Here is a 115343-nt window from a genome sequence, read left to right on the forward strand (position 1 = left end):
TGGTTGTTATTTATATTTCAAAGATCTCTTCTCTTTTCGCTTGTATCAGGATTCTCTTTCTGTCGTTAACCCCGATTTGCGAGTGCAAAAGTATAAACTATTTTTGAACTGACCAAATGTTTTTGAAAATAAATTAAAAATAATTTTCTAACCACTCCAAATACACCCTAATCCTCGATCGCCTCTCCTGCGCTTCCCTTAAAACATTCTCTCGTTTTGGGATTGCAAAGATACGATTAATTTCTAGATCTGCAAATTAATTTTATATAATTTGATTTGTTCTTTATATTTTAATCAGCTTCTGCTCCACTATAAAGTGACTGCAAAGATAGAACAAGTTGGTATTAAAAAACAAACGTTTTATTAGAAAATAAATGAAATGTTGATAAAGTAGCTCTTTAAGAATTGATTCTAAATATATTAAGAAGATAAGATAGTTTTCCACAATGACCTTTTTGCAATACATAATCGCCTTAAACGGGATGAAAATTAATTTTTAAAGGAGATTATAAAGACCTAAATCAGGGAAAAATGAATTTAAATGAAGTAAAATTTATTTTTTCGTTGCTGAATTATTTTCAATCAGGCGTGATATCTAAGCTAACGGTTCCATAATATAATATGACACCTAAAAATTAATTCTCAAAAGATCTTCGGGGAGTTGTTATCATTATTGTATGGCTACTTTCTTTTATTTATTTGTCTGTAAATGAAAATTCCTGTCAGGATTCCGGCGGTATCAGCGACAATATCCAAAAGCTCAAAGGTTCTTCCGTTCTTCATTATTCCCTGGAAAACTTCGGTAAGCAGCGCATACACCAGCAGAATCAGTAAAGAGACGGAAAAGCGCAGTCGCGGCAAGGCAGCCATAAAACAAAAGCTTAGGACAGTAAAGATTCCAAAATGTACAACTTTGTCAACACCCTGAAAAAGGAAAATAGGATCTACTTTTACACTTGGACGCAGAAGCATAAAAGTGAGAAATGCCCAATAAATGGGCAAAACTCTTATAAATATTTTGGAATAATTATCCAAGTGTAGCTTGATATTCTTCAGCTGACAGCAATTCTGATTGTTGGGACTCATCAGCAATCTGAAGTTTTATAATCCATCCTTTTCCATAAGGATCTGTATTAAGAAGTTCCGGCTGATCTTCCAATTCTTCATTAAACTCAACTACGGTACCGGATAAAGGAAGGTAAAGATCGGAAACTGTTTTCACTGCTTCTACGCTTCCGAATACATCCCCGGAATTCAGTTCATCATCTACGGTGTCTACATCCACAAAAACAATATCGCCTAATTCTCCTTGTGCAAAATCTGTGATTCCGATAACGGCGATATTTCCTTCAATTCTGATCCATTCATGATCTTTGGTGTACTTTAGTTCTGTAGGTGTATTCATCTTTTTAAATATTTTTCCAAAATTAACTAAAGAATTTGATATCGGCAAAAAAATAAAACCGTTAAAAACATTAATAAAGAAGCCGCCTTAAAAGATAAGACGGCTATATTTTCTAGAAACCTCCTGTGCTATCAAAAGTAAAGGTTGCTGTAATTCCAGCCCGTACTGTGGACAGCGGAAAAGCGGTAGATATTTTATATTTGGTCATCATCTGCTGATAGAAAAGTTTCAGGTTCAGATTTTGTGACACGTTATAATCTGCGGAAAGATCGATACTCAAAAGCCTTTGTCCGCCTGTAATTTGAGAATCGTTCAGCAAGATATTGGAAATTCTGGTGATATTATCGCGAAGTCTGATATCTCCGCGGATATTTAAATCTGTTGAAACACGGCTAGTTCCTGCTCTTCTCCGGATATTGCGCGTTCCGAGACGGAAGTCTTTTATAATATATCCCAGCCCAACTACATAATCAGTCCCTTCATCTTCAGTCAATGTCTGATTAACAAGCCCTAACATCAACATTCGGTCTCTGTTGTAATTGGCCCGCACCTGAATATTATTCCGCAAGGTTACATCAATTCCAATCAAAGGAGCAAAAGCTTCTATATATCCAACCTGCGAGAAAGTATAAGGATTTACAAAATTTCCGTTAATGTCTCGCGATACGTTATTATAAAAATCAATACTGGATTGGATTCCGGAAACCGTTTTGGTGGCATTATATCCGTGCAAAATATCAATTTTGGAAAAATAAGCATTAATTATAGGAATATTTTTCAAACCAGAATAAACGATTCTCCAGTTGGGAAGCGGGAAACCTGATTTTTTGGCATCGCCCAAAACACCGTCCGGCGATTTACCTTCCACGGCAGCTTCGAAAGCAGGTATCAGAACATACGAATTTCCTAGACCATACCCGTCTGTAAAACCATCAGGATTTGTATTACCCGGGATACTTTGGGAAATGGCCCTGGCATTACTGATCATATTTCTGTAAAGTTCATCAGCACCGCCGAAAGAGGTATTGAACAACCAAGTGGTGTTGGAATAGCTCACCATATCAGTTCCGAAAGCGAAATCATGATTGGGCCTTGAAAGGTTTTGTAAATCATTGAATCCAGCTTGTGAATAATTGCGGGTGTAATTGTGCAGTGCATTGAAATCTATCCTAAGATCGTTCATCGGCATCACCTGAAGGTTCGCAGTAAAGTTTCTGTTTTCCAATTGAACATAGGGGTCTGTCATGAGACTTGAGGTACTTACCCAACCATTTTCCAATGCAATACGCCTGATATCTGACTGCGACCCCAATAAGAAACCGGCAGTTGGCCCGCCTAAAGTCTGTCCGTATCCATACCAGTTGGGTGCCGACAATAATCCCGGAAGTACAGTACCGTTATTTTCGGTGTAATTCAGATCGAGTTGCTTTATCGAGGTAAGTGCATAAGCAATACTTTGTCCGATACTGAGTTTATTTTTAAACTTATAATCTTTGTAGCGGAATCTTTTCTTTTCCCAGGCAGCAGTGTACACGGTATTCAAGGAATCAATTTCCCGTTTCCGTTTCTGCATTTTCGTATTGATATTCTGGAAATATTTCATTTTTCCAAACAGTTTCGGGAAATCCACGGTACCTGTGGCGACGATACTGTTGGTGTTTTGCCCTACAGATCCTAAACTTCCTTCCGGACTGGTGAGCATCGCAGTAGAACGGGCATTCCAATTATAGGTCATTCCATAACCAACTTCAGCATTAATAAAATCCAGATATGGAAGATGTTCAAAAGGCAATCTGTAATTCGCCTGAATTCGGTGGTTGTATAAGACAGGCCTTCCTGCGCGGAAGGTATTATCAAAAATAGAACGGGTATTCATGCTGTTGACATCCAAATGATCATTCAGGGTGCGCATAGCAGAATTCACTTCCAGCTTCAGTGATCGGGTAAAATTAAATCCAATTCCATACTGCCAACCGAAGAAGAAATTCCGGTTTCGGATCACATCAAAATCGTTCCCTAAATTACCGTTCAGGATAGCATCAATATTACGGAACTGCAGTTCATTATAATTTCTGTCAATTTCTGTTCTGAAAGAAAGTCGTGTAGGAACAGGATTCAGGTTAAATTCCTTGATCCATTTCAGGTATTTTGCAGATTTTGCAGTATCGCTGATCATTTTTTGGAACGGCCGAATTACCCACGGTTTGAAACTGAAATTATAATCGATATTTCCTCTCAGATACTGTCTGTAATTGCGTTTGGTATAAATATCCCTGAAATAATCATCGTTGTAAACCATAGTAACCGAAAGGTTCTCCACATCATAAAAGCGTGGTTTGCTATCTGGTTTCACTCTTTCTTTATGCATATTCACCACGCCAATGCTTCGTTGTTGGGTGTACGTTCTGGCGACTTCCTTCAGCATCTCTTTATTTGGAGCTTCATCAAATTCCACATCGGTATCCAGGGGATTGTACTTCGGATCTTCAGTAGTTTGAGAATAGGAAAGATTCACCGGAATTTTGATGCCGGTTTTTTCGGGAAGAAATTTATCTGCGTTCACAGAGGCATTAATATTAAATGCCGATTGTGTCGTTTGTGCTCGTTCAGCAGGCCTAGAATCTATATTTCCAAAACCGACCGTAGAATAAGCGGCATTGGTATTAATCAAAGCCAGATCCGCCAAATTGAAACTGAGACTTGCATTTCCGGCATACCCTCCTTCATTTTCAATATCTGCTAAACGGATTTCATTTACCCAAAGGGTAATATCTTTCGCACTTCCGCCCGGTCCACCGGAATTTCTGACCCCAAGCATAATGGTGGTAACATCGCCCAGCGATGGCCTTCCTTTCACATAAATTTTCTTAAATTCATTTCCGAAAGCCGTGTATGGATAACGATCCATAATTTGCGCGCCCGATTTGTCTCTCTGAATTTTCGCATCCACAAAATGTTGCACTTCCAGATCTACTTCATTTTCAAAAGGCCAAATGTCCATTGGTGAAACAGCGGTTTTGGGAGTATATTTCAGTGCAGCTTCATATTCATAATAATTGTCTGTGGCATCACTTCCCAAACGGATAAAGAATTTTGTTTCAGGATCTATTTTACCTTCATCTCTAATATTTTCTGACTGTGCATGTACGAAAAGTTTCAACTTACGGAATCTTCTCATATCGAGTGCAGTATTTTTAAAAACTCCGCGAGCTTCATCTTTCAGTCCTTTGGCTCTCAATAATAAGGAAGCTTCATTTTGTCTTTGCGCACCTGCATTTCCGCTGAGCACCTGTCTGTCGATTCCCGGAGGCAATACATAAGGCGGCTGATTCAATCCGTTTTCCTCAAGATTTACACTTCCTACTTCAAAATTCCTGTTCTGATCTGAAGGTTCGCCGATCCCTTCACCGGAAGGTGGCACTGTATTACTTGAAATATTTTTTCCGTATTTTCTCCAATCGGAACGGATCAGATCGAAAGTTCCGAATCTCAGAGTAGCTGCTTCATCAAAACCGGTTAACAATAATCTGGCGAAACGCACATTATTCAACACAGAAGCATCGTTCGCACCGGCTGTATTCACATACGCTGACACAGGAATTCTGACGAGATACCAAGTCACCTCACTGTTGTTTCCGTTTTCAAATGTCACTGGAACACGCTTTACATCCGCAATGTGATTATCGGTTCCTAATGCCAGACTCGCCGCATCGAGGCGGATTTCATATTGATTGTAATATTCGCTTTGATCTAGGTTGAAATCCCGGTTTACATCTTCCGCATCTGGTGTTTGCGAAGCAACTTCCATGGAATTACTTTGGGAATTTCCCTCCGGATTTCTGAAATATTTATAGCGTTGCATGACCGAAGAGGCCAAACTTCCCGTAAATTTATCCGACAGATAGAACACAAAGTCATCCGATGCAGGATCCGGAATATTGGTCACCGGATTGACAAAATTAGTTCCGAAGCGCACCGCTTCTCCCGCTCCATCCAGTCCGTCGTAACCAAGATCCTGAGCGACTCTATCGTTTCCTTCTGTAGAAAATGAATAAAGAATGGGCGGTTGTTTTGGCTGAATCCCTAAGTTAGAATTAGAAGTTGTAGCCGGTGTGGAAGGTGTGGGCAAGCCGTTTTCATACTGCATCAGCCCGTCTTTCAGAACATCTTCGGAAACGTTCCCCAACTGGAGTAACATACGCGGATTTGCTCCTAACGTATTGCCATCCGCATACGGATCCATCATCCAGAATTCTACATATTCAATATTGGAATTTACAAAATTAGAAATATTAATAGGACGCATCAATCCACCCCAACGTTGCTGCGTAGTTTCCGGATTCGGATTGACATTATATGGCCCTCTTTCCTGCGGGAAATAAGCAATATCAAAAGTACTGGTGAAAATTTGTTCTCCAGCCACAAGATCGCGGCTGTTATAAAGTTCCTGAACCTCAACTCTTCGTGAAGTATGATTGGAAACGGCATCTGCATTGATACCATTTGGTGCATTTCCTCCGACTCCCCAAAATCTTGGATCAATATTATACCAGGAAATGAGCGCTCTTCCGTTTCCGTTGGTGACATCATCATTTTTTCCTGCACCGGCAAATACCGGATCACTCTGATTCAGCTCAGGTTTTGAAGCTAATGCCCAGGCAGCAGGTTCTTTTAATGAAATTCTTGAAGTCGTCTGCTCAAAATCATCTACATACGATTGATTATTAATCGCACTATTAAGTCCCGGAAGCAAATACGCTGCTTCCATTTTAAAATTAAGATTGGAAGGTGCCTCGGTATTCACCAAAGGAATTTTATCCGTAAAGCGGGTTAAAAACGGCAACTGGTTGTTGTACATCATATTGACCCCGAACATCGTATTGTTGACGGCTTCCTGTCCGAAATTCACTTTCTGGGTCAGCGGCGATTCGGAATAATTCACCACCGTTCCTCCGAACAGAAAATTTTCACTCACCCTTCGCTCAAGATTTAATCCCAAAAATCTTTTCTGTTGCGTATTGAAAGTAAGTTGATTTTCGAGAGAAATATTAATGGCCTGCCCGGATTGTTTTACCTGTTCATTGATAATGGTTACCTGTCCCAGCATATAATCGACGGTATAATCGATACCTTCAGTAAGCTGTACTCCGTTGGCTGTGACTTTCACAGAACCTTGCGGAACATTGATAGCACCGAGAGAAATTCCCTGTCCCTGCGATCCCTGATAGCGGCCTTCCATGGTGTACCGGAGCGCAAGATTACTTTGCGATGCGACCTGTTTCTGTTGGGTATAAAGGTCTGTAAAAACGTATTGCGGATCATTACTTCCCAAAACTCCAGCCATGTAACTTCCAAAAGGCTGCACCTTGGTGAATAAAAGTTTCCCTTCTTCCGGGCGAATGGTGATCTGGGGAACGAAATCGAAAATTCCGTCACCTAGAACGCCATTGTTAGACTGGACATCATTATGAAGATTCAAACGATCCCAGTTCAGAAGTTTCAGAAGATTCGTATCCTGAACGGGAGTATTGGGCAAATAATTAAGTTTACCACCTGTTTGTGTATCCCGATAATAGACATTTAACATGAAATTCTCCGGACTGATTTGCATCGATTCTAAAGAATAAATATTCTTCATCATCAGATTCCACATCGGAGAAGTTGTTTTAACATTGGTATTCGGCTTCAGAACTTTGGTAATAACCACAGGGCTCTCTTCGGAAAATTCACCTACTTTGTACACCTGATTGGAACCACTTACCGTATAAGAATAAGATACTGAGAGCAGTTGATTATCATTCAGCCGCTGATTTAAAGAAATATAGCCAAGTTGCGGATGAAATTTAAATTCGTTTTCAGAAAGTTTTCTTGCTTTTCTGTTGAAAATAAAATGTTCTCCATCCTGAAAAGTTTCCGGAGTTCCGGAAGCGTTGGGCAAACTTTGCCCGTTGATGGTGTTATAGGCGGTATTAATATCTCTAAGACCCGGCCCCAGACCATTGACTAGCTGATAAAGATTATTCTGCGAATTGTCCGGATATCCTGAAACCCCATCTCCCAAATCTCTGATTCCGACAATACTTTTCTGAAATGAAAGATTGCTATTGCCCTGATCCAAAACCCAAACTTCAATCCTGTTGATGCTGACTCTGGAATTGATCTGAGGATAATTCAGAAGTGCATTATCATACTGATTAAGGAAATAATGGTTCAGAAAATAATGCTGATTGTCATCGTATTCAATGGCATTAATTTTAAAGGTATTCATAACACCTCCGCCTTGTACCACGATATTACGGGCTTCTCCCTGCTGTTGGGAAAACACAAGTGTTCCGTAGGTTTTTCCGGCCTGAAATTCAGTTTTGATTCCGAAAAGAGATTCCGAGCCGCGAATGAGGCTGGTGGAAAGTGGCATATTTACATTTCCGAGTTCTACTCTTTTGATGAATTTATCTTCGCCACCGGTAGTAGGGTCATGCAAACCTTTGGTTTGAAGATCTTTCCAGGTTCCTTTGGCTTGCCACACAAGATTCATTCTGTTTTCAAAAGCAAATCCGCTTTGGGTATCGTAATTGGCTTTCAACTGGAGATTTTCTCCTACTTTACCTAAAAGTCCCAACTGGATCCGCTGATCGATATCAAAGGCGAAACTTGTTCTGTTTTGAGGAAGAATGAGGGGATTATCAATTTTCTGATACAATCCGCCGACATCAAATGAAGCAAAACCCGACGGAATAATTTCAATTTTATTTCCTCCGAAAATACTTTCGAATATTTTGTTGCGAATGCTCATAGCCGGAATCAGGCCTCTTCTCCGGGCTTCATCTTTATCTTTCCGGAAGAGCAAACTGTACTGGTCAGACTTGTCTTTGTAATAATCTCTCGCTGCCTGAGCCATCATGAAATCCTGATATTCCCGGGGTGTCATCACATACGGAGGCCCGGTAACAATTTCGCCGATTTTGGGATACACATAATACATTCCGGTTTGAATATCATAAAATCCTTCATATACTGTAGGATCCGGCAATTGATATTCTTGCCTTACGGAAGCTTCGGTTTCAGGATTTTGCTGCGCATTTGCACGGGAGATTCCCAGACACAAAAGTATTGCTGCAAACAGAGGATATAGAGAGATTTTATTTTTCACGGAAAGTGTTACATGTTTTTTAAAATTTGTTTTACCAAATCTTCAACGGAATAATCCGGATACTGTTTCAGAATTTTGTCGGCAATTCTCTCGCTCATTTTTCTTGGAATGCCCAATACTTCTAATGCTGATAACGCTTCATCTTTTACTTTAGTATCCGCAAATGTAGAAATATTTTCTTCAGAAACATTGAATTTTAATACTTTATCCCGAAGATCGACAATGATGCGTTCGGCGGTTTTGACACCGATCCCCTTTACTTTTTGCAGCAAAGTGCTGTTGCCGTTTCCGATAGCTCCGGCAATTTCCTGCAGGCTGAGCGATGACAGCACCAACAATGCAGACACAGCACCCACTCCACTAACGGAAATTAACAAATTAAACATTTCTTTTTCTTCCTTGCTGAAAAAACCAAACAGCTGATGGCTGTCCTCACGAATAATTTGCTGTGTAAAAAGAAAAACCGGTTGTTGATGTACCAATTTCTGTGATGTCTGTAAACTAATGCCGACATAATAACCGATGCCATCTACGTCGATCACGACATGTGTCGGACCTAATTCCTGCACAATACCTTTCAGAGAATAGATCATAATTCAATTTGAAGATTTCAAATATAAACATTTATCAGAAAACAAGCGGAGTTTGGGTTGAACCTATTTGGAAAGACAAGCTTCCCGGTAGATTAATAAGTTAATTGTTTAATCGCTAAATGGATAACCTGTAAACGTCAAATATTATCGTCTAGTTCTTTTTGGATTTTTGGCTTCTTCCTCTGCACGTTTTTTTGCAGCTTCAGTTTCAGCTGCCTGAAAAAGTGGGTTATCAGAAATGTATTTAATTTCTTCGTAATCGGGAGAATCGAGGAAAATGTCCTGCCATTTCAGAAGCCGGTCTTTCGTATTCCAGTTGAAACCGGGCAGAAACCGCTGCTCATCAGAGATTTTGCTCATCGGATGAATGTCGGTTATGGCACCAATATTACAGGAAATAATTTGAATTTTCCGTTCTTCAAATAGTGCTTCAATTATTCCGCAGGTGGAAAGCGCTACACCTATTCTCACCGGTTCTTTCGTTTCCTCGTTTTGATCGTCTGCATACGTAACTGCTTGTGCATTCCCGATAACATGAGCGAGATGGATTTCATTTTCTTTGTAATAAATGGTCATCAGTTTGCCCTTCACCTGATGAAATTCATCTTTCAGGTTCAGAGAATCCACTTTGCTGATGGCAAACGCATTTCCGTTAACTTTCAGGGAATCAATATATTCATTTTCGACATTAAAATAGGCTTTAATTTCATCGCCTGAAACCTGTTTCGCACCGCTCCACGCAATAGGATTGACGGTAAGATGCAGGATGCCGTCGGTTTCGTTAAAACTAAGAGAATCGCCTCTTGCCTGAATATTGGTTTTAAAGAATCTTGCTTTTTTATAAGCCCGAAGATAGCTTTTCTTTTGGCCTACAGAATCCATTTTCTGATACGCCAGAATTTTCTCGGCTGAAAAGTACGCAGAATCTTTCTCCAGAATTTTCACGGCATAAGGTTTTTCTGTCACCATCGCCGAATCTATTTTCTGAAAAATTTCGCCATATTCTCCTTTGATGTAGCGTTTTTCCAAAGGATCATTCAAAGTGACATTCCCCCTTGCTGTTCCAAATCCGGTAATTCTGTTGAAATACATCGCATCGCCCACAAGGGTTTTATCATTATAGTAAATAATTGAATTTTTATTGAGCCAAACTTCCTCGGTATTCTGATTATAGGTTCCTTTTTCGGTGTATACTCTGTTCTTCGGATTATCTCGGTTGATCATCGTTGTAGGCCCATTGAATGTGGTGATGTTGGTATTTTGGTTCTGAATAAAATTGGTTCCATCTACGATATACTGGCGGTTTTCAATTTTAACATTTCCTGTAAAATCGATCATTTTCGTGGCTACATTGTATGAGGCAGATTTGGAATACATTACACTTTGCCCGTCTGTAATGGTTCCTCCGGTATTGAAATATGCCCTATTGGAAAGCCGGTCATAGTACAGCGTTTCCGTACGGATGGTTTGTTTGGGATCTGTAAGAACCACATTTTTTTTTGCAATTCCCCGTTGTGAATCGCCATCATATTCCATTTCACCAGAAGTAATGACAGAACCGTCAGTATTTACCAACTTTACGTTTCCTATCGCTTTTATAAAATTATCTTTTTCATACCAGATCACCAGATCTGCGGTAAGCACAGATCCCTGATGTTCAAAATGGACATTGTTTTCGAAGAAGGTATTTCCGTCGTATCGTTTCGGATCTTTTTTAACAAAATCCGCATGTACGAGTTTCACTTTTTCACCCTGCGCTGCTCCGGGTTGCTGCGTAAAGAAAGGATCTTTTACCAGAGGTGTAGCAGGTGTAATTTGTGCGGACAGATGGACGGCCAGACAAAGAAATACGGCAAATAATTTTTTCATTCTTCCTTTTTGGTACCGTAAAAGTACAGCGAGTGCGAATCAATATTTACGCCAAAAGCCTCTTCAATAGAGCGTTTGATGCCCTGAATTCTCGGATCACAAAACTCAATGATTTCGGCAATTTCTTTTCCCGAATCTTTTTTGTAAATCACCAGATGGTCGTGCTGCTTGTCGAAGTAAGATTTTTCATACGAAGAGGAAGAAAGCGTTTTCTCCCCAAACTGATGTCTCCGGATTAACCCGGCATCCAAAAAAATTTCTATGGTATTGTAGATGGTTGCTTTGGATACATGATATTTCTTTTGCATCATCACCAGATAGAGATCATCCACATTAAAATGGTGATCCATCCCGTAAATTTCTTCGAGAATAGTATAGCGTTCCGGTGTATTTCTCAGGTTATTTTCCTGGAGATATTGCCTCAAAACACTTTTAATCTGCGTAATATTATTTTCTTTATGTATCAAATCCATTGCCTCAGTTTGGTGCAAATTTATTGAATTTTTATCAGACTTGCTTTTTTAGCTATTGTTGAGAAAGTATTAAACAAGCATGATTTTCTATTACTCTGGAAAACTTTAAAACCCTGATGAGATATAAAATACAAACTCTTGAATATGAAATATTAAGAACGGTCAAGTTTTTCTTTTATTATCTGCCGGTTGTATATGATCATTTTTCTGCCCGCTTAATTTTTTTCGTGGCAATATCCTGATCCAGTAGCGGTGCCGATTCTACCACCACATTGTGTGGAGATACGCCCCAGGTTTTGAAATCGTCGCTGCCTATGTATTTGACGAAATTGTAAATATTGAGGATGATTTTTTCTTTCACCGTGAGTAGCGTATCGTTAATATAAGTATTATCGATGATCACATACTTCAAATCCGGCGGAATATTGTGTTTCCACAACGAAGGATGGTTGCTCCGCGACGGAATAACGCCTTGCTCAATCAGGTCTTTCAGCACATCATCAAAATAATCGTTAATTCGCCGGTCAATCTTAAATCCGAGCATGAAGTTGATTTTATAAATGGTTCCGGCCACCACTTCTTCTACCGTATAAGAAAAGGTGTAAGGTGCTTCCTGATTGACAATATTCAGAATAAAATAATGATCGGCTCTTTTGGGCTGTTTGCGGATGATGGAGTAAATAATCTTGGATTCTATTTCGCCTTCTTTTTTTGCTCTGCTCAAATAAGCCAGATTCGTGGCATATTTCGGAATCGATTCATCCAGTTTCATATCGGTAATGATGGGCGTGTACTTTTTGAAATCTACAAATTTGATAAATTTGGTTTTGATTCGCCTCCCGTTGTACCAGGCATACATACAGGTCCCGATAAATCCGCCCAAAACAATAGTGAGCCAGCCGCCATCAAAAAATTTAATAATATTCGCACTGAAAAAACCGAGTTCAATAAAAAGATACACCACTAAAAACATCACTACCAACAAAGAGTGCATTCTTTTGCGACGCAGCCAGAAGATGAGCAAGACAGTGGTCATGAGCATCGTAATGGTGATGGTAAGCCCGTACGCAGCTTCCATTTTTCCTGATTCCTGAAAATAAAGAACTACAATAATACACAGCAGCAGTAAACCCCAATTGATTCTCGGAATATACATCTGCCCTTTTACACCGCTTGGATAATCTATTTTCTGATTAGGCCAGAAATTAATAGACATTGCTTCAGAAAACATCGTGAATGAACCCGTGATCACCGATTGGCTGGCGATGATGGCCGCAGCTGTGGCGAGCAAAACCCCGGGAAGCAACACATACTGCGGCATAATGCCAAAAAAGGGATTCATGCCCGTTTTTTGCACCATATCTGCATGATCCAGCAACCAGGCTCCCTGACCGAGATAATTCAGAATCAGCATTACTTTCACAAAAATCCAGCTTACCCGAATATTGTTTTTTCCGCAATGCCCCAGGTCAGAATACAGCGCCTCAGCTCCGGTTGTACAAAGAAATACTGCTCCCATAATCACCATTGCACTCGGCGAATGGGTGATGAGTTTATACGCATAATACGGATTAAAAGAATTGAAGATTTCAACGTGATCAAAAATATGGATGGATCCAAAAAAGCCCAGCGATAAGAACCAAAGAATCATCACCGGTCCGAAAAACTTCCCGATAAATCCGGTACCAAATTGCTGAATAAAAAAAACAATCACCAGAATAGCACAGGTAATGAGCACGACGGGAGTATTGGGATTGTACATCTTCAGCCCTTCTACGGCAGAAATGACCGTGAGCGACGGCGTAATGACACTATCTGCCACCAATGTTGCGGCCCCAATGAGCGCAATGATATAGAGCCACGTTTTTTTGGATCTTTTAATCAGAGAATACAGTGCGAGGATTCCACCTTCCCCTTTATTATCCGCGCGAAGTGCGATAATCACATATTTCAGGGTGGTTTGCAAAGTGAGAGTCCAGATGATGCATGAGAGCGCACCTTCAATGTATTCGTTCAAAGGAAGCGAATTCTCTTTGGCCGCCACAATAGCCTTCATCACATACAACGGCGAGGTTCCGATATCCCCGAAGACGATTCCCAGCGATACAACTACTCCCAAAAAGGAAAGTTTCTTCAAATTGAACGGAGTTGCCGATTCCTCTCTTGTCATATGATCGAAAATATCGGCAAATTTAGATGAATAAAACCTTATATTTTGTTACTTTTTTTAAATGGAAAAACCTCGTTTTGAAAGTTTCTATCTATAATTGAAAAGAAAATCAGACACAAAAAAACTCCCATTTAAGGGAGCTTTATTTATGCTTTAATGTACATTGCTTTTTTAATTTCTTCTTTCACTTTTTCAAGTTTCGGAAACCATTCTGCAAATAATGCCGATGAATAAGGTGCCGGAGCATCGGGCGTCGTAATTCTCTTGATGGGCGCATCCAGATAATCGAAGGCTTTCTGCTGCACCATGTAAGTAATTTCTGAAGCTACGGAACCAAAAGGCCAGGCTTCTTCCAGTACCACAAGGCGGTTGGTTTTTTTCACAGAATTCAAAACGGTATCATAATCCAGTGGACGCACGGTTCTTAAATCAATCACCTCAACCGAAATGCCTTCGTTTTCCATATCTTCAGCCGCCTGCATTGCGAGTTTCATGATTTTTCCAAAAGAAACCAGAGTCACATCTTTTCCTTCTTTTTTAATATCTGCTTTTCCGATAGGCAGATAATATTCTTCTTCGGGAATTTCCATTTTATCGCCATACATCTGCTCAGATTCCATGAAAATCACCGGATCGTTATCCTGAATGGCAGTTTTCAAAAGTCCCTTTGCATCATAAGGATTGGACGGCACCACGACTTTCAGTCCGGGACAGTTGGCGTACCAGCTTTCAAAAGCCTGAGAGTGGGTAGCTCCTAACTGACCTGCAGAAGCCGTAGGTCCGCGAAATACGATGGGACAGTTCCATTGTCCACCACTCATCTGACGGATTTTCGCAGCATTGTTGATGATTTGATCAATTCCTACCAGCGAGAAATTAAAAGTCATAAATTCCACGATGGGCCGGTTTCCGTTCATCGCTGCCCCTACAGAAATTCCGGTGAAGCCCAATTCGGCAATCGGCGTATCGATTACTCTTTTGGGTCCAAATTCATCCAGCATTCCTTTGGACGCTTTATAAGCACCATTGTATTCTGCCACCTCTTCACCCATGAGAAAAATGGATTCATCTTTGCGCATTTCCTCACTCATTGCCTGAGCAATCACTTCACGGAAAGTATATTCTGCCATGATCTTTCTAATTTTAAAGTTCACAAAAATAATGAAAATTTTGTTACCTCGGGCAACCAACCTCGGTTTCTCTATATTGGCGGAAGTGTTGTGAAATAGATTAATCGGGTAATTGATAAAATGTTTAAGCAGTAAAAAAAAATCAGCAATAACAAAATACTGCTGATTCATCTTTCAAGTGGCGGATTTTATCCTTCAACTTTATGCCAGGTCTGTGTTCTTCCGATTAACGAAAAACCTACATACCCTCGTACATTCAGCTTGTCACCGTCTTTTTTGATGGTGCATTTGTATTCTTTTCCTCCTTTTGGATTGACAATCGTACCGCCGGTAAATTCATCTCCTTTTTTCTCCAGACCACGGATGATTTCGAGGCCTATGAGTGGTTTTCCGTTCCGGTCGCCTTTGCAGTCTATACAGGTATTGTGACTGGGTTTTGCGAGCAGCTGAACGATTTTACCGTAATATTTACCGTCGGATTTCTTGGTGATTTCAACGATAGATTTGGCTTTTCCTGTTTCATCATCGATGGTTTTCCATTTTCCCTCGATCTGTGCAAAGGAAAACACGCCTGCGGTAAGTGCTATAAAAGTAAGTGCGATTTTTTTCATATCAGTAAGGTATTTGTTAAGATGTTTTTGTTTTGATAAAAATAATTAAAATTTGTTAAGCGACAAATTTATTATTATTCACATCCTCGCTTTTTTATTAAAACCCTTTTTTAATTGAGTTTCCGGTTAATTACCCGATCCATATAATCCTGATACCACGCCCTGCAAAGCTTTATTCCTTTTTCAATTTCTGCATTATTTACTTTTCCGAGAAGATTTTTTTCCATATTCAGATCAGACTGGTCATATACTCCTACTACCTCGTTTCCGTTGAATCGGTAAATATAATTCCCGATGATCATTTGCTCATTAATGGAATCCGAATTTACAATGAGGTGAGGATATTGTTTTTCAGAAACTAAACTTCTGCCCCAGCTCCGGATTTTTTTATTGTATCCCATAAGATCTGCCAATGTGGGATAAATATCCATTTGCTGTGCCAGTTCATAATTTACGCCTTTCAATTGGTATTCAGGATTCGGCGAATAAAACAAAATAGGAACGGCGTATCGATTCATCGTTTTTTCATATTCTGGATAATACACCTGATTGGTATGATCGCCTGTAATCACGAAAATCGTATTGTGAAACCACGGTTTGTTTTTGACACTTTCAAAGAATTGACGAATGGCCCAATCCGTATACTGCATTGGCTGATGCATTTCGATGTTTCCTTTTTTGAATTTTCCCTGGTATTTTTCAGGAACTCTGAACGGATGATGAGATGATGCCGTAAACATGGTGCTCATAAAAGGTTGCTTTTTGCCGATATTCTCTCCGAAATACTGCAGAAAAGGCTCATCCCAGATGGCCCACATTCCGTCGAAATCTTCATCGTTATTATACTCCGTTTTTCCGAAATAATGTTGAAAGCCAAGAATATTTCCAAACCCCTGAAAGCCCATAGAACCATTAGGAGCGCCATGATAAAAAGACGTGTCATACCCCAACTCATTGGAAATAGAAACCACAGACTGGATTTTCTGATTGGCATAAGGCGAACTGGTGAAAGCATCTGTGAGCGTTGGAATTCCGGCCAGGATACTGCTCATTCCGTGAATGGACTGTCTGCCGTTCGCAAAAGCATTGGGAAAAATAAGGCTTTCCTTCGCCAGACTGTCCACGAAAGGAGTGTACGAAACAAAATTCTCAATATTTCTGTTCTGGTTAAAAGCTCCAGAATATTCTCTACCAAAAGATTCCACGATGAAAATAACAATATTCGGGCGTTCTTTTATGGTTCTTTGATAAGTTTTGTAAGGATGAATATTCTCTTCAATAAACTGTTGCTCCACAAAATTCACCAAACGGAAATTATTACTGTTGATGGTACGGATGAATGAAAAAGTACTGTTGAGCACCACATTTCCCTGAGCTGGATTCTTCACATGTTTATTGGCATCCACCATATTGATCGGGCGCGTGCTGTGCCGGAAATCGCCGCGTATTCCACCTACTGCCAGGGTGGCCACAGCGCAAAGGGTAACAATGGAAAAAAAGAAATACGGAATGAGTTTCTTTGGTTTTTTAAATTGGACCTTTACTTTTTTGTACAACCAAACCCATAAAGCCATGAGAACAAAAAACCAAATCAACACAAAAGGATGCTGCATCACAGAAACGCCGAAAACCTTTAACAGATTCGATTCGTGCTGTGCTACATGCATTGCTGCAATCGTAAGACGAGCCTGACTGAATTTGAAGTAAATGAAATCCCCAAAATTTAAAGAGTATGCGATTCCGTTGGTGATAAAATAAATCCAAAACAGTATTTTTTGGTAATATTTTTTGGTATTCACCATCACCGGAATCAGGCTGAGGAGAATAAATAGGCTGTTCACATAAAGAATAGCAGTGGTATCGAAGGCGATGCCATGCCATGCCAGATTCAGATAATCTGAAATTCCATCCACCTTTATCAGGTCTTTATTATAAAACCAAAACAAAAATCTGGCGAATTGGTAGAAAAAATAAGCCAGAAAGAGGCGGTATAATAAAGCTACGACCTCACCCGTCCGGTATTCTTTAAAAAAATTCATAAGCGCAAATTTACATTTATTTCCTATACCGTTCACATTCAGAACACTGAACCTTCGGGGTTATGAACCAATAAAAAAAGCTATTTTTGCAGTATGAGTTTTTTCCGCAACCAGCTGGCCAATATGTTCACTCTTGGAAATCTGTTTTCCGGAACCATCGGCGTTATTCATCTGATTCAAAATGACCTTCACACAGCATTTTTCTGCATGGTAATTTCACTGGTTCTGGATTTTTTTGACGGTTTTGTTGCGCGTGCTTTAAAGTCCAATTCCAGCTTGGGTGCCCAACTGGATTCCTTAGCTGATATGGTGAGTTTCGGGGTTCTTCCCGGCATTGCCATGCTAAAAATGCTGGAACCTTTTGGTTCAGAAATTTTCGGCATTTCTCTTCCTTTTGAAATTCAATATCTCGGGTTGTTCATCACCCTCTTTTCTTGTTTGCGGCTTGCCATTTTCAATATCGATGACGAACAGAAATATTTTTTCAAAGGCCTCAATACGCCCACCAACACGGTGCTGATTCTGGGATTGCTTTATGCTTCGCACGAAAGTGCTTTTGTCACTTCTTTAGTGGAAAGTCCGCTTTTTCTGCTTGCGCTTACGGCACTCAGTTCGTGGCTGCTCATCAGCCCGATCCGGATGATTGCGATGAAATTCAAATCGAAAAGAATTCAGGATAACCTTCCGAAAATTATTTTGGCAGCAGGCTCGGTACTTCTTTTACTCTTCTTCAGAACTCTTGCATTGCCGATGGTGGTGCTTTATTATATTTTGGTTTCGGTAATTTTTCAAAAGCATCTGAGATAATCATTCGACATCAACCGCAATTCTTTAAATTATTTTTATGAACTTAAAACTACATAAACCACTTTGTGTATTCGATCTGGAAACGACCGGAACCAACGTCGGGAAAGACCGGATTGTAGAAATCTGCATTCTGAAAGTATATCCTGATGCATCGCGCGAAAGCAGAACCTGGCTGGTAAATCCTGAAATGTATATTCCGAAAGAGGCGGCAGCCATTCACGGTATTACGGATGAGGACGTGAAAGATGCGCCGAAATTCCGTGATATTGCACCGAAAATTATGGAAATGATTTCCGGAACCGATCTTGGAGGATTTAATTCAAACCGTTTTGATGTGCCTTTACTGGCAGAGGAACTTCTGAGAGCAGGACATGATTTTGACCTCAGCAAATTCAAACTGGTGGATGCCCAGACAATTTTTCATAAAAAAGAACCCCGGAATCTTTCCGCTGCCTACCGTTTTTACTGTCAGAAAGAACTGGAAAATGCCCATTCTGCGGAAGCCGACGTTTTGGCTACGTTTGAAGTTCTGGACGCTCAGGTAGCCCATTACGACGATTTACCGAATGATATTGCAGGACTGAGTGAATTTTCTTTCCACAGCCGTTTTGCAGACTTGGCAGGATTTATTGCTTTTGATGATGACCAAAAAGAAATCTTCACTTTCGGGAAATACAAAGGACAGAGGGTGAAAGATGTTTTTCAGAAAGACTTAGGTTATTACGGCTGGATTCAGAATGCCGATTTTCCACTATACACCAAAAAGGTACTGACAGGAATACAGCTCCGTTCGAGGTTTTAATAACATTGATCATTTCGTCCTATCTCTTCCGTGTTTATTGTCGCATTAAATAATACAATAATGTTTACGCATATATTCTTACTTTTTGTGTCAACAATATTTTTAGTAATTGCTTACTTCATTAAGTATAAAAAAAGATATCATCTGATTGCCGGGTACACTGATCATCATAAAAATGATAAGGAAAAAGTGAAGTTTAAAGCTAATTTAATAGCAGATTCTGCATTTTTCTTTGCCCTCCTGTTGATCGTTTTTTCAATACTCAATTTTTATGTTGATTGGTTTAAATCCACCATTGAAGGACTTGACGGAATGTTTATCATACTTGTTTCTTTGTTGTTCACTGTAGTATTCTACGTTATGTTATATTTTTTAAAAATATCTCGTCTTAAAAAGAAATAAATACCCGATTTCTTTTTAAATATGGCAAATATTGAGGCGAAGTTAACATTAAATATTGCACACAATCTATCTCAAACTTTTTTGAGTCCCAATTTGCAGCTATATGGTTTCTTTAAGTTTATCGTACATCATTGGGCAAACTTTGTTCATTGAAGTAAAAATTGCCGCATCAAAATCAGGCGATTTTGTAATGCTTGATAGGGTTATAACAGCATAGAAAAGCCGTTACGGAAATTTCCGTAACGGCTTTTCATTATATAAATTCTATCATTTATTTCTTATCATCAGTTTCGTGCTTCCGTAGTTGACGGCTGATCCTGTGATATTCATGATCAGAACTCCTGTCGGAAGGCTGGGGTTTTCAAACAGTAACTCATTCCGGCCTTCATTCAGAAAAACTTTGGTACTGTACTGAATCTTCCCGGTCATGTCATAAATGGTGACGTTCGCAAAAGTGTTGATTTCGCTGTACAGCAAAGCATTGAATGTTCCGTTGGAAGGATTCGGATACACCACATATTCATTCTTCATCAGCGTCAGCAGGCTTTCATAACCTTCGGGTGCCGTTTTGGTGAATTTAACGTCTTTAATGACCAAATCCAACATATTGGTTTCTGCTTTTGCGGGCAAAAAGGTAAAAGTAAGTGTGGTGAGGTCTTCTACCGTCATCTTCGCACTGTTGCCTTCAGATTTAAAATAATCGAAAGGAATATAATAGGTCTGTTCGTAATTTTTAATATTCAGCGGCGCTTTATACTGGTTTTTCCACTCTTTCACCGAAGATTTTACCAGGCCGATATCCAGCAGTCCACTGCCTTTTGCCGTGAAGGCGATAAATTTATATTCGCTGTAATCATCAGGAAGATTTCCCGGATATAAAGATTTGTACAAGGTGATGTAATCATCCGTTTTGGTGGTCAGATTTACCGTTCTGTGCACGGCTTTTTCGTCATTTTTGTACACCCTGTCGAAATTATTGTACACTCTGTAATTCTCAATTTTGGTGTACTGCTTATCATAATCCAGTCCCCAGTTTCCGTCTGCATGGTAGAATGCATCTTGGATCTGTCCGTTGACTTTAATTAGCCCGTCGAATTCATAAGAATCCTTAATTTCGATGGAGATAGTCTGTTCCCCGTCGGAGTTCAGTGGTTCGTAGCGCATTCCGTATCCGTTGGTTTCGGTATGGTTCTCTTCCATTTCAATCTCGATAGATTGCCCTCTTTCCACACTTCTCAGTTTCATCACCAGATTGATTCCTTCTCTGGAAATTTTCGCAACATAGGTTTTGGGAAGTTTTTGAACTTCTGTCTGAATGACCGGAAGCGAACCGTTGAGATTCGTTAGAATATCTTCTACCAGTTTCACCGTATATGCAGGAGTTGTAGCCCAAACCTGGAAGTTATACACATCCTTCGACTGGATATATTCCTTCACGAACCAGTTGGTCTGAAGCGAATAGTGAGAGTCTGTATCATTCAGCCCGACCGCAAAAGAGATGGCATACTCTACCGACCCATTTCGTTGTTTAATGGCCTGTTCCAGGAAGTTATACCCTTTTATTTTTACGGTTTTCACGTACAGTATTTCCGCACCTCTCAGCCTGTCGCAGGATGCCTTGGTATGGTTGTAGACTTTATTGGCCGTTCTCACTCCCAATACGACGGCCTTTGTTTTCGCGCTCAGTGAGAAATCCACACTTAGCACTTCCTCAGCTATGGTATAATCCAGAATATCGGTAGGAGATGTAACATGAGCTACACTCCCGGGCACCAACTGTGATGGAAACATATTCAGCATCGTAAGTCCTGCGAGGGAGTTCTGAGAAGCATAATATCCGTTATTGGCAGCCAGTACATTTTTATTAAAGATCAAGGCATCTGTTTTCTCGAGCTTCGTTGGAAGACTTTTCTTTTTTCTTTGCAAATATCTTTTGGTTACGGCATCTCCCAAGCTTTCACTTTCGAGTCCACCGTCGTTTCCGGGGCTAACGTCGTCGGCTTCAATGATGATGGGAATTTCAAGCAATCCAGCGCAACCGTTCGCATCCAAAGTATTTACCGTCACGATGTACAGGCCTGCTTCTGTGAAGTTGAAATTCACTACACTCTGATTCGGGAATAGTCCCGTTCCTCCTCCCTGCAGATTCCAGGAAAAACTGCTGAAGAGATTTACATTGGCTAAAGTCAGTTGCTTGGTTACCGAACCATTTCCGGGCACTGAACCCGTGATATCCACCACTGGAGTTACCGACTGATACACCGTCACCGTACTGGTTTTGGTATTATATCCAGCTGCGTTGGTAGCAGTCATCGAGACTGTATACGTTCCTGGAGTTGTGTATGATTTTACAGGATTCATCACCGTGCTAATGGTACCGTCGCCGAAATCCCAATGATACGTTACGGGATCCGTTCCCGTAGTAGTATTGGTAAAAACAAATGAATGATCTGACAGACATTGTGCTGCAGCATTCACGGAAAAATCTGCTACAGGAGCAATTACAGGAGCCACAACGCATGATGGCAGTGAAGCAGAAAAGTTGGCGTAATGCATTTCCCCGGCATTCTGTTTAAAAGATTTTGCAATCAGCTGTCCTTCAATATTACTGCTATGTCCATTCTTATCCACATCAGCAAAAGGCGCAAAAATGGTTCCTTCTACAGTATCACCGTTGACCATTTTGATCTCGGTAGCGTTATAAAAATTATAAATCACATACGGGCAATTGGCTTTTCCGCCAAATCCGGGCTGGTTCCACACTTTCCAGTTGAAACTTCCTGCAGCATTCACATTAATCACCAGAATTCTGTTGGCATTTGGCTGATTAACGAACGTAATTTCCGAAACACTGTTCAGATCTGTTCCTTTAATATTCAGATAATTAATTCCGTTCTGCAGCGTTATTTTAATCTGATTCGGAAGATTGGCAATATCCACAGGATTCCCGTTCGGGTTGGTAAGCTTGGCATTATGGGTACATTGAGAAAGATCCAGTGAAGCCGCTCTCATCTGCGTAAAAGCACTGGCAAAATCAATCAGATTACCTTGATTCACCGGGTTATTTTGTGGGCTTACATTTCCGAAAAACGGGGCGTTGTTTTGTAAAGAAATCCGAGGAGTGCTGTCGTAGCCACCGTTGGTCTTCGTGATTCTGATATTGGCATTAGCACCATTTTGGTCTTTATACCAAACTTTTGCATTGGTAAGATCTCCTATTTTCACATAGCCTTTATTCAACTTCAGGTCGCCGTTGCCCTGGAAAAGCAGTTTACCGCCCACAACGAGACCAATCGCCTGACCGCCGACCAGAAAGCTTCCGGCATTGTGAATGGCCACCTGATAATTTCCAGCAATCGTCAGATTACCTCCGGCGGCAACCGGGCCTTCCGATTCGTTTGATTTCAGTTCGAGATTGTTTTCTACAAAAACGTTAAAGCCCAAAGCAGGACTGACAGGGTTCTGAGATCGCAGGAAGGATCCACACAGAAGCAACACCCAAACTAAGAATAGTTGTGATTTCATTTGTGTTTTTTATCATTTGTGCTGCAAAGATAATTCATTTTTAAAGTTCTTTTACAGAACTTGCTATTTTTTACATATTATCTGTAAAATATCATGTAAATAAAAGTTGTTTTGATTCTGCGACACTTTCTTATCTACGTAAAAATGCAAAGATGAAATCGCTAGATTCATGCAAAGGCGCAAAACGTTAAATTGCACCTGATACGGATTGCAAATCCACGACATCGGACGTTGCTTTTCTTTGGTTTTAAGCATGCACAACAGGTATAATAAGTAAGTACAGCCAACAACAAGCCTAAAATAATTTGTCTGATTACAACGGCAGGTTGTGAAACTTGCCTTCAACATAACCTCACTGTACATCACATTCAAAAACGTTGTTTCCAGCCACGGTATCGCCAAATACCGGAACAAAACAAATGATTACCATTTAGAGGAATCTCCAAACTGCGTAAACTCTACTGACATAGATGAAACCTTGTGGATGCAAGTTGGTTTTTGCAGAATTCCACAAAAAGAGTATCTTTAAAACCTACATTCTAAAAACTAACTATGTCTTTAACATTTTTACTTCTTGTCCTGATCGCCATTGTGGTGATCGTCGGAATCATTACCAAAAAACTCGATATTCTCACCTACACTCCACCCGATAAATACGGCAAACAGGTTGCCAACGGCGTGAAATGGAAACCCGTAACCTTTATCCTGCTTGCAGCACTTGCCGCCTTGGCACAGCCTATGAATTATGATGTCATCAGCGTGGGACACAAAGGCCTGCTCATCAATTTGCTGGGCGACCGAAGAGGTGTTTCCGATACCGAAGAAGTTTCAGGAGTAGTGTTCTACAACAAATACACCCAGGAAATTCAGGAAATCCCGCTCGATCAGCGGCATATCGAATATCCGGAATCCATCATCGTAGCGAAAGGCGGTTTCCCCTGCCCGATTAAACCTTCATTCAACTATTCTGTGAAGGAATCTACCGCGTCAGATATGTTTACGAACCTGAGGTCTACCTACAAGAAAGGCGGACTGGAAGCTATTCAGGACGGATGGCTGAACAACGCCATCATTGGTGCCATCAATGATGTGGCAAACCGGCATTCGATTGATTACCTCTTCAACAACCGGGAAACCTACGAAGCGGAAATTCTGTCGGAAGTAAATAAAAGAATCGGGAAATGGTTTATGGTTTCTCAGTTGAAAACCAATATCCAGCCGCCGAAAGCCATCCGCCAGTCCATTGAAGACAAGGCGACAGCCGATGCAGACGCAATTAAAGCGGAAGCGCAGGCACGTGTTGCTCAGGCCGATGCGCAGAGAAAAATCCAGTTGGCAAAAGGTGATTCTGCCTCTATTGTTATTCGTGCGCAGGCAGATGCAAAAGCGATCAGCCTGAAGCAACAGGAAATTACGCCTACCTATGTGGAATACCAGCGCGTGCTGAAATGGGACGGTGTCATGCCGACAACCACATTAGGAAGCGGCAGCGGAACGCTGTTGAATCTGAGTAAGTAACCCGAATCGGAACATAGAGAATAGACGAAAATTGACAAAACGGCATATAGAGACGTTGAACGCAACGTCTTCAATTACACGCAACGTCTTCATTTGCATGCAACATACCATACCACGCCTTAAAACAGAATGATAATGTCCAAATTTCAAAATAAATACATCCAGTCTGCCCGTTTGCAAAATTGGGATTACCGATGGGCAGGTGCCTATTTCATCGGGATAATATAGTACTCACGCTTTTTTGTAAACTCATATTATCTTTCGCATAGCCTTAGCATTGTGTCCATCTCACCACAGACAATAGTAAGTTTTCACTAAATTTGCACCATGAAAATCATCTGCATCGGAAGAAACTACCGCGAACACGCCGAAGAACTCGGAAATGAAATACCGGAAAAACCGGTGATCTTTATGAAACCCGACACTGCACTGCTGAAAGGCCGCGATTTCTATCTCCCCGAATTCTCACAGGACATCCATTACGAACTGGAAGTAGTCCTGAAAATCTCCAGAAACGGGAAATATATTCTTAAAGAAAATGCTTCTCAGTATTATCATGAAATAGGTTTGGGTATCGATTTTACGGCACGCGATCTCCAGTCGGAACTGAAATCCAAAGGACTGCCTTGGGAACTGGCGAAAGGCTTTGACGGATCAGCAGCGGTAAGTTCCTTTTACTCAAAATCAGAATTTAATCTGGAGAACCTTAGCTTTTCACTTCAGAAAAATAAGACTGTGGTACAGAGCGGAAACACCCGCGACATGATGTTTTCCTTCGACGAAATCATCTCTTTTGTTTCCCAGTTTTTCACCCTTCGCACCGGCGACCTCATCTTCACCGGCACACCGAAAGGCGTAGGAAAAATAGCAGAAAACGACCTTCTGGAAGCCTGGCTGGAAAATAAAAAAATAATGGACATTACCATCTGTTAGAACGGTAAACGGTGGTATCCCTTAATTTCTGAGCACAGTCGGAAGCGCAAATCAATCCGACAGCCAGCATAATAACATCTTTCAGCACCAGGCGCCCCGCTCCGGACAGGTAAGGAAATCCGTGTTGAGGAGTAGGAAAATCACCGCCCAAATTGGGAACGTACACTTCCGGCGTGGTGATCAGAAAGGAAAGAGTCACCAGAGACATTCCGAAGGTGAGCATCCCACCCCAAAATCCTATCCGGGGAAACCATATTCCGAGAAAAGTGAGTATCCCGATAACGATAATCACTGCACCCAGCCCATAAGAGAACACATAGGTTCGGTTTTCCGTGTGCCAGTCGATATTCTTCTGAACCGTTTTGCCTTCCGGATTTTTATATTCCTGATATTCGGGAGCCTCTTTGGAATAGAAAAACGACATCAGCGGACTGTTAGCTACAAACGGCACAATACCGTCGGCTTCGTACTGGTATATTTTCAGTCCGCCAATCCACACCATCACAATCAGAATTGCTGCTCGGGCAACATTAATAAAATGCCTCTGACTGACAGCTATGAAATTAATAAAGGTTTTCATGATCTCCATACTTTTAAATGACTGCAAATTTATGAAAAATAAGAAGGACAGGAATTTCAGGTCTCCAAACTGACTTGCACAAATCAACCCGATAAAATACCTTTACATTTTAATAATCATCTCATGACAACAATACTTTCAAACGAATTTTCCCTCGTGAATTCGTGGATCAATGCGCTTCGGAATGTGAACACCCAACAAGACCGCATGAAGTTCCGCCGGAATCTGGAACGCATTGGTGAAATTGCCGCTTATGAAATCAGCAAAGGTTTGAAACAGACTGAACTTGAAATTCAGACTCCTCTGGATACAGTTCAAGTCAAAGATATCGCCGTGCAACCCGTTGTTACTACCATTCTGAGAGCCGGTGTTCCCCTTTTTCAGGGAATTTTAAATTACTTCGACGAAGCCGATTGTGGTTTTGTTGCCGCTTACAGAAAGCACGATGCCAACGATTATTTCTCCATCAAACAGGATTATCTTACCTGCCCGAATATCGACGGACGGCCGCTTATTGTAGCCGATCCCATGCTTGCGACAGGAGCAAGTCTGATAGAAGCACTGAAAGATCTTCTGAATCATGGAAAGCCTTCGCAACTGCATATTGTAGCCGCCATTGCCAGCAGAGAAGGCGTGGAAACACTAGAAAAAGCCTACCCTGAAGCCCACATTTGGGTGGGTGCTATGGATGACCATCTTACTTCCAAAGGGTACATCAGTCCGGGATTGGGCGATGCCGGAGACTTAAGTTACGGAGAAAAACTGCAACGTTAAAAAAGGATTCAGTTTTCAGATTTAATATCTTTTCAATTAATCCAAAGCCATTACCAGAACACTTACGGTGTTATTCCCGGACTTGAGGATTTCCCAGGCGACAGCACTCATGGTGTTCCCTGTCGTGAATACGTCGTCAATAATTAGAATATGACGGTGCTGAACGGGTTTAGTCAGTGAAAAAAGATTTTCTGTCTGTTTCCGGTGGGACTTATCCTGCAAAGCCTGCGCTTTTCTGTTATAATTTCGGTGGATCAGTTCATGATCAAACGGAATTTGCCATTGTTCGGATAGTTTCTCCGTGAAAAGGTGCAGTTGATTATACCCTCTTTTCCTCAGTTTTTTTGGATGAAGCGGCACCGTCACCAGAAGATCCGGTTTTTTTGTCCCGAAATCCACATGATCTGCTGTCCAATCGGCAATCACCAAACCTGCTTTTTCTCTTCCGCTGTATTTCAGGGCATGAATGATTTTGCGCGAAAGGCCTTCCTCTTCAAAATGCACCAGTGCAAAGGCATGTTGTACCGGAAAGAGAAGCGTACACTTGTGTTTCAGTTCATTGTCATCTAAGAAATTCCAGTGTGTAAAGTGAATCTGAACAAAGCATAACTCACAGACCAGCTGATCACCCTGTATAATCCTATTGCAGTGCAGACAACGGTTCGGAAAAAGCAGATCCAGTAACATGGGAATAAAGATAATTATTTCTGCGGAATCCACACTTCCATCCTCAATCCAAAAAAACTGTACCTTTGCATCCATGATACGCATCACCAAAATTTTCACTTTCGAAACCGCCCATGTTCTATACAATTATGACGGTAAATGCAAAAATATGCACGGTCATTCCTACAAACTTTTTGTAACCGTGAAAGGAACTCCTATTAACGATCTGAATCATCCGAAAAACGGGATGGTGATTGACTTTGGTGATATTAAAAAAATTGTAAAAGAAGAAATTACCGAAATCTGGGATCATGCTGTTCTGGTACACGGCGGATCGCCGCACATTGAACTCGGACAGGATCTGGAACAGAAAGGACACAAAGTCATTTACTGTGATTTCCAGCCGACCTGTGAAAATATGCTCTACGCTATTGCTTCCAGAATAAAATCCCGTCTGCCGGATGGAATTTCTTTGGCCTATCTGAAACTCCACGAAACCGAAAATTCCTATGGCGAATGGATCGCCGAGGAAAATTAGTCTCATGAATATCAATTTAGCGCCTCATAAAAAGATCTATTTCGCTTCCGATCAGCATTTCGGAGCACCCAATCCTGCAGAGAGTAAGCAGCGCGAAGATAAATTTATCCGCTGGCTGAACGAAATAAAAGCTGATGCTCAGGTTCTTTTTCTCATGGGCGATCTTTTTGATTTCTGGCACGAATGGAAATATGTCATTCCCAAAGGTTTCGTAAGAGTATTGGGGAAACTGGCCGAACTGAAAGATTCAGGTATTGAAATCCATTTCTTTATCGGCAACCATGATCTTTGGATGAAAGACTATTTCGAGAAGGAAATAGGAGCTTCTGTATATTTTGAGAAACAATATGCGGAGATTTCCGGAACAAAGTTTCTTCTGGCTCATGGCGACGGACTGGGCCCGGGCGACAAAGGCTACAAAAGGATGAAAAAACTCTTTACCAATCCTTTGGCACAATGGGCTTTCAAATGGCTGCATCCCGATATTGCGATGAAAATTGCCTTTTATTTTTCACAGAAAAACAAGATGATTTCCGGAGAGGAAGACAAGGAATTTCTGGGCGAAGACAAAGAATTTCTCATCATCTATTCCAAAGAGAAACTGAAAACACAGAAAATAGATTATTTCATTTATGGACACCGTCACCTGCCAATGGTTCTGGATCTGAACCAAGGACAGGCAAAATATGTGAATCTGGGCGATTGGATTTCGTACTTCACCTATGGCGTTTTCGACGGACAACAGTTTGAACTGAAAAGCTTTGAGAGGGAATCTTCTTCTTTATAAAATATGTTATAAAAGTGAATATCCTTGGCTGAATGAATGACATTTTCCATATCAAAACCGAAGAAGATTTCAGGCTACACTGTCTGGAAACCTTTCGTTACCAGTATGAACAGGTGGATATTTACAGAACGTTTACAGATTATCTGAAGATTCGTCCTGATGAAATCCATACCATTGAGCAGATTCCGTTTCTACCAATAGAGATCTTCAAAAATCATATCCTTCTTGACCGTTCTTTTACAGCCGGGCATTATTTTCAAAGTTCAGGAACTACGCAAACCCTCCGTTCTAGGCATTATATTGCGGATTTTGAACTTTACGAAGAGAGTATTTACCGTAGCTTTTCTCAGTTCATCGGTGCTCCGGAAGATTTTATTTTTCTTGGTCTGCTGCCCAATTACTCGGAAAATCAACATTCTTCTCTCATTTACATGGTTGATTTTCTGATGAAAACCTCTGGCAAACCCGAAAACGGTTATTTCCTTTACAATCATACCGAACTTCTTGCCGTACTGGAAACCCTGAAAAAGCAACAGAAAAAAGTTATTCTATTCGGAGTGTCTTTCGCCCTACTCGATTTTTTGGAGGTTGTTTCCGGCTTTAGCTTTCCGGAACTGACCGTGATTGAAACAGGAGGCATGAAAGGCCGGAAAGAGGAAATAACAAAAGACGAACTGCTTTCTCTTCTGAAAAACGGATTCGGTACAGAAAGAATATTTTCTGAATATTCCATGACGGAACTGCTTTCTCAGGCCTATTCTTTAGAACACAACGAATACAAAACTCCTGCGTGGATGAAAATCCTGATTCGCGATCCTGAAGATCCCTTGCGTTTTCTTCCTGAGGGAAGAACGGGTGCTGTCAATATTATTGATCTGGCCAACCGGCATTCCTGTTCTTTTATAGCAACACAGGATCTGGGAAAATCAACCGGCGACACTTTTCAAATCCTTGGAAGAATGGATCATTCCGATATTCGCGGCTGCAGCCTTTTGGTTACGTGACATTTTTTTACTCAATGTAATCAACTGAATAAAAGAATTTTACAAAAACTATAGACAATTATGTAATGAACAAATTTAATTTTGTAATGCTTTTCGAATAGAAGAATGCACCTTTGTACTAAAGTTTTTGTTTCACCAAAAAACCATGACATGAAAAAGATTATTTACATCCTGTTGGTTCTCTTTACCAGTTCTTTGTACGGTCAGAGTTTTATGAATATTTCATTCGCCGGATTGACGAACGGTACCGAAGAAACAATTACTGAAGAAGAATTTGAACTCGGAAATTTCAAGGATCTGGATCTAAAATCCGCACTCGATTTTTATATTTCCTACAAACTGGATTACAGCATTATCAAAGGAAAAGATCAGTCGAGCACATTACTGACATTGAATTTCGCTGATAACGGAACACTGAAAAGCGTGTCTACTATCGGAGCCAATCCCACACTGAATACCGCAGTTGAGAAAATATTCAGTGAGCAGACGGGCAATAAAATCTTATTAATTCAGGAAACAGGATTCACAGGCCAGCTGCACATTCCGGTAACGATACAACATTAAAACATTAAACCTCAAAATAAACTGTTATTTATAAAACCGCTGATTCGCAGCGGTTTTTTCATGGAAACAAGTCCCGCATTTTCACTACTTTTGCAGCCTGAAATTCATCTTTATCTTCACACTATGCTATCAGTTCAGGGATTAGGTCTGCATCATGCGGGAAATTATCTTTTTCGCAACGTCAACTTTACTATAAAAAAAGCCGATAAAATCGGTCTGGTCGGAAAAAACGGAGCGGGGAAATCTACTCTGCTGAAAATCCTTTCAGGGGAAATCAATTTCTTTGAAGGACAGGTGGTTCCGGAAGGCAATATTACCATCGGATTTCTGAAGCAGGATCTGGAATTTGTAAAAGGCCGCACCGTTTGGGAAGAAACCCAACAAGCTTTTGAACAGATTAACAGTTGGAAAGAGGAACTGGAAGAAGTAAACCATCAGCTGGCTACCCGCACGGATTATGAAAGTGAAGCCTACCATCAAGTGATTCTCAGAATGACCGATCTGAACGATCTTCTCCACCATCACGATGCCTATAATCTAGAAGGTGATATGGAAAAAGTACTGTTGGGATTGGGTTTCAAAGCAGATGATTTCGATAAAATAACCGATACTTTTTCCGGAGGATGGAGAATGAGAATTGAGCTCGCCAAACTCTTGCTTCAGAATAACGACCTACTTCTTCTCGACGAACCTACGAACCACCTCGATATGGAATCCATCATCTGGCTGGAGAATTTCCTGAAAGAATACAGCGGAGCCATCGTACTGGTGAGTCACGACAAACAGTTTATGACGGCCGTGTGCAACCGCACTTTCGATGTCAACAACCGGAAAGTGGATGATTACAAAGCCAACTATACAAAATATCTGGAACTGCGCGCCGAAAGAAGAGAAAAACTGGAACAGGCCAAAAAAAATCAGGATACAGAGATCAAACAGATGGAGGACAATATCAACCGTTTCCGCGCCTCTGCTACCAAAGCCTCTTTTGCCCAGTCGCTGATCAAAAAGCTGGATAAAATAGAAAGAATAGAACTGGACAATGAAGATGTCTCTAAATTCAACATCCGTTTTGTGCAGTCCGTCGTTCCGGGCAAAGTTATTTTTGAAGCTGAAAATCTGGGGAAATCCTACGGAAATAAAAAAGTGTTTGACGGTGTCAATTTCTTTGTAGAACGGGGCGAACGTATCGCACTCCTGGGCCAGAACGGACAGGGAAAAACCACTTTGGCAAAAATTCTGACTGGAGACATTCAGGATTACACCGGTTCATGGACTTTGGGACACAATGTGAACATCGGCTATTTTGCGCAGAACCAGGAAGAAGTACTCACACCCGGGAAAACCGTTCTTCAGGAGGCAGAAGATGCTGCGACGGAGGAAACAAGGCCTCGTGTCCGGGATTTATTGGGAAGTTTCCTTTTTTCTGGCGAAGATGTGGAGAAAAAAACGCAGGTGCTTTCCGGAGGGGAAAGAAACCGTCTGGCGCTGTGTAAACTTTTGCTGCGCCCGTTCAATACACTTATCATGGACGAGCCTACCAATCACCTCGATATTCAGTCCAAGGAAATTATCAAGATGGCTTTGCAGAAGTTTGAAGGAACACTGATTGTTATTTCTCACGACAGAGAATTCCTGCAGGGATTGGCAGATAAGATTTTTGAATTCCGAGACGGCAATATGAAAGAATTCCTCGGCTCTGTAGATGAATATCTTGAATACCGTGAAAAGGAAAGCTTGCGCGAAATTTCTATGGAAAAAGCCAAACTGGATTCCAAAATCACGGCCGAAGAAATAAAAACAGAAATCCCGAAAGAAGTTCACGTTGTTCGTGATTCCAACGCCGCACCGTTTTACACAAAAGAACAGAAACAGCTGCAGAACAAACTGAAAAAGACAGAAGAGAAAATTGCAGACTATGAAAGAGAAATTCTGCAATTGGAAGACATCTTCGGCAAAACCAATCCCCATGCAGAAGAACTCTCCCGGTACGAGCAACTGAAAAAAGAACTTCAGGAAACGATGGCATTGTGGGAAGAGATTGCTCTTCAGCTTGAGGAATAAAATTTGTATCTTTGAAAACAATGAAAGCCGTTAAAAAAAACAGTAAATTGCTGAACATCTTTTTCTTAGGGATGTATCTGTTTGCTGCTTTTTTCGCAGCAGGTTTTCATCATCACGGAAATACGGAAGAATCATCATCAACAAAAAGCAGTGATATTTACGGATATTCAGAAGCCGGAAACCATACCGAAACTGCCGGTTGCTATTCCTGCCATCTATTACACCACAATATCACCACGGTTCCGCAGGAATTCCGTTTTCATGTGGCGCAACCCCTCTTTTTTACAGAAGAACATTACGCTTTCGAGCGATACTTTTCCAATCCCGAAAGACATACTCCACCACTTCGGGGACCTCCTTCATCTTTTATTTAATTCTTACAGAAGCAAGCTCTTCTGTACTCCCTTTTCATTTCAAGAAATTCTCTGGCTATCAGCAGATTGGCAGTGAATTTCAAACCGAATTATTTAAACGATACCTCATGAAGTTTTATCTCATCTTCTGGTTTTCCCTTTTAGGAATAACCGGAATTCATGCACAATCCACCTTCCGAGTAGAAGGTAAAACAATAGATTTCCACAACAGTTCCCCTTTAGCTAATGCTGAAGTGCGCATCGGAAACCATAAAACCGTCAGCGATGCTGAAGGAATTTTTGTTTTTAAGTCGATTCCGGAAGGGCTGCAGATCCTGACCGCTAAGCATCCTGACTGCGATATCTTCACAGAAGAACTCACGGTTGACCGGCCGTTGCGGCTCACCATAAAACTGGAGCATCACGCTACGGAAATAGAGGAAGTTCAGATTTCCTCCGCAACCCGATCGAAGAGTTTGCTTTCTGTTTCCACCCTCAGCAAAGAAGATATTTCTCAGAATTCTTCAGAAAATCTGGGAAACTTGCTTCGTTCCATTTCAGGCGTTAGCACCCTGAAAACCGGAAATAATATTGTAAAACCTGTGATCCATGGTTTGTACGGAAGCCGGATACTGATTTTCAATAACGGCGTCCGGATGGCAGAACAGGAATGGGGTTCAGAACATGCGCCCAGCATTGAAACAACAGCTTTCAACAGAATCAATGTCGTGAAAGGTGCCGGAATGTTGAAATATGGTGGTGATGCTGCTGGCGGAACCGTACTTTTGGAACCGCGGATTTTTCCCGCAAAAGATACCCTGACCGGAAATGCAACCCTTTCATTTATCTCCAATGGTAGAGGTGTCAAAACCGGTGTACAGCTGGCCAGAACCTGGGAAAACCGCTGGTTTGTAACCGCAGGCGGAACCTATAAAAAACTCGGTGATCTCTACATCCCTCGTCATACGCTTCAGAACACCGGTGCAGAAGAACATTCCCTCAATTTTTCTTTTGGTAAACGAAGTTTCATGCAAGGAATAGAACTGAGTTATAGCCACATCAATCAGGAGTTTGGGATTTTCCGCGGCGCTCATTTGGGAGGTTCCGAAGATTTTTACCGCGCACTAAGCAATGAAAAATCGGTTTATCTGGACGATTTTCAATATCAGATTCAGCATCCTAAACAGGAAGTAGGCCATCATATCGCGAAGATGGAAATGTATAAGAGATTCTACAATGCAGGGAAATTTTCATTACAGTATGCCTTCCAGCTGAACCACAGAAAAGAGTATGATATCCGCCGCGGCGAATACAGCACGCTCCCTGCCATGGATCTGAAACTGATGACGCACAACCTAAAATTCGGACATCTTCTGGAAAGGGAAAAATGGCAGATCGAAAGCGGAATAGAAGGAAACTTTCAGGATAATTTTCCCGATCCTTCTACGCAGGCTAGACGTTTAATTCCTGATTATTTACGTTATGATGCCGGAATATTCTCTGTCTTTCAGTATCAGTTCAGCGATCAACTGAAAGCTGAGGCGGGCCTGCGCTACGATTTCACTCAATATGATGCCTACAAATACTATGACCGCAGCGAATGGGATCAACGTTTCGCAGACCGTTTCCCTCAATTTGTGATGTCTGAAAGCGGCAGCCGCATTTTGGTTCGGCCGCAGCTGCAGTTTCACAATATCGCCGTCAATGCCGGAATCCGTTTTGCTCCTTCAGAATTTTTTAGTGGCACCTTCAATCTCTCCCGAACCAGCAGAACTCCGAATGCAGCAGAACTATTTGCGGACGGACTGCACCATTCCGCAGCCATTATCGAAAAAGGAGACCTGAGTTTACAGCAGGAAGAATCGTATCACATCAATTTTTCTGCTGCCACAAAACTGAACATTCTGAACGGGCTTCAGCTTGAAGTTTCGCCTTATCTTTTGTTTTCGGATAATTTCATTAATCAGCTACCCACAGGAATTCAGAATTCCAACAGGGGTGTTTTCATGATCTGGGATTATCAGCAAACGAGAGCGCGAATTTTCGGAGTGGATGCCGATCTGGAACTGGGAATCAATGATCTGCTGACGTGGATTTCCCGTTTCAGCGCACTGCGAGGAGATGATCTGAAAAATGAGGAACCGCTGATTCTGATGATGCCTGCCCATTTCAGAAATACAATAGAATGGAAATCCAAAAATGATTCCCGTCTTTTCTTTAAACTTGAAAATGAAACTGTGATGAAACAGCACCGGTTTCCTATCCGAAACCAGACTCTGGATGTGATAGAAAACGGAGCAATTGTCTCCAAAACTTTGGATACCAGCAGCACACCTTCTGCTTACAGCCTTTTCCACTTTTCTGCCGGGATGGGTATTTTGAAAAACTTCAATATCAATGTGACCGTCAATAATCTTTTAAACACCGAATACCGTGATGCTTTGAACCGGCTTCGGTATTTCGCACCGGAATTAGGCAGAAGCCTGATTCTTAATTTACATTATCAATTTTAAAATCAAATTAAATCCAACTTAAAATTCATTTACAATGAAAAATATTCTCAATATCGCCGTTCTTTTTTCTTTAGCTTTTCTTATGTTTTCCTGCCGGGGAAATGATGTTCCCGAAGACATTCATGAACATGAAGAAATCGAAAAAGTAACGCTTACCGTCACTGAAAGCGGAAATACTGGAAATGTGCAAATCATCAGTTATATCGGCGGAAATGCAGACAGTCCGCTGATGCTGGAAAACGGGAAAACCTACTCCGTAAGTGTAGATTTCTTTCATAAACATGATGGTGAGTACGAAAGTATGCTGGACGAAATCATTGAAGAAAAAGACCAGCATTTCATCACCTACGAATTTGGCGGAATTACCGCAAACCTGATGAGAACCGACGGTGATGTAGTAAGAAATGACGGAAAAAAACTGGGACTGAAAACAGAATGGAGCATTACCAGCGCCCCGGTATCAGCAAAAGTCTTTATTAAACTCTACCATCAGTCGGTAGCTGTGGATGACCATTTTCCTTCTGCAAGTAATCAGCAAGGGAAAGTAACCGGTGGCGAAGCTGATGCCGACATTAAAATTGACATTCAATAATTACTTTCCACAAAGGAAATTCGGCGCAATAATGGGATTTTTATTTGAGAATACTTTCCTGATAATGAAGAATATTTTAATAAAAATTTCCTATTTTTGCAAACCGAATTTTTAATAAAAAAAATCAATTAATATAATGAAGGTTACAGCAAAAAACCACGATGAAGTCAGCGCATTACTCACCGTAACGGTAGACAGAGCAGATTATAAAGAGAAAGTAGAAAAACAGCTTCATAACTATGCTAAGAATGCGCAGGTTCCGGGCTTCAGGAAAGGCAAGGTACCGATGAGTCTGGTGAAAAGGCAATATGAAGCGCCTATTGCTTTTGAAGAAATTAACAAACTGGTAAGCGATACCCTGAACAATTATATCAATGAAAATAATTTAAAACTCGTAGGCCAGCCTGTTCCGGAGCCGATGAATGATTTTGACCATAAAGCAGATCAACTTTCCGTGGCTTTTGAAGTAGGTTATGAACCTAATTTCAGTATCGACCTGAGCAAATATGAAGCTCCGTATTTCAAAGTGGAGGCTTCAGACAAAGAAATCAACCAGTCTGTGGAAAATATGCAAAAGCGTTTCGCAGAGCAGGTTCCACAGGATAAAATAGGAAAAGACAGCTATATTTCCTTGGAGGTAGCGCAGGTTGTGGAAGAAAATGCGGAAGGCGAACACAACCATCCGCCAAAGAAAGTAACTATTAGCGCTGAGAATAAAGATGCTTTCAAACTGGTGAAATCTTTGAAAATGGATGAATCTGTAAAAGTGTCCAAAGAAGAGATTCAGAAAAATGAAACGCTGGCAAAAGAACTGGGATTCAATAAAGCCGATGCAGAACATCTTCACCATGACGAGATTGAAGTTACGGTAAAAGATTTCTACGGACTGAACCCTCACGAACTGAATCAGGAACTTTTTGATAAAGTATATGGCGAAGGTACCATCAATTCTGAAGAAGAACTGAAAAATAAAGTGAAAACTGAACTGGACGAATATTTCCAGCAAAATGCCGATGTGTTTTTTGTAAACAATATTCTGGAACAGATCACAGAAAAAGAAGAAGTACAGCTTCCGGAAAATTTTCTTATCAAATGGCTCATGTTCAGCAACGAAAATATCAGAACTGAAGAGCAGGCTAAAGAAGTACTTGAAGCTGAAAAAGCAAGCATCAAGCATCAGATAATTGAAGGAAAACTGATGAATGATAACAACATTAAACTGGATTACGCCGATGTATTGGCACAAGCTGAACAGATGGTGAGAAACCAATTGGCGATGTACGGAATTCACCACTTGCAAGATGAGGAAGTACAGAAATATGCTGTGGAAATGCTGAAAGAAGAAGAGCAGGTGCGTCAGATTTCATCAGAAGTGGCGATGGCTAAACTGAAAGATGTAATTCTCGAGAAAGCATCAAAGAAAGAAACCAATATTTCACACGACGAATTTCTAGAGGAAGTAAATAAGAAGTAATTCTCACTGAAAACCAACAATTCCGTTTCACAATGAAGCGGAATTTTTTTTGGCTAAAACTTAAAGCTGCTCAACTTCTTTTCACTCAGCAGGTAATCCTCCAGTAATCTAATCTTCTTTCCATGAATTTGAAGTTCTACGGTTACTTCTACTTTTCCGTCATATTTTTCGATGTAAATTTCGCTGTGATGAATGGCAAAACTTCCAATTTTTTCAATAATCTCGTTTCTGGCAGGAGCTTCTTCTTCCGGTAAACTTATTTTAAGTACCCGGCTATTGTGCTGCGGCATGAGCCAATACACGAAATATTTTGAAATGTAAATGACCAATAATGAGGAAATCAAAAAAATACCGCCCAGAGCCACATAACCGAAACCAATAGCCATCCCTATTGCTGCAGACATCCAGATGATGCCGGCTGTAGTGAGTCCGTACACATTAAATCCGGATTTAAAAATAACACCTGCACCCAGAAATCCAATCCCGGTAATAATGTTGGCTGCAATTCTCCCCGGATCATTTGTTCCGACCCCTATTTTCATAGAAATAATGGTAAAAAGTGCTGAGCCCAAACAAATAATGGTAATGGTTTTCAACCCTGCTGATTTGTCCTTCATCTCTCTTTCGTAACCCAGAATGAGCCCTGCGATGAGCGCAAACAGAGCTTTGTAAACATCGGTCATTTCGATATGATCTAGATACTCTATCATGTCCTCTATTTAGGAACCGAAAATAATAAACCTTCGTCTCATTGACCTTATACAGTGCATTTTTTAATTTATAAAATTCCGTCTCCGAATTCCTTTTTCCATTCTATTGCAGCTTCAGACAAAGTCGCATAGAACTCTTCGCCATATTTGCGGATCAACGGGGTTTTCAAAAACTGATACACCGGAACCTGAAGTTCTTTCCCCAACGTACATGCATCGCTGCAAATAGGCCATTCATGATAGTTCATTGCCGTGAAAGTAGAATATTCCTGTACCCGAATCGGATACAAATGGCAGGAAATGGGTTTCTGCCAATCGATCGCACCATCTTCATACGCTTTCTCAATGCCGCATTTGGTGATCCCTCTTTCGTCAAAAATAACATATGCACATTCTTCGCCGTTCACCATAGGAGTAACGAAATCACCATCCATAGGATCTACCGTCCACGTTCCCTGTTCTTCCAAGGCCTTCACGCCTTCCGGACGAAGGTAGGGTTTTACTTTATCGAGAATTTCCTCCAGAATTTTGGTTTCTTCCTTATCCAGAGGCGCGCCTACATCGCCTTCTACACAACAGGCACCTTTACATTTGGTAAGATTACAGACAAACTCTTGAGCGAATATATCCTCAGAGATTAATTTATCATCAATTTGTATCATTTTTAAGTTTAAAGATTAAAAAAAGTAAGTTTAAAAGCCAGCAAAGAAGCAATAATGAGAAATAATCCGAGTTCCTTTTGCCACATTTTCTTTCCAAACCTTAGCAGCCGGCTCAGAATAATGCTCGCAGGCAAAGCCATCAGAAGCAGAAATTCATAATGATTTCCCATATAAAGCACCACCGTAGTGAGTTGGGCTGCCGAAAATATCAGGACAAAGGTATACTTAAATTTGCTGACAGGGCTTTTCTTATTGAAATTTGCGAAATGATCTGCGACAGCAAGGATAAGAAACAAAGCAACGGGAATCAGGTACAGCAGCTGATGGAACTCCGTATTGACTCTAAAATCTTTAAACGGAAAGTAGGCCTCATCCCAACTGTGAAACCCAAAAAAATACATGATGGTGAAATAACTTATCACAATCAGTAAAGCGCCGAACAAAAGACGGAACAAGTGAAGTAGAATTCTGCCGGACGTAATGATAATGTGCAACAAAACGAACACTGCCATAGGCCAGGTAGCGGGAAGTACAAGATAATTGAGGGCTAAAATAGCTCCGACCAGAACAATAGATTTTCTCCTAAGTTCCTCGTCATTATGAGTTAAAGTAAGAATAATGAAAGAATTGGTGAGCAAGGCGACGGCAATCCCAATATCCAAATCTCCGGGATAAAAAGCAAAAATAAAAAAGGTGTACAGAAACAGCGGAAGATGGGTTTGATAATTCAACCCAATTGTGTTAAAACAAAAATAGCCCAAAGCGATTCCTGCGAAAGTAACCACTGTAGAAACGACATCTAAGGTACTAAATTTGAATATATTGAACGCAATCACCATCAACAGTAAAAACACAATATACACCGGTATCGAAAAAATATTGCTTTCTTTTGAAAGTAATTTGAACATTTTTCTTAAATTTGTACAAAGTTAATTTAAAAAAGGAAAATAATGACGTCTTTCTGGCTCTTCTTAAGTGATGTTTTCAAGTGGTCTTATGGGTTTTTCGACCTTACTGCGAACGTAATGAACTGGATTTTATTTCTTGTATCCTCTGCAATATTCATCTATTGGTGCTATGAATTGGTGGTGAAACTAGGAAATAACAAAGACAGAGAGTATGTATCTCCTTCCAAAGAGATCCGTCCTTATTATGATCCTAAAATCCACAAGAAAGGTTAAATAATTGGTTATACACAAAAGCCCGTTTTTCATTGGAAAACGGGCTTTTTTATATTGAGTTGATGTTATTTATGACAGGGAATCACCAGAACAGGAATCGGTGAATTTTTTGTCAGATCTTTCGTTAAGCTGCCGACAAAAACGTCGTACATTCCGCTGCGGCCGTGCGAACCCATGACGATAAAAGCTGCTTCTTTTTCCTCCGCATATTCCAGAATGAGTTCTTTTGCGGAACCCTGTCGCAGAAGATGTTCGCAGGGAACGCCCTGAGAAATTATTAGCTGCTCCAGTTGATGCAATTGTGCCAATTCACCTTTTATTTCGTTCTGCTCCACTTCCGGAAAGTACTGAAAACCCATGTCGCCAATGGCAAATCCAATATCCAACGGGGCAACGTGAATCAGGCAAATTCTGGCATTTACTTCTTTGGCGAACTGTATCGCTCCATCTATAAGTTTGTCATTAGACTCTGCGAAATCTACCGGTAATACAATGTTTTTCATGTTTTCGACGATTTGTTCCCTAAAGATAAGGATTATTTTTGAATATATTCCATTTTGAAATCAATAAAAAATGAAAATTTATGTTTAAGCAAAAAGAAATCGGTCAGGAGAAAATGATTAGCTTTGTGTAGAAAGCCGCCAATACGGCATCATAATTTCAACATCAAAAAACACATCATGGAAAAATATACTATTCCGGCCAAGACTCATATCGGGCATATTCACCTGAAAGTCGCAGATCTGCAACGCGCACTGGATTTCTACTGTGGTTTGCTCGGTTTTGAACTAACCACGATGTATGGCAATCAGGCTGCATTTGTTTCAGCAGGCGGATACCATCACCACATCGGTCTTAATACTTGGCACAGCAAAGGAGCACCTCCCGCATTACGCGAAGGTGTCGGGTTGTATCATACCGCCATTGTGTACCCTACGAGGAAGGATTTGGCAGTGATATTTGAACGAATCAGAAAAGTGGGCTATCCTCTGACGGGAGCCAGCGATCATGGCGTTTCCGAGGCATTATATTTGGATGATCCGGACGGCAATGGCGTTGAACTTTATTGGGACAGGCCTAAAAATCTCTGGCCGCAAAAAAGTGACGGATCACTTGAAATGTACACCAATCCGTTGGATTTGGCAGGATTACTCGCAGAATTGGACAAAGATTAATCGTCTTTTTAGCAGTAGAAATTCTCTTTGTAATTTCTTTATTTAAGAATTCAAATTAATAAAAACCCACGGTTATGAAAAACAAGAAACCACAGTTCCAAAAAGGCATTTCCATTCTTGGAAAAACATACCAATACAGTTCGCTCAACGATTTACCAAATACCGGTCAACTTCCGTTCAGCATCCGAATTTTATTGGAAAATGTACTGAGAAATTTCGACGGATTCAGCATTACGGATGATCATATTCAACTTTTGGCCAACTGGACACCCACTCCTGCGGACAAAGATATTCCCTTCATGCCTGCCCGGATTCTGATGCAGGATTTCACAGGCGTCCCTGCAGTGGTAGATATGGCTTCGCTGCGTGCTGAATTTGTGAGACACGGCAAAAACGGACAGCTGATCAATCCCGAAATACCAGTCGATTTGGTGATTGACCATTCTGTTCAGGTAGATTATTTCGGAACAGATTATTCTTATGACAAAAATGTGGAAATAGAATATGAGAGAAACAAGGAACGCTATGAATTATTAAAATGGGCTCAGGACGGACTTCGCAACTTTACCGTCGTGCCTCCGGGATTAGGAATTTGCCATCAGGTTAATCTGGAATATTTAGCCAAAGGGATCATCAGCAGAGACGGATGGTTGTTTCCAGATACTTTAGTCGGAACCGATTCACACACTCCAATGGTCAACGGGATCGGTGTCATCGGATGGGGAGTTGGCGGAATTGAAGCCGAAGCTGCGATGCTGGGACAACCTATTTTCTTTACCTGCCCGGAAGTGATTGGACTCAAACTTACCGGCAGAATTCCCGAACAATGCACTGCCACAGATATGGTTCTCTCTATTACGAAAGTATTGAGAGATAAAGGTGTAGTGGGAAAATTTGTTGAAGTTTTCGGAGAAGGGCTGGATCATCTTACGGTAACCGACCGTGCGACCATTGCCAATATGTCGCCTGAATTTGGGTGCACTGTCACGTATTTTCCTATTGATGATCAAACCCTGCAGTACATGCGGGAAACCAACCGTACTGACGAGGAAATACAAATTGTGGAAACGTATTGCAAAGAAAACAGCCTGTGGCGTACCGGAACAGAAAATATCGTTTATTCTTCTGTAGTGGAATTTGACTTGTCCACACTGGAACCGACGGTTTCCGGGCCCAAAAGGCCTCAGGACAAAATTTTGGTTAAAGATCTGTCGCACGAATTTGAACGCCTGCTGGAAAAAGAATATTCCAGATTTTATCATTCCGTGCACGACCGACGAGAGTCTGCATGGCTTGCTGACGGCGGATCCGGAACGGAATTTACCTTTGGGAAAGTGCCGGTAAACCAAACCAATAATTATGAGGTGGAAAAAGAATCTATCCAATCCGTCAGAATCAAGCACCAAAACAAGGAATTCATCGTGAGCGATGGCAGTATTGTTATCGCTGCCATTACCAGCTGTACCAATACTTCTAATCCTGCGGTAATGATCGGAGCAGGACTTTTAGCAAGAAATGCTGTGATGAAAGGACTTCGAACCAAATCCTGGGTTAAAACTTCTTTAGCACCCGGTTCTAAAGTCGTTACGCAGTATTTGGAACGCTCTGGTTTAAGTACTGATCTGGAAGCTTTGCGCTTTCACACTGTAGGTTACGGCTGTACTTCCTGTATCGGGAATTCCGGGCCACTTCCTCCACATATTGCTGAAGCAGTGGATAAAGGAGAGCTGGTGGTTGCGTCCGTGCTTTCAGGAAACAGAAACTTCGAAGCCCGCGTACATCCGCAAGTAAAAATGAATTTTCTGATGTCTCCTATGCTAGTCGTCGCTTATGCACTCGTAGGAAGGGTTGACATCAATCTACTAGAGGAACCTTTAGATTATGACCCTAATGGAAATCCTGTTTATTTGAGAGACATCTGGCCCAGCCGCGAAGAAATTACCAAAACAATACACGACAGCATGAAAACCGAGGACTTTAAAGCTGTGTATGATGTTATTTTCGATGGATCGGAAGATTGGCAAAATCTGGATGTAAAACCCAGTGAAAATTATCAATGGAATCCAAACTCCACTTATATTAAAGAATCTCCTTTCTTTGAAGGATTAAAAGCAGATCTGAAACCTTTGCAGGATATAGATAACGCCCGCGTTTTGCTCTATCTGGGAGACTCCGTAACTACAGATCACATTTCGCCTGCCGGCTCATTCAAAGACAATACAGCAGCGGGTACTTATTTGATGCAAAACGGAGTAGCACAGGCGGATTTCAATTCATACGGCTCTAGGCGGGGAAATCATGAGGTGATGATGCGAGGAACTTTTGCCAATGTCCGCATTAAAAATAAAATTACAGACAGAGAAGGGGGTTTCAGTACCTATTTCCCTACGGGTGAAGTGAAATCTGTGTATGAAACCGCAATGGCCTATAAAGCGGATCAAACACCACTCATTGTGCTTGCAGGGAAAGAATACGGCTCCGGATCTTCCCGTGATTGGGCGGCAAAAGGAACATTTCTATTGGGTGTAAAAGCGGTAATCGCTGAAAGTTTCGAACGAATACATAGAAGCAATCTGGTTGGGATGGGTGTTGCACCCTTGGTTTACATCAACGGGCAAAACGCTGCTTCACTGAAATTGGACGGAACCGAAATATTTTCAATCACCGGTCTTGCGAATGAACTGAATCCTCACAAAATTCTGAATGTAAAAGCAAGCCATCCTTCAGGCAAAATTACAGAATTTCAGGTGAAAGCCCGTTTCGACTCTGCTGTTGAAATTGAATATTACAAAAACGAAGGAATTCTACAATATGTATTGCGGGATTATTTGAAGAGAGGTTAATTCAGAAAAATAGTTTACGATATAAAGTAAAGCCTGTCGATATTACATTGGACAGGCTTTTTTATGCAATTCTGCCGAACTGTCTCGTCAAGATTGCTTTAGTCTTTTTTCTTCCCATAAAGCTTCGGTTTTATTTGAAATTCTTGAGTGTAGACTATTTTCCGGTCTTTGTTTGGAGATAATTTTACCCTGCGAACAAGTGGTATTCAAACCTTTTGATCACATCGGTCGAAAACCCTTTGTAATAAACGTCCAGTTCCTCCGGAGTAAAGGATGTAAACAAAATAGCCCATAACGCAAAAAATCTCCCAAATGAGAGATTTTGTGCGATCCGGACGGGATTCGAACCCGCGACCTCCGCCGTGACAGGGCGGCATTCTAACCAGCTGAACTACCGGATCAATTTTTAAAGTATTGACAACTTTTTCTTCGGCTTTTCGAACCCGCCTCGTTACTTATGACGAGATGACAGGGCTCTTTTACCTAACCATCAATCATTTTTTTTTTAAGATAAAAATGTAAATCTTCAGCGATCCGGACGGGATTCGAACCCGCGACCTCCGCCGTGACAGGGCGGCATTCTAACCAGCTGAACTACCGGATCAAAAATAAAAGAGCGTCTATCTTTTTAGTGAGTGCAAAAATACACTTTTTATGAGATTTTGCAAACCTATTTGAATAAAAAATGTTTCCCAAGATGGAAAACATTCATTTTCAATTGTATTATTATTTATAAATGTGCAGATAGTTTCTGTGAAATCACTTCTTTGGAAGCAACACCTACGATTTTATCTACTACTTCGCCATTTTTAAAAATCAAAACGGTTGGGATATTCCGAATTCCATAGTCTACGGAAACCTGTTGATTATTGTCCACATCCACTTTTCCTACGATTGCTTTTCCCTCAAAATCTGTGGCTACTTCTTCTATGATCGGGCCTAACATTCTGCAGGGTCCACACCATACTGCCCAAAAGTCCACTAAAACGGGTTTATCTGATCGTAAAACTACTTCCTGAAATGAGCTGTCTGTAATTTCTAATGCCATTTTTTTTATTTTAATAAATTATAAGTACAAATTTACAATAATCTTATTAGAAAATGAAGCGGGTGGTCTATACTAAACATTTATTTTTTCTATAGCCTGATTTTCAGCAATTTCCTTAAGTGCGGCAGTAAGGCTGTCTATTTCCTGAATCGTCGTAAGATGGCTGAAAGAAATGCGAAGTGGTGTCGTCTTTTTCATTTCCTCATCATCCAGAATCATCATCATCACCATCGAAGGCTTGGAAGCACCTGATGAACATGCACTGCCCTGAGAAACTGCAATGCCTTTCATATCCAGTTTTAATCCGATTAACGGATCATTAAACGGCAGCAAAAGACTCAGTACCGTGTAAAGGCTTTCTTTTTCGGCACTTCTTCCGTTGAATTTTATACCGGGAACGGCGGCTGAAATTTTGTTGACAGCGTATTCTTTTACTTGCTGAATATGAGAAGAATATCGCTCCATATTATGTATACAGATGTCCATTGCTTTTCCTAATCCTACGATTCCGGCCACATTTTCAGTTCCGGCACGCAAGCTTCTTTCCTGCGGGCCACCGGTAATGAGTGATTTTAATCCGGAAGATTTGCGGATAAATGCAAAACCACTTCCTTTCGGCCCGTGGAATTTATGTGCACTGCAGGAAGCAAAATCTACAGGAATTTCGGAAAAATCCAAAGGATAATGAGCCATACTCTGAACGGTATCCGAATGGTAAAGCGCACCATTTTCTTTACAGATTAAAGCTGCTTTCTTAATGTCGAGGATATTCCCTATTTCATTATTGGCGTGCATCAGTGAGACCAATGTTTTTTTACCTGAAGCTTTCAGTGCGGTTTCCAATTCATTCAGATTAAGATCACCATTTTTATCCGGACGCAGAAAAATGACTTCCACCCCATTCCGGGATTTCATTTCCATAATGGTTTCTGCAACGCATTTATGTTCCAATGGCGAAGTAATAATCCGTTCGACACCCAAATGATAAACACAGGATTTGATAATCATATTATTGCTTTCCGTACCACAGGAAGTGAAAACAATTTCTGAAGGACTTACGTTCAGATAACCCGCAATGTTTCTTCGCACATTTTCGATCAGGATTTTGGCATCTTGCCCAAAACTGTGTGTGGAAGAAGGATTTCCGAAACTTCTCATGGCAGCGATCATTTCACTGATTACAGCTTCATCCAAAGGTGTTGTGGCCGCATTATCCAGATAAATCTTGTCCATTGTGTGCATTTTTAAGGATTCAAAATTAATGAAAAAACCGGAAATGGCTTTCATCTGCCCAATTCAGCATAGCTTGATCTGCCTTAGTATCTCCAAAGGCAATAGTTTTATCAAATTGTTTGTCTTTAATTTCTTCCAAAATGCGGTTCACTTTTTCATCTCCGTTACAGTTAATACCAACAAAATTTCCGGTGAAAATATCGTCTTTAAATTCCGCATTAGTAGCCAAAAGCTTCATGCCGAAATGATCTGCAAAAGGCTGAACCCAAAGATCCAGCGATGCAGTAACGATAAGGCTTTCTACTTTTTCCCTATCCATTCCCGAAATGAAATCCAATGCATTCCGGCGGATCAATTCCGGATAATATTTTTGAAAAAAAAGATGTGCCTGCTGCTGAATTCGGTTTTTGGTCTCACCTTTCAAAACGGACGAAATAAAACTTCGCTTGACTTTTTCTGCCTCCAAAAGATTAATTTTCAAAAGTATAAAAAGTGGAACATGTTTCACAAAACTGAAATAGAATTTCCGACGGTTGTAAAATTTAAGAAAAAGAAACATGGTATCTTTATACGTGAGTGTGCCGTCAAAATCAAAACAATACAGTTTTTTCATAGATAGAAGTTACAGTTTTAATTTCTTAAAAACAAATTCAGGTATATTTCTGATGATCAACATGATGAATCGCCAAATCGGCAGTACATACACTACATTTTTTTTCTTGATATAAGCATTGTAAATATAATTTGCCACCTGCGGAGGATTGGCTGTTAACAAAGGATTCAAGGGCATTCCTTCGGTCATTTTGGTCGCCATAAAACCGGGTTTTACAGTAATAACATGAACTTTTTTATCATAAAGATAATTGCGGAGGCCACTCAAATATGCTGTAAAAGCTGCTTTGGCAGATCCATAAATAAAATTGCTTTGCCGTCCCCGTTCACCTGCAACAGAAGACAAACCGATGATTGTACCGAAACGTTTCCGTTCCATTTTATTCGCAAAATAAGTAATTACAGGAACCAATCGGGCGTAATTGACAGCAATAATGCGATCGGTATTCCGATCGTCATAAAGGCCTTCTTCGGTATCCTCTCCCAAATATCCGACGGCGCAGAAAACGAGGCTGCTTTCTATTCCGGAAAGTTTTTTAAAATCCGGTTCTTTCATGAGATCCCACTCAATAATTTCAGCGTCCTGAAAAAACTTCACATTAATATGCCTGGCAAACTTTTCTGTCGTTTCCGGATGGGAAGTGAGGAAATATATTTTTTCAAACCGTTCCCCTTCCTTCAGAATCTTTTCTACAAACGCCTGTGCAATGTCGGAATTACTCCCCAGAACTATCATCTTTTATCATTCTTAATTGAGACAAAGCTTTCGTCTTTACCTGCGTTAATAATTCTTTTATGCTGATGTGATACAAATTTAGGATTGTTCACATTCCGGAGATAATTGGTAAGAGACGGCTTGCTCATCACATCTTTTGAAAGATAAATTCTTCCGCCGTACTGCTCCACAATTTCATCCAGTTTCTGAACTAGATTCTTTAGTTTTGAAGTCATTCTGAAATCCAAAGCGAGGGTATATCCTTCCATGGGGAATGAATTATACGCCTTAGGATTATTTTTGCCAAAAAGTTTCAGCACGGCAAGAAACGATCCGCTTCCATCTTCTGCAATGGTTTCAAGAATCTTTCGCATGCCTTCTTTCCCGTTTTCTTTTGGGATCACCATTTGATACTGTATAAATCCTTTCTTACCATAAATTTTATTCCAGTTCTCTACCACATCCAAAGGGTAAAAAAAGGCTTCGTAATCTACTAGTTCATTGATTTTTTTTGTGGTTTGTTTTACATAATAAAACCAATTAAAAAATTTCACCGTCATTGAATTTAAGAAAAACTCAGGAAAAAAGAAAGGTATAGAGGGAGGATTTTTCTTTTTAATATGCAATGGATCTATCGATTTCTTGTGTGTCAACTCATGCCGGAATGCGTGTTCGCCGCGTATTAATATAGATTTACCAATATTTTTTCCTTTCTGCAAACAATCGATCCAGGCTACGTTATAGGTCCAGTTTTCACTTTCATCAAACAACCGGAAGATTTCATCCAGATTTTCAGCCTTTATTCTTTCCTGACGAATATACGCCGTTTCAATGTTTTTCAGTTTTATTTTGGCTGAAAGAATAATGCCGGTCAATCCCATTCCACCGATGGTAGCCCAGAATTTATCTTCATGAGAATTCCGGGAACAATGTAGAATCTCTCCATTTTCGGTAAGCAAGCTAAACGCTAAAACATGTTCAGAAAAACAACCTTCAGAATGATGATTTTTCCCGTGAACATCGGAAGCGACAGCACCACCCACTGTGATGAATTTCGTACCGGGTGTCACAGATAAAAAATACCCCTGCGGAACGATAACCTCCAGAATATCGGACAGCAGCACCCCGGATTCACACTCCAGAATTCCGTTCAATCTGTCAAAACTGATAAACTTGTTGAGCCTTTTGGTTGAAAACATTTTCTCGCCCAATGCAGCATCGCCATAACATCTTCCGTTTCCTCTGGCAATAATTTCGTGAGCGTTTTGCACATAGGCTTGTATTTCCCGGATATTTTCCTCAGCCTTTATTTCCTTTTCTACCACGGGAAAGTTTCCCCAATTGGTAATTTTCTGCACAAAATCCCGCTTCATCCTTAAAATGTTTTATAATAAATCAATAAAAAGTAGCTCACTACCCAAAGAATTAGCGTTGCCTGAATATACCGGTCTTTATAAATTATTTTGGTAGGAGACTCTGTTCGATTATGAACCAAAGTTTGCTGAAGATAGCGTAAGAAGGCAAAAACAACAAATATAAAAGTGTAAAAAATCTTGTTTCCAAAACGGTTTTGCACTTCAGGCTGAACGGTAAACATCAGGTACGAAATAATAGCCAATGTTACTGAAATCGAAAGAGCAATATCGGCAAACTGTACGTTATAACCATCCAGAGAACGTCTGGTTTTTCCTGAAATTTGCGCGTTGATGAGTTCGCCCCGCCTTTTTCCAAGCGCCAGAACCAAAGCCAATACAAAAGTGAGAAGAATCGCCCATTGAGAAATCGGAATTTCTGTACTGTAACCTCCTGCCATCACTCGCAGTACAAAACCAATCGAGATAAGACACACATCGATAATGGCAACATGTTTCAGGCGGAAGGTGTACGCCAGATTCATCCCTAAATAAGCGAGTATAACGATGGCAAATTTTCCGATATTCTGTTGTAATCCGGCAGTCAGAAATAGTAAGACACTGATAATTAAACCAATAAGCAATGTTGCAATTCCCAATGCGGTTTTCTTTGAGATGGCTCCACTGGCAATGGGACGGTTTTTTTTGTCCGGATGCTGCCTGTCTGATTCAGCATCGGCATAATCATTAATAATATAAATCGTACTCGAAGCAAACGAAAAGACTACAAACGCAACGCAACTTTTTAAGAAAAGTTCTGTATTGAGAAAGTTTCCTGAGAAAAATAGAGGCAGAAAAACAAATAAATTTTTCACCCACTGTTCAACACGGAGAAGCGTAAGGAATTTCGTCATGTATTGCTGAAAATCATACAAAAGTAATGAATTTTAGGAAACTGATGCGAATAAAAAAAGAACCGCTTTGCAGCGATTCCCCTTTTTGAAAATATCTATAAGTTTATTATTGACCTTGTGCCTCCTGAATCATTTCTTCATTAGCAGTAATGGCAAATTCCACTCTTCTGTTTTGAGCTCTGCCAGCTTCAGTTGCGTTGGAAGATCTGGGATCTGATTCTCCCATTCCCATGGTAAACATTCTGCCGGAAGAAACTCCTTTGCTTACAAGATAACTTTTAACCGCTGCGGCTCTTCTTTCGGAAAGGCCTTGGTTATAAGATTCGGATCCCTTACTATCCGTATGTCCGTAAATATTGATATTGGTATCCGGGTTGTTTTTCAGCACAGTGGCCAGTTTATCCAAATTGGTTTTTGCTGTAGCGGTAAGATTGGATGAATCAAAACCAAAGTTCACCATACTTTCCGGCAAAGTAATTTTGATTCCCTCATTCACTCTTTCTACCTCAGCTCCGGGAAGTGTTTCCTTTATTTCTTTGGCCTGCTTGTCCATGTTTCTGCCAATGACATTTCCGGCAACTCCACCCACGATACCACCAAGTACCGCTCCTGCAGGCGCATTGCCTCCTTTTCCGATATTATTTCCGAGTACTCCTCCGATAACAGCTCCTGCTGCAGTACCGATCACAGTACCTCTTTGCTGATTGTTTGAATTACGAACGGCTTCACAACTGGTTAATACTAAAGCTGCTGAAAGAAAAGATGCCGCGATATATGTTTTATTTAGTTTCATTATATAAATTTTTGGATGTTTTTATTTGGTAGCTGTTCTCTGAAAATGATACACAACACGTACAGTTTCGCCTTCAAAGGGAATTTGCTGTTGCAGGGAAAACTGATCTGTATCCCGGCTAAGCAAAGTTAAAGTATACCCAACGGTATTTTGTTTCGCTTTGGTTCCGTCTACAATTTTCTTAAACTGAAAGGTATTTCCATCCACTACTTCAAATTTAATAGGACGGGTGAGTGTAGGACATGTTCCCCCACTGTTTAGGGTATAAGCTCCGGTCCAGTTATTTGGAATGAGCCTCCAATGGCTTCCGATAAAACAGTTAACATCCGCTCCTTCATCAAAAGGTTTGATACGAAACCTCTGGTCATAATCCACCGAAGTGATTTCCCAGTCGCCTTTCATTTTTAAAAACTCGGCTCTGTTAGCTTGCGCATTTTTGGCAGTAGTACAGGAAACAGCAAGTGATGCTCCGATAATTCCTGTCAGTAAGAGATTTTTCATTGTTTATTTCTTAAATAGTTAAGTTTCACATCAAAAAATTATGCCAAATAGATCCCACTTAAATGAAAAATGGGAATTACAGAATGATTTTGCAACCATCTATAATTCCCTTAGGTTTACTTTATTGCTTTCCTTCCTTGCTTTTTGGTTTTGGATGTAGCCGTTTTTGAAGAAGTATAGAAGTTGGTATAAGCATATTCTGCGGCTTTTCGAACATCAATCACACCACCCGCTCTGGAAATCGTATCAAAAGTTGCTTTCAGATCTCCTGGCAAGGCTGCATCTACTGTGGATTTATTCGATGTTTTTACCAACGCTTCGATGATCTGCTCAGGTTTTAATTCAGGCATATACGCGAGAAGAACTGCTGCTGCGCCTGCTACTACCGGCGATGCCATGGAAGTTCCCTGCTCATATTTGTATTTTGCGTCCGGAACGGTAGAATAAATTTGCTGCCCCGGCGCAAAAACGTCCACCATTTTCGAATTGAAATTGGAGAAACCTGCGCGCAATGTTTCTGCATCTTTGGTGCTTGCTCCAACAACGATCATATTTTTAAGGAATGGCTTATCATCTGCAGGATCCTTGAAATTGGTAGGATAATGCACACTGTTCTGAATATCTTCGTTGTCATTTCCTGCAGCTTTCACCAAAAGGACTCCTTTTTTCTCAGCATAACGGAAAGCATCCCAAACTACTTTTTTCCCGGGAGAAACCGGTTTCCCGAAACTCATGTTCAAAATTTTAGCGCCATTGTCCACAGCGTACCGAATGGAATTGGCAACATCCTTATCTCTTTCGTCCCCGTTGGGTACAGTGCGCACCGCCATAATTTTAGCCACCTTATGAGCGACACCATACTGAACTTCTTCACCCTGAGGCAGTCCTGCAATAATCCCTGCGACGTGGGTTCCATGTCCGGCATCAGGGCCTTCATAATTGTTATTTCCGTAATGTTTTTCGGTATAGTCGTCATAATTATCCCCCACTAATTCTGCTCTCGGATCAAAATCGAGATTGTATTGCTGGGTTGCCTGCTGTCCGTAATAATCCAGATAGGTTTTCATTTCTTCTTCCATATATTTCTGAAAATCTTCGGGAGATTTCCCAACAGCCTCAGGATCATTTACCATATTTCCCATCACATTCAAGGCAATGGCTTCCTGCTGTGTTGCAGGTTTTATGGCCTCTAAAGTTTCCTGAGTAAATGGCTTGCCGTTCAGTAATTTTACCATTACCGGAATAAACTGATTCACCATCTGAATCGACTGATACTGCTGTCTTGCCTCCATACTTTTTTTGTTGAAGATTTCTTTCGACTGCATATACATAGCAAATTCTTCCGGCATTTTCGCCTGATTGGCTTTGTTTTCAGCAGAATTTTCCCCTTCAAAAACTGATTTATACTTTTTCACAACGCGGGTGACTTCCATATTATCTACATCAATATCACCCTTTGCGCTGCCCATGAAATTCCATCCGTGAACATCGTCGATATACCCGTTTCCGTCATCATCTTTTCCATTATTAGGAACTTCATTGGGATTTTTCCACATGTTGTTTTTCAAACCGGGATGATCCACTTCCACTCCACTGTCCAATACCGCTACAACAACGGATTTTGGTTTCAGGCCTTTAGATTCAAGATATTTATAAGCATTATCCGTGTTCACACCATATACTTTTGACGATGCAAAATCTTTATGGTACCAGGTCATTAAATCTTTATCTTTTAAAGGATCCTGAACAGAAGCTTCCTGAGCAAAAACACCAATGCCCAAAAGAAAATACGTGGCTATAAATAATTTTTTCATATTCTTTTATTTAAATTTTTAAACTCTTGATATAAGTAACAGATTCCGGGCCTTTGTTACATATCAAATCGACTACGGACAAATTTTCCAAAAAACCAAGCCGATCTGAAAACACCTGATAATAAGCATTCAAGCCTAAGACGGTCTGATCTTTCGCCAAAAATGAATTCCGGAAATCCAACATTTCAGGCTTATCAATATATCCGTCAGTTAGTGTGTAAGGGTGATTGGTTTTTAAAATCTCCTGAATTATTTCTAATGCTTTCAGGTTCAAATCCAGTAAAAATGCTGGTTTATTTTCAAAAATACGGGAGAGTTGCTCTTCATAGAATTCAAAAAAAGGAGAACTTTGGTACGCCGTTTTTATGGATTTCCAGTGAGGTTTTTGCCAATCTTCTGCATAAGAAATTTTCAGGTCTTTCAATGTGCGCTTTCCCTCGTGGCGTATTGGAATAATGAGTGAAAGTTTTCCGTTCGCGCCGTATATATTCGCCCGGTTCCGATAGGTTTGTTTAGGAAAATTCTCATACTGTTCCAAAAGTACCCGATTATTTTCTTCTAAAAAAACAGAAAACCATGCAACGGGCGGCAAATAAAATAAGGGCAAAAGGACATCCTGCATAATAGTACAATGATAGACAGTCGAATAGTGATAAAAACCGCTATTCCATTTCTGACATTCTGTTAAACATCATTACTCTTCGTTCTTCTTTCTGAATAATCCTGTGAAGAAATCCCAGCCGAAGAAAAGCACCAGAACAAGGACAGCCAGCCACCAATAGGAAGGTTTATCTGGATCTCCTGTGTTGGTTGCCTTGAACATCCGGTCCCAACGGAATTTCAAACCGTCAGCCTGATAAGTTGAATCACTGTTGGCGAACAGTCCTTCTACACTCATCCAAGTAAACATCGGTTTTCCTACGATGTGCGTTTCCGGCACGTAGCCAAAAAAGCGGCCATCCAAAGAGGCATCCCGATTGTCGCCCACCATCATATAATAATCATATTTCACGGTGTATTCCGAGGTTGCCTGTCCGTTGATCGAAATTTTACCATCTTTATTTTCGAGGGTATTTCCTTCATACTGAACAATCAATTTCCTGTATTCAGGGAGATTTTCCTGAGTAAGCTGCAACACATCTCCTTTTTTAGGAATTCTCAGCGGTCCATACCAGTCAGTATTCCAGGGTTTGTTCATCGGAAAAATAGATGACGATGTATTAATTTTAGTGCTGTTCACCCTTTGTTGGGCGGCAATAGATCTTGGAATATCCGGATAGTAGCTGATATCTTTCTCGCCTTTCTTGCCTATTACTTCAATGAGGCTCACCGTTTGTGGCAATTCACCCAAATCTTTTGCAGTTTCATCCGTAAGGCCCTGAAAAATATAGGTAAATCCTGCATTTGTTTGATATTCTGATACCGGAAGAAAGCCGTAAATATTGTACAAAGCGGGAATATCGAGCTGCGAACTGGTCACCAATTCATAAGCATGCTGCACTTGGGCATCGCCCATTCTCTGTTCCGGTTTTCCGTTAATAAACAGTTTTCCGGCTCTGAATTCCATCACATCTCCCGGCTGTGCCACCAGACGTTTTACGTAAGGATCTTTTCTGTCAATGGCGACATGTACGGAATCATCCGGATAATTGAAAACAACGATATCATTCCGAACCGGTTTCTCCCAACCCGGCAATCTCAGATAAGGAAGTTTTACAGCTTCTACATAGGATTTCGGGTCATCTTTCGGGTTTCCTTTTTCACCTGTATCCATGATGGTTCCCTGAAGAAAAGGAATCGCCACAGGACGCATCGGCATTCTGAAACCATAATTTAATTTATTAACAAAAAGAAAATCACCTACCAGCAGCGTCCGTTCCATGGATCCGGTAGGAATTCCGAAAGGTTGTGTTATAAATACATGAATAATCGTGGCAAAAACAACTGCGAACGTGATGGAACCCAGGAAAGATTCTTTCTTCTTTGAATCCACTTCACCTGTCAACTGAAAGTTATTCTCTTCAAGCTCGGTATCTTTAGAATAATTGACGAACGCCATATATAAGAAAGGCAGGATAACAGTAAGCAACTTTTGGACAAAACTGTCTTTCCCGAATTTCTTCATCAGAAACAAATGAAAAACAGACATCATTATCGGTCCTACAATCGGGAGATAGGCCATCGCAACCCACCATTTCGGATGATGGGTTTCCTTCTGGATAATATAATAATTGTAAAAAGGAATGAAAGCAAAAAGCGGATGATATCCCATTTTTTTGAACAGTTTCCAGGTGGAAATTCCCATTAACACAGAAAGGATGAGGACATAGCCAGTATAAATGATAAAGTAATTCATAGTTTGCTTTTTAGGAGCTTATTATTAGTTTGTGCAAGTTCGTTTTTGTTACAGATGCAACACATCTTTCATGCTGAAATTGCCCTGTTTTCCCTGTATCCATTCAGCGGCCATCACGGCCCCCAATGCAAATCCATCTCTACTGAACGCTGCATGCCGGATCTCAATTTCATCCACCTCACTTCTGTAAAAAACGCTGTGTGTTCCCGGAACCTCGTCTTGTCGGATAGCAAATATCCCCAGATCATGGTTTTGCGTTTCTTCCAGTTTCCAGGCGTCATATTGAGCATGGTTCTGGATTATTCCTTCCGCCAAAGAAATGGCCGTTCCGCTGGGTGCGTCTTTTTTGTGAACATGATGAATTTCTTCCAACTGAACCGTATATTCCTTAAAATTATTCATAATTGCGGCTAACTTTTCATTCAGCGCAAAGAAAAGATTTACGCCCAAACTAAAATTAGAACCGTAAAGAAAAGCAGTATTATTCTGAAGCGCAATTTCCTCAATTTCATTCTTTTGCGCTAGCCAACCTGTAGTTCCCGACACGACAGGAATCCGGTTTTGAAGACAGTTTTTAATATTGTTAAATGCCGCCTCAGGATGACTGAATTCGATGACAACATCCGGCCGGTTCAGGGTTTCTGCAGTGGGTGTTTCGTTTAGCCGGGCAATAATCTCATGCCCTCTTTTTGTGGCCATTTCATCAATTATTTTACCCATTTTTCCATATCCTACCAGTGCTATTCTCATATCAAAAATTTAAAATCTGTAATGCAGGCTCAGCCCGGGAACGGCAGCCTGACTTCCGTATTCATCAAAAATGATTGCCGGTTTGAAAGCCAGATCCGGATCGTTTCTTCCTTCATACAAATGCGCATCCACTACGGCATCCACGATGTTCAGAATGTAAAGCAAGCCTGTGATGGCAATGGCATAGTCGCGGTTTCTCTTCCATCGGTCCTGTTCGCGGCCCAATGCCTGTTTCAGGTTCTGAATATTATAATGTGAAAACTCGTGGGGAATCCCATTGAGTTCGGCCACAAAAGCGTTTCTGTATTTTCGGTACACCTTATCGTTATAAATGATAAAACCGACGCCTGTACCGATAGCGCCCCAGACAATAGGGATTTTCCAATATTTTTTATTGTAATACTGACCGAGGCCAGGAAGTACAGCAGAATATAAACCGGCCTTTGTTGGACTGTATTTCATGGGCGTCATACTGGCGTTCGCCATTTCAATTCCGCTTACGATTTCCATCTGGGATTTTGGTGTTACAGCAGAAAGAGTGTCTGTTGAATGCTGTTCTGTCCGGATGGTATCATTTCTGTTTGCCTGCGAAAAAACACTCAGGGAACAGCAAAGAAACAGAATGAAACAAAGATTCCTCATATTTTAAAATGGGACAAAATATTTTCAAGTTCCTCCTCGCTACCAAATTCCAGAACTATTTTTCCTTTATTTCCTTTCACCGTCGATTTTATTTCCACCCCGACTTCCAGAATATCAGAAAGGGATTTCTGGGCTTTTTTCAAATGATTAGGAAGAGCAGCTTTGTTTTTTGCTGCCTTTTGCACAGGATTTTTCAGTTGTTGTGCCGCCTGTTCTGCCTGCCGGACATTCAATCCTTCTTTGACAACTCTCTGAAATAGTTTTTCCTGCAATTCTTCATTCTCCAGACTGATGATCGCACGGCCATGTCCGGCAGAAATTTCTCCGCTTCTGATGGCGTTCTGTACATCGGGATTCAATCTTAAAAGCCTGATCGAATTGGTAATGGTACTTCTTTCCTTTCCTACCCTTTGGCTCAGGTTTTCCTGCGTCATTCCAATCTCTTCCAAGAGTCTCTGATAGGTGAGCGCCACTTCAATGGCATCCAGATCTTCACGCTGGATATTTTCTACCAAAGCCATTTCCAGCAATTCCTGATCGTTGACCAAACGAATATACGCCGGCACGGTTTTTAAACCTGCAATTTTGGAGGCTCTGTACCGTCTTTCGCCGGAAATAATCTCAAATTTGGCGCCGTCCTTGCGAAGGGTTATCGGCTGAATAATGCCTAAATTTTTTATAGACTGTGCGAGATCGTTCAGTGCTTTTTCGTCAAAATGTGTTCTGGGCTGTGAAACGTTGGGATAAATATCGTCCAGTGCCACTTCCACTATATTTCCCAGGAATTTATCTGCACCTTCATCGGTCGCTGTATTGATACTGGCCTTGGATTCTGCACTTAATATCGCTCCGAGGCCGCGGCCCATCGCTCTTTTTTTGTCTTTCATTTTTATATCAACAGAAGAGGTGATTTAATATTGTAAACTGATCAGTTTTTCACGAGGCTTTCGTTTTTCAGCAATACTTCTTCGGCCAACTGCAGATACTGCACTGCGCCTTTGCTTTCAGCATCGTAATTCAGAATACTCTCCCCAAAACTCGGCGCTTCGCTCAGGCGGACATTCCGGCTGATGATAGTTTCGAAAACCATTTCAGGAAAATGGCTGTTCACTTCTTCCACCACCTGATTGGAAAGCCTCAGCCTGCTGTCGTACATGGTGAGAAGCAATCCTTCAATATCGAGATCTTTGTTATGAATATTCTGAACATTTTTCACGGTGTTCAGCAGTTTTCCCAAACCTTCCAGCGCAAAATACTCGCATTGGATTGGAATAATGACCGAATCTGCCGCCGTCAGAGCATTGATCGTTATGAGCCCTAAACTCGGAGCACAGTCGATAATGATAAAATCATAATCGTTACGGACGGATTTTAAGGCTTCCTTCAGCATGTATTCCCTGTTTTGCCGGTCTACCAGTTCTATTTCTGCGGCCACCAAATCAATATGAGACGGAATAATATCCAAATTCGGCGAAGCGGTTTTCTGGATACAGTTCCTTGCATCCACACTATGTTCCAACAGATTATAAGTAGAATGTTTTACTTCTTCAACTCCTAATCCTGAGGTAGCATTCGCTTGTGGATCTGCATCAATAATCAATACCTTCTTCTCCAAAACTCCCAATGCTGCAGCGAGATTCACTGCCGTGGTGGTCTTTCCCACCCCGCCTTTCTGATTGGCAATTCCTATAACTTTGGCCATTATTTCGGTTTTAATGCTCAAAAATACAATTTTATTTGAGCTTTCTTACACCACCGTTTCAAGCAAGGCGTTAAAATCCTGTTAATTAAGGAATTGATCTTCAAAATAATTATCCACAATGTATGGAATTTGTGGATAAAATGGAGGAATAATCCCTTTATTCCCGAATCACTACACAATTTAACAGCTGAATATTGAAATGCAAACTTTAAATGTCTTGTCTGGCTTTTGCTCTTAATAATAATTCTATTGAGAATACTTTGTATTTTTGAATAAAATCAAAACCATAGTAACCATGGTGACTAATAATCTTTCATGTAACACAGCTTAGTTACTTGTATATTTGCATTATTTTTTAAACAATTCCCGATTTAGTCCCTGATTTTAGAAGTAGGGACTAAAATTGATACTTCAAATTTCTTCGTCATACGTATTTTTTCCTCTCCTTTATTACATATCCGGCTGCGTACGAGCAAATAAAGTGCAACCGGTCTTTATTTTAAGTGTTGCAAAAAAAGCGACCTCGAAGAGTCGCTTAATTATGATTTAATCATTTAACATTACGTTGTACGTTGGGTCTTCAATTACATTGACATCAATAATGCTTTCTGCATTTTTAATTAATTTTCTACAATCGGGACTTAAATGTTTTAAATGTATTTTTTTGTTTTGTTTGTGGTATCGTTCGGTGAGTTTATTCAAAGCTTCAATTGCCGACATATCTACTACTCGACTTTCTTTAAAATCAATAATGACTTCTTCAGGGTCGTTCAGTACATCAAATTTTTCTGTAAATGCAGTGGTTGAACCAAAGAAAAGTGGTCCATAAATTTCATAATGTTTCACGCCATTATCATCTACAAATTTTCTTGCTCTAATACGTTTTGCATTGTCCCACGCAAAAACCAACGCTGCAATGATGACTCCAATTAAAACTGCCAAAGCCAAATTGTGCAAGAAAACCGTAACCAATGTTACTAAAACCATTACCAATATATCCGACTTTGGAAACTTCGTAAATGTTCTAAGACTTGCCCATTCAAACGTACCAATCGCTACCATAATCATAAGTCCTGTAAGTGCAGCCATCGGAACTTTTTCTATCAAACCGCTTCCAAACATTACAAAAACGAGCAACATTACAGATGCTACAATTCCCGAAAGTCTTGCTCTTGCTCCGTTGGAAACGTTGATTAAACTTTGTCCAAGCATTGCACAACCGCCCATTCCTGAAAAGAAACCCGATAAAATATTAGCCGTTCCTTGTGCCACTGCTTCTCTATTGCTATGTCCTCTTGTTTCAGTAATTTCATCAATAATATTCAAAGTCAATAAACTTTCAATCAAACCAACCCCTGCAACAATAGCCGCATACGGAAAAATAATTTGAAGTGTTTCTAAATTAAAAGGAATTTGAGGAATATGAAATGGCGGAAAACCACCTTTGATAGAAGCAATATCGCCAACAGTTTTGGTATCCAATTTTAAAAAATAAACCAAACCAAAAACCACTAAAATAGCAGTAAGCGAAGCGGGAACAGCTTTTGTAATTTTAGGTAATCCCCAAATGATAAGCATTGTTAAACCCACCAAAGCCAAAAGAATATACATATTTGAACCTGTGAGCCAATTGCCCGAAGCATCTTTGAATTGGTCTAACTGCGACATAAAAATAATGATGGCTAAACCATTGACAAAACCAAAAATTACTGGATGCGGAACCAACCGTATGAGTTTTCCTAACTTTAAAAATCCTGCTAACATTTGAATAATTCCTGCTAAAATAACGGTGGCAAAAACGTATTCCACACCGTGCGTTTTTGCTAAAACAACTATGACTACTGCTATTGCACCCGTTGCTCCCGAAATCATTCCGGGACGACCACCTAAAATGGACGTAACCAAGCCCATCATAAAAGCGGCATAAAGGCCCACAAGCGGAGAAAGTCCTGCAATTAAGGCAAACGCAACTGCTTCCGGAACTAAAGCCAAAGCAACGGTAATACCTGATAAAATTTCGGTTTTGTAATCTACTTTTTGTTTGAAATCAAACAAATTGATAATTTTCTGCATAAGATATTTGTATTGTAAAAATTTATAAAATGTAATTTGCACCGAACATCTAAATTTCGGGTACACTAAAGAAACCAATAAAAGGAATTGGGGGAAAACAACAATTAATCAACCATTAAGGCGGAGTAACTTGAGAAGATATTTGAGTTGCTTTCTTCATAGAAGTTGCAAAAGTACTATTTTTCTACAACTTGTAAGAACGAAACTTGGAGAAACACAGCAAAAAATAACAACTAAGCTTTTGTCTTGTCCGCAAGACAGAGATGAAAGCCCGTTGAACGATTATTGGCAAACACAATTAGCATCATATCAAAGTAGTAACAGAGGAAACCGACCGAGTTTTGACAGTGAAATATACATTCCAGGATAAGGAACAGATAGAATATAATATTCCATTGATAACAAGGTCGTCAAATTTGGGAATCGGCCTGATATGGTTTTTCGTTTGCCCGTTCACCGGTAAGGTTTGCAGGAAAGTACACCTTATAAACGGCCGTTTCAGACACCGATCCGCCTTACCGAGGTTAATGTATCAAAATCAAATAGAAGCCAAAAAATGGAGGGAGTGGAATAGGATTTTCGCAAATGATTTTACTATTTATACCGAATTATACAGTAAATATTTCAAACGTTATTACAAAGGTAAGATGACAAAACGTTTTGCCCGGCTAAGTAAGAAAATAGAGGAAACGGAAAACAATTTTAATGCTGATGAGTATCTGAAATTATTTAAAAGTTATAAAAATTAACTGGGAGCCGTTCCCGGTTTTTTTTTATTTTGTCCCTGTCTGTTCACACACGTAAAGAGTCCCCAAAATGTTAAAAATAAAAGACGTTTCCTAAATGTTTCCTAACCAAAACAAAAACGCCCTGAAAATCAGAGCGTTATCCTAAAATATGTAGACCCACAGGGATTCGAACCCCAGATGACTGAACCAAAATCAGTAGTGTTACCGCTACACCATGGGTCTGTCCATTTAAGTGGTGCAAATTTAATATATTTTTCTATAATTACAAGTGATTTGACTGAAAAAATTTACTTTTAGCGTTTCAAAAATCCTTTCTGAAATGACGATTGACTTTAAAAATCTCAATACTAATAAATTACAACCCAAAACTGACTTTGAAGAAAAGGTTTTGTTCTTTTTGAAAGAGTGGTTTTCTGAAGCTTCAACGGTTTCGGTGCAGACTTCCGGCTCTACAGGAATACCCAAAATTTTTGATATCGAAAAAGAGAAAATGCAGAATTCAGCGAAAATGACCTGTGATTTCTTAGGATTAAATGAAGGTGATACCGCACTGCTTTGTTTGCCCGTAGAATATATTTCCGGAAAAATGATGCTCGTTCGTTCGTTGGAAAGAAAACTGAAACTGATCGTGAAAACGCCTGACACTCACCCTTTGAAAGATCTGGAGGAGAAAGTAGATTTCTGTGCCTTGACACCACTACAGGTAGAAAATTCGCTGAGCAAAATTCATTTGATAAAAAACCTGATTATTGGCGGTGCCGCTGTTTCCGAAACCTTGAAGAAAAAACTTTCAGGAATAGGAAATGAAAAAAACGACAACAGAAGGATTTTTGAAACCTATGGCATGAGCGAAACGCTTTCTCACATTGCGCTGAAAGAAATTTACCCAAATGAAGAGGAATATTTTACCACGTTTGAAGGCATTGAAATATCGAAAGATGAACGCGATTGCCTGAAAATTCATGCTCCGATGCTGAATCCTGATGTTTTAACAACCAATGATCTGGTGGAACTAAAAAATGAAAAACAGTTTAAGTTTTTGGGCAGGGCAGACAATATCATCAATTCCGGAGGTGCAAAAATTTTCCCTGAAGAACTGGAAACTGTGGTGAAAAAACATGTTGATAATGAAGTTGTTTTTCTTGGTATCCCCGATGAATCTTTTGGCCAGAAACTCGTGCTGGCCATTGAAGGTGAAAGAAATGAGGACCTGAAAAATGAAATTCTCAATATTCAGTATCGAAAAGCGTTTTATAAACCGAAAGAAGTTTTTTTCCTGGACGAAATTCCAAGAACGCCCAACGGAAAAGTGGACCGGAGAACGCTTCTTCAACTTCTCACCAAATCCTGATTCTGATAAAATTGCTATCTTTCAACTTGCGATGTACACGATGAAAAATTTCACCACAGAACTCACTTATAAAACTTCCCGTTCCTCAGGCGCGGGCGGGCAAAATGTGAACAAAGTGGAAACTTCCGTCACCGTGCTGTGGAAAGTGGAGGAAAGTCAGTTTTTTAATGAAGAAGAAAAAAAGCTGATCCAAAGCAAACTGAAAAACAGAATCAACCAGGAAGGCACGCTGCAACTGACCGTTTCTGAAAGCAGAACTCAACTGAAAAATAAAAAAGCCGCGACCGAGAAAATATTGGAAATCGTCAATAAATCATTGATAAAACCCAAACCGAGAAAAGCGACAAAACCTTCAAAATCTCAGATTGAAAAAAGAATAAAGCAGAAGAAGCAACATTCCGAAAAGAAAGAAAACAGAAAATTCCGGTACTGAAATAGAATGTGTTTCGTTCAAAGAATTTATAGTTATTGCGACTCCAATTAAACACAAGGATAGAGAAAGATGATTTCTACCAATAAAACACAAATACCTACTCAATTGACAGTTTTGCGAGACCTTTCATATAGAAATTAAGTTTAAATTTGCGAAAAAATTACATGAAAAAATTAATCTTAAGTTTGATGATCGGTGTGCCGATGATTCTGAGTGCGCAAAAAAAATTTTCTATAATTCCTTCCGGCGGTTATGCGTGGAGAGTAGCTGAAAAACCTTCCGGATTATCGCAAGCCGAGAAAGACTATCTCAATAAACTCAGTCAGGGTTTTAATTTTGATGTCGCAGCGTATTACAACCTTAATACTTCTATAGGGTTGGGATTGAAATTTAACTTATTTTCCTCTTCAGCCCAAATGAATTATACCGTTAATATGCCGGATGGTACTTATGCCGTAGTTATGATGGATACGAAGGATCAGATTACTTTTATTGGTCCATCATTTATTTATTCCAATTTTAATAGTGAAACAAAGCACAAATTATATTACGATTTGGCTTTAGGAATGATTAGTTATAAAAGCACCACGGGTAATGTTGTGATAGAAGGCAGCAATTTAGGGTTGGCTGCTTCTATTGCATATCAATATGCGATACATCCGAATATTTTTGTAGGGCCACAGTTCGGATATACAGCCGGAACCTTGAAGGAAATGAAACTGAATGGTAACACGATGGAACTTCCGGAAGGACAATATGAAGGGCTGGGTCGGGTTTCTCTGTCGCTGGCAGGAACTTTCCGATTTTAGTATCTTTGCTCAAAATATTAAAAAATGAACAAACCGATAACAGAATTTCTGGAAAAATACTATCTGCATTTTAATGCCGCGGCTTTAGTAGATGCTTCTAAAGGCTATGTGGCGCACCTGAAAGATGGCGGAAAAATGATGATTACGCTGGCCGGGGCCATGTCTACCGCCGAGTTGGGAAAAATTCTGGCAGAGATGATTCGCCAAGACAAAGTTCAGATTATTTCCTGCACAGGAGCCAATCTTGAGGAAGATGTGATGAATCTCGTAGCGCATTCTCATTATAAAAGGGTTCCCAATTACCGGGATCTGACTCCGGAGCAGGAAAGAGAATTGCTGGATCAGCATTTCAACAGAGTTACGGATACGTGTATTCCTGAAGAAGAAGCGTTTCGCCGTTTACAGAAACACCTGGAAGATGTTTGGCATGCAGCGGAAGAAAAAGGCGAAAGATATTTCCCGCACGAGTTTTTATATCAGGTGGTTAATTCCGGTGTTCTGGAACAGTATTATGAAATAGACCCTAAGGATTCCTGGATTGTTGCGGCGGCGGAAAAGAACCTGCCGATCGTTTGTCCGGGTTGGGAAGATTCTACTACCGGAAATATTTTCACTTCGAATGTCATTAAAGGAAAACTGAATGTTCATACCGTAAAATCGGGCATAGAATATATGATTTATCTGACCGAATGGTACCGCGCGAATTCCGGTGGAAAAGGCGTTGGTTTCTTCCAGATTGGTGGTGGAATTGCCGGCGATTTCCCGATCTGTGTAGTTCCGATGATGTATCAGGATCTGGAGTGGGAAGATGTTCCTTTCTGGTCTTATTTCTGTCAGATTTCCGATTCCACCACGTCTTACGGTTCCTATTCAGGAGCAGTTCCGAACGAGAAAATCACCTGGGGAAAACTGGATATTGACACTCCGAAATACATTGTAGAAAGCGATGCCACCATCTGTGCACCGTTGATGTTCACGTATATTCTGGAAAATTCCTAAGAAATTAAAACAAAAGCTCTGTTTAAGCCCTGCACCAACTGCAGGGTTTTGTTTTGATATAATGGCCCTAAGCACCTTCGTATTTTTCCTGCCTTTCACGCCTCCTTTTATTACACGGATTTCACTGCAATTGCGGTCTTCCGAGCCAATTCCGCATGCTTTCATATTCTTCATTTTCCGGATTGCTCAACACTTCGCACATCCACTCGTAGCCTCCTGCACCGCCACAGTCCTCCGGCGGACAGGCACCTTTGCCATCCAGCAGCTCAGCTTTCTTCGCTGTACCTTCCTTTATATCCTCTAAGGTAATGTTATGCTGCCAGTAATCTCCAAAATCATAAATGTAAGTGAATTTCTAGCCTTTCTCAGTAAAGATCGCGGAGAGTTTAATTTTTTTGCTGTTGATGATTTCCTCATCGTCCCACCCAGAGTCATCGGGAATACCGATTTGAGGTGAGGAATTAAATCCTTTCGGAGAAAACTGATACAGATGAGCATCGTACCAGCCGAAAGCCTCCTGAATCACGCTGTGAAATTTATCGAATGAAAAATTAGCGGGCACCGAAACTTTTCGCCACACCGGCGGTTTAGAAATATTGTGAAGCTGGACCTTAAATTGTAAAAGCAAGACTTCCTCGGGCACCAGCCAGAGAGGTCAATCCGTTATATGTGCTTATATTTGTTAATTTTGCTGCGTAGGTTTGTAATGCTGAACAATCAATTTTTTATGCGATGGCAGAGATTAAAAAGAAATCCTAACTAGATTCAGCAGCAACACAGACAACGCATAGCAACCCAATGGCGATGCAAGGACAATATCAGAAACAGTGGATTGCCGATTCCGTTCAAAAATGAAGGTGAGAAGATCAGTTACAGGCTGTAAATTTCTGCCCTACGGTCAACCATAAGGTAACTACGGGGTATATACGGGGTAACTACGGGGTATGTACGGGTGAAGTATGGAGGTAAAGAATTTTATTCCTGTTGAAGGAGTTTCACAGCAGAAAAAAAAAACAAAAAGAGCAAATTTGCAAATTCTCATCAGCTAAACCATTAACCGATGAAACGATTAACCTATTAAACGGGATGCGGCCGGTGGTGGGAATTCAAGAGGCAGGATGCCTCCCATGTTTTTGGCTCATCTCTCCTGATGAGAAAGAAGAGCCAAAGAGAAATATTGGAAATCGGTGTTATTTTACCACCTGTATATTGACTGCAGAAAAACCTTTCGGTGATTTTTCTTTTTCGAAAGAAACTTTGTTTCCTTTTTTTACGGGATGCGCACAATTGTTTTCATGGAAGAAAATATTGTCTTTGCTGCTGTTCTCAGTAATGAAACCGTAGCCTTTGTCACTCAGGAAAGTAACAATTCCTGTTTTTACCAACTCTTCCGCTTCAATGGGAGCTGCTCCGAGCTGAATATCCTCAGGGTTAATCTCCGGCTTTTCCTGATCATCAGGCCGAACTTCGGTGATCTGCCCGTTAGCGTCCACATACACCAGCATGTCTTCCAGGCTTTTTCCTTTGTTGTTGTTTTGTTTGCGCTCTTCTCTTTTCAGCGCTTTTTCTTTTTGTTTCTGAAGTTTTTTCTTGAAATTTTCTTTTTTTGAGAAAGAATCTGCCATATTTTAAAGTAGATTAAATTTTTGGATGAATAAAAGTGGAGAGGGTGCTCTCCTCGTGAAATGACTGCCAAAACTACTAAGGTGAAAGAAAAAAAAGGAAATTCTAAACTTGCAGATTGTTCGGTTTCAGCCCGCCATTCTGGTGCAAAGGTACAACAATTAAAATGAACACATTGAAAAACAAGTTTTATGTGCGCTAAATCCCCTCTGCTTCACGCTGTTCCAATTCTTCAATAATACTTCTTTTCACCGCAGTTTGCACCTCATCTTTCGCTTCTGCGTATGAGATTTCATATTTCCTAATCATATTTCTGAAACGTTGCGGAAAAGCAGAAAGCAGTTGATCATAATACACATCAAGACTTTTCTGATCGGGCATGGTATATTCCAACCTCAGCTGGAAACGGCGAAGCAAAGCGGAATCTATAAAATCCAGATGATTGGTGGCTGCAACCATGATCACCTCTTCCGGAAGATAATCAATGAGCTGAATGAGCGTATTCACCAGCCTTCGCATTTCTCCAACATCTTTTTCATCAAAATCCCGGGCCACTCCAATATGGTCAAATTCATCCAGAAACAGCACCGCTTTGTCCCATTTTGCCTTATCAAAAATGGCATTCAGGTTTTTAGCGGTTTCTCCGATTCTTGAATTCACCAAAGTGCTGAGGCTAACAATGATCAGCTTTTTCTTCAACGCTGTGGCGATGGCTTTTGCCGTATAGGTTTTTCCACAACCGGAACTTCCGTGCAGCAAAATTTTATTGCTGACCTGGAGATTGTATTTTCTGAGCTCAGACAGATGACGGTTCTCGCGAATCAACTGCAGCAATTGTTTTCTGTTAGAATCTGAAATCAAAACATCATCCAGAGATACCGGTTCGCGGGAAGTGATGGTGAGGCCTGCTGTGCTCATACTTGCATTATTTTGTACAAAATTACGGTTTATAAAACAAGGGAATGAAAATTATATAACATTATGGTTTATAAATTACAAATTTAAAGTTGTGTTTTCAGCTAACTTTGAATACATAAAAAAAAGAAAGAAAATGTCTGAAAATATCCTGTCCCTCGAAGATTTAAAATTTCTGGAAAACCTGCACCAAAAGTATGGTATTGATTTTCTGAGATTTGACGAAAACGGCATCAAAATTAATAATGAACATATTGTTTTTGATGATATTTCCAATGTCGATTATTATAATATGCTGACGGAAATTTCAAAAAAACTGAAATACAGGTTAAATTCTAATTTCCAGATGAATTTCTCCAGCGGTTTTAAGTTTGATGTGGAACGGTTGAGTTCTTTTCCTACTTTTAATGATTAAAGTACTCCCAAACTATTTTGCCTTTTCGTGTTCCCAGAATTTCTGCCAGCGTTTCGAAAGGTGCTTCTTTTATTCTCTTTACAGATTTCAATCTTTTGAAAAGCAATTCTATTGATTTTTCCCCTACTCCCGGAATTTCTTCCAGTTCCGTCTGGATGGTCGCATTTTTTCTGCGTGTCCGGTGATGCCGTACTCCGAAACGGTGTGCCTCGTCGCGCACCCGCTGAAGGATTTTAAGCGTTTCCGATTTTTTATCCAGATACAGCGGGATGGGATCTTCAGGAAAATAAATTTCTTCCAGTCTTTTTGCAATTCCGATCACCGTTACTTTTCCATAAATTCCAAGTAATTTCAAACTTTTCACTGCCGACGAAAGCTGGCCTTTTCCGCCATCAATCAAAATGAGTTGTGGCAAAGCTTCCCCTTCATCCAGCATTCTGCGGTATCTTCTGTAAATCACTTCTTCCATCGTGGCAAAATCATTGGCTCCTTCTACGGTTTTGGGATGAAAAATGCGGTAATCGCTTTTGCTGGGTTTTCCGTCTCTGAACACTACACAGGCAGACACCGGATTGGTTCCCTGAATATTGGAATTGTCAAAACCTTCAATGTGGCGTGGTTCTTCAGGCATGCGCAACAGCTTTTGCATTTCCGCCATAATGCGGTTGGTGTGGCGTTCCGGATCCACAATCTGCACCTGTTTCAGCTTTTCAATGCGGTATTCTTTGGCATTTCTTTCGGAAAGTTCTACGATGCGTTTTTTATCGCCCACTTTGGGCACCAGGAGCTTCACTGCGGGAATTTCGACTGAAATAGGAAAAGGAATCAGAATTTCTTTGGAATGAGAACTGAATTTCTGACGAATTTCGATGATGGCTTCTTCCAGGATGTCTTCATCGGTTTCTTCCAACACTTTCTTTATTTCCGTCGTATAACTCTGGATGATATTTCCGTTTCTGATTTTAAAGAAGTTAACATACGCAGCAGTTTCATCGCTGGTCATTCCAAAAACATCTACATCGTCAATATTCGGATTTACCACGGTATGTTTGGCCTGATATTCTTCTAAAAGATCAATCCGTTCTTTCACCATCTGAGCATTTTCAAACTCCAAAAGCGAAGCATATCTGGTCATTTCTTCGGTGAGGTAATTTCTTGCCAGCCGGAAATCTCCTTTGATGATTCCGCGGATGGCTTCAATTTTCTTATCATATTCCTCTTTGCTTTCCAGCTGTTCGCAAGGCCCTGCACAGTTTTTAATATGATACTCGAGACACACTCTGTATTTTCCTTCGGCAATCTTCTGTGGCGCAAGATTCAGGTTACAGGTTCGCAATTTATAAAGATGCTTTATGGTGTCCAGCAGCACTTTTGCAGGCCTTACTTTCGCATACGGCCCGTAATATTCAGATCCGTCTTTAATGAGCGTCCGAGTAAGAAAAATTCTGGGAAAATCTTCATTTTTAATACAAATCCAAGGATAGGTTTTGTCATCCTTCATCATCACATTGTAAAACGGCTGATGTTCTTTGATGAGATTATTTTCCAGAAGCAGCGCATCGTATTCACTGGGGACGATGGTGGTTTCCAGCCGGTGAATTTTCCCCACCATTATTCGGGTGCGGTATCCTGAAAGATTTTTATTGAAATAAGAAAGTACTCTTTTCTTTATATTTTTCGCCTTGCCCACATACAGCAACTGTCCGTTTTTATCGTAATAACGGTACACTCCGGGATCTGAAGGAAGGGTTTTCAACTGTAATTCTAAATCGCTGTTCACAAAGCAAAAATACGGAAAATAGAATTCTGAGAAATTGTGTAATTTTAGAGCAAATTTTTATATGATGATATACGGTGTCAACACCTTTACTTTCCACGATGTTCTGAAGATTGCCAAAAACCCTGAGATCGCAAAAATTGATTCACAGGCACGCGAACAAATCCTGAGATCGCAGGAAAATGTCCGGAAGATTGTTGCCTCGGACCGAACGGTGTATGGTATTAATACGGGATTCGGGCCGCTTTGTGATGTGAAAATATCTGAAGAAGAAACGGCGCAACTTCAGCACAATCTCATTATTTCTCATGCAGTAGGCGTAGGAAAACCGATAAACAAAGAACTGTCGAAGATCATGATGATCGCAAAAATCCATGCGCTGTCCAAAGGGTATTCCGGCGTTTCTCTGGAAGTTATTGAAAGAATGCAACTGATGCTACAGAAAGACGTTATTCCCGTGATTCCTGAACAGGGTTCGGTAGGCGCTTCCGGCGATCTTGCTCCTCTTGCACATATGGTACTTCCGTTGGTCGGCCTTGGGAAAGTCTGGAAAAACGATCAGCCTCATGATACCGCTTCGGTTCTGCAGGAACATGGTTTGCTTCCTTTACAATTGGGCCCGAAAGAAGGGCTCGGACTCATCAACGGAACTCAGTTCATTTTAGCACATGCAATACAGGGACTTGAAAAAATGGAATACCTGCTGGATCTTGCCGATCTGGCTGCGGCGATGTCACTGGAAGCCTATCGTGGTTCGTCAAGCCCGTTCAGGAAAGAACTTCATGAGATACGGCCTTTCGAAGGCAGCCGCAAATCTGCTTCACGAATGCTGAAGTTTCTGAAAAACTCCGAGAATTTAAAATCTCACGAATTCTGCGACCGCGTTCAGGATCCTTATTCCTTCCGCTGCGTTCCGCAGGTGCACGGAGCCAGCAGAAATGCTTTCACCCATTTAAGAGCCCTGGCGGAAACCGAACTCAATTCCGTCACTGATAATCCGATTATTTTGAGTGAAGAGGAAAGTATTTCCGGAGGAAACTTCCACGGACAACTGATGGCGCTGCCATTAGATTATGCCACGCTGGCCGCCGCAGAATTAGGAAACATTTCAGACAGAAGAAGCTACCTGTTGTTGGAAGGAAAATTTGGATTGCCCAGACTTTTAACAGAAAGCTCCGGGCTGAATTCCGGATTTATGATTCCCCAATATACTTCCGCAGCCTTGGTAACAGAAAATAAAACCCTCTGTTTCCCTGCATCTGCAGACAGTATTCCGACCAGTTTGGGACAGGAAGACCACGTGTCTATGGGCAGTATTTCCGGAAGAAAATTCAATCAGGTTCTGGATAATCTGGTGAATATCTTCAGCGTGGAACTGATGTTTGCTGCGCAGGGCTTGGAATTCAGAAGGCCAGCCAAATGCTCAAAAATTGTAGAAGAGAACTATGCCATCATTCGCAGTAAAGTGGATAAACTGGAAGATGACCGACTGATTGGGGACGACATGCTCGCTATTGCACAGTTGATCCTGGATCGGAAAATAGTTGTACATTAACCTCATAAAAAATGATAAAAAAAATCAATACAATTCTGTAACTTTTTAATCAATTTAACTACCAATATTTAAATAATTTAATTTTCATGAAAAAAAGACTCCTATCTGCTGCTGCAGTTGCTTTTGTAAGCATCTTTCTGAATGCACAGCAAATCAAATTTGAAGAGTACAAATTACCGAACGGGCTTCATGTCATTCTTCATCAGGACAATACCGCTCCTGTAGTGACTACCGGGGTAATGTATCACGTAGGCTCGAAAGACGAAGAACCGGGAAGATCCGGATTTGCCCATTTTTTTGAACACCTTCTTTTTGAAGGCACCAAAAACATCAAGCGCGGCGAATGGTTCAAAATTGTATCTTCCAACGGTGGCACCAATAATGCCAATACCAGCAACGACAGAACGTATTATTACGAAACTTTCCCTTCCAATAACGAGCAATTAGGATTGTGGATGGAAGCTGAAAGACTGCGCAGTGGTGTGGTAAATCAGATTGGGGTAGATACCCAGAGAGAAGTAGTGAAAGAAGAAAAAAGAATGAGAATGGATAACCAGCCTTATGGGAATCTTTTCAATTCTATTTTGTCGAATATGTTTGTGAAGCATCCTTATCACTGGTCGGTTATCGGCTCTATTGATGACCTGAATGCTGCCAAGCTGGAGGAGTTTCAGGCATTTTACAAGAAATATTATGTTCCGAACAACGCTGTTCTGGTAGTTGCCGGCGACATTCAGCCTGAGCAAACCAAGAAATGGATTTCAGAATATTACGGTTCTATTCCGAAAGGAACGGTAACTCCGAAGAATTTCCCGATGGATCCGCCTATTACGCAGGAAAAAGAAGTGACGGTAACCGATCCTAACATTCAGATTCCGGCTTATATTTATTCGTACAGAACACCGTCTAACAAACACAGAGATTCCAAAGTTCTGGATATGGTTTCAGCCTATCTGAGCGGTGGTAAATCTTCCGTATTGTATAAAAAACTGGTGGATGAGCAGAAAAAAGCCCTTCAGGTTTCTGCCAACAGTATCGGTTTTGAAGATGCCGGAATCTTCGCATTTTTTGCTTTACCGATGGGAACCACCCCGAAAGCAGAACTTCAAAAAGTAATTGATGAAGAAATCAAAAAGCTTCAGACTACACTTATTTCCGAGGAAGATTACCAAAAACTTCAAAATCAGTTTGAAAATCAGTTTGTAAATTCCAACTCCAGCATTCAGGGTATCGCAAGTTCATTGGCTACCAATTATATGTTGATGGGAGACACGAACCTGATTAACAAAGAAATTGATATCTACCGTTCTGTAACAAGACAGGATATTATGGATGCGGCTAAAAAGTATCTGAACAGCAACCAAAGAGTCATTATTAACTATGTACCTGAAAAAAAGTAATTATCACATGAAAAATAATTTTAAATATATAGCAGCCGTATTTCTGATCTCAGGTGCATTGAACGCCCAGAAGATCGACATCAATAAAATGCCGGTTGCGGGACCCACTCCTACCATTAATATCACAACACCGAAAACCTTCACGCTGAAGAACGGCCTTACCGTAATGGTGGTGGAGAACAATAAATTACCGCGTGTCAATGTTACCCTGAGTATGGACCGCCCGCCTTACTATGAAGGAAAAATAGTTGGAGTAAGCCAGGTGATGGCAGACCAACTGGGTAACGGAACCACCAAGATGAGCAAAGATGATTTCAATAAAAGAGTAGATTATCTGGGAGCTAACCTCAGCTTCTCTTCCGGTGGTGCATTCTCCAACTCCCTGTCCAAATATTTCCCGGAAATTCTGGGAATGATGGCTGAGGCAATTACCTATCCAAAATTTTCCGCAGAAGAGGTTGAAAAAACCAAAGACCGGATGATCGAAGGACTGAAAGCCGATGAAAAAAGTGCAGACGCTATCGCATCGCGGGTTTCCAATGCACTTATTTATGGGAAAAATACCTCCAGAGGTGAATTTGAAACGGAAGAAAGCATCAAAGCCATTACGCTTGCTGATGTTCAGAATACCTATCAAAAACATTACATTCCCAACAATGCACATCTTGTTATTGTAGGCGATGTAAAGTTTGATGAAGTAAAAAAGCTGGTTGAAAAGAACTTCAACAACTGGAAAAAATCCAACACCACTTATCCTGCACTGGAGCCTGCAGCTAACGTTGCTACCACCGAAATTAATATTGTAGACGTTCCGAATGCTGTACAGTCTGTTATCAGTGTAGGAAATATTCATGATTTGAAGATGAATGACCCGAAATACTTTGCTGCTACCATGGCCAACTACATCCTTGGAGGTGGTGGAGAAGCAAGGCTTTTCATGAATCTGAGAGAAAAAAACGCCTTCACTTACGGAGCATATTCATCCCTTTCCACTTATAAATACGGCCCTACTTTTTCTGCACAATCAAGTGTAAGAAATGAGGTAACCGATAAAGCAGTGAAAGAATTCATGACGGAACTGAACGGAATCACCACTGTGAAACCAGAAGAACTGTCGAATGCCAAAGCAAAACTCAAAGGAGATTTTATCCGTTCATTGGAAAGGCCGGAAACTATTGCCCGTTTCGCTGTAAATCAAAAAACGCAGAATCTGCCTTCAGATTTTTACACCAATTATCTGAAATCTATTGACAAGGTAACTGCTGCTGATATTTCTAACGCTGTAAAAGCGACGATTTATCCGAATCAGAGCCGCATTTTCATTGCAGGAAAAGCATCCGAAATCGCAGAACCTCTTGAAAAATTAGGGTATCCTGTGAAGTATTTTGATGATAAAGCCAATCCAACCACCAAACCTGTAGCACAGAAAGTAGACGCCGGTATTACCACCACTTCTATTGCTGACAAATACATCACTGCTATCGGAGGACTTGCCAATGTTCAGAAAATCAATTCACTCAGCACAACTGCTTCGGCGAAAGTTCAGGGAATGGATCTGGATCTGCACCTGATTCAGGGCAAAGGCGGAAAAATGATGATGGATATTAAAATGATGGGAAATACAATGCAGAAAATTGTTTTTGACGGCAAAGACGGTTATATGGAAGCACAGGGACAAAAAATGCCTCTTCCTGCTGAACAGAAAACAGAAATGGCAAAAGACAGCGAACTGTTCCCCGAACTTGGTTTTTCAAAATCTGCCGACTATAAAGTTGCCGGAATTGAGCAATATAACGGTGAAGATTCCTATGTAGTAAAAGGAAAAGATGTTACTTATTATTACAGCGTAAAAACCGGACTGAAAACAGGAGAAGTAAAATCTGCTGGCGGACAAACCATCCCTACTACTTATGCAGATTACAGAGATGTAGCCGGTGTAAAAGTTCCATACAAATTCACCCAGAATATGGGCGGAATGGATGTTGAATTTATTGTAAAAGACATCAAAGCCAATCAGGCGAAAGATACAGATTTTAAATAATTTCATCAACAATATCCCTTATGAACAGCAGCATTACGCTGCTGTTTTTATTTAGAGAGATGTTTTTAAGATAACCGTTTGGCAATTTGACAAAAAAAAGTTAAATTTGCCCACTATTATTCTACAATAACAATGGGTACAATATTTACTTTATTCATGGTTCTGATCATGATTGCTAGTGTTCTTCTGATCATCATTATCATGGCACAGAATCCTAAAGGCGGCGGTCTTTCCTCTACTTTCGGAGGTGCATCATCAGCACAGTTCGGCGTTCAGAGAACCAATGACTTTATGGAAAAAGCAACCTGGACGATCGGAATCACGATTGTTGTGCTTTCCATTTTAAGCGTGGTGCTTACTGCAAAACCAAAAATGAAGATGGCTCCTCAGGCTCCGGCTGCTACCGAAGCTCCTGTACAGAGTGCTCCGGCCACACAACCTGCTCCTGCTCCACAACAGGTTCCTGCAGGACAATAAGAAATCAAGAATTTAAAAAAATAAAGTACGGTTCAGGAATTCTGATCCGTATTTTTTTGTGAAAACCAATAGTTCCTCTGATCCTCAAAAAAAACACCGTTCAACCAGGAATCAAGCGACATCATTTGCAGGGTTTCCTCCGAAATACTGACCGTTTTTGAGGCTAAAAAGCTTTGCGGAATCTCGGGTTGCTCCCGGTTTGTAATAAGAATATTTTGCGGATGATAGAACGGATAATTTTTAATATCCTCATTGAAAGTAATCAGTTTCTTGCCTGATGCCAACACTTCAAAAGTCCTCATGGTAAGCCCGTTCTGAAAAGATTTATTAATGTCGAGAACCGCTTTTGTCTGCTGGTAATATCGGGAAATTTCGGAATGGGAAAGCTTATTAAAACTGGCTTTCCGAAGATCAAAATCCTTAAAGTTTCTATCGAAGATTCTTTTCAGAATTAGCGCTGTTTTCCCAGGAGCATAATAGTAAAAAAAAGAAGTAAGCCCGGCTTTATCACACGCTTTTCTTACTTTTTCGCCAATAAAGTACCGGTCTGTGTGCGCACTTCCAATAAAAGTAACATCAACTTCCGGCTGAGAATGAGAATGCGATTTCCTGTATTGATCAAGGAAAAAAAGCGGCCTGAAACCCATGTTATTACTCAAAGCATCTGTTCTGTCGAACGTTATACTTTTATCAAAATACGGAATAAAATCTGCAAACCTGGGATGTTCATGAAGAGAATCATAGGTATAAGCGATCATTTTCATGCCGGGATTTTCCCTTTTTATTTTTTTAATGAAGGACAACGGAATCGCTTCGCCTTTAATCAATAAAAAATAATCATACTTTTTATGTTTCATTTTTTTGAGAACAGAACGATAGTATTTTTGAATCTGAAAAACCAAAAAGCTACGAAACACCCGGATGATTCCCTTTTGCAAAACAGAGTTGGAAGGACGGTCATCGAAAAAATCGACGGTAGCACCGCGTTCCTGCAACCGTTCGACAATGGCTTTTTCATACCCGAAAAAACGGACGGAGATCAGCAGTATTTTTTTTCCTTTAAAATCCATTCTGATCAGAAAAGCATTTTTCTGGTTGTCATTTCTGCCAGAGAACGTTCGAACTGATTATCCTTAATCTCCTGATTCTGCACCCAGGTACAAAATCTTTTCAGCCCTTCTTCAAAAGATATTTTAGCTTTAAATCCCAGTTGCAGTTCTGCTTTGGTGGTGTCAGCAAAATTGTGGCGGATGTCTCCGATTCTGAACTGGCCTGTCACCTGAACCGGAACCGCAGAACGGTAATTTTTAATTAATTGTTGCGCCACTTCAAGCACCGTTACCGGAATTCCCGTACCGATATTCACCGCTTCATTTTTCAAAATATTATTTTCCATGGCCAAAATAAAAGACCGAACCGCATCATCAATATGAATAAAATCGCGGGATTCTTTTCCGTCTTCAAATACGCGCACCGGTTTTCCGGAGAGAATCTGATTAGAAAAAACCGACAAAATACCTGTATAGGGATTAATGAGTGACTGCCCCTCGCCGTACACATTCTGAAAGCGCAAAGCAACGGCCGGAATTCCCAGAACTTTGGTCACAGAAAGCAGCATTTCTTCCTGATATTGCTTGGTCATTCCGTACACGGAAACCGGATGAATGCGGGAAGATTCATCTGTCGGCAATACTTTCAGCGGCTCAAAATCTTCCAGAACGACCTCAAAATTTCCTTTCTTCATTTCTTCAGGATTCCGCTGCGATGGATAAACATTGCCCAAAACCGGATGAAGATATTTTCCTTCACCATAAATCGCACGGGATGAAGCTACAATTACTTTTTTAACGCTGTGATCATCATTCACGAGCGCATCGAGAAGATGTGCTGTACCGGAAACATTCACTTCAGCATACCTGTGAATCCTGTACATCGATTGTCCTGTTCCCGTTTCCGCAGCAAGATGAACGACTACTTCCTGATCACGCAGCGCTTTATTCCAGCTGTTTCGTTGGGTAACATCTCCTTTTATAAATGTAACATGAGGAATAATGCTTTGGTACAGAAAGGAATCCTGTTCGGGATTTTCGCCGTGAATTTGCGGCGAGAGATGATCCAGCACAGTAACCGTGCAACCCTGCTTCACCAAAGCCAGCGCGAGATGACTTCCGATGAAACCGGCACCGCCTGTAATGAGAATATTTTTAAAATTCATTCTTTCCATTTTTCCCATTTTTGGGTGTCCGGATTATACTTTTTAACAATTCTTGCCGGCGCACCTACGATGACGCAGAAATCCGGAAATGTTCCACGCACTACTGCGTTGGCCCCTACAACACATTGTTTGCCCAGAACAGTACCAGCCATGATGGCTGCTCCCATTCCGATGTAACAGTTTTCACCGATGGCCGTATCTTTTACATGGTATTTTTGTTTCACCACATGCTGGCCAATGGTTTGATAATCGTGGTCTATATTGGTAATAAATACGTTGGCAAGAATCAGTGAGCTTTTTCCGATGCTCAGATTTCCGGCGGAAGTGATGTGCACATTCTGAGAAATGATGACATCATCTTCAATATGAATGGATCCTTCCTGATGTGTTTCCATTCTGAGGTGTGGGAAAATCCTGACTTTTTTTCCGATGAAAACCCGCTTTATACCCATTAAAAAAAGAGGTTTTCCCAGATAGGAAGGCATTCCCATTTTTCCGAAAAAAGGGCTGTACAATAATGCTCTGATGGTCCAAAAGAATTTCGTAAACATTTATCTGAAAGGTCTTATTGCATATTTTAACTTCGAAACCGTATAATAAAAAAGGTATTCTACGAATGAAATCCGGCCTGAGTGGTACATTTCCCTGATATTTTTCTGAATTCCTTTTTCCATTTCTTTCAGGTTCGCGGACAAACCGGAAACACCAAAGGATTTTTTCCCTCCTCCTGCCAATACCAAACGTTCGGGCACCAGCATCATGTTATAATGTTCCGTAACCCGCATCCAGAAATTCGCATCTTCGGAATATTTCTGTTTTTCATCAAAAAAACCGGTTTTTTGGAGAACTTCTTTTCTAAAAATGGCCGTTGAGGTCTGTCCGGTAATTTTCAGCAACAGTTGTTTTAAACTTATCTTCACGAGGCCTGTTTTTCTTTCTATAAAATAAGGAAAAGTCAGCCGTTCATTATTCCATAAAGACACCAGAAAATCAATTTTTAATTCGGGATCAGATAAATATTTCATTTGCCGTTCCGTTTTTTCTGGAAGCCATTCATCGTCTGCATCCAAAAGCGCAATAAAATTCCCGTGCGCTTCCTTCATTGCGACATTTCTCGCTGTGGAAACCCCTGAATTCCTTTGCTGTATCAGCCTGATATCTAAATTTCCGTTCTCCAGAATGTACGTTTTTACAAGTTCCGCACTTTGATCCGTGGATCCGTCATCCACAATAATGATTTCAAAATTCCCGGTGTACTTCTGGTTCTTCACCGAATCCAGGGTTCTGATGATGGTTTTCCCGGCATTGTACATCGGAATGATTACTGAAACAAGTTCCATATTCTCACGGATTGCAGTTTTCATCCCTCACTGTAAGGTGTTCTGTGCATGATTGACCTTCCCAACGAGATTTCATCAGCGTATTCCAGTTCATCTCCGATGGCGATTCCGCGAGCAATGGACGAAAAATTCACGTTGAACCCTTTGAACTTTTTATAAATATAATAAGCTGTTGTGTCTCCTTCCATAGTGGCACTTAAAGCAAAAATAAGTTCCTTCACCGTTCCCGACTGCAATTTTTTCTCAATAGAAGCAATATTCAAATGGGCAGGCCCTACTCCTTCCATGGGAGAAATTTTACCACCCAGCACCAGATATTTTCCAATAAATTTACCGGTATTTTCGATGGCCATCACGTCCCGAACATCTTCCACAATACACAACAATGCCGAATCTCTTCTGTGGCTTGAACAAATTTCGCACACTTCTACATCCGAAAAATTATGGCATTCTATACAATATTTGATTTTAGTAACCAGCTGATGCAGAGCGTCGGCCAAGGCGATTCCCTGACTTTCCGGTTGTTTCAGCAGGTGCAAAGCCAGCCGCAGTGCTGATTTCCTTCCGATTCCAGGAAGCCCGGAAATTTCTTCCACCGCCTTTCCCAAAACTTTACTTGGATACTCCATAGCACAAATATATTGCTTTTATCAAAAGTAACATTATTTTAAACAGAAAGCCTGCATTCATCGGGTGATTTTTATATCTTTGAGGTGTTTTAATCCTATCTTATCTCATGAAATTATTTAAAACCCTTGGTTTCGTTATCGTCTTCTTTGCCATCACCGGCTGCACAAAAAAAGAGAACGTCACTGAAACTGATTTTACGGACAGCCTTTCCATTGAAAACCCTGTTGTTGAAGACAGTATTATCGTTCCGGAATTATCATTGCAAACCTTCGGATTTCCTCAGGAAGTAGAAGGTTGCTCCTGCTATTTTGCAGAAAATAAAACAGATTTTGAAAAAGAAAACTTCCTTTATGTAGATGATTATGGCAACAGTGCCTATATAAAAGTGGATGGAAAACTCATTAAAATACCAATGGAAGAAGGCGATTTTGACCCTTCCAATTTTAATAAAAATATTGAAAATGAAGACTACAGCATCAGCATGTCCGGAAGAAAAACAGACGAAGGAGATGAAACGATGCAGTTCGAAGGCGTGATGACGGTGAAAGAAAAGAAGACCGGCCGGGAATTTACCTCATCAGTTTTCGGCGAATGTGGCTGTTAAGCCAAACACGCTTTAAAAATTATCGCTTCCGGAATTTCGGAAGCGTTTTTTTATTCTTAAATTTGAAAAAAAATAGAATGAATATTACCCAGCTCGAACCCCAAGTTATCTGGAAAAACTTCGCAGCGCTGAATGCTGTTCCCAGGCCTTCCAAAAAAGAAGAAAAAGTGATTGCTTTCATGAAAGATTTCGGAAACCAACTGTCTTTGGAAACGATCGTAGATGAAGTAGGAAACGTGATCATCAGAAAGCCGGCTACTCCCGGAATGGAAAACAGAAAACCCGTTGTTCTGCAATCGCATCTGGATATGGTGCATCAAAAGAATAATGATGTTGATTTCGATTTTGAAACACAGGGAATTGAAATGGAAATTCAGGATGACTGGGTGAAAGCAAAAGGAACCACTTTAGGAGCCGACAACGGACTTGGAGTAGCGGCAATCATGGCTTTACTGGAAAGCTCAGACATTCCTCATCCTGCGCTGGAAGCTCTTTTTACCATTGATGAAGAAACAGGAATGACCGGTGCTATCGGACTGAAACCGGGCCAGCTTCAGGGCGAAATCCTGCTGAATCTCGATACCGAAGAAGATGATGAAATCGACATCGGTTGTGCTGGAGGTGTTGACGTTACGGCTTCACAGAAATATTCCACCCAACAACCAGAAGGACAACCCGTTCGCATTACGATCAAAGGATTACAGGGCGGACATTCCGGAATGGACATTCATAAAAATTTCGGGAATGCCAATATCATTTTAGGCAGGCTGCTGTATCAGGGAACAGATCAAAATATACAATTGATATCCATAGACGGCGGAGGATTGAGAAACGCAATTCCACGGGAAGCCACCGCTTTGTTTACCGTAAATAATGCTGAGGAATTCCTGAAAAAAGCAACTGTTTTAGCACAGGAAATAAAGGATGAATTTGCAGCAACGGAAAAAGATCTTGAAATTACCGCTGAAAAATCAGACGTTAAAGAAGCAGCTGTTTCTGAACAAGATTCCAAAAAAATCATCCTTGCACTGAAAGCTGTTCATAATGGGGTGTACCGTATGAGCCCGGATGTGGAAGATCTGGTAGAAACGTCCAACAACGTAGCCAGAGTAGAACTTAAAGACGGCCAGTTGAAGATCATGAATCTTTCCCGTTCATCAGTAGAATCCGGAAAAACGGCGGTAGCAGAGCAACTGCGTTCGGTTTTTGAACTGGCAGGAATGGAAGTGGAGTGTAATGGCTCTTATCCGGGCTGGAAACCAAAACCCGGATCTGAGATTGTGAAAGTGATGGAGAAAATCTATGAAACCCGATTCGGAGCAAAACCACACGTTGTGGCCTGTCACGCCGGATTGGAATGCGGAATTATCGGTGCTCATTATCCAAAAATGGAAATGGTGAGTTTTGGACCTACCATCCGTGGTGCGCATTCTCCGGACGAAAAAGCCAACATTCCATCGGTACAGAAATTCTGGGGATTTTTAAAAGAAATTCTCGCCCATATTCCTGAGAGAAATTAAAATGCTTTCCATCCGGAGCTGCCTTTCAGTTCCGGGTGAAACGTATTTCTTATCCTACATCAACAGCAAAAGCTTTTATTTCAGTTATATTTGTCTTCAATCTTAAAAATATAGAATATGAAAATAGATATTTGGAGCGACATCCGATGCCCTTTCTGTTATGTTGGCAAGAAAAAACTGGAAAAAGCAATGGAGCAGTTTCCACACGCTGATAAAGTAGAACTGGTTTGGCACAGTTTTCAGCTGGATCCACAACTGAAAACCCAACCTGAGCGCGATCCTTTCGAGTTTTTCTCCGAAATAAAAGGCATTTCTGAAAACCAGGCAAAGCTGATGCACCAACACGCCTACAACGCCGGAAAAGAGGCCGGAATAGAATTCAATTTTGAGCAGCAAAAAATCGCTAATTCTTTCAAAGGACATTTGCTGATTCAATTGGCAAAAGAAAAGAATTTGGCCAATGAAATGGAGGAAGCCCTCTTCAGTGCTCAGTTCATCGAAGCTAAAAATATTGATGATGAAGCAACGCTGATTGAAATAGGAAAAAAAGTAGGTTTAACAGAAGAAGAAGTACAAAATGCCCTGAAATCTGATGATCTGGCTTATAAAGTAAAACAGGATATGAACACCGCCGGAAATCTGGGAATCAATTCTGTCCCCTTCTTTGTATTTAATGATAAATATGCCATTTCCGGAGCACAACAACCTCCTGTTTTTCTTGAAGTTCTGGAGAAATCCTGGAAAGAATTTTCGGCCGGCGACAATGGTTTACAAATCATTGAAGGCGACAGCTGTGATGCAGACGGCAACTGCAATTGAATTTATTATCTTACATCAATGCCAAAAGAAAAGGCAATGCCTATTTTTGCACTATAAAATTTAATCTAAAAAAATCATTATGAAAAAAGTATTATCGTTAGCATTTATCATGCTGTTCTCAGTGAGCATTTTTGCTCAGAAAGTTTTAGTGAGCGATCCTGCGCACTCCCGTATTCAGTTTTCGGTAATTCACCTTACCATTAACGACATTGTCGGAAATTTTGACAAAGCAAATCTGAACATTCAGGCTGATGAAAAGAATTTTCTGAACTCCAAACTAAATTTTGAAGTGGATGTAAATTCTATCAACACCCATATCGAAGCGCGTGACAACCACTTGAGAAGTGCTGATTTCTTCGACGTGGCAAAATATCCTACGATGACCTTTACTTCTACTTCCATCACCAAAGGAAAGCAGAAAAACTATTACAATGTGAACGGAAACCTTACCATGCACGGAATTACAAAACCGGTTTCTGTAGTTTTGGTGTATAGAGGATCTGTGGTCAATCAGATGAATAAAAAAGACACGCACGGATATCAGGTTTTGGCTACCATCAAAAGATCCGATTTCGGAGTGGGCCCCAATTTCCCTGAAGCCATTATCAGCGATCAGGTAAGAATCAAAGGCGATTTTGAACTTACTGAAAGATAATTTGTCTCCATACAATAATCTAAACCGTTGCTGTTTGTCTTTTTTTGGTTCATTTACACGCACTGGAAGTTGTTTTACTTAAGTTTCCATGGGTTTTTCACCGAAAGTGCTTTGAAAAATTTCCATCCATAACAAAAAGTCGTCACGAACGTATATCGAGACGACTTTTTTATGATTTGCGTCCAGTAAATCTACATGGCATCGAAAATGGCAAGCAACTGGCCGTTGGAATTTTTCAACATCAAAGTATTTCCTTTTAGGTCGTACTTTTCGGCATTTTTCAACACATTGAAAAACTCTTTTTCATTCAGTTTCATATCTGGACAAGCTTTCATAGTAGTTCCTAAGTTCTCATTAATAGAAATTTTATTCCCATCAGATAATTTGTACGAACCGAAAAAGGTATTACACCCATCGGAGCCGGTAATTTTCCCGTTACTTCTTAACATAAATCCCTGTTCCTTATCCTGATTGAGCACCATTACAACTTTATTTCCATTCATTTCTTTTAGTTTCCAGGATTTGTTAATAACGGGATTTTTGCTCATTTCCACGAATACGGCCAAAGGTGCTCTTCTGCCCACATTGAGCATGAGTTTACCATCATTTATCGTGAAATTGTCAGCCGTTTTTAAAACTTCCAACATCTCGTTTTCAATTTTCATATCGTACCGATCACACATCATTCGTGTACTCGCCAATTGACTAAATTTAATTTGCGTAGTGTTCATGATCGTAAAATTCCCATTTACGGTATTACAGCCTGTATTTCCACTAAGTTTATTATCCGCAAAATTCAGATAAATCGGTGTACTTGTGGTTACCTCTTGCCCTTCCAAAGAGACAAGCTCCCATGTTTTTTGAATGGTATTAGCAGGTTGATGAACCGTTGTGGATGTCGGCGCGCAACTGGTGATCATAGCTGCGATTGCCAAAGTGAGTAATGTTTTCATATTTTTTAAATTTAACTTTATTGGTTAACGATTGCAGGGAGAAATGTATTGATAATCCATAGTTATCGCAGTTGGTCTTTGCAAAAAAGAGACCGAAAAAATAAAAAGCATTCTAGCTTAAAACCAAATTATAAAACAAAAGGAGATTTGTTTTGAAAAATAACTAATATACCAAAGCTTTTCATGTAAAAATTGTGATGTTTTGATTATTGCACCCATCAAAAAAATAACTGTATCATTCGACATAATTCAAATAAATTATAATAGTCACATTCGTTCTATTCGATGGCTTGATTTTGATGAGAAAGGGTAATTGCACATGATGTGCCTGTTTGAAGAAATAGCTACTTCTTATCCACATTTTCCAACTTTTTAAGGTTATTATTTAGCGTAATAATTTATATTTGATTTTTTTAAAGATCTTGAGGGAAATATTCGTTGCATTATGGATTTTAGGGAATTTTGCGTTGGTTTCGGCGCAGCGTGACAGCATTTATATTAAGGCCACCGTTTCCGAAGATCTCAAAACCATCCAGGTTCGCCAGGAAATTAATTTTGTCAACAAAAGCGAAACGCCCATGCAAGACATCCGGTTGCTGAATTGGGTGGCAGCATATCAAAATCGGGGAACGGCGCTTTATGAAAGAGAAATTGAAGACCGAAACCGCGAGTTTCATTTCGCAAAACCAGAAGAATTGGGAACCCTCAATTCCCTGATGATCAGCATCGACGGAAAAACAAGCGAGGAACCAAAAAAGCTAAATTCCGAAAACCTCTATTTTTCTCTTTCTGAACCGCTATTGCCGGGAGAACGCAAGAAAATTGAACTTCAGTACGAGTTGAAGCTTCCTTCCGCTTCGTTTACAGGATACGGCGTTGCAGAAGATCAAGTGCTTCTGAAATATTTCTTTTTAACTCCCGACAGTTTCCAAAACCTGCATCGTGAGGAAAAGCATTTTCGCGATATGGAAGAAACTTCCAGTCACAGCATTTTCTGGACGGTAAATCTCGATGTTCCTGCGAACCATTATGCGAAAAGCAATCTGCAAGAAATTGCTCCATATTACTTCCGAGGATTTCTGAAAAACGACCCTGAAATATTAATTTCCTCGCGGAATTATCCAAAGATAAATATCGGAATTGATGGAAAAAAAACAGAAGTTCATTTTGGGTATCCTTTAACTCAGGAAGAAAAAGAAAAACTGGAATTCTATCTACCCAGACAGCTGGCTTTTATTCAGAAAAACACCGGTATTCTGCCCGAAAACATTTTCATTTCAGAGAAATTTCGAAAGAAAGAAGACTTTTTCGGGAATGATGACATCGTGCTCTGGAAATTCCGTTTTCCCCTTTTTACGCCTTCAGAAAATATTGATCTGGATTATTTCAGTGTGATTTCGCAAAGCATCATCAATGAAAACCTGATCACTTACAAAGAAGAAGATCACTGGTTGAAAAATGGCATTAAAACCTATCTGGAACTCGATTATCTGAAAACGCATTATCCTGAACACAAACTTCTCGGGATGTTGCCCGAAGCTTCTATATTTGGCATTCAACCTTTGAAAATATTTCATGCGTCGCGGCTGAAACTCATCGAACGGTATGGCATTGCCTATCGGTATATGATGACTGAAAATCTGGATCAGAAGATTGGCGAGGAGTTTTCGGACCTTAGTAATTTTAATGAAACGGTGATCAGTAAATTTGAAACCGGAAGCCTGTTCAATTTTGTGGCGGAGAAAATGGGAACCGAAAAATTCCATGATTTTCTGCGGCAATACTTTTCAGAAAACAGCAATCGACCGATTGATACAGACGACTTTTTAAAACAATTGGCTTATTCTTCCAATAATTCCTCTGCTTTTCTGGCTAACTTAATTGAGAAAAAACACAGGGTTAATTTTAAAATAAAAAACTTCATGAGACACGACGGAAAACTGCTGGTGAAAGTAAAGAAAGACACTGCAGATCCTGTACCTTTCAAGCTGGAAACGATTTCTAAAGACGGGCAAACCAATACGCACTGGTTTGAAACGCCGCCTGCTCCATCCGAAGAATATTATGAAGTTCCCGAATCGGATGCGCATAAACTCGTGATCAACAGCGGACATTTTTTCCCGGAAAGTAAATTCAGGGACAATTATCTTTATACCAAAGGATTTTTTTCCAATACTAAAAAGATCAGGCTAAAAATTCTGAAAGATATTCCGAATCCGGAATACAATGAGATTTATCTGGAACCACGATTGAAATTCAATGCTTATGACAATGTTCTTTTTGGTCTGAACTTCCGCAATGAATCGCTTTTCAGAAGCAAACTGGCGTATTCTGTTACGCCGTATTACAGTTCCGGAACCGGGAAACTGACAGGATCAGCCGGAACTTCTTATACTTTTTTGCCGCCTGAGAGTTTTTTCAGAAACATTATTCTGGGTGTGAATGGTTCCTATTTTCATTATGATTATCATCTGGCGTATCAGCAATATTCTGCATTTACGATGTTTAATTTTGCGAAAGAACCGCGAAGTGCTATTGACAGAGGCATCAGCTTTTCCTACAATTATTATTTCCGAGATCTTACTCCCCAAATGATTCTGGAAAATGAGTACCAAAAATACAATCTCTGGAATTTGAATTACCGCTATGTGGACAATAGCCTTATTCATGAAAAATCTTTCGGAACCGCTTTTCAAATGATGGAAGATTTTCAGAAAGTTTCTGCCGAAGCCTTCTATCGCTATGAATTTGCACCACACAAGAAAATTTCATTCCGCCTTTTTGGAGGGTATTTTCTAAGTAACAACACCCGAAATGATATTTTTGATTTCGGAATTTCTAAAGTTTCCAATTATTCCTTTTCCTACGGATTGCTGGGACAAAGTGCAACCTCGGGAATTCTTTCGCAGCAGTTTGTTTTGGCGGACGGCGGTTTCAAATCTTTGATCGATACCACAGCCAATCAATGGATCGGCTCTCTGAATGTGGACTCTCATGTTTGGAAAATGTTTCATGTGTATGCCGATGCCGGAATGTATAAAAACAAAGGAAGCGATCCAAAATTCATTTGGGACAGCGGCGTGAAGGTTCGCATCATCCCTGATTTTCTTGAGATTTATTTACCTGTATATTCCACGCTCGGTTTTGAACCTTCCTTTAAAGATTATGCCAGCCGCATTCGTTTTACCCTCGTAATGAATTTGGGTGCAGTGGTAAATACCTTCAGAAGAGGATGGTATTAAATAACAAAAAAGTTTATTCCATAAAAAAAGCTGCCCGTTTCGGGGCAGCTTCGTAGAAACCGATGAGGGTTTTATTTTTTAAGGATTTTTCTGCTGATTTTCGCAGTACCGTTATCTACGATTACGATATAATATCCGCTTTTCAAATGAGAAGCTTCCAAAGTCTGTCCGTCAGAAACTCTGTCAGAACTTACCAGTCTTCCTTCCATTGTATAAATGTTTACAGTAGAACGCATTGGCAATCTAAAAGTAATTCCATCGTTTACCAAAGTATTCATTACTACTTCTTTGTCGAAAGTTTTTACATCCATTACAGATAATACAGAACCCTGTACTAAAGCCACATCATCAAAGTATACTGTTCCAGCACCTGCGCCAAATCCATAAGTTCTAAAATCAAATCTTAAAAGTTCGGTATTTGCAGGCGTGGTTGCTGTAGCTGTAACAAATACCCAAGCTGGATTGTCACTTGTATAAGTAGAAGGTTGGAAATCGCTTGCCCATGTAATATTTGATGTTGATGTCCTAGCTTGTACCCAATGTCTTGCTCTTGCATTAGGATCATTGTCTAAAACCCAATAGCCTAACGTGTATTGAGTATTTGCAGAGACTGGAATATCAACATTAAGACTTGAGTTCCCAGTTGCAGGGGCTACCATTTTCGCTGCAGCGACTCCAGAGTGCACCAAAACTGTTTCTTTTGTTACGCCAGTCGGAGAAATAAATGACCAACCAGTTGGTTTTTCAGGTGAAACCGAAGAGTCCCAACTTTCAAATCCAGGATTGGGTACTAAGTTTGTTTGTGCAAAAACTAAACAAGTTGCAGAAACAATTCCTAAAATTGTAAAAATCTTTTTCATTTTATTAAGTTTTAATATTAATTTCTTGATGCAAAAGTACAAAAATAAAGCCACAGATGCCAAAAGCCGTTATTAAATAATTGTTAAAAATATGACTGTCTTCAAAATTCAGACGGTATGCACGGCGCCAACTTAATCTATTTATAATCAGAACATAATATTAATTGAAACTTAAATACATCCCATTTATCATGTACTGCATATTACACATTTAATAAAAAAAAAGCCTGATTTATTTCATATAAAAAAGCAAGGTCTGACCGGTAATAACGTTTTTCGAAGCTTTTTGCTTCTGTACTTTTTCACTGATATTTTCGTTACTTTTACGGTCACTTTTTGGATAGATTTGAGAGTAAAATTGTTTTTTTTCCTGCTATTTGTCTTGGGCATTACGTTAGCGAATGCTCAAATCTTCACTTGGAAAAACCCCAACCTTCCGAAAGATTCTGCCAAAAAAGATTCCGTATTCGCCGCCTGGTTGGAAAAAGATGTTTTTGCAAAAGACACGCTGGACTTTGTAAAAACCAGAAACCGCATCGTTATTGATGAAGAAGTGCTGATGAAAAATGACCGCCAGCGATTTTTAGGCGACCTGAACGCGAAAGGTTCCATAATTCGTGGAATGACTTTCGGAAACAATCAGGGATCGTCTGTTCAGAGTTCGATGGATCTGCAGATTTCGGGGAAACTTTCAAAAGATGTTTCTGTTCTGGCTTCGATTTCCGATCACAATTTGCCCATTCAGGCAGACGGTTACACCCAAACGTTGGAAGAATTTGACCGGATTTATCTTCAGCTGAACATCAAAGAAAAATCAATTCTCCGAGCCGGCCATCTGGAACTTTATGATGACAAAACCTATTTTGGCCGCTATCAGCGGAGAAGTATGGGACTTGAGTTTCAGACGCATTTCGGCGAAAAAAATAAAACTTCCGTCGAGGTTTCTGCCGGTATTGCGCGAAGTGAATTTCACAGAATCCGCTTTCAGGGAATGGAAGGAAATCAGGGGCCGTATCGTTTGACAGGGAAAAACGGCGAACTTTTCATCACCGTTATTTCGGGTTCAGAACAGGTTTTCATTGACGGTATTCTGATGAAACGTGGGGAAAATCTGGATTATATCATCAACTACAATACGGGCGAAGTGACGTTTACCAGCTTTCGCCCCATTCTGCAGCAGAATTTCATTACCATTTCTTACAATTACACCAACCGGAATTTCTCCCGATATCTTTTCACCGGAGGAATCCAGCATGAACGGGAACGGTTCAGAACAGGGCTGAAATGGTTTGTGGAACAGGACAATAAAAATGCGCCTCTCGCTTTGAATTTAAGTGAAGCCGACCAGCAGATTCTGGCAAAGGCAGGAAATGATCCGGAACTCATGTATGCTCCTTCCGGAGTGGTTTCTGAATATGATGTCAACAAAATTCTGTACCGTTTGGTGGATCATCCTGCCGGAAATTATTATGAATTCTCTACGGATGCATCGCAAACTTTATATCAGGTTGCGTTCACATATTTCGGAACCAGCCGCGGCGATTATACACTGAAACAAACCACCAATAATGGCCGGGTTTTCCAATATGCAGGACCGAATTTGGGCGAATACCGCGCAGTGCGCAAATTGCCTTCGCCACAGAAATCGCATGTTTTTTCTTATAATGCAGAATATTTGCTGAAAGACGGCGTGTTAGGAACGGATTTCTCCTTCAGCAATTATGATGTCAATCTTTTTTCGTCACGGGACACGCATCAGAACTTTGGATATGCAGGGCGCATTTTCGGACATAAAACTTTCACCAAGAACAGCTGGAAAGGAACGCCCGCTTTCGAATACCAACACATCAGTTCGCAGTTTCATATTCTGGACAGAATTAACGATGTAGAGTTTTCCAGAGATTTTAATTTGCCCAATGAGTTTAATCACCGCACTCAGAACAGAATTATTTTCAGTTTTTTAAACCAATGGCAAAACCGTTCTTTTCTGAATTACCGGTTGAATTATCTGGATGAAAGAGATGCGTACAAAGGCATAAAAAACGATCTGGATTTCGGATGGCAGAAAAACAAATTCAACACTCAGGGAAAGTTTTCTTATCTCGATACCAAAGCAGATTTTCAGAATACCCAGTTTGTGCGGGCGAATCTGATTTCAGAATACACCGGAAAAAAAGGAAGCTGGGCCATCGGCGGAAGCATGGAACATAACGAGAAAAAGTTCAATGAAACCCAGCTTTTTGATACCACGAGTTTCAGCTGGAAAGAACTTTTTGTTCAGAAAAAAATCGGTGATTCTGCCAGAACCCATCTCTTGACGAGAGTTTATTTCCGTGATAATGATTCTATCCGAAACAACCGCATGGAAAACATGAACCACATTCTGGGAATCGTAGCAGAAAGCCAGCTCATTAAAACGGAACAAACCACGCTGAATGCGCTGATTCATTACCGGAAGTTTTATTATCAGGATGATTTGTTGGCATCCAATCTGAATAATGATTTTGTGGTCGGAAATATTCTTTACAATCAGCAGCTTTTCCGCAACGGAATGCGTTTGCAGGCCTTTTATGAATTAGGAAACGGCCAGGAAGCGCAGCGCGAATTTCAATATGTAAAAGTGGCGGACGGCCAGGGAATTTACAAGTGGACCGATTATAACGGCGACGGCATTCAGCAGCTGGACGAATTTGAAATTGCAGAATATGCCGATCTCGCACAGTACATCCGCGTGTACACCAACTCGGTGCGCTACATTCCTTCCAATAAAAATAAACTTCAGATTGCGCTTTTTGTGAATCCATCCATTATTTTAAATTCCGAAAACAGCTTCCTGAAACGCTGGAATTTCAATTTCTCACTCAATTCTCAAAATTCTTATTTCAAAGAAGACAAAGTCGTCGTGTGGAATCCTTTTGAAAAAAACAGCAATCAGATTCTAAAAAACCAGAACCTTCTGGCTTCCGCACAGTTTAATCCGACCGAGAAATCCGGCTGGAACGGAAATTACCGTTTTATTGCCAACAATAATATTATTAATGCCAATGCGAGCAACGAAGAACGCGACCAGGAATCGCATTTTCTGAATATCGGGTATTGGTTCAACACTGATTTTCGGGTAGATTGGGAAAACTCCGTTCATCACATTCAGAATTCATCACAAATATTCAAAACCCGAGATTTCATTCTCAATAATATTGAAACCAAACCCAAAGCCACGTATAAATTCTCGGAAACCATACAGGCAGAACTCTCTTCTGCTTTCCGCCAAAAGAAAAGAACCGACGGCGAAGAAATGCTGAAAACCTTCGATATCACCGGGGCGCTGCAGTGGGATTATAAGAAAACTTCTGTCCGTGGTAATTTTTCCTTCATCAATAATGATTTTACCGGAAATAATTTTTCACTGGTCGGAAACCAGATGCTGGACGGACTGAAACCGGGTAAAAATCAGGTCTGGAGTTTATTTATTCAACAAGCTTTGAACAGTTTCATTATGCTGAACGTGAATTATGAAGGCCGTAATTCCGGCGAAAGAACGATTCATATCGGAAGCATGCAGGTGAAAGCAAGTTTCTGAAAAAAACCAACTTGATCTGTCTAAAAAAGCTTTATCTTAGATTTAAGTTTTAAATGCACCAGATGAACAAAAAATTACTCTTTATCTTAACGTTATTCACTTCTTTTTTTGCGTTCAGCCAAAAGTTTGACACAGCAGATCACGCTCAGCGCAAAGCATTTCTTGCAGATTATCAATTGATCAATAAAAATTACGAGCAGTACATTAAATCTAAATATCCCAGCGATATCGCCAAGGATCTGGTGAAAAGTTATTCTGTATTTCAAACAGCTTTCAAAAAAGAAGTTCAGGATCGGAATTACTATACAAAATCGATTTTCAACGCCTATATCGAAGGCCTCGTAGCAAAACTCCGGGTTTACAATTCCAATATTCCATCCAATTTAAAAATTTTAATTGCAAAAGATAACGTTCCGAATGCTTTTATGACAGGCGACGGGATTTTAGTAGTGAACATGGGCCTGTTTATGTGGATGGAAAATGAAGACCAGTTGATGGCTATTTTGGGACATGAAATTGCCCATAATTTACTTCATCATTCGATTGAATGGCAGGCGAAAGGATTAATCGCGACTAAAAATTCTAAAGAAAAAATTTCAGCCATCAAAAAATCCAAAACCGGAAAAAGCGAAAAAGCATTCCAGTTATTTCGTGACCTGGCTTATACCACCAGCACCGAAAGAAGAAAAAATGAAATTCAGGCAGATTCTTTAGGTTATATCATTTACAGAAACCACAACAAAAAAGTAAGAGAATATACCAAAGCACTGCGAAATCTGGAAGAGTTCGATACCATTTCACCCACCGTAGTTCAGAAGGAAACGTACAGAGAACTGTTTGATTTGCCACAGGCTCCGTTTCAGGACAAATGGATGAAAATGGAAGATTTTTCTGCGTATAATTATCATCAGTTTAAAACCAAACTGGACAAAGACTCCTTATCGAGCCATCCTGAAATTGTGGATCGTTTGAATTTCTTACAAACAAAATTTCATGAGTTAAAAGGTGAAAATACAAAAGCAGAAGAACCTTCTGAAGGATTTTTACATCTCAGATCCATTGCAATAAATGAAATTCACCCTAACCTGTTTCACAACGAAAATTATGGCGAAGGCGTGTATGTAGCCATGCAGTTTCTGCAGGACAAGAGAGATACAACCTACCATTCACAATGGCTGGGGAAATATTTTGATAAGATGGTTGAAGCACGGAAAACCTACAGACTTAACCGTTATTTAGACACCATAGATCCTAAAAATCAAAGCGAGAGTTACCAACAATTTCTCAGTTTTATGTGGAATTTAAGCCTTACTGATTTGCAGAAAATCGCCGATTATTATAGGAAGGGTTAATGGTTTCAGTTAAATTCAACGATAATTTGTTTCATACTAATGGAACTTTTGTTTCGTCAGCATGAAATTTTTGTTTCGTCCTTATGAAACTTTTGTTTCGTCTTATGAAAAATGTGGTTTTGCACTAACGAAATTTTGAGCTATCCAGTACCTCCCCGGAGAAAAAAGCAACCGCCTATTCAAAGACGGTTGCGTTTTATTTAGAAATTCAGTCGTTCGAGCCGGACCTGGTTGTATTTATCTTTTTCGTTGCTTTCCTGAAAAAGAATATACCCATCTTTGGCTACATACGGCAGCATAAAATAATCTCCTTTGGAAGAAATCTGAATAGTTTCCTGCTTAAACTGATTATTTACCACAGAATTGATAAACAAATTCCATTGTTTCTTTCTCGTTTCGTTATCCTTTACATAGTCTCTGAAAAAGAAAACCACATCATTTCCATCATTAATGTACTGTGAAAACAAATAATCAGTGGTAGAAAATCTCGTTTTCTCTTTATCGAAAATTTTCACGCCCGGTTTGAAATTGTGATCGGTGAAAATATAGACCATATCGGTTGTTTTCTGGCTGGAATACTGTCCGGCTGGTTTATATTTCTCCAGCAATACCCCAACGGAACCGTTTTTTAAAATAAAGATATCGCGCGGATCCAGGAAATATCCCTTTTCCACTCCGCCATCATCGCTTAATTTAGGAATAAAACTTTTCAAACTTTCATAGGTAATGGTTTTCGCATCAACCTTGTAGGTGTTTTTATCTACCATTAATCTTGCAAATCCTGCATACCTGCTTTTGTCTGTAAGATTTCTTCCGACCAGAACAATTTTATCGTCAAAGCTTTTAGAATTATCAATGGTGCCATAACTATACGTCTGGAAGCGTGTGATATTGTCCAGGGTGGTATCATTCAGTCCCGTGATTTTAGATTGGTGAAGTACTTTTCCGGTTTTCATATCCAGAACCAAAAGCTGAAAAGTATTGACTTTATTATTGACATTTTGTAAAATTCCAAAGATTTTATTTTCATCTTTGTCGAGAAGCGAAAAGTACTCTTTCACCTTTTTATCGCCGTTGGTATTATAGGAAAACCTCCAGACTTCCTTTTTGTTTTCGTCAAATCTGATCAGGTTATTACCGTTGGAATAGTTTCCATAATCTTTATACTCTACTACCAGAAAGCCTCCTTCTTTAATCTCATAAACTCCGGAACGGTAATTATACCCTTTTGATTTTCTCTCGCTTCTGTCTTCTGCTCTTTCTGCTTTTGCGGTTTTGGAATAATCTGTTAATTTAAAAACGCCTTCATCATACTCGAAATAATCTTTATCGGTAATGGAGTTTTTTTGAATGTCGATTTCTTTTGTTCTTGGATAAGTTATTCTGGAAGAATGCATGACCGCGGCTAAACCAAAAGTACCCATCGTGGGGGTCAGAATAATTTTGTTTCTGAAATCCAGATAGGGCGTATAACCATCCACCTGGCGTTCTCCTGTAAATTCTTTGTTGGCTACCGGATTCAAATTTTTGTCCAGGAAAACGTACTCAAACCTCACCTTGTCATCAGCCGTTTTACCATAATCGTAAATACCCACATAACCATAAACGGATTGTTTCTGATCATAAACAGCAGTGAAATTTTTCAGTTTTCCATTGGCTAATTTGGCCAAATCCTGAGATTGCGTAAATCCGAGCGTACTTAATCCCGCCAGCAAAAATGTGTAGATTCTCTTCATGTTTTAAAATTATTGTTCTTGAAACAAATATAAAAAGACTTTACAGTTTTGCAACATTTATTTTTTGAGATAAAATATTTCATAAACCTTATCTTTGCGGAATGTTAAAAATCGGCAATATTTCCCTTCCCGAATTTCCATTATTGCTTGCTCCGATGGAGGACGTGAGCGATCCGCCCTTTCGCCGGCTGTGCAAAATGCACGGTGCAGATCTTATGTATTCCGAATTTATTTCTTCGGAAGGATTGATCCGGGACGCCATTAAATCCCGTAAAAAGCTGGATATTTTCGATTATGAAAGACCTGTTGGTATTCAGATTTTCGGTGGCGATGAGGAAGCAATGGCGTTGTCTGCAAAAATTGTGGAAACTGTTGAGCCCGATTTGGTGGACATCAATTTTGGCTGTCCCGTAAAAAAAGTAGTCTGCAAAGGTGCTGGCGCTGGTGTTTTAAAAGATATTGATTTAATGGTTCGCCTTACCAAAGCCGTGGTGCGTTCTACACATCTTCCCGTTACCGTCAAAACCAGGCTGGGCTGGGACAATGCCAGCATCAATATTGACGAAGTAGCCGAAAGACTTCAGGAAACCGGAATAAAAGCGCTGACTATTCATGCCAGAACAAGAGCCCAAATGTATAAAGGCCACGCCGACTGGGAACATATTTCGAGGATAAAACAAAATCCCAATATTGAGATTCCCATTTTCGGCAACGGCGACATTGATTCTCCGGAAAAAGCACTGGAATATAAAGGTAAATATGCCTGCGACGGCATGATGATTGGCCGTGCTGCGATTGGATATCCCTGGATTTTCAATGAAATAAAACATTTTTTTGAAACCGGAACCCTGCTCAGAAAACCCACTATTTCAGAAAGGCTGGAAGCGGTTCGCCAACATGCAGAATGGAGTGCAGAATGGAAAGGCGAAAAAACCGGGCTTCTGGAAATGCGACAGCATTACAGCAATTATTTTAGAGGAATCCCTCATTTCAAAGATTTCAAAAGACGTTTTCTGGAAGTCTTCACGCTCATCGAAATGGAAGGTTTGATTGCAGAAACCGCCGCTTTTTATCAGGAAAACGAATTCTCGGAAAGATAAAAACCACAGCTTCCGACTGTGGTTTCGTGTATTTTATAAGGAATAGACTCGGGGAATTAATAATTACCTTCCGCTTCTTTATTACTGATCAGTGCTTTCGCTGAGGAAGTTCCGATGCGCTGTACGCCCATGGAAATCATTTTTTCGGCATCTTCCGGAGTACGGACACCGCCGGCAGCTTTCACGGGAAGTTTCCCTGCATGATCCAGCATAATCCTGATGGCTTCAAAAGTGGCTCCGTTAGGTTTTCCGCCTTGGGTTTTATAAAAACCTGTGGAGGATTTCACAAAAACCATATTTTCTTTTCCTGGGAAATTTTCTGTGATCCAACTGGAAATGTTTTTGGTAATCTCAGCAATCTGCTCATCATTTAAAGCCGCGATTTCAATAATCCATTTGGCGATCTTACCGTGATTCAGGCAAAGTTGGGTCGCTTCGATGACTTCATTTTTCACCAGTTCCAGATTTCCTTTCTGAAATTCAGTATAATTCAGCACAAAATCCAGTTCATCTGCACCGTCCTGAATGGCTTTTCGTGCTTCAGAAAGTTTTTCTTCGGTGGAATACGTTCCTTCATGAAAGCCAATAACGGTTCCCACTTTTACCTCTGTTTTTTTATCAGCAAGATATTCCCGGACCTGTTTCACATAATCCGGACGAATCATGACAGCAAAAATTTTGTTTTCGATGGCTTCATCGGTCAGTTTCAAAACGGTGTGTAACGTTTCTTCTTCGGACAAACCAGATTGCTCAGGCGTTTTCAGATACGTAGAATCCAGATAACGGTTAATTTCCATGCTGTGATTTTTTAAAATTAAGGATAAGGAGCTATTTCCACTTCGAGGCCTTCGATGTCTTCGGTAATATGAATCTGACAACCCAATCTTGAATTGTCACGGGTATGAAAAGCTTCACCCAGCATCGCATCTTCTTCATCGCCCATTTCGGTCAGGTTTTCAGCACCGCTCACGACATACACCTGGCAAGACGCGCACATGGCCATTCCGCCACAAACCCCGATGGTTCCTTCTTCCGCCAGTTCATAAGCGCGGATGACTTCCATCAGATTCATCGACATGTCCGTAGGTGCGGCTATTTCATGCAATACGCCTTCCCTGTCTTTTATTTTAACTGTAATGTCTGACATAAAAATTAATCAATTTTCTTCACCACCGCTTTTTCAGCTTCTTTACGGCTTCCGTCGAAACCATCAACACCGCTCACTGTGGTATATTTCAGGACGTACTTTTTTCCCGGATTCATTCGGCTGTAGACGCTTTGACACATCAATGTGGCTTCATGAAATCCGCACAGAATCAGTTTCAGTTTGCCGGGATAGGTATTGATATCGCCAATGGCATAAACACCTTCAATATTCGTCTGATAATCCAGAGCATTATTGACTTTAATGGCATTTTTCTCAATTTCCAGTCCCCAGTTAGCTAATTCCCCAAGTTTCGGTGTCAGTCCAAAAAGCGGAATAAAGAAATCGGTTGCCAGAGATTGGGATTCACCGTTCACTTCTATTGTGATTTCTTCCAGATGATTCGTTCCTTTTAATTCACGTACTTCTGCCGGAGTCATCAGGTTGATTTTCCCCTGATCTTTGAGTGCCTGTACTTTTTCTACAGAATCCAAAGCACCGCGGAATTCATTTCTTCTGTGAATCAGGGTTACTTCGCTGGCCACGTTGGAAAGGAAAATGCTCCAGTCGAGTGCAGAATCGCCCCCTCCGGCAATCACCACTTTTTTATCCCTGAAATGCTCGGGATCTTTCACGAAATACTCTACTCCCTTTTCCTCAAACTGAGAGAGATTTTCCAGATGATCCGGTTTTCTCGGTTCAAAAGTTCCTAAACCACCCGCAATAGCTACAGCACGCGCGCGGTGTACGGTTCCTTTATTGGTGATCACTTCGAACCAGTCGTCATCAATTTTCCGGAGAGAAACGGCGGTTTCAGAAAGGGTAAATCCCGGTTGAAACTGTTTGATCTGATCCATGAGATTATCTACAAGTTCTCCTGCATTAATAGCGGGATAACCAGGAATATCAAAGATGGGTTTTTTGGGATAGAGTTCTGCAAGCTGCCCTCCCGGTTGTGGCAGTGCATCAATAATATGACATTTTATTTTCAGTAATCCTGCTTCAAAAACGGTAAAAAGACCGGTAGGCCCCGCTCCTATAATCAGTAAATCGGTAATAATCATCGAGTTGATTTAAAAAATTTTGTTGTAAAAAACAATGCAAAATTACTAAATAAATATCAAAAAGCCGGAATAGCGCGATTGCAATGCGCTGCTGGCAGAAATGATAAAAATCAGTAAAATCCGATGTATATTTATGGCAAACTATTTGTAAAACATATTCCATGAAAAAGAATTTGTATCTCATTATGCTGCTTTTGAGCAGTTTAATTTATGCCCAAAAACTCGGGAACATCAATTCCGGAGAAGTTTTAACCTATAGAATACACTACGGAATATTAAACGCCGGAACAGCAACGTTGACGGCTGTGAAAACCAATTATCAGAACCAACCCCATCTTCATGTGAAAGGAGCCGGACGAACCACAGGAATTGTGCGTACTTTTTTCAAAGTAGAGGATGTTTACGAAAGTTACATCAGTCAGGAGACGGGTTTACCCAGCTATTACATCCGGAATGTTCAGGAAGGAAGCTATAGCCAGCATTTGCATACCGCGTTCAATCATAACAACCAAACCTTGGTTTTGACAGACAAGAAAAACCCAGCGAACGGTTCAAAAACAATTAAGTCTGTAAAAGACGTTCAGGATATGCTTTCTGCTTTTTACTATCTGCGTAGCCTGGATTCGAGTGAACTGAAAGTAGGGACCGTCAAAAACCTGAATATCTGGATTGATGATGAAATGTTTCCTTTTCAGCTGAGAGTTGCCGGTGTGGAAAACGTAAGAACAAAGTTCGGAACTATCAATTGCCTGAAAATCATTCCTTTAGTAAAGAGCGGAAGAGTCTTTCGGGAAAAAGAAGGGGTGACCCTTTGGGTGAGCAACGACAGAAACCATATTCCCATCTCCATAAAAGCAGAATTGGCAGTAGGTTCACTGAAAGCAGATTTGAACCAATACCAGAATGTTAAATATCCTTTGGCATTCCGTAAATAGAAATGATTTTCATCAAAAAAAACAACACTTTTTCGGGTGTTGTTTTTATTTTATGAAGTTTTAAACTGCTCCAGCATTCTCACATCGTTGTCGAAAAACATTCTGATGTCATTCATTTGATACAAGAGCATCACGATTCGTTCAATTCCCATTCCGAAGGCATATCCCGAATATTTATCTGCATCAATATTGACATTTTGTAAAACAGCAGGATCTACCATTCCGCAGCCCATAATCTCGAGCCAGCCTGTTCCTTTGGTAATTCTGTAATCCGTTTCTGAGTTCAGGCCCCAATAAACGTCCACTTCCGCACTTGGCTCGGTGAAAGGAAAATAAGAAGGTCTCATCCTGATTTTCGATTTCCCGAAGAGTTCTGTGGTAAAGTACTGAATAGTCTGTTTCAAGTCGGCAAAACTTACGTTTTCATCAATATACAGGCCTTCAATCTGATGAAAAATACAGTGTGAACGGGCAGAAATTGCTTCATTCCGGAACACTCTTCCCGGCGACAGAATTCTAATCGGCGGTTCATTATTTTCCAGATAGCGGATTTGTACCGAAGAGGTGTGAGTTCTGAGAAGAACATCGGGATTTTTTTCAATAAAAAAAGTATCCTGCATATCCCGGGCAGGATGATATTCCGGCAAATTGAGCGCACTGAAGTTATGCCAATCGTCTTCTATTTCCGGACCGTCGGCGACCGCAAAACCAATAGATTTAAAAATTTCCGTAATTCTGTTTTTTACCAGACTGATCGGATGCCGCGAACCCAGCGTTAATGGAAATCCCGGTTTGGTGAGATCTCCTTTTTCTGTAACTTCAGCTACGGCCGAGGCATTTTTCAGCGTTTCGAGCTTCGCTGCCACAGCCTGTTTCAGCGTATTGATCTTCTGCCCGAAATCTTTTTTCTGGTCATTCGGCACCTGTTTGAACTGATCGAACAGCTCATTAAGAATTCCTTTTTTTCCGCTGAACCGAATCCGGAATTTTTCGATTTCCTCTTTCTCTGCTGCATTGAAACTGCTGACCTCAGCGAGCAGTGCATCCAACTTTTCAATCATGCTCTTTGGTTATATTTAGTCTGCAAAAATACAAAAATTTAGCGGTAATGATGAGGCGTAACTATTCAAAAAAGACGCATCCTAAGATGCGCCTCTTAATCATTTATAAACTCAAAAAAAATTATTGGGAAGCGGTTGCTTTGATCACCATCTGAACATTCACTTCATTTTTAATCAGTCCGTTCTGTACTGGAACCTGAAATTTCACACCATAATCTTCCCTCATGATATCTTTCGGTTCTGTAGCAATGGTTAGAATCCCATCATTAACGGTAACATTGGCGTTGAACGAAACAGGTTTAGTAACTCCTTTTAGTGTTAAGTTACCATCGATCATCGTGTTATAATCCCCACTCACACCCGTTGTCACTTTTGTAATTTCGTAGGTTGCAGTTGGATATTTTTCCACTTCAAAGAAATCTCCGGATTTTAAATGGCCTTCCAGTTTTGCTTTCTGCTCCGCATCATCTCTTAAATCCTCGTTTTCCAAAGAATTCATATCGGCAACGAATTTTCCGCTTTCCAGTTTCCCGTCTTTTACGGTCAGTTCTCCACTTTCAAATTTTATTTTTCCAAAATGGCTCGTGTTTTCGCTTTTAAACACTTTAAATCCCTTCCATTCGATGTGGCTTTCTCCAGTATTTACATTATAAACCGTTCCATCCTGTGTTGTTTCCACTTCAGAAACTTCATTGGTAATGGTTTTGTCTTTTCCGCAGGAAACGGCAGATAAAAGGGCGAGAGAAAGGCCCGCAATGATAAATTTATTTTTCATAATCTTTATTGTTAACAAGTGATTATTGTGGTCTGGCTAAACTAAGAAAATAATTTTATTTATAAAAGTGTTAGTTTTGTGTTATGCTTTTAGAAATCACGAATCTGCATTTTTCTTATCAGCCGGAGAAAAAGCTTTTCCAGCATCTAAATCTTCAGGTCGGAGAAGGCAAAACTGTTGCCCTCGCCGGCGAAAGCGGTTGCGGAAAATCCACCTTGCTGAACCTTATTTACGGCACTCTGGACTGGCAGGAAGGCGAAATTTTATTTTCAGGAAGAAAACTTCAGGGCCCGAAAGGAAATATTGTTCCCGCAGAACCCGACATGAAACTGGTGTCGCAACAATACGATCTGATGCCTTATGCCAACGTGTACGACAACGTGGGCAAGTTTATTTCCAATACCAACATGGTTCAGAAAAAAAATGAAATTACAGAACTGTTGCACGTGATAGGAATGGAAGAATATGCATTGGAAAAACCCCATTTTCTGAGCGGCGGCCAACAGCAACGTGTCGCTATTGCCAGAGCTCTGGCGCGGCTTCCTAAATTATTATTACTGGATGAGCCTTTCAGCAGCATTGATTTTTTCAGAACCTCAGAACTTCGGGAACGGCTTTTTGGATACGCGAAAAAAAACAATATTACCATTCTTATTTCCACCCATGAAATTCAGGAAGTCATGCCCTGGCTCGATGAAATCATTATCCTGAAAAACGGAGAAATCCTCCAGCACGATCCTGCAGAAGAAACGTACAGAAATCCAAAAAACGCTTATGTTGCGAGACTTTTCGGAGAAGTAAATGTTCTTTCAGAAGAGCAGAAAAACAGATTACAACTTTCTAAAAATCTATGGTATCCGCACGAAATCACGTTGTCGGAAACAGGAATTGCAGCCGAAGTTCTGGAAAGCCGTTTCGCAGGAAACCATTACCGGAATAAAATTCTGATTCAGGATCTTCCATTATTACAGTATTCTCAGCAGCCTGTTCAGGGTCAGATAAAATTAACATTCTCAAAGAAAAGCTAATCTTTTTGCATCGTTGAAAGTCGGAATTATATTTAATTCAAACTTGCTTCATACGCTTCCCAGCCAGCGATTTTATAGGAAAGGGCAGCCTGTTCAGGGTTTTCTGCTTTGTAAATTCCGCGGCCTACGATGATAAAATCGGTGTGAAGATTTCTGAAAACATGATCAGGTGTATTGTATTGCTGCCCTTTTCCGTCGCCTGATGTTTCCATATTTACACCGGGCGTGAAAAGCAGCAACTCTTCCGGCAACTCATTCTGAGCGACTCCGCCGATGATATTGGGATGCGATTGCGCAATTTTCGTGGCTTCATCACGGTAGTTTTTATCTGTCAGCGTTCCTTCCGAAGACATTCCTAAAATCGCAATGACACCGCAATTATGAAAATAATCCAGAGAAGAATAACCGCCGATGACATGAGACGTGATCAAATCTGCCCAATTGGATATTTTGTACATTCCGTAAGAATACTGCAGATCCTGAGTGTTCCCGATATCCGCAAATTTACGGTCTTCCATCAACATGAAATTGTGTTTTGCAGCGATATCAATCAGCGGAAGGATGGTTTGGTCGTAATCAAAATCCGTGATCACATCCATATGGGTTTTGAGTGCCACAATATGAGGGCCGGTTTTTTCTGCAAATTCATGCAATTCTTTTGTGGTGAGAACATCTGCCGAAGCAATAAGGTTGGACTTTTTCTCAAGAGCTATTTCCAGCAGTTTTTTCGCTTTGGAATGCTCCAGGTTTTCCAGTTTATATTCGTAAGTAAGATGTTTTGGGTCTTCAAATTTCACCATATTTCCGGAGAGAAAATCATTGATGCGGCCAATTTCCTCATCATCCAGTTTACCTTCTTCTTTTAAAATAGCGCAAACTTCCGTGATGTTGAACAGCGTATGAACCCGGAAACCTTTGCTTTCCAGCAGTTCTTTTCCGCCCTGTTGCCTGTCGAGAACCACGATGATATCGGAAACGGCAATGCCTTCATTTTCAATTTCAGGAATAGTTTCCAAAAGCGACGTTCCGGAAGTGATGACGTCTTCCACCAAAAGACAATTCTGGCCTTTTCTGTACAGGCCTTCGATCATTTTTTTGGTTCCGTGTTGTTTGGCTTCTTTCCTCTTAATAATTAAGGGCAAATAGCTTTCCAGCGACATTGCGGTAGCCATGGGAAGTGCAGCGTAAGGAACTCCACAGATCAAATCAAAATTATCCAGAGGCAGCATTTCCAGCATATAGTTGGCCAGTTTTTTCAGAATTCTGGGATCAGAAGCCAAAGGTCTTAAATCCACATAAAACGGGCTTTCAATCCCTGATTTTAAAGTAAACTTTCCGAATTTGATAATACCCAACTCGTAACACTCCAGAAAAAATTCTTTTTTTGTCTCCATTCCTTACTATAGATTTTTACAAAGTTACGGAAAACCTTATCTTTGGAGAAACCAATTCTCTTAAAATGAAATTAAATTTTTCTTTATTTCTGATTCTCTTTTCTTTTTTCACGTTTGCACAAATCAACGAAAAACAACTTGATGAATTAGTGCAAAACACCCTGAAAACTTTTGATGTTCCCGGAATATCGGTCGGGATTATAAAAGACGGAAAAGTGGTGTATTCGAAAGGCCACGGACTGGCTTCGCTCACTACAAAACAAGGGATGAATGACAATACGCTTGTTGGTATAGCTTCTAATTCAAAGGCTTTTACAGCAGTAGCACTCGCCATTTTAGCAGATGAAGGAAAATTAAACTGGGACGATAAAGTGACGAAGCATATCCCTGAATTTAAAATGTATGATGCTTATGCAAGCCAGGAAGTGACGGTAAAAGATCTGATTACCCATAGAGCAGGCCTCGGTTTGGGACAGGGAGATCTAATGTTTTTTCCCGAAGGCGGAACGCAAACCATCGCGGATATTGTCCACAACGTCCGTTATCTGAAACCCAAAAATAGTTTCCGGAATAAAATGGATTACAACAACATCATGTTCATTGTAGCCGGAGAAGTGATTACCCGGATTTCCGGGTTGAGCTGGGCAGAATTTATCGAACAGCGCATTATGAAACCGGTGGGAATGCAGCAGAGTTTCGGAAGCTATAACCGCGCCAAACACATCAGCAATAAAATTGACGCCCACGCACCGGTGAACGGAAAAGCCATTCAGGTTCCGCACGATTGGAACGAGACTGCCAACGCAGCTGGCGGAATTATGAGTAACGTAACCGATATGCTGACATGGGCAGACTTTTTAATGAACGGATTCACTACCAAAGACGGAAAAAAGCTGGTTTCGGACAAGCAGATTCAACAACTCTGGCAAATCCAGATGCCTTCTACTGTAGCATTGAAAAACCCTTACGATACACAACATTACGGTTACGGACTCGGGTGGTTTATCAGTGATGTAAAAGGACACAAACAGGTGCAGCACAGTGGCGGATTAATTGGAACGGTAACGCTGTTCACCCTGATTCCCGACCTGAAACTGGGCATTGTTGTGCTGACCAATCAGCAAAGCGGCGCAGCATTCAACACGATTACCAATGCCGTGAAAGACGCCTATCTTGGCCTCGAAGACCGCAACTGGCTGAAAACGTATGACGAAAGAATGACCAAGTATTTCTCCGAGAAAGAGAAAGAAAAAAAGGAAATTTACGCCAAGGCAGGAGCTTTCGGAAAAAACAAAAATCTTCATCCCAAATCGGAACAGTTCACCGGCACGTACACAGACGCCTGGTTTGGAGATGTTGAAATTTTTGAAGAAGAAAAAAAATACCGGATTTTCTGCAAGACTTCACCGCGACTGAAGGGAGAACTCATCCCTTATTCCCACAATACTTTTATAGCGAAGTGGGACGACAGAAGCTATGATGCAGACGCATTCCTTATTTTTAATTATGATGAAAACGGAAAAGCACTCAGCGTTCAAATGAAACCGATTTCTGATATTACCGATTTCAGTTTCGACTTCGAAGACCTCGATTTGAAAAGGAAAAAATAAATTTATCTACAGTACTTTCAGTTCCAGCCGGATTCCGTTGCCGAAGATTTTCTTTGATATCTTCTCAAAGTTTTTGGTAAGGTCTGAAACATAAAAATGATATTCCGGGGCGGGGTTTTTGCTGTGAAGCAGATGATGCTGTTCCAATACATTTTTCAGGTGACTGGCCACAATACGCGGGGAATCAATCACCCGGACGCGGTTTCCGTAGAACTGTTTGATTTCGTCCATCAAGAGCGGATAATGGGTACAACCTAACACCAGTGTTTCTATGTTCTTGAGCTTGGAATGGCTTAAATAATTATAAATGATCGAATGCGTCACCGGATGGTTTTTGAACCCTTCTTCAATCACCGGAACAAGAAGTGGCGTCGCCAACTCATCCACTTGAATAAACTTGTTATGTTTTCGGATGCTTTTCCGGTAAATCCCTGTATTCACAGTTGCCTTTGTTGCAATGACACCCACATTGGTATGAATTTCATACGCTACTTTTTCAGCAACGGGACTGATGACATCGATAATGGGAACTTTATTTTCTGTGATTTCCTGAACTTCCTTCAAAGCATTGGCGGTGGCGGTATTACAGGCAATAACGATCGCTTTGCAATTTTTCTCTATCAGAAAGCGTGTGATTCTGGACACATATCCTACGATGGCTTCCTTAGATTTATCACCGTACGGAAGATGTTTGGTATCTCCGAAATAGATCAGATTTTCATCGGGAAGCATCCTGTTAATCTCTTTGGCTACCGTTAAACCTCCGACTCCGGAATCAAAAATCCCAATAGGCTGATCCGGATGAAGATGTGAAAAATCCTGTTTATTCTTTCTCAAAGCTGACGAATTTGAGACAAAAATAATGTTTTTTTAAGTGAAAATAAGACTGAATTTACAGGATGAATAAATCTGAGGCAATTCCATCTGCCAGAAACCAATTTTCTTCCGGGATCATAAGATGATTTTCTGTCGTTTTCAATACTCCAGATTGCAAACCTTTTGTTAATTCTTTTTCAAAATGATCGAGGATTTCCGAAGAAAAAGATTCCTCAAGTCGCGCTATGTTTACCCCCGAAGCGGTTCGAAGGCCGGTCATTATGATTTCATTGTAGCGGTCTTTTTCAGAAAGAATTTCCGTTTCGGAAGGAAATTTATTTTCAGCCAGACTTTTAATATAAAGCGTATTATTGGCTACATTCCAGCTTCTTTTATCTCTGCCGTTATAGGAATGCGCAGAAGGCCCGATGCCGAGGTACGGTTCATTGTTCCAATAAGCCGTATTATGTCTCGAATAAAATCCGGGTTTTGCAAAATTTGAAATCTCATAATGAATGAATCCGTTATCCTTCAGAAAGTCAGACATATAATGAAATTCTTTTTGCTGTTCCTCATCCTTCGGCGACGGAACTTTTTTTGTTTTTATCCACGAATTCAATGCGGTTTTGGGTTCAACGGTAAGAGCGTAAGAGGAAATGTGGGGAACTTCCAGCGCGACTGCTTTTCGGAGATTGTTTTTCCAAACTTCAAAATCTGACACAGGAGAGCCATAAATCAGATCCAGACTGATGTTATGAAATCCGTGATCCTGAGCACGTTTTATGGAATCTTCAGCTTCCGCTCCGGAATGAATCCTGTTCATCAGTTTCAAATCTTCATCGTGGAAACTTTGAGTGCCGATAGAAAGACGGTTAACAACGGTTTTTGAAAGTCCACTTAAAAAATCTTTATTCAAATCATCAGGATTGGCTTCTAAGGTAATTTCTATATCGGGATCGAAGTGAAAATACTTTAATACCTCATCTGTCAGCATCATGATTTCTTCCGGAGTGAGAATAGAAGGAGTTCCGCCTCCGAAATAAAGAGACTTCAGGTTGGCCAAATTTAGTTCATTTTTCCGAAGCCCAATTTCTTTTTTTAAGGCTTTTAGTATTTCATCTTTGAGAGAAAGTGAGGTGGAGAAATGAAAATTACAGTAACTGCATTTCTGCCTGCAAAATGGGATATGAACGTATATCATCAATAAAGCCCCGATATTTCGGGGCTCAAGTTTTTATTAAACGGTTATTTTAATATCTGTACCCTCGTACATTAATAAAGTTATCAAAGTTGTATCCAAGGCCGATCATGAAGCTGCTTCCTCCAAATTCTGCAATATCAGACAAACCGATATTGTAAGTCGCACCGATCATGAATTTGTTCAGATTTACTTTCACTACCGGAGAAATCGCAAGACTTTGGGTATCAAATCTGTTTTGAACATATCTGAAACTGGCTCCTGCAGAAAATGAATTGAAATCCGTTTTCACCGTTCCCATTAAATTCCCGTCCAGCATGATGGAAGAGTTGGTATTCAGGTTCATTAAAACCGATGGCGTTACATATAATCCTTCGGTCAGGTACCAGTCGTATCCCAGATTCAGAAAAATCTTAATGGGTGATGGCTCACGGAAGTTCACCAGGTCTCTGTCATTGCTCAGGGCAATATCCGTAATGGAAGCACCTGCGAAGATATTTCTATAAGTCGCTGCAAGACCAAAGTTCGCATACATCATGAAGATACTGTTATCTCCCTGAAGCAGCGGATCGTTCTGTTGATCCACATTGAGTTTTGTATAATCGAAATTAAAATTGGCTGCTGTAACGCTGGTACCAAAAGAGAACTGGTCTTTTCTTTCACCTTCATCACTGATGGGAATGAAATAAGAAGCACCCAGGGTAATTCCTCCGGCCGAGATAGGGCCATTCTGATCTCTATACACCGAAAAACCTGCACCTACCCTATCGAAAATATTCGCATGCATCCCTACACTTTGTACGTTGGGAGATTCGCTCAGGGAAGCAAATTGTTTCTGGTAATTAGCGTTGACATGTACATAATCTGTTTTACCATACTGCGCGGGATTAAAAAGAAAATCACCGTCGAAAAGGTATTGATGGTAATAAGGTAATGTTTCCTGTGCATGGTATGCAGTAGAAAATAAAGCCAAGCATACAACAGCATATAGTTTTCTCATAACAAATCTTAATTTCAGATGAACAAATATAAAAAATTTATTGATATATTTTTAATTTTCTAAATAATTTCTCCATTTTTTAACAGTGTTAGCCATGTCTGCTGGCATCGGGCTTTCAAAGTACATTTCCTTTTTGGTAGCGGGATGCATGAAGCCCAGCGTATGGGCGTGAAGTGCCTGTCGGGGCATAGCCTCAAATATATTTTGAATAAACTGTTTATATTTTGGAAGATTCTGCCCACGCGTCGGGATATGCCCATCGTATCTCTCATCATTGAGCAAAGTATGCCCGATATGCTTGAAGTGTGCTCTAATCTGATGAGTACGGCCTGTTTCCAGCTTGCATTCTACCCAAGTCATGTAGCGAAAACGCTCTTTTACCTTAAAATGGGTGACTGCATGTTTCCCCGAGCTACCGTCTTCAAATACGGCCATCTGCATTCGGTTTTTGGGATGTCTTCCGATATTTCCGGTGATGGTTCCTTCTTCCTCCTCAATATTTCCCCAGACAAAAGCCCAGTAAAGCCGCTGAGTCTTACGGTCAAAAAATTGTTTTGCCAAATGGCTCAGTGCATATTCGTTCTTAGCCACCACCAATAATCCGGAGGTATCTTTGTCGATACGGTGTACCAAACCCACCCGATCGAGGTCGGAATTCAGCCCATTTTTTTCAAAATGAAAAGCCAGGGCGTTCACCAATGTTTTGTCCCAGTTTCCATGTCCCGGATGCACCACCATTCCTGCTTCTTTATCCACCACTATAAGGTCATCATCCTCATAAACAATCTGAAGCGGAATATCCTGTGGCACAACTACATTCTGGCGCGGCGGATGGCTCAGCAGTACGGATATTATATCGCCGGGTTTTACTCGGTAGTTCTGCTTCACCGGTGTTCCGTTCACGACTACATTGCCTGCCCGGCAGGTTTGCGAAATTTTATTTCTTGATGAATTTTGGCGGAAAATATGGAGGTATTTATCAATCCGGAGCGGCTCCTGATTTCGGTCTACGGTCACCGTTAGGTGTTCAAACAACCCTGCATTTTCTCCGTCTCCGGACTCAATATCCGGTGCATCTTCTTCCAGGAAATCCTCGTTCTCTGACCTCATCTTACAGTACTATCCCATTTTTCCAATTACTCTACCACTACTTTCCTGACTTTCGGTTTCTCCGGTATGGTTGCGGCAGGTTTTGTTGTGGAAACTTCTTGTTTCTTATTGGCTGTAGTTCCTGCCGGTGCGCTGCCTGTAGTTCCACTGCCTCCGGTTTTAGGCTGTGAAGGCGCGGTTGCAGGTGCTATCGGTTTCGGAGTTTCAGGGTTGGGTTTCGGCTCAAAAACAGGTTCGTCAAACGCAGGAATTTCTTCATAACGAACCGGCGGAAGCGTAGTATCAATTTTTATTCTATAAATTGAATTCAGGTAAGCAATGCGGCTGCCCATTTCGGAAGGTGCTTTTTTGCTGGCCCAAAGGTCAATCTGCATTCCCTGATCCCGCAGGGATCCTGCAACAGGGTCCTGATAATAGACAATATCAGAAGGATCACCCTTCCCGTCTTCATGCTCTACCAAACCGGTTTCAAAAAGATTATTGCTGATAATGGCTTTCGCTTCTGCTACAGAGAGGCCCACAAGATTCGGTACTCCGATGTTTCTTTTAGGTCCGGCTCCAATCACCAGATCGATGGTGGAGAATCTTTCCAGCTGCGTTCCCGGTTTCAGTACCGTACCGTTGAACAGCATTCGGATGACGGCATCGCGCTGAATACTGGGTTCAAAAATCGTATCTCCTACTTTAAGGCCTACCTGATCGAGTCTCAAAAATGCAAGACCTTTGTATTTGTCCAGAATATCCGGCACCGTCACTTTAGCCCAGGTTCTTGGGTTTACTTTCAGCATAATGGTGCGACCTCCTTTCACACGGGCACCCGGTTTAGGAAAAATATCCAATACCTGAAAAGGCTTGTATTTCGGATCAAATTTGAAGCTGTCCACTTCATATTCCAGCCCAACATCATCCAGCACTTTGATGGCTTCATGTACCGATTTGTTCATCACATTCGGAACCGGAATTTCTTTGCCATGATTGGTATGAAGTTCTAACCAACGGAAAGTAAGCCAGACCACGCCGATAAATATGACTGCTGCCAAGATAATATTCAATAGTACTTTCCAGTGGAAGAGTGATTTCAGCATGGTTTTAATAACTTTAAACGTAGGCAAATATAAATAATAATTTTAAAAATAGGAGGCCGTCATTTCGACTATCCTGACAGATGAACATCCTCATTTCAATACACTGATGCACAAACATTCAGCAAAATCATTAAATTTGTCGCTACTGATTTGTAATACTTATGAAAAAAACCAATGTAGCCGTCGTAATGGGAGGCTATTCCGGAGAATATGAAGTCTCTTTAAAAAGTGGCCAGCTTATTTTTGATTCACTCGACCGGTCAAAATATAATGTGTATAAAATCGTGATTTTACAGGAAGGTTGGTTTTTTCTGGACGATCACGGACAAAAAGTTCCCATCAATAAAGAAGACTTTTCGGTTCCCCTCAGCAGTGGTTACACGGTTCGTTTCGATGTTTGTTTTAATATTATCCACGGAAAGCCGGGTGAAAATGGAGAACTGCAAGCATATTGGGATTTAGTCGGCCAGAAATATACAGGCTGCGGATTTTACCAAAGCGCCCTCACTTTTAATAAAAAAGACACTTTAGCAGTATTGTCCAAATATGGAATTCTTTCTGCGAAAAGCATCTATCTGCGAAAAGATATGCCCGTAGATATTAAAGAAATTGTGCGAGAAATTGGTTTGCCCTGCTTTGTAAAGCCAAATCAAAGTGGATCATCTCTGGGAATTTCCAAAGTGAAAACTGCCGGCGAGTTCGAAAAAGCTTTTGCCTTAGCTTTTGCAGAGGATGAAGAAATTCTGATCGAAAGTTTTCTGGATGGAATGGAAGTTTCGGTGGGAGTATTAGATCTTAATGGAAAAACTACCGTTCTGGGTATTACAGAAATTGTTCCGACAAAAGAATTTTTCGATTATGAAGCCAAATACGAGGGTGCTTCAGAAGAAATTACCCCGGCGAGAATTGATGAAGAAACAAAAAAACGGGTGGAAGACACAGCAAAGCACGCTTACGAATCCCTGGGAATGAGCGGGTTTTCCCGAAGTGAATTTATCATCATGAACGGAATTCCCTATATGCTGGAAATGAATACCAATCCCGGATTTTCGCCGGCTTCTATCCTGCCGCAACAGGCCCGGCATTTCGGAATTTCCATAGAAGACCTTTGCGGGCAGGAAGTAGAAAAAGCTTTACAACAACATAAATAAGCAGATAGATGAGAATTGCTGTATTTCCGGGATCTTTTGACCCCATTACTTTAGGACATTATGACATTGTGGAACGGGCAGCGCCTCTGTTTGATAAAATTATTATCGCCATAGGCCAGAATTCGCAGAAAAAATATATGTTCTCGCTGGAGCAACGAAAAGAATTTATCCAGAAAACGTTCAAAGATTTCCCGAACGTGGAAGTGGACAGTTTTGAAGGCCTCACCATTGATTACTGCCAAAGCAAGAAGGTGAATTTTATCCTTCGCGGACTTCGGAATCCTGCCGATTTCGAGTTTGAAAAAGCCATTGCACAAACCAACCGAACGCTGACTCACGACAATAAAATTGAAACAATATTCCTGCTAACTTCCGCCGGGAAATCCTTTATCAGCAGCAGTATCGTAAGAGAAATCATCAGTTTCAAAGGCCATTATGAACTTCTGGTTCCGGATTCTGTTCGGGTATAACAGATTATTTTAAAAATAAAACCCTTGGAATTAGAACAAAATTTCAGCATTCTCATCGAGACGCTCGGCACCATTGCTTTTGCCATGTCGGGAACTTTTGCTGCCATGCAAAAACGGTTTGATCCTTTCGGGGTTCTTATTATATCATTTGTTACGGCAGTTGGCGGAGGTACCATCCGGGATTTACTGCTGAATGTTCCGGTGTTCTGGATGCATGATATTTTCATCTGTGCGGTGATATTCATTGCCACCGTTCTTGGGATTATTATCAAATATTTCGAGAAAAACTTCCAGGTCACCCTGTTTCTCTTTGACAGTATTGGTTTGGGACTCTTCACCATTATTGGTATTCAAAAAGGTCTGAATGCAGACCTGCATCCCGTCATCTGTATTACACTCGGCACTATTACCGGCTGTTTTGGTGGAATATTGCGGGATATATTACTGAACAGAATACCGCTGATTTTCAGAAAAGAAATTTATGCTACTGCCTGCATTCTGGGTGGAACCGTTTATCTTTTGATGATTCAATACAGTGGCATTTCCAGCATTGTAAAACAGATGATTACCATCCTGCTCATCGTTACCATCAGAACGCTTGCCGTGAAATTTCACTGGCAAATGCCTAAGTTTTATAACGATATTCACGACGGCAGAACCTAATACACATTGAAAACCCCGGAAACCTGTTACAATTTCCGGGGCCCTCAATTAATAAACTATTAAAAAATAAACTAGGAACTCGTCTGCTGCGTTCATCTCATGCAGACACTTCTATAACGCAAATATTGTGCAAAAATTACTTCCGATATGGTTAAATTATGTTAAATCGGAATATTTCAATTTACTGACAGTCAACAAATTGTTTACAGTGATTACTGAACCGCTGTTTTCCTGAAAAATCTGTATCTTTCGGCTTCAATAATTTTCACATGGATTTAGCATTTAATACCCGCGAGGACAAGAATAAACTCAGGCTTTCAGACATCAACAGCCTTTATAATGAAATAAAAAAAGGCGGTGGCGAAAAAGGATTACAGAAACTTCGTGATCAGGGGAAAATGACGGCCCGCGAGCGTATTGAATATCTGCTGGACAAAAACCGCGATTCGATAGAAATCGGAGCTTTTGCCGGATATGGAATGTATGAAGAACACGGCGGGTGCCCAAGCGGTGGCGTAGTAGTGGTGATGGGGTATGTTTCAGGAAAACAGTGTATCGTAGTCGCCAATGATGCTTCTGTAAAAGCAGGTGCATGGTTTCCGATCACGGGAAAGAAAAATCTGCGTGCCCAGGAAATAGCCATGGAAAACAGGCTTCCTATTATTTATTTGGTAGATTCAGCAGGCGTATATCTTCCCATGCAGGATGAAATATTTCCGGACAAGGAGCATTTTGGCAGAATTTTCAGAAATAACGCCCGCATGAGTTCGATGGGAATTATTCAGATTTCTGCGGTGATGGGAAGTTGTGTAGCAGGCGGTGCCTATCTCCCGATTATGAGTGATGAAGCCATGATTGTGGACGGAACAGGATCTATATTCCTGGCAGGAAGTTATCTCGTAAAAGCAGCCATCGGTGAAAATATTGACAATGAAACTTTGGGCGGTGCCACCACCCATTGCGAGATTTCAGGAGTTACGGATTACAAAGCGAAGGATGATAAGGACGCACTCGACCGTATCAAGAATATCATGAAAATGACGGGCAGTTTTGAGGAAGCAGGCTTCAACCGGACTGAAAGTTTCCCTCCTCGGGAAAACCCAGCCGATATTTTCGGACACATGCCTGTTTCCAGAGCGGAACAGTATGACACTTTTGATATCATCAAATGCCTTACAGACCATTCGGAATATGAAGAATATAAGCCGGATTACGGCAAAACCATCATCTGCGCTACAGCGAGAATTGACGGTTGGGCGGTAGGAATTATTGCCAACCAGAGAAAAATGGTAAAAAACGGCAAAGGCGAAATGCAGTTCGGAGGAGTGATCTATTCGGATTCTGCGGATAAAGCCACCCGTTTTATCGCCAATTGCAATCAGCGGAAAATTCCCTTGGTGTTCCTTCAGGACGTTACCGGATTCATGGTAGGTTCCAAATCGGAGCACGGCGGAATCATCAAAGACGGTGCAAAAATGGTAAATGCCGTAGCCAACTCTGTCGTTCCAAAATTCACGGTTATCACTGGAAATTCTTATGGAGCAGGAAATTACGCAATGTGCGGAAAAGCCTATGACCCACGATTAATCGTCGCCTGGCCCTGGGCTGACCTTGCTGTGATGGGCGGTGCTCAGGCGGCCAAAGTATTGGCACAAATCCAGGAATCCACTCTGAAAAAACAGGGCAAAGAAATTACCGAAGAGGAACATCAGGAAATTCTGGATACCATTTCAAAAAGATACCAAAACCAAACCGATGCTACCTACGCTGCAGCCCGGCTGTGGACAGATGCTATCATCAATCCCGAAGACACCAGAAAGTGGATTTCCATGGGAATTGAAGCCGCCAACCACGCTCCTATCCGCGAACCTTTCAATATGGGGGTAATTCAGGTGTAACGGAGCTGCTGCCAAATTTCAAATTCTCTGGACAAAACAGGTGGGTGATTGATATTGGTCCAATGACCATAGAGCTCTGCTGCACAGTTTGCCCTGGTGATCTGTTGACCAAAGGATATTTTTCTGGTCAATTCCAATATAGTTTGATGATAATGGGCTGCGATTACAAGGCTTGTTTTATTAAGCTGAGCAAATCCACGATTACCTTTTTTACCTTCAGAAAAAATCAAAATCACCCTCGCAATCGTACTTTAAACACACGGTTTACGGACTTCGGTTTCTGTTGAAATCGGAAGGATTGAGCTACGGTTTTCTAAGTCTTCCGGAAATTAAAAAAGAGAAAAAACTGCCCGTAGTGCTCAGTAAACAGGAGGTTTGGCAAATGTTGTCCGGCTGTAAACTTTTAAAACATAAAATCTTAATCGGGTTACTTTACGGCTGTGGATTGCGCTGTTTGGAAGTCAGAAATCTTCGTCTCTGTGATTTGTTCAGTTACAAAGATTACCGCCACGATAAAACCAAGAAAAACCACCAATATTAGTCACAAAAAAAGAGACCTTTCTGAAAGTCTCCTGTAAATCTTTAAAATCCTTCGTCGATAAACCCATAATGCTGAAAAAGCTCCCGAAGCGAGTCTGCCCTGAGCTAGCCGAAGGGTTCAACAGGGTTTTCATTGTTCGTGCTTCGTACGCAACGAAAACTTAGCTATTAGGCGATGTTTTTATTTTTCAATTTCTTTCTGTACAATATTTGTCCAATCTTTTTCAAAATTAGGATTTAATTCTATATCAGGCTGGATTCCTATAGTTTCAAAGTCTGAACCATCGTAAAAAATCATTTTCTTTTGTGTCATACTTATCCAAGCAGGAAAGTTAGGAATTCCTAATTTCCGCCATTCACCATAAGATACATATCCTCCAGTATTTTCTCCAAATGTTTTTACCTTGGCACTTTGTTTTGCCGTCAATATAAAACCTTCTGTTGAACTTGCATCTTTTCTATTCTGAAGGATATAAACTTTTTTCGGATAAGAATAAATCAAATCTATTTTTGAAGTAGTTTTTACAAAAGGTTCAAATCCTCCGATATGTTTTCTTAATTCCTCAATTTCTCTATCTGCATTTAAACTATCTTGTTTCGTATTTATACCATACATATATCTTTCATTATAATAGTCCTGAAAATTATCATTACTAACCCATATCGAAGATGCTGCAATTGGGTTCTGATAAGACTTTTTATCCATTATAAAAGGAAGTAAAGGATAATAACTTAAATCACTTCCACCTCCGTTGTTTCTAACGTCAATAATCAAATTTTCTTTAGAAACTAGTTTTTGTCTATTCATTTTGATGATAGAATCTATCAAAGATTTGTTT

At 40.6% G+C, this 115343-nt stretch carries 97 protein-coding genes, 3 tRNA genes and 1 pseudogene (1 of these 101 running past the window's edge); 41 read left to right on the forward strand and 60 right to left on the reverse strand.

The window, feature by feature from the left end; genetic code table 11:
- Window positions 1-681: 681 nt before the first annotated feature.
- The 10 genes from DQ356_RS00005 to DQ356_RS00050 form a co-directional block, all read right to left on the reverse strand.
- Window positions 682-1086 (reverse strand): VanZ family protein, encoded by a 405-nt coding sequence (locus tag DQ356_RS00005; RefSeq protein ID WP_185123755.1) that lies wholly within the window; start codon window positions 1084-1086, stop codon window positions 682-684.
- A complete protein-coding gene (gene gcvH, locus DQ356_RS00010; RefSeq protein ID WP_114302435.1) occupies window positions 1028-1405 on the reverse strand; it encodes a glycine cleavage system protein GcvH in 378 nt (125 codons plus the stop codon). Before gcvH ends, DQ356_RS00005 begins: the two co-directional genes overlap by 59 nt.
- Before the next feature lie 112 nt (window positions 1406-1517).
- On the reverse strand, window positions 1518-8555 hold the full coding sequence (gene sov, locus DQ356_RS00015; protein WP_228420568.1) for a T9SS outer membrane translocon Sov/SprA: 7038 nt from the start codon (window positions 8553-8555) through the stop codon (window positions 1518-1520).
- An 8-nt stretch (window positions 8556-8563) separates the two neighbouring features.
- A complete protein-coding gene (gene ruvA / locus DQ356_RS00020; RefSeq protein ID WP_114302436.1) occupies window positions 8564-9148 on the reverse strand; it encodes a Holliday junction branch migration protein RuvA in 585 nt (194 codons plus the stop codon).
- Window positions 9149-9292: 144 nt separating this feature from the next.
- Window positions 9293-11017 (reverse strand): OstA-like protein, encoded by a 1725-nt coding sequence (locus DQ356_RS00025; RefSeq protein WP_114302437.1) that lies wholly within the window; start codon window positions 11015-11017, stop codon window positions 9293-9295.
- Window positions 11014-11490 (reverse strand): Fur family transcriptional regulator, encoded by a 477-nt coding sequence (locus tag DQ356_RS00030; protein ID WP_185123756.1) that lies wholly within the window; start codon window positions 11488-11490, stop codon window positions 11014-11016. The genes DQ356_RS00025 and DQ356_RS00030 overlap by 4 nt, the downstream gene beginning before the upstream one ends.
- Window positions 11491-11689: 199 nt before the next feature.
- A complete protein-coding gene (locus DQ356_RS00035; RefSeq protein ID WP_114302438.1) occupies window positions 11690-13660 on the reverse strand; it encodes a KUP/HAK/KT family potassium transporter in 1971 nt (656 codons plus the stop codon).
- 146 nt (window positions 13661-13806) lie between these two features.
- A complete protein-coding gene (locus DQ356_RS00040; RefSeq protein WP_114302787.1) occupies window positions 13807-14790 on the reverse strand; it encodes a pyruvate dehydrogenase complex E1 component subunit beta in 984 nt (327 codons plus the stop codon).
- Window positions 14791-14978: 188 nt separating this feature from the next.
- On the reverse strand, window positions 14979-15401 hold the full coding sequence (locus DQ356_RS00045) for a DUF2147 domain-containing protein (RefSeq protein WP_114302439.1): 423 nt from the start codon (window positions 15399-15401) through the stop codon (window positions 14979-14981).
- Between the two features lie 110 nt (window positions 15402-15511).
- Window positions 15512-17440, reverse strand: a complete 1929-nt coding sequence (locus tag DQ356_RS00050) for an LTA synthase family protein (protein WP_114302440.1) — start codon at window positions 17438-17440, stop codon at window positions 15512-15514.
- 93 nt (window positions 17441-17533) lie between these two features.
- On the opposite strand from DQ356_RS00050, the gene DQ356_RS00055 reads away from it, so the two are divergent.
- Window positions 17534-18247 carry a CDP-alcohol phosphatidyltransferase family protein gene (locus tag DQ356_RS00055; protein WP_114302441.1) on the forward strand — a complete coding sequence of 238 codons (714 nt, stop codon included), beginning with the start codon at window positions 17534-17536 and terminating at the stop codon, window positions 18245-18247.
- A 37-nt stretch (window positions 18248-18284) separates the two neighbouring features.
- The gene (locus DQ356_RS00060; protein ID WP_114302442.1) at window positions 18285-19049 is read left to right on the forward strand and encodes a 3'-5' exonuclease; all 765 of its coding nucleotides are present in this window, start codon (window positions 18285-18287) and stop codon (window positions 19047-19049) included.
- Window positions 19050-19718: 669 nt separating this feature from the next.
- Here the strand turns inward: DQ356_RS00060 and DQ356_RS00070 are convergent.
- The gene (locus tag DQ356_RS00070) at window positions 19719-22976 is read right to left on the reverse strand and encodes a collagen-binding domain-containing protein (protein WP_114302444.1); all 3258 of its coding nucleotides are present in this window, start codon (window positions 22974-22976) and stop codon (window positions 19719-19721) included.
- Between the two features lie 552 nt (window positions 22977-23528).
- On the opposite strand from DQ356_RS00070, the gene DQ356_RS00075 reads away from it, so the two are divergent.
- Window positions 23529-24494: an SPFH domain-containing protein gene (locus DQ356_RS00075; RefSeq protein WP_114302445.1), complete on the forward strand. Its 966-nt coding sequence runs from the start codon at window positions 23529-23531 to the stop codon at window positions 24492-24494.
- 327 nt (window positions 24495-24821) lie between these two features.
- Entirely contained in the window at window positions 24822-25427 is a 606-nt protein-coding gene (locus tag DQ356_RS00080; RefSeq protein ID WP_114302446.1) for a fumarylacetoacetate hydrolase family protein, read from the forward strand.
- On the opposite strand, the gene DQ356_RS00085 is transcribed toward DQ356_RS00080, so the two are convergent.
- Window positions 25414-26007 carry a DUF417 family protein gene (locus DQ356_RS00085; protein ID WP_114302788.1) on the reverse strand — a complete coding sequence of 198 codons (594 nt, stop codon included), beginning with the start codon at window positions 26005-26007 and terminating at the stop codon, window positions 25414-25416. The genes DQ356_RS00080 and DQ356_RS00085 overlap by 14 nt on opposite strands.
- 123 nt (window positions 26008-26130) lie before the next feature.
- Here DQ356_RS00085 and upp point away from each other — a divergent pair, with 123 nt between their 5' ends.
- Window positions 26131-26781, forward strand: a complete 651-nt coding sequence (upp, locus tag DQ356_RS00090; RefSeq protein WP_114302447.1) for a uracil phosphoribosyltransferase — start codon at window positions 26131-26133, stop codon at window positions 26779-26781.
- A gap of 36 nt (window positions 26782-26817) precedes the next feature.
- Here upp and DQ356_RS00095 read toward each other — a convergent pair whose 3' ends face one another.
- A complete protein-coding gene (locus DQ356_RS00095) occupies window positions 26818-27552 on the reverse strand; it encodes a ComF family protein (protein WP_228420570.1) in 735 nt (244 codons plus the stop codon).
- On the opposite strand from DQ356_RS00095, the gene DQ356_RS00100 reads away from it, so the two are divergent.
- The 9 genes from DQ356_RS00100 to DQ356_RS00140 all read left to right on the forward strand — a co-directional run bounded on the left by DQ356_RS00100 (window position 27542) and on the right by DQ356_RS00140 (window position 37336).
- Window positions 27542-27985, forward strand: coding sequence for a 6-pyruvoyl trahydropterin synthase family protein (locus DQ356_RS00100; protein WP_114302448.1), 444 nt, complete (start codon window positions 27542-27544; stop codon window positions 27983-27985). The genes DQ356_RS00095 and DQ356_RS00100 overlap by 11 nt on opposite strands.
- Before the next feature lie 4 nt (window positions 27986-27989).
- Window positions 27990-28772, forward strand: coding sequence for a UDP-2,3-diacylglucosamine diphosphatase (locus DQ356_RS00105; RefSeq protein ID WP_114302790.1), 783 nt, complete (start codon window positions 27990-27992; stop codon window positions 28770-28772).
- Window positions 28773-28804: 32 nt separating this feature from the next.
- Complete coding sequence (locus DQ356_RS00110) at window positions 28805-29776, forward strand: LuxE/PaaK family acyltransferase (protein WP_114302449.1); 972 nt, start codon at window positions 28805-28807, stop codon at window positions 29774-29776.
- A gap of 150 nt (window positions 29777-29926) precedes the next feature.
- Complete coding sequence (locus DQ356_RS00115) at window positions 29927-30340, forward strand: hypothetical protein (RefSeq protein ID WP_114302450.1); 414 nt, start codon at window positions 29927-29929, stop codon at window positions 30338-30340.
- Window positions 30341-30463: 123 nt separating this feature from the next.
- The gene (locus tag DQ356_RS00120; RefSeq protein ID WP_114302791.1) at window positions 30464-32404 is read left to right on the forward strand and encodes an ATP-binding cassette domain-containing protein; all 1941 of its coding nucleotides are present in this window, start codon (window positions 30464-30466) and stop codon (window positions 32402-32404) included.
- Window positions 32405-32424: 20 nt separating this feature from the next.
- Window positions 32425-32778 carry a hypothetical protein gene (locus DQ356_RS00125; RefSeq protein ID WP_114302451.1) on the forward strand — a complete coding sequence of 118 codons (354 nt, stop codon included), beginning with the start codon at window positions 32425-32427 and terminating at the stop codon, window positions 32776-32778.
- Window positions 32779-32885: 107 nt separating this feature from the next.
- Window positions 32886-35270: a TonB-dependent receptor gene (locus DQ356_RS00130; RefSeq protein WP_114302452.1), complete on the forward strand. Its 2385-nt coding sequence runs from the start codon at window positions 32886-32888 to the stop codon at window positions 35268-35270.
- Between the two features lie 34 nt (window positions 35271-35304).
- Window positions 35305-35862, forward strand: coding sequence for a hypothetical protein (locus DQ356_RS00135; RefSeq protein WP_114302453.1), 558 nt, complete (start codon window positions 35305-35307; stop codon window positions 35860-35862).
- Between the two features lie 136 nt (window positions 35863-35998).
- A complete protein-coding gene (locus tag DQ356_RS00140) occupies window positions 35999-37336 on the forward strand; it encodes a trigger factor (RefSeq protein ID WP_114302454.1) in 1338 nt (445 codons plus the stop codon).
- A gap of 53 nt (window positions 37337-37389) precedes the next feature.
- On the opposite strand, the gene DQ356_RS00145 is transcribed toward DQ356_RS00140, so the two are convergent.
- The 3 genes from DQ356_RS00145 to DQ356_RS00155 all read right to left on the reverse strand — a co-directional run bounded on the left by DQ356_RS00145 (window position 37390) and on the right by DQ356_RS00155 (window position 39616).
- Window positions 37390-38046 (reverse strand): MgtC/SapB family protein, encoded by a 657-nt coding sequence (locus tag DQ356_RS00145; RefSeq protein WP_114302455.1) that lies wholly within the window; start codon window positions 38044-38046, stop codon window positions 37390-37392.
- A gap of 68 nt (window positions 38047-38114) precedes the next feature.
- Entirely contained in the window at window positions 38115-38708 is a 594-nt protein-coding gene (locus DQ356_RS00150; RefSeq protein ID WP_114302456.1) for a DUF3109 family protein, read from the reverse strand.
- 8 nt (window positions 38709-38716) lie between these two features.
- Window positions 38717-39616 (reverse strand): DUF6427 family protein, encoded by a 900-nt coding sequence (locus DQ356_RS00155; RefSeq protein WP_114302457.1) that lies wholly within the window; start codon window positions 39614-39616, stop codon window positions 38717-38719.
- Between the two features lie 42 nt (window positions 39617-39658).
- Here DQ356_RS00155 and DQ356_RS00160 point away from each other — a divergent pair, with 42 nt between their 5' ends.
- Window positions 39659-39889: a DUF6341 family protein gene (locus DQ356_RS00160; RefSeq protein ID WP_114302458.1), complete on the forward strand. Its 231-nt coding sequence runs from the start codon at window positions 39659-39661 to the stop codon at window positions 39887-39889.
- A gap of 65 nt (window positions 39890-39954) precedes the next feature.
- Here the strand turns inward: DQ356_RS00160 and DQ356_RS00165 are convergent, their stop codons facing one another.
- Entirely contained in the window at window positions 39955-40392 is a 438-nt protein-coding gene (locus DQ356_RS00165) for a universal stress protein (RefSeq protein ID WP_114302459.1), read from the reverse strand.
- A 177-nt stretch (window positions 40393-40569) separates the two neighbouring features.
- On the opposite strand from DQ356_RS00165, the gene DQ356_RS00170 reads away from it, so the two are divergent.
- Entirely contained in the window at window positions 40570-41064 is a 495-nt protein-coding gene (locus DQ356_RS00170; protein WP_114302460.1) for a VOC family protein, read from the forward strand.
- Between the two features lie 74 nt (window positions 41065-41138).
- Window positions 41139-43907 (forward strand): aconitate hydratase AcnA, encoded by a 2769-nt coding sequence (gene acnA, locus DQ356_RS00175; RefSeq protein WP_114302461.1) that lies wholly within the window; start codon window positions 41139-41141, stop codon window positions 43905-43907.
- A 327-nt stretch (window positions 43908-44234) separates the two neighbouring features.
- Here acnA and DQ356_RS00180 read toward each other — a convergent pair.
- From DQ356_RS00180 to DQ356_RS00275, 19 genes are all read right to left on the reverse strand, one after another.
- Window positions 44235-44308 (reverse strand) — tRNA-Asp (locus DQ356_RS00180).
- A gap of 129 nt (window positions 44309-44437) precedes the next feature.
- Window positions 44438-44511, reverse strand: a tRNA-Asp gene (locus DQ356_RS00185).
- 126 nt (window positions 44512-44637) lie between these two features.
- Window positions 44638-44955, reverse strand: a complete 318-nt coding sequence (gene trxA, locus DQ356_RS00190; protein WP_114302462.1) for a thioredoxin — start codon at window positions 44953-44955, stop codon at window positions 44638-44640.
- A 72-nt stretch (window positions 44956-45027) separates the two neighbouring features.
- On the reverse strand, window positions 45028-46188 hold the full coding sequence (locus DQ356_RS00195; RefSeq protein ID WP_114302792.1) for a cysteine desulfurase family protein: 1161 nt from the start codon (window positions 46186-46188) through the stop codon (window positions 45028-45030).
- A gap of 25 nt (window positions 46189-46213) precedes the next feature.
- On the reverse strand, window positions 46214-46801 hold the full coding sequence (locus tag DQ356_RS00200; protein WP_114302463.1) for an HAD family hydrolase: 588 nt from the start codon (window positions 46799-46801) through the stop codon (window positions 46214-46216).
- A 9-nt stretch (window positions 46802-46810) separates the two neighbouring features.
- On the reverse strand, window positions 46811-47536 hold the full coding sequence (locus tag DQ356_RS00205) for an SDR family NAD(P)-dependent oxidoreductase (protein WP_114302464.1): 726 nt from the start codon (window positions 47534-47536) through the stop codon (window positions 46811-46813).
- On the reverse strand, window positions 47533-48888 hold the full coding sequence (locus DQ356_RS00210) for an FAD-binding oxidoreductase (protein ID WP_114302465.1): 1356 nt from the start codon (window positions 48886-48888) through the stop codon (window positions 47533-47535). The genes DQ356_RS00205 and DQ356_RS00210 overlap by 4 nt, the downstream gene beginning before the upstream one ends.
- A gap of 2 nt (window positions 48889-48890) precedes the next feature.
- Window positions 48891-49781: a decaprenyl-phosphate phosphoribosyltransferase gene (locus tag DQ356_RS00215; protein WP_114302466.1), complete on the reverse strand. Its 891-nt coding sequence runs from the start codon at window positions 49779-49781 to the stop codon at window positions 48891-48893.
- Between the two features lie 106 nt (window positions 49782-49887).
- The gene (locus DQ356_RS00220) at window positions 49888-50574 is read right to left on the reverse strand and encodes an OmpA family protein (RefSeq protein ID WP_114302467.1); all 687 of its coding nucleotides are present in this window, start codon (window positions 50572-50574) and stop codon (window positions 49888-49890) included.
- A 21-nt stretch (window positions 50575-50595) separates the two neighbouring features.
- Window positions 50596-51075 (reverse strand): lipocalin family protein, encoded by a 480-nt coding sequence (locus DQ356_RS00225; RefSeq protein WP_114302468.1) that lies wholly within the window; start codon window positions 51073-51075, stop codon window positions 50596-50598.
- A gap of 116 nt (window positions 51076-51191) precedes the next feature.
- A complete protein-coding gene (locus tag DQ356_RS00230; protein ID WP_114302469.1) occupies window positions 51192-52889 on the reverse strand; it encodes a S8 family serine peptidase in 1698 nt (565 codons plus the stop codon).
- Between the two features lie 10 nt (window positions 52890-52899).
- On the reverse strand, window positions 52900-53511 hold the full coding sequence (locus DQ356_RS00235) for a WbqC family protein (RefSeq protein ID WP_114302470.1): 612 nt from the start codon (window positions 53509-53511) through the stop codon (window positions 52900-52902).
- Window positions 53512-53583: 72 nt separating this feature from the next.
- Window positions 53584-55245, reverse strand: a complete 1662-nt coding sequence (lepB, locus tag DQ356_RS00240) for a signal peptidase I (RefSeq protein ID WP_114302471.1) — start codon at window positions 55243-55245, stop codon at window positions 53584-53586.
- Between the two features lie 48 nt (window positions 55246-55293).
- Window positions 55294-55995 (reverse strand): 4-hydroxy-tetrahydrodipicolinate reductase, encoded by a 702-nt coding sequence (gene dapB / locus DQ356_RS00245; protein ID WP_114302472.1) that lies wholly within the window; start codon window positions 55993-55995, stop codon window positions 55294-55296.
- A gap of 9 nt (window positions 55996-56004) precedes the next feature.
- Window positions 56005-56637: a DUF5683 domain-containing protein gene (locus DQ356_RS00250; protein WP_114302473.1), complete on the reverse strand. Its 633-nt coding sequence runs from the start codon at window positions 56635-56637 to the stop codon at window positions 56005-56007.
- Window positions 56634-57524 carry a ParB/RepB/Spo0J family partition protein gene (locus DQ356_RS00255; protein ID WP_114302474.1) on the reverse strand — a complete coding sequence of 297 codons (891 nt, stop codon included), beginning with the start codon at window positions 57522-57524 and terminating at the stop codon, window positions 56634-56636. The genes DQ356_RS00250 and DQ356_RS00255 overlap by 4 nt, the downstream gene beginning before the upstream one ends.
- A gap of 41 nt (window positions 57525-57565) precedes the next feature.
- Window positions 57566-58339: a ParA family protein gene (locus DQ356_RS00260; RefSeq protein ID WP_114302475.1), complete on the reverse strand. Its 774-nt coding sequence runs from the start codon at window positions 58337-58339 to the stop codon at window positions 57566-57568.
- 546 nt (window positions 58340-58885) lie between these two features.
- On the reverse strand, window positions 58886-60412 hold the full coding sequence (locus DQ356_RS00265) for a SulP family inorganic anion transporter (RefSeq protein WP_114302476.1): 1527 nt from the start codon (window positions 60410-60412) through the stop codon (window positions 58886-58888).
- Window positions 60413-61312: 900 nt separating this feature from the next.
- Window positions 61313-61383: transfer RNA gene (locus tag DQ356_RS00275), tRNA-Gln, on the reverse strand.
- A 97-nt stretch (window positions 61384-61480) separates the two neighbouring features.
- On the opposite strand from DQ356_RS00275, the gene DQ356_RS00280 reads away from it, so the two are divergent.
- The 4 genes from DQ356_RS00280 (at window position 61481) to DQ356_RS00295 (ending at window position 64753) form a co-directional block, all read left to right on the forward strand.
- A complete protein-coding gene (locus DQ356_RS00280; RefSeq protein ID WP_114302478.1) occupies window positions 61481-62512 on the forward strand; it encodes an AMP-binding protein in 1032 nt (343 codons plus the stop codon).
- Window positions 62513-62552: 40 nt separating this feature from the next.
- Window positions 62553-62945 carry an alternative ribosome rescue aminoacyl-tRNA hydrolase ArfB gene (gene arfB / locus DQ356_RS00285; RefSeq protein ID WP_114302479.1) on the forward strand — a complete coding sequence of 131 codons (393 nt, stop codon included), beginning with the start codon at window positions 62553-62555 and terminating at the stop codon, window positions 62943-62945.
- Window positions 62946-63109: 164 nt separating this feature from the next.
- Window positions 63110-63754, forward strand: coding sequence for a hypothetical protein (locus DQ356_RS00290; RefSeq protein ID WP_114302480.1), 645 nt, complete (start codon window positions 63110-63112; stop codon window positions 63752-63754).
- Between the two features lie 24 nt (window positions 63755-63778).
- The gene (locus DQ356_RS00295) at window positions 63779-64753 is read left to right on the forward strand and encodes a deoxyhypusine synthase family protein (RefSeq protein ID WP_114302481.1); all 975 of its coding nucleotides are present in this window, start codon (window positions 63779-63781) and stop codon (window positions 64751-64753) included.
- Between the two features lie 121 nt (window positions 64754-64874).
- On the opposite strand, the pseudogene DQ356_RS11275 reads toward DQ356_RS00295, so the two are convergent.
- From DQ356_RS11275 to DQ356_RS00315, 3 genes and pseudogenes are all read right to left on the reverse strand, one after another.
- Window positions 64875-65396, reverse strand: a pseudogene (locus DQ356_RS11275) (plasmid pRiA4b ORF-3 family protein).
- A gap of 547 nt (window positions 65397-65943) precedes the next feature.
- Entirely contained in the window at window positions 65944-66378 is a 435-nt protein-coding gene (locus DQ356_RS00310) for a cold-shock protein (protein WP_114302484.1), read from the reverse strand.
- Window positions 66379-66574: 196 nt separating this feature from the next.
- The gene (locus tag DQ356_RS00315; protein WP_114302485.1) at window positions 66575-67294 is read right to left on the reverse strand and encodes an AAA family ATPase; all 720 of its coding nucleotides are present in this window, start codon (window positions 67292-67294) and stop codon (window positions 66575-66577) included.
- 133 nt (window positions 67295-67427) lie between these two features.
- On the opposite strand from DQ356_RS00315, the gene DQ356_RS00320 reads away from it, so the two are divergent.
- Window positions 67428-67706, forward strand: a complete 279-nt coding sequence (locus DQ356_RS00320; protein ID WP_114302486.1) for a hypothetical protein — start codon at window positions 67428-67430, stop codon at window positions 67704-67706.
- Here the strand turns inward: DQ356_RS00320 and uvrC are convergent.
- Window positions 67696-69486 carry an excinuclease ABC subunit UvrC gene (gene uvrC / locus DQ356_RS00325; RefSeq protein ID WP_114302487.1) on the reverse strand — a complete coding sequence of 597 codons (1791 nt, stop codon included), beginning with the start codon at window positions 69484-69486 and terminating at the stop codon, window positions 67696-67698. The two genes, DQ356_RS00320 and uvrC, sit on opposite strands and share 11 nt — an antisense overlap.
- Window positions 69487-69550: 64 nt before the next feature.
- On the opposite strand from uvrC, the gene hutH reads away from it, so the two are divergent.
- The 4 genes from hutH (at window position 69551) to secG (ending at window position 74956) form a co-directional block, all read left to right on the forward strand.
- The gene (gene hutH / locus DQ356_RS00330) at window positions 69551-71038 is read left to right on the forward strand and encodes a histidine ammonia-lyase (RefSeq protein WP_114302488.1); all 1488 of its coding nucleotides are present in this window, start codon (window positions 69551-69553) and stop codon (window positions 71036-71038) included.
- Window positions 71039-71124: 86 nt separating this feature from the next.
- Window positions 71125-72438 (forward strand): M16 family metallopeptidase, encoded by a 1314-nt coding sequence (locus DQ356_RS00335; RefSeq protein ID WP_114302489.1) that lies wholly within the window; start codon window positions 71125-71127, stop codon window positions 72436-72438.
- 7 nt (window positions 72439-72445) lie between these two features.
- On the forward strand, window positions 72446-74479 hold the full coding sequence (locus DQ356_RS00340; protein ID WP_114302793.1) for a M16 family metallopeptidase: 2034 nt from the start codon (window positions 72446-72448) through the stop codon (window positions 74477-74479).
- 132 nt (window positions 74480-74611) lie between these two features.
- Complete coding sequence (gene secG, locus DQ356_RS00345; protein WP_114302490.1) at window positions 74612-74956, forward strand: preprotein translocase subunit SecG; 345 nt, start codon at window positions 74612-74614, stop codon at window positions 74954-74956.
- Between the two features lie 32 nt (window positions 74957-74988).
- Here secG and DQ356_RS00350 read toward each other — a convergent pair whose 3' ends face one another.
- From DQ356_RS00350 to recR, 5 genes are read right to left on the reverse strand one after another with little or no spacing between them, the layout of a single operon-like run.
- A complete protein-coding gene (locus tag DQ356_RS00350) occupies window positions 74989-76026 on the reverse strand; it encodes a CgeB family protein (protein WP_114302491.1) in 1038 nt (345 codons plus the stop codon).
- Between the two features lie 5 nt (window positions 76027-76031).
- Window positions 76032-77180, reverse strand: a complete 1149-nt coding sequence (locus DQ356_RS00355; RefSeq protein WP_228420572.1) for an NAD-dependent epimerase/dehydratase family protein — start codon at window positions 77178-77180, stop codon at window positions 76032-76034.
- The gene (locus DQ356_RS00360; protein WP_114302492.1) at window positions 77168-77722 is read right to left on the reverse strand and encodes an acyltransferase; all 555 of its coding nucleotides are present in this window, start codon (window positions 77720-77722) and stop codon (window positions 77168-77170) included. The genes DQ356_RS00355 and DQ356_RS00360 overlap by 13 nt, the downstream gene beginning before the upstream one ends.
- On the reverse strand, window positions 77723-78535 hold the full coding sequence (locus DQ356_RS00365) for a glycosyltransferase family 2 protein (protein ID WP_114302493.1): 813 nt from the start codon (window positions 78533-78535) through the stop codon (window positions 77723-77725). It lies immediately after the preceding gene.
- A complete protein-coding gene (gene recR, locus DQ356_RS00370; protein WP_114302494.1) occupies window positions 78532-79140 on the reverse strand; it encodes a recombination mediator RecR in 609 nt (202 codons plus the stop codon). The genes DQ356_RS00365 and recR overlap by 4 nt, the downstream gene beginning before the upstream one ends.
- Window positions 79141-79247: 107 nt before the next feature.
- Here recR and DQ356_RS00375 point away from each other — a divergent pair, with 107 nt between their 5' ends.
- From DQ356_RS00375 to DQ356_RS00390, 4 genes are all read left to right on the forward strand, one after another.
- The gene (locus DQ356_RS00375) at window positions 79248-79745 is read left to right on the forward strand and encodes a hypothetical protein (RefSeq protein ID WP_114302495.1); all 498 of its coding nucleotides are present in this window, start codon (window positions 79248-79250) and stop codon (window positions 79743-79745) included.
- Window positions 79746-79822: 77 nt separating this feature from the next.
- A complete protein-coding gene (locus tag DQ356_RS00380; RefSeq protein WP_114302795.1) occupies window positions 79823-81265 on the forward strand; it encodes an aminoacyl-histidine dipeptidase in 1443 nt (480 codons plus the stop codon).
- 117 nt (window positions 81266-81382) lie between these two features.
- Window positions 81383-82084 carry a DsbA family oxidoreductase gene (locus DQ356_RS00385; RefSeq protein WP_114302496.1) on the forward strand — a complete coding sequence of 234 codons (702 nt, stop codon included), beginning with the start codon at window positions 81383-81385 and terminating at the stop codon, window positions 82082-82084.
- Between the two features lie 79 nt (window positions 82085-82163).
- Entirely contained in the window at window positions 82164-82739 is a 576-nt protein-coding gene (locus DQ356_RS00390; RefSeq protein WP_114302497.1) for a YceI family protein, read from the forward strand.
- A 191-nt stretch (window positions 82740-82930) separates the two neighbouring features.
- Here DQ356_RS00390 and DQ356_RS00395 read toward each other — a convergent pair whose 3' ends face one another.
- On the reverse strand, window positions 82931-83692 hold the full coding sequence (locus tag DQ356_RS00395) for an META domain-containing protein (protein WP_114302498.1): 762 nt from the start codon (window positions 83690-83692) through the stop codon (window positions 82931-82933).
- Window positions 83693-84114: 422 nt separating this feature from the next.
- Between DQ356_RS00395 and DQ356_RS00400 the strand changes: the two genes are divergently transcribed.
- Window positions 84115-86934, forward strand: a complete 2820-nt coding sequence (locus tag DQ356_RS00400; RefSeq protein WP_228420574.1) for a gluzincin family metallopeptidase — start codon at window positions 84115-84117, stop codon at window positions 86932-86934.
- Between the two features lie 71 nt (window positions 86935-87005).
- Here the strand turns inward: DQ356_RS00400 and DQ356_RS00405 are convergent, their stop codons facing one another.
- Window positions 87006-87794, reverse strand: a complete 789-nt coding sequence (locus tag DQ356_RS00405; RefSeq protein ID WP_114302499.1) for a T9SS type A sorting domain-containing protein — start codon at window positions 87792-87794, stop codon at window positions 87006-87008.
- Between the two features lie 559 nt (window positions 87795-88353).
- Here DQ356_RS00405 and DQ356_RS00410 point away from each other — a divergent pair.
- Together DQ356_RS00410 and DQ356_RS00415 are read left to right on the forward strand one after the other, a co-directional pair.
- On the forward strand, window positions 88354-91374 hold the full coding sequence (locus DQ356_RS00410; RefSeq protein WP_228420600.1) for a hypothetical protein: 3021 nt from the start codon (window positions 88354-88356) through the stop codon (window positions 91372-91374).
- 62 nt (window positions 91375-91436) lie between these two features.
- A complete protein-coding gene (locus DQ356_RS00415; RefSeq protein WP_166413028.1) occupies window positions 91437-92726 on the forward strand; it encodes a M48 family metalloprotease in 1290 nt (429 codons plus the stop codon).
- 200 nt (window positions 92727-92926) lie between these two features.
- On the opposite strand, the gene DQ356_RS00420 is transcribed toward DQ356_RS00415, so the two are convergent.
- Complete coding sequence (locus tag DQ356_RS00420; protein ID WP_114302501.1) at window positions 92927-94462, reverse strand: hypothetical protein; 1536 nt, start codon at window positions 94460-94462, stop codon at window positions 92927-92929.
- A 101-nt stretch (window positions 94463-94563) separates the two neighbouring features.
- On the opposite strand from DQ356_RS00420, the gene dusB reads away from it, so the two are divergent.
- Window positions 94564-95562, forward strand: a complete 999-nt coding sequence (gene dusB / locus DQ356_RS00425; protein WP_114302502.1) for a tRNA dihydrouridine synthase DusB — start codon at window positions 94564-94566, stop codon at window positions 95560-95562.
- 56 nt (window positions 95563-95618) lie between these two features.
- On the opposite strand, the gene deoC is transcribed toward dusB, so the two are convergent.
- The 3 genes from deoC to DQ356_RS00440 are packed head-to-tail and all read right to left on the reverse strand — an operon-like array spanning window position 95619 to window position 97770.
- Window positions 95619-96359 (reverse strand): deoxyribose-phosphate aldolase, encoded by a 741-nt coding sequence (gene deoC, locus DQ356_RS00430; RefSeq protein WP_114302503.1) that lies wholly within the window; start codon window positions 96357-96359, stop codon window positions 95619-95621.
- Window positions 96360-96376: 17 nt separating this feature from the next.
- Complete coding sequence (locus tag DQ356_RS00435) at window positions 96377-96709, reverse strand: 2Fe-2S iron-sulfur cluster-binding protein (RefSeq protein WP_114302504.1); 333 nt, start codon at window positions 96707-96709, stop codon at window positions 96377-96379.
- A 5-nt stretch (window positions 96710-96714) separates the two neighbouring features.
- Window positions 96715-97770 carry an NAD(P)/FAD-dependent oxidoreductase gene (locus DQ356_RS00440; protein ID WP_114302505.1) on the reverse strand — a complete coding sequence of 352 codons (1056 nt, stop codon included), beginning with the start codon at window positions 97768-97770 and terminating at the stop codon, window positions 96715-96717.
- Between the two features lie 161 nt (window positions 97771-97931).
- Here DQ356_RS00440 and DQ356_RS00445 point away from each other — a divergent pair, with 161 nt between their 5' ends.
- Window positions 97932-98705 carry a DUF3108 domain-containing protein gene (locus DQ356_RS00445; protein WP_114302506.1) on the forward strand — a complete coding sequence of 258 codons (774 nt, stop codon included), beginning with the start codon at window positions 97932-97934 and terminating at the stop codon, window positions 98703-98705.
- A 50-nt stretch (window positions 98706-98755) separates the two neighbouring features.
- Here the strand turns inward: DQ356_RS00445 and pheS are convergent, their stop codons facing one another.
- Both pheS and DQ356_RS00455 read right to left on the reverse strand, forming a co-directional pair.
- Window positions 98756-99766 (reverse strand): phenylalanine--tRNA ligase subunit alpha, encoded by a 1011-nt coding sequence (pheS, locus tag DQ356_RS00450; protein WP_114302507.1) that lies wholly within the window; start codon window positions 99764-99766, stop codon window positions 98756-98758.
- A gap of 121 nt (window positions 99767-99887) precedes the next feature.
- Window positions 99888-100541 (reverse strand): YceI family protein, encoded by a 654-nt coding sequence (locus DQ356_RS00455; protein WP_114302508.1) that lies wholly within the window; start codon window positions 100539-100541, stop codon window positions 99888-99890.
- An 83-nt stretch (window positions 100542-100624) separates the two neighbouring features.
- Between DQ356_RS00455 and DQ356_RS00460 the strand changes: the two genes are divergently transcribed.
- Entirely contained in the window at window positions 100625-101569 is a 945-nt protein-coding gene (locus DQ356_RS00460) for an ABC transporter ATP-binding protein (RefSeq protein ID WP_114302509.1), read from the forward strand.
- A gap of 32 nt (window positions 101570-101601) precedes the next feature.
- On the opposite strand, the gene pyrF is transcribed toward DQ356_RS00460, so the two are convergent.
- Window positions 101602-102963 (reverse strand): orotidine-5'-phosphate decarboxylase, encoded by a 1362-nt coding sequence (pyrF, locus tag DQ356_RS00465; RefSeq protein WP_114302510.1) that lies wholly within the window; start codon window positions 102961-102963, stop codon window positions 101602-101604.
- Between the two features lie 65 nt (window positions 102964-103028).
- Here pyrF and DQ356_RS00470 point away from each other — a divergent pair, with 65 nt between their 5' ends.
- Window positions 103029-104573: a serine hydrolase gene (locus DQ356_RS00470; protein WP_114302798.1), complete on the forward strand. Its 1545-nt coding sequence runs from the start codon at window positions 103029-103031 to the stop codon at window positions 104571-104573.
- Between the two features lie 6 nt (window positions 104574-104579).
- Here the strand turns inward: DQ356_RS00470 and murI are convergent, their stop codons facing one another.
- The 5 genes from murI to DQ356_RS00495 are packed head-to-tail and all read right to left on the reverse strand — an operon-like array spanning window position 104580 to window position 109782.
- A complete protein-coding gene (gene murI, locus DQ356_RS00475; RefSeq protein WP_114302511.1) occupies window positions 104580-105410 on the reverse strand; it encodes a glutamate racemase in 831 nt (276 codons plus the stop codon).
- Window positions 105411-105465: 55 nt separating this feature from the next.
- Window positions 105466-106590, reverse strand: a complete 1125-nt coding sequence (gene hemW / locus DQ356_RS00480; protein ID WP_114302512.1) for a radical SAM family heme chaperone HemW — start codon at window positions 106588-106590, stop codon at window positions 105466-105468.
- A gap of 49 nt (window positions 106591-106639) precedes the next feature.
- On the reverse strand, window positions 106640-107587 hold the full coding sequence (locus DQ356_RS00485) for a PorP/SprF family type IX secretion system membrane protein (protein WP_114302513.1): 948 nt from the start codon (window positions 107585-107587) through the stop codon (window positions 106640-106642).
- Window positions 107588-107638: 51 nt separating this feature from the next.
- A complete protein-coding gene (locus DQ356_RS00490; RefSeq protein ID WP_114302514.1) occupies window positions 107639-108697 on the reverse strand; it encodes an RluA family pseudouridine synthase in 1059 nt (352 codons plus the stop codon).
- A gap of 26 nt (window positions 108698-108723) precedes the next feature.
- Window positions 108724-109782 carry a PASTA domain-containing protein gene (locus DQ356_RS00495; protein ID WP_114302515.1) on the reverse strand — a complete coding sequence of 353 codons (1059 nt, stop codon included), beginning with the start codon at window positions 109780-109782 and terminating at the stop codon, window positions 108724-108726.
- A gap of 161 nt (window positions 109783-109943) precedes the next feature.
- On the opposite strand from DQ356_RS00495, the gene DQ356_RS00500 reads away from it, so the two are divergent.
- From DQ356_RS00500 to DQ356_RS00515, 4 genes are all read left to right on the forward strand, one after another.
- Entirely contained in the window at window positions 109944-110933 is a 990-nt protein-coding gene (locus tag DQ356_RS00500; RefSeq protein ID WP_114302516.1) for a D-alanine--D-alanine ligase, read from the forward strand.
- A gap of 8 nt (window positions 110934-110941) precedes the next feature.
- A complete protein-coding gene (gene coaD / locus DQ356_RS00505; RefSeq protein ID WP_114302517.1) occupies window positions 110942-111403 on the forward strand; it encodes a pantetheine-phosphate adenylyltransferase in 462 nt (153 codons plus the stop codon).
- Window positions 111404-111427: 24 nt separating this feature from the next.
- Window positions 111428-112066: a trimeric intracellular cation channel family protein gene (locus tag DQ356_RS00510; RefSeq protein WP_114302518.1), complete on the forward strand. Its 639-nt coding sequence runs from the start codon at window positions 111428-111430 to the stop codon at window positions 112064-112066.
- A gap of 269 nt (window positions 112067-112335) precedes the next feature.
- Entirely contained in the window at window positions 112336-113964 is a 1629-nt protein-coding gene (locus DQ356_RS00515; protein WP_114302519.1) for an acyl-CoA carboxylase subunit beta, read from the forward strand.
- 721 nt (window positions 113965-114685) lie between these two features.
- Here DQ356_RS00515 and DQ356_RS00530 read toward each other — a convergent pair.
- On the reverse strand, window positions 114686-115343 hold the final stretch of the coding sequence (locus tag DQ356_RS00530; protein WP_114302521.1) for a S41 family peptidase. 779 nt of this gene lie beyond the right edge of the window; 658 of the gene's 1437 nt are visible here — the last part of the coding sequence; its start codon lies off the right edge, out of view — the gene reads right to left on this strand; it ends in the stop codon at window positions 114686-114688.

Source organism: Chryseobacterium lacus, from assembly GCF_003336205.1.
Classification (GTDB): domain Bacteria; phylum Bacteroidota; class Bacteroidia; order Flavobacteriales; family Weeksellaceae; genus Chryseobacterium_A; species Chryseobacterium_A lacus.

What these genes read in the sequence shown, in the direction of transcription:
- DQ356_RS00005 (WP_185123755.1), bottom strand. Translation starts at nt 1,086, where the DNA reads ATGAGTCCCAACAATCAGAATTGCTGTCAGCTGAAGAATATCAAGCTA.
- gcvH (WP_114302435.1), bottom strand. Translation starts at nt 1,405, where the DNA reads ATGAATACACCTACAGAACTAAAGTACACCAAAGATCATGAATGGATC.
- ruvA (WP_114302436.1), bottom strand. Translation starts at nt 9,148, where the DNA reads ATGATCTATTCTCTGAAAGGTATTGTGCAGGAATTAGGTCCGACACAT.
- DQ356_RS00025 (WP_114302437.1), bottom strand. Translation starts at nt 11,017, where the DNA reads ATGAAAAAATTATTTGCCGTATTTCTTTGTCTGGCCGTCCATCTGTCC.
- DQ356_RS00030 (WP_185123756.1), bottom strand. Translation starts at nt 11,490, where the DNA reads ATGGATTTGATACATAAAGAAAATAATATTACGCAGATTAAAAGTGTT.
- DQ356_RS00035 (WP_114302438.1), bottom strand. Translation starts at nt 13,660, where the DNA reads ATGACAAGAGAGGAATCGGCAACTCCGTTCAATTTGAAGAAACTTTCC.
- DQ356_RS00040 (WP_114302787.1), bottom strand. Translation starts at nt 14,790, where the DNA reads ATGGCAGAATATACTTTCCGTGAAGTGATTGCTCAGGCAATGAGTGAG.
- DQ356_RS00045 (WP_114302439.1), bottom strand. Translation starts at nt 15,401, where the DNA reads ATGAAAAAAATCGCACTTACTTTTATAGCACTTACCGCAGGCGTGTTT.
- DQ356_RS00050 (WP_114302440.1), bottom strand. Translation starts at nt 17,440, where the DNA reads ATGAATTTTTTTAAAGAATACCGGACGGGTGAGGTCGTAGCTTTATTA.
- DQ356_RS00055 (WP_114302441.1), top strand. Translation starts at nt 17,534, where the DNA reads ATGAGTTTTTTCCGCAACCAGCTGGCCAATATGTTCACTCTTGGAAAT.
- DQ356_RS00060 (WP_114302442.1), top strand. Translation starts at nt 18,285, where the DNA reads ATGAACTTAAAACTACATAAACCACTTTGTGTATTCGATCTGGAAACG.
- DQ356_RS00070 (WP_114302444.1), bottom strand. Translation starts at nt 22,976, where the DNA reads ATGAAATCACAACTATTCTTAGTTTGGGTGTTGCTTCTGTGTGGATCC.
- DQ356_RS00075 (WP_114302445.1), top strand. Translation starts at nt 23,529, where the DNA reads ATGTCTTTAACATTTTTACTTCTTGTCCTGATCGCCATTGTGGTGATC.
- DQ356_RS00080 (WP_114302446.1), top strand. Translation starts at nt 24,822, where the DNA reads ATGAAAATCATCTGCATCGGAAGAAACTACCGCGAACACGCCGAAGAA.
- DQ356_RS00085 (WP_114302788.1), bottom strand. Translation starts at nt 26,007, where the DNA reads ATGAAAACCTTTATTAATTTCATAGCTGTCAGTCAGAGGCATTTTATT.
- upp (WP_114302447.1), top strand. Translation starts at nt 26,131, where the DNA reads ATGACAACAATACTTTCAAACGAATTTTCCCTCGTGAATTCGTGGATC.
- DQ356_RS00100 (WP_114302448.1), top strand. Translation starts at nt 27,542, where the DNA reads ATGATACGCATCACCAAAATTTTCACTTTCGAAACCGCCCATGTTCTA.
- DQ356_RS00095 (WP_228420570.1), bottom strand. Translation starts at nt 27,552, where the DNA reads ATGCGTATCATGGATGCAAAGGTACAGTTTTTTTGGATTGAGGATGGA.
- DQ356_RS00105 (WP_114302790.1), top strand. Translation starts at nt 27,990, where the DNA reads ATGAATATCAATTTAGCGCCTCATAAAAAGATCTATTTCGCTTCCGAT.
- DQ356_RS00110 (WP_114302449.1), top strand. Translation starts at nt 28,805, where the DNA reads ATGAATGACATTTTCCATATCAAAACCGAAGAAGATTTCAGGCTACAC.
- DQ356_RS00115 (WP_114302450.1), top strand. Translation starts at nt 29,927, where the DNA reads ATGAAAAAGATTATTTACATCCTGTTGGTTCTCTTTACCAGTTCTTTG.
- DQ356_RS00120 (WP_114302791.1), top strand. Translation starts at nt 30,464, where the DNA reads ATGCTATCAGTTCAGGGATTAGGTCTGCATCATGCGGGAAATTATCTT.
- DQ356_RS00125 (WP_114302451.1), top strand. Translation starts at nt 32,425, where the DNA reads ATGAAAGCCGTTAAAAAAAACAGTAAATTGCTGAACATCTTTTTCTTA.
- DQ356_RS00130 (WP_114302452.1), top strand. Translation starts at nt 32,886, where the DNA reads ATGAAGTTTTATCTCATCTTCTGGTTTTCCCTTTTAGGAATAACCGGA.
- DQ356_RS00135 (WP_114302453.1), top strand. Translation starts at nt 35,305, where the DNA reads ATGAAAAATATTCTCAATATCGCCGTTCTTTTTTCTTTAGCTTTTCTT.
- DQ356_RS00140 (WP_114302454.1), top strand. Translation starts at nt 35,999, where the DNA reads ATGAAGGTTACAGCAAAAAACCACGATGAAGTCAGCGCATTACTCACC.
- DQ356_RS00145 (WP_114302455.1), bottom strand. Translation starts at nt 38,046, where the DNA reads ATGATAGAGTATCTAGATCATATCGAAATGACCGATGTTTACAAAGCT.
- DQ356_RS00150 (WP_114302456.1), bottom strand. Translation starts at nt 38,708, where the DNA reads ATGATACAAATTGATGATAAATTAATCTCTGAGGATATATTCGCTCAA.
- DQ356_RS00155 (WP_114302457.1), bottom strand. Translation starts at nt 39,616, where the DNA reads ATGTTCAAATTACTTTCAAAAGAAAGCAATATTTTTTCGATACCGGTG.
- DQ356_RS00160 (WP_114302458.1), top strand. Translation starts at nt 39,659, where the DNA reads ATGACGTCTTTCTGGCTCTTCTTAAGTGATGTTTTCAAGTGGTCTTAT.
- DQ356_RS00165 (WP_114302459.1), bottom strand. Translation starts at nt 40,392, where the DNA reads ATGAAAAACATTGTATTACCGGTAGATTTCGCAGAGTCTAATGACAAA.
- DQ356_RS00170 (WP_114302460.1), top strand. Translation starts at nt 40,570, where the DNA reads ATGGAAAAATATACTATTCCGGCCAAGACTCATATCGGGCATATTCAC.
- acnA (WP_114302461.1), top strand. Translation starts at nt 41,139, where the DNA reads ATGAAAAACAAGAAACCACAGTTCCAAAAAGGCATTTCCATTCTTGGA.
- trxA (WP_114302462.1), bottom strand. Translation starts at nt 44,955, where the DNA reads ATGGCATTAGAAATTACAGACAGCTCATTTCAGGAAGTAGTTTTACGA.
- DQ356_RS00195 (WP_114302792.1), bottom strand. Translation starts at nt 46,188, where the DNA reads ATGGACAAGATTTATCTGGATAATGCGGCCACAACACCTTTGGATGAA.
- DQ356_RS00200 (WP_114302463.1), bottom strand. Translation starts at nt 46,801, where the DNA reads ATGAAAAAACTGTATTGTTTTGATTTTGACGGCACACTCACGTATAAA.
- DQ356_RS00205 (WP_114302464.1), bottom strand. Translation starts at nt 47,536, where the DNA reads ATGATAGTTCTGGGGAGTAATTCCGACATTGCACAGGCGTTTGTAGAA.
- DQ356_RS00210 (WP_114302465.1), bottom strand. Translation starts at nt 48,888, where the DNA reads ATGAAGCGGGATTTTGTGCAGAAAATTACCAATTGGGGAAACTTTCCC.
- DQ356_RS00215 (WP_114302466.1), bottom strand. Translation starts at nt 49,781, where the DNA reads ATGACGAAATTCCTTACGCTTCTCCGTGTTGAACAGTGGGTGAAAAAT.
- DQ356_RS00220 (WP_114302467.1), bottom strand. Translation starts at nt 50,574, where the DNA reads ATGAAACTAAATAAAACATATATCGCGGCATCTTTTCTTTCAGCAGCT.
- DQ356_RS00225 (WP_114302468.1), bottom strand. Translation starts at nt 51,075, where the DNA reads ATGAAAAATCTCTTACTGACAGGAATTATCGGAGCATCACTTGCTGTT.
- DQ356_RS00230 (WP_114302469.1), bottom strand. Translation starts at nt 52,889, where the DNA reads ATGAAAAAATTATTTATAGCCACGTATTTTCTTTTGGGCATTGGTGTT.
- DQ356_RS00235 (WP_114302470.1), bottom strand. Translation starts at nt 53,511, where the DNA reads ATGCAGGATGTCCTTTTGCCCTTATTTTATTTGCCGCCCGTTGCATGG.
- lepB (WP_114302471.1), bottom strand. Translation starts at nt 55,245, where the DNA reads ATGAATTACTTTATCATTTATACTGGCTATGTCCTCATCCTTTCTGTG.
- dapB (WP_114302472.1), bottom strand. Translation starts at nt 55,995, where the DNA reads ATGAGAATAGCACTGGTAGGATATGGAAAAATGGGTAAAATAATTGAT.
- DQ356_RS00250 (WP_114302473.1), bottom strand. Translation starts at nt 56,637, where the DNA reads ATGAGGAATCTTTGTTTCATTCTGTTTCTTTGCTGTTCCCTGAGTGTT.
- DQ356_RS00255 (WP_114302474.1), bottom strand. Translation starts at nt 57,524, where the DNA reads ATGAAAGACAAAAAAAGAGCGATGGGCCGCGGCCTCGGAGCGATATTA.
- DQ356_RS00260 (WP_114302475.1), bottom strand. Translation starts at nt 58,339, where the DNA reads ATGGCCAAAGTTATAGGAATTGCCAATCAGAAAGGCGGGGTGGGAAAG.
- DQ356_RS00265 (WP_114302476.1), bottom strand. Translation starts at nt 60,412, where the DNA reads ATGCAGAAAATTATCAATTTGTTTGATTTCAAACAAAAAGTAGATTAC.
- DQ356_RS00280 (WP_114302478.1), top strand. Translation starts at nt 61,481, where the DNA reads ATGACGATTGACTTTAAAAATCTCAATACTAATAAATTACAACCCAAA.
- arfB (WP_114302479.1), top strand. Translation starts at nt 62,553, where the DNA reads ATGAAAAATTTCACCACAGAACTCACTTATAAAACTTCCCGTTCCTCA.
- DQ356_RS00290 (WP_114302480.1), top strand. Translation starts at nt 63,110, where the DNA reads ATGAAAAAATTAATCTTAAGTTTGATGATCGGTGTGCCGATGATTCTG.
- DQ356_RS00295 (WP_114302481.1), top strand. Translation starts at nt 63,779, where the DNA reads ATGAACAAACCGATAACAGAATTTCTGGAAAAATACTATCTGCATTTT.
- DQ356_RS00310 (WP_114302484.1), bottom strand. Translation starts at nt 66,378, where the DNA reads ATGGCAGATTCTTTCTCAAAAAAAGAAAATTTCAAGAAAAAACTTCAG.
- DQ356_RS00315 (WP_114302485.1), bottom strand. Translation starts at nt 67,294, where the DNA reads ATGAGCACAGCAGGCCTCACCATCACTTCCCGCGAACCGGTATCTCTG.
- DQ356_RS00320 (WP_114302486.1), top strand. Translation starts at nt 67,428, where the DNA reads ATGTCTGAAAATATCCTGTCCCTCGAAGATTTAAAATTTCTGGAAAAC.
- hutH (WP_114302488.1), top strand. Translation starts at nt 69,551, where the DNA reads ATGATATACGGTGTCAACACCTTTACTTTCCACGATGTTCTGAAGATT.
- DQ356_RS00335 (WP_114302489.1), top strand. Translation starts at nt 71,125, where the DNA reads ATGAAAAAAAGACTCCTATCTGCTGCTGCAGTTGCTTTTGTAAGCATC.
- DQ356_RS00340 (WP_114302793.1), top strand. Translation starts at nt 72,446, where the DNA reads ATGAAAAATAATTTTAAATATATAGCAGCCGTATTTCTGATCTCAGGT.
- secG (WP_114302490.1), top strand. Translation starts at nt 74,612, where the DNA reads ATGGGTACAATATTTACTTTATTCATGGTTCTGATCATGATTGCTAGT.
- DQ356_RS00350 (WP_114302491.1), bottom strand. Translation starts at nt 76,026, where the DNA reads ATGGATTTTAAAGGAAAAAAAATACTGCTGATCTCCGTCCGTTTTTTC.
- DQ356_RS00355 (WP_228420572.1), bottom strand. Translation starts at nt 77,180, where the DNA reads ATGGAAAGAATGAATTTTAAAAATATTCTCATTACAGGCGGTGCCGGT.
- DQ356_RS00360 (WP_114302492.1), bottom strand. Translation starts at nt 77,722, where the DNA reads ATGTTTACGAAATTCTTTTGGACCATCAGAGCATTATTGTACAGCCCT.
- DQ356_RS00365 (WP_114302493.1), bottom strand. Translation starts at nt 78,535, where the DNA reads ATGAAAACTGCAATCCGTGAGAATATGGAACTTGTTTCAGTAATCATT.
- recR (WP_114302494.1), bottom strand. Translation starts at nt 79,140, where the DNA reads ATGGAGTATCCAAGTAAAGTTTTGGGAAAGGCGGTGGAAGAAATTTCC.
- DQ356_RS00375 (WP_114302495.1), top strand. Translation starts at nt 79,248, where the DNA reads ATGAAATTATTTAAAACCCTTGGTTTCGTTATCGTCTTCTTTGCCATC.
- DQ356_RS00380 (WP_114302795.1), top strand. Translation starts at nt 79,823, where the DNA reads ATGAATATTACCCAGCTCGAACCCCAAGTTATCTGGAAAAACTTCGCA.
- DQ356_RS00385 (WP_114302496.1), top strand. Translation starts at nt 81,383, where the DNA reads ATGAAAATAGATATTTGGAGCGACATCCGATGCCCTTTCTGTTATGTT.
- DQ356_RS00390 (WP_114302497.1), top strand. Translation starts at nt 82,164, where the DNA reads ATGAAAAAAGTATTATCGTTAGCATTTATCATGCTGTTCTCAGTGAGC.
- DQ356_RS00395 (WP_114302498.1), bottom strand. Translation starts at nt 83,692, where the DNA reads ATGAAAACATTACTCACTTTGGCAATCGCAGCTATGATCACCAGTTGC.
- DQ356_RS00405 (WP_114302499.1), bottom strand. Translation starts at nt 87,794, where the DNA reads ATGAAAAAGATTTTTACAATTTTAGGAATTGTTTCTGCAACTTGTTTA.
- DQ356_RS00410 (WP_228420600.1), top strand. Translation starts at nt 88,354, where the DNA reads ATGAAAAATGACCGCCAGCGATTTTTAGGCGACCTGAACGCGAAAGGT.
- DQ356_RS00415 (WP_166413028.1), top strand. Translation starts at nt 91,437, where the DNA reads ATGAACAAAAAATTACTCTTTATCTTAACGTTATTCACTTCTTTTTTT.
- DQ356_RS00420 (WP_114302501.1), bottom strand. Translation starts at nt 94,462, where the DNA reads ATGAAGAGAATCTACACATTTTTGCTGGCGGGATTAAGTACGCTCGGA.
- dusB (WP_114302502.1), top strand. Translation starts at nt 94,564, where the DNA reads ATGTTAAAAATCGGCAATATTTCCCTTCCCGAATTTCCATTATTGCTT.
- deoC (WP_114302503.1), bottom strand. Translation starts at nt 96,359, where the DNA reads ATGGAAATTAACCGTTATCTGGATTCTACGTATCTGAAAACGCCTGAG.
- DQ356_RS00435 (WP_114302504.1), bottom strand. Translation starts at nt 96,709, where the DNA reads ATGTCAGACATTACAGTTAAAATAAAAGACAGGGAAGGCGTATTGCAT.
- DQ356_RS00440 (WP_114302505.1), bottom strand. Translation starts at nt 97,770, where the DNA reads ATGATTATTACCGATTTACTGATTATAGGAGCGGGGCCTACCGGTCTT.
- DQ356_RS00445 (WP_114302506.1), top strand. Translation starts at nt 97,932, where the DNA reads ATGAAAAAGAATTTGTATCTCATTATGCTGCTTTTGAGCAGTTTAATT.
- pheS (WP_114302507.1), bottom strand. Translation starts at nt 99,766, where the DNA reads ATGATTGAAAAGTTGGATGCACTGCTCGCTGAGGTCAGCAGTTTCAAT.
- DQ356_RS00455 (WP_114302508.1), bottom strand. Translation starts at nt 100,541, where the DNA reads ATGAAAAATAAATTTATCATTGCGGGCCTTTCTCTCGCCCTTTTATCT.
- DQ356_RS00460 (WP_114302509.1), top strand. Translation starts at nt 100,625, where the DNA reads ATGCTTTTAGAAATCACGAATCTGCATTTTTCTTATCAGCCGGAGAAA.
- pyrF (WP_114302510.1), bottom strand. Translation starts at nt 102,963, where the DNA reads ATGGAGACAAAAAAAGAATTTTTTCTGGAGTGTTACGAGTTGGGTATT.
- DQ356_RS00470 (WP_114302798.1), top strand. Translation starts at nt 103,029, where the DNA reads ATGAAATTAAATTTTTCTTTATTTCTGATTCTCTTTTCTTTTTTCACG.
- hemW (WP_114302512.1), bottom strand. Translation starts at nt 106,590, where the DNA reads ATGATATACGTTCATATCCCATTTTGCAGGCAGAAATGCAGTTACTGT.
- DQ356_RS00485 (WP_114302513.1), bottom strand. Translation starts at nt 107,587, where the DNA reads ATGAGAAAACTATATGCTGTTGTATGCTTGGCTTTATTTTCTACTGCA.
- DQ356_RS00490 (WP_114302514.1), bottom strand. Translation starts at nt 108,697, where the DNA reads ATGAGGTCAGAGAACGAGGATTTCCTGGAAGAAGATGCACCGGATATT.
- DQ356_RS00495 (WP_114302515.1), bottom strand. Translation starts at nt 109,782, where the DNA reads ATGCTGAAATCACTCTTCCACTGGAAAGTACTATTGAATATTATCTTG.
- DQ356_RS00500 (WP_114302516.1), top strand. Translation starts at nt 109,944, where the DNA reads ATGAAAAAAACCAATGTAGCCGTCGTAATGGGAGGCTATTCCGGAGAA.
- coaD (WP_114302517.1), top strand. Translation starts at nt 110,942, where the DNA reads ATGAGAATTGCTGTATTTCCGGGATCTTTTGACCCCATTACTTTAGGA.
- DQ356_RS00515 (WP_114302519.1), top strand. Translation starts at nt 112,336, where the DNA reads ATGGATTTAGCATTTAATACCCGCGAGGACAAGAATAAACTCAGGCTT.